This is a genomic window from Pseudomonas sp. OV226, assembly GCF_003148705.1.
In the GTDB taxonomy this organism is placed as follows: domain Bacteria; phylum Pseudomonadota; class Gammaproteobacteria; order Pseudomonadales; family Pseudomonadaceae; genus Aquipseudomonas.
In genome coordinates this window covers 1-115,343 of the sequence record NZ_QGGS01000004.1, presented here as the reverse complement: position 1 = coordinate 115,343, position 115,343 = coordinate 1, and the positions used below count along the sequence as shown (strand labels likewise).

General features: G+C 59.2%; 97 protein-coding genes and 1 tRNA gene (1 of these 98 running past the window's edge). 42 read left to right on the top strand and 56 right to left on the bottom strand.

Annotation, left to right across the window (positions count from 1 at the left end; all coding sequences use genetic code 11):
• A protein-coding gene (gene creC / locus C7534_RS09050; RefSeq protein ID WP_046029902.1) for a two-component system sensor histidine kinase CreC crosses the window boundary here: on the top strand, positions 1 to 621 show its final stretch. The gene continues 798 nt to the left of window position 1, outside the view; 621 of the gene's 1,419 nt are visible here — the last part of the coding sequence; its start codon lies off the left edge, out of view; its stop codon occupies positions 619 to 621.
• Positions 622 to 714: 93 nt separating this feature from the next.
• Positions 715 to 2,082, top strand: coding sequence for a cell envelope integrity protein CreD (creD, locus tag C7534_RS09045; RefSeq protein ID WP_109785578.1), 1,368 nt, complete (start codon positions 715 to 717; stop codon positions 2,080 to 2,082).
• A 222-nt stretch (positions 2,083 to 2,304) separates the two neighbouring features.
• On the opposite strand, the gene C7534_RS09040 is transcribed toward creD, so the two are convergent.
• The 8 genes from C7534_RS09040 to C7534_RS09005 form a co-directional block, all read right to left on the bottom strand.
• The gene (locus C7534_RS09040; RefSeq protein WP_109785577.1) at positions 2,305 to 2,934 is read right to left on the bottom strand and encodes a glutathione S-transferase family protein; all 630 of its coding nucleotides are present in this window, start codon (positions 2,932 to 2,934) and stop codon (positions 2,305 to 2,307) included.
• A gap of 88 nt (positions 2,935 to 3,022) precedes the next feature.
• Entirely contained in the window at positions 3,023 to 3,202 is a 180-nt protein-coding gene (locus tag C7534_RS09035; RefSeq protein WP_046029906.1) for a hypothetical protein, read from the bottom strand.
• Positions 3,199 to 4,329, bottom strand: coding sequence for a PepSY-associated TM helix domain-containing protein (locus C7534_RS09030; RefSeq protein WP_046029907.1), 1,131 nt, complete (start codon positions 4,327 to 4,329; stop codon positions 3,199 to 3,201). The genes C7534_RS09035 and C7534_RS09030 overlap by 4 nt, the downstream gene beginning before the upstream one ends.
• A 73-nt stretch (positions 4,330 to 4,402) precedes the next feature.
• Positions 4,403 to 6,829, bottom strand: a complete 2,427-nt coding sequence (locus tag C7534_RS09025) for a TonB-dependent siderophore receptor (protein ID WP_109785576.1) — start codon at positions 6,827 to 6,829, stop codon at positions 4,403 to 4,405.
• A gap of 218 nt (positions 6,830 to 7,047) precedes the next feature.
• Positions 7,048 to 8,019 (bottom strand): FecR domain-containing protein, encoded by a 972-nt coding sequence (locus tag C7534_RS09020; protein WP_109785575.1) that lies wholly within the window; start codon positions 8,017 to 8,019, stop codon positions 7,048 to 7,050.
• Positions 8,016 to 8,534 (bottom strand): RNA polymerase sigma factor, encoded by a 519-nt coding sequence (locus tag C7534_RS09015; protein WP_046029913.1) that lies wholly within the window; start codon positions 8,532 to 8,534, stop codon positions 8,016 to 8,018. Before C7534_RS09015 ends, C7534_RS09020 begins: the two co-directional genes overlap by 4 nt.
• A gap of 271 nt (positions 8,535 to 8,805) precedes the next feature.
• Entirely contained in the window at positions 8,806 to 9,513 is a 708-nt protein-coding gene (locus tag C7534_RS09010; RefSeq protein ID WP_046029915.1) for a 3'-5' exonuclease, read from the bottom strand.
• Positions 9,510 to 11,450, bottom strand: coding sequence for a putative nucleotidyltransferase substrate binding domain-containing protein (locus C7534_RS09005; protein ID WP_046029916.1), 1,941 nt, complete (start codon positions 11,448 to 11,450; stop codon positions 9,510 to 9,512). The genes C7534_RS09010 and C7534_RS09005 overlap by 4 nt, the downstream gene beginning before the upstream one ends.
• A 253-nt stretch (positions 11,451 to 11,703) precedes the next feature.
• On the opposite strand from C7534_RS09005, the gene C7534_RS09000 reads away from it, so the two are divergent.
• Positions 11,704 to 12,150 (top strand): response regulator, encoded by a 447-nt coding sequence (locus tag C7534_RS09000; protein WP_046029917.1) that lies wholly within the window; start codon positions 11,704 to 11,706, stop codon positions 12,148 to 12,150.
• Positions 12,151 to 12,217: 67 nt separating this feature from the next.
• Here C7534_RS09000 and C7534_RS08995 read toward each other — a convergent pair whose 3' ends face one another.
• Positions 12,218 to 14,395, bottom strand: coding sequence for a malate synthase G (locus C7534_RS08995; protein WP_109785574.1), 2,178 nt, complete (start codon positions 14,393 to 14,395; stop codon positions 12,218 to 12,220).
• Positions 14,396 to 14,953: 558 nt separating this feature from the next.
• Between C7534_RS08995 and C7534_RS08990 the strand changes: the two genes are divergently transcribed.
• Positions 14,954 to 15,472 carry a glycine cleavage system protein R gene (locus C7534_RS08990; protein WP_046029919.1) on the top strand — a complete coding sequence of 173 codons (519 nt, stop codon included), beginning with the start codon at positions 14,954 to 14,956 and terminating at the stop codon, positions 15,470 to 15,472.
• A gap of 228 nt (positions 15,473 to 15,700) precedes the next feature.
• On the opposite strand, the gene rarD is transcribed toward C7534_RS08990, so the two are convergent.
• The 5 genes from rarD to C7534_RS08965 all read right to left on the bottom strand — a co-directional run bounded on the left by rarD (position 15,701) and on the right by C7534_RS08965 (position 21,488).
• Complete coding sequence (gene rarD, locus C7534_RS08985) at positions 15,701 to 16,588, bottom strand: EamA family transporter RarD (protein ID WP_046029920.1); 888 nt, start codon at positions 16,586 to 16,588, stop codon at positions 15,701 to 15,703.
• Positions 16,589 to 16,788: 200 nt separating this feature from the next.
• Entirely contained in the window at positions 16,789 to 17,763 is a 975-nt protein-coding gene (locus C7534_RS08980; RefSeq protein ID WP_109785573.1) for a serine/threonine protein kinase, read from the bottom strand.
• Between the two features lie 196 nt (positions 17,764 to 17,959).
• Entirely contained in the window at positions 17,960 to 19,861 is a 1,902-nt protein-coding gene (locus tag C7534_RS08975; RefSeq protein WP_109785572.1) for a PhoX family protein, read from the bottom strand.
• Between the two features lie 58 nt (positions 19,862 to 19,919).
• Positions 19,920 to 20,684, bottom strand: a complete 765-nt coding sequence (locus C7534_RS08970) for a TOBE domain-containing protein (RefSeq protein WP_046029923.1) — start codon at positions 20,682 to 20,684, stop codon at positions 19,920 to 19,922.
• Positions 20,685 to 20,747: 63 nt separating this feature from the next.
• Positions 20,748 to 21,488, bottom strand: coding sequence for a ComF family protein (locus C7534_RS08965; RefSeq protein ID WP_109785571.1), 741 nt, complete (start codon positions 21,486 to 21,488; stop codon positions 20,748 to 20,750).
• 91 nt (positions 21,489 to 21,579) lie between these two features.
• On the opposite strand from C7534_RS08965, the gene bioB reads away from it, so the two are divergent.
• From bioB to C7534_RS08930, 7 genes are all read left to right on the top strand, one after another.
• On the top strand, positions 21,580 to 22,635 hold the full coding sequence (gene bioB / locus C7534_RS08960; RefSeq protein WP_109785570.1) for a biotin synthase BioB: 1,056 nt from the start codon (positions 21,580 to 21,582) through the stop codon (positions 22,633 to 22,635).
• 134 nt (positions 22,636 to 22,769) lie between these two features.
• Complete coding sequence (bioF, locus tag C7534_RS08955; RefSeq protein WP_077431158.1) at positions 22,770 to 23,948, top strand: 8-amino-7-oxononanoate synthase; 1,179 nt, start codon at positions 22,770 to 22,772, stop codon at positions 23,946 to 23,948.
• Positions 23,941 to 24,672 carry an alpha/beta fold hydrolase gene (locus C7534_RS08950; RefSeq protein ID WP_109785569.1) on the top strand — a complete coding sequence of 244 codons (732 nt, stop codon included), beginning with the start codon at positions 23,941 to 23,943 and terminating at the stop codon, positions 24,670 to 24,672. Before bioF ends, C7534_RS08950 begins: the two co-directional genes overlap by 8 nt.
• Positions 24,665 to 25,477 (top strand): malonyl-ACP O-methyltransferase BioC, encoded by an 813-nt coding sequence (bioC, locus tag C7534_RS08945; protein WP_077431159.1) that lies wholly within the window; start codon positions 24,665 to 24,667, stop codon positions 25,475 to 25,477. Before C7534_RS08950 ends, bioC begins: the two co-directional genes overlap by 8 nt.
• Positions 25,474 to 26,154 carry a dethiobiotin synthase gene (gene bioD / locus C7534_RS08940; RefSeq protein WP_046029933.1) on the top strand — a complete coding sequence of 227 codons (681 nt, stop codon included), beginning with the start codon at positions 25,474 to 25,476 and terminating at the stop codon, positions 26,152 to 26,154. The genes bioC and bioD overlap by 4 nt, the downstream gene beginning before the upstream one ends.
• Positions 26,155 to 26,260: 106 nt before the next feature.
• Complete coding sequence (locus C7534_RS08935; RefSeq protein ID WP_046029934.1) at positions 26,261 to 26,557, top strand: hypothetical protein; 297 nt, start codon at positions 26,261 to 26,263, stop codon at positions 26,555 to 26,557.
• Positions 26,558 to 26,834: 277 nt separating this feature from the next.
• Positions 26,835 to 28,640 (top strand): phenylacyl-CoA dehydrogenase, encoded by a 1,806-nt coding sequence (locus C7534_RS08930; protein WP_046029935.1) that lies wholly within the window; start codon positions 26,835 to 26,837, stop codon positions 28,638 to 28,640.
• A gap of 77 nt (positions 28,641 to 28,717) precedes the next feature.
• Here C7534_RS08930 and C7534_RS08925 read toward each other — a convergent pair whose 3' ends face one another.
• Positions 28,718 to 30,505, bottom strand: a complete 1,788-nt coding sequence (locus C7534_RS08925) for a hypothetical protein (protein WP_109785568.1) — start codon at positions 30,503 to 30,505, stop codon at positions 28,718 to 28,720.
• A gap of 1,191 nt (positions 30,506 to 31,696) precedes the next feature.
• Between C7534_RS08925 and C7534_RS08920 the strand changes: the two genes are divergently transcribed.
• From C7534_RS08920 to C7534_RS08905, 4 genes are all read left to right on the top strand, one after another.
• Positions 31,697 to 33,790, top strand: coding sequence for a cytochrome-c peroxidase (locus tag C7534_RS08920; RefSeq protein ID WP_046030063.1), 2,094 nt, complete (start codon positions 31,697 to 31,699; stop codon positions 33,788 to 33,790).
• A 152-nt stretch (positions 33,791 to 33,942) separates the two neighbouring features.
• Positions 33,943 to 35,232, top strand: a complete 1,290-nt coding sequence (locus tag C7534_RS08915) for a GGDEF domain-containing protein (protein WP_109785567.1) — start codon at positions 33,943 to 33,945, stop codon at positions 35,230 to 35,232.
• A gap of 90 nt (positions 35,233 to 35,322) precedes the next feature.
• Entirely contained in the window at positions 35,323 to 37,119 is a 1,797-nt protein-coding gene (locus C7534_RS08910; protein ID WP_109785566.1) for an acyl-CoA dehydrogenase C-terminal domain-containing protein, read from the top strand.
• 187 nt (positions 37,120 to 37,306) lie between these two features.
• On the top strand, positions 37,307 to 39,085 hold the full coding sequence (locus C7534_RS08905; protein ID WP_109785565.1) for an acyl-CoA dehydrogenase C-terminal domain-containing protein: 1,779 nt from the start codon (positions 37,307 to 37,309) through the stop codon (positions 39,083 to 39,085).
• A 227-nt stretch (positions 39,086 to 39,312) separates the two neighbouring features.
• Here C7534_RS08905 and C7534_RS08900 read toward each other — a convergent pair whose 3' ends face one another.
• Complete coding sequence (locus tag C7534_RS08900; RefSeq protein ID WP_109785564.1) at positions 39,313 to 40,242, bottom strand: LysR family transcriptional regulator; 930 nt, start codon at positions 40,240 to 40,242, stop codon at positions 39,313 to 39,315.
• A 169-nt stretch (positions 40,243 to 40,411) separates the two neighbouring features.
• Between C7534_RS08900 and C7534_RS08895 the strand changes: the two genes are divergently transcribed.
• Positions 40,412 to 41,653: an aspartate aminotransferase family protein gene (locus C7534_RS08895; protein WP_109785563.1), complete on the top strand. Its 1,242-nt coding sequence runs from the start codon at positions 40,412 to 40,414 to the stop codon at positions 41,651 to 41,653.
• A gap of 206 nt (positions 41,654 to 41,859) precedes the next feature.
• A complete protein-coding gene (locus C7534_RS08890; RefSeq protein ID WP_003228885.1) occupies positions 41,860 to 42,018 on the top strand; it encodes a YqaE/Pmp3 family membrane protein in 159 nt (52 codons plus the stop codon).
• A gap of 8 nt (positions 42,019 to 42,026) precedes the next feature.
• Here C7534_RS08890 and C7534_RS08885 read toward each other — a convergent pair whose 3' ends face one another.
• The 17 genes from C7534_RS08885 to rpsU form a co-directional block, all read right to left on the bottom strand.
• Positions 42,027 to 43,853, bottom strand: coding sequence for a S9 family peptidase (locus tag C7534_RS08885; protein ID WP_109785562.1), 1,827 nt, complete (start codon positions 43,851 to 43,853; stop codon positions 42,027 to 42,029).
• Positions 43,819 to 44,955 carry a pyrroloquinoline quinone biosynthesis protein PqqE gene (gene pqqE, locus C7534_RS08880; RefSeq protein ID WP_408981008.1) on the bottom strand — a complete coding sequence of 379 codons (1,137 nt, stop codon included), beginning with the start codon at positions 44,953 to 44,955 and terminating at the stop codon, positions 43,819 to 43,821. The genes C7534_RS08885 and pqqE overlap by 35 nt, the downstream gene beginning before the upstream one ends.
• Before the next feature lie 7 nt (positions 44,956 to 44,962).
• Entirely contained in the window at positions 44,963 to 45,238 is a 276-nt protein-coding gene (gene pqqD / locus C7534_RS08875; protein ID WP_077431161.1) for a pyrroloquinoline quinone biosynthesis peptide chaperone PqqD, read from the bottom strand.
• Positions 45,235 to 45,987 carry a pyrroloquinoline-quinone synthase PqqC gene (pqqC, locus tag C7534_RS08870; protein ID WP_109785560.1) on the bottom strand — a complete coding sequence of 251 codons (753 nt, stop codon included), beginning with the start codon at positions 45,985 to 45,987 and terminating at the stop codon, positions 45,235 to 45,237. Before pqqC ends, pqqD begins: the two co-directional genes overlap by 4 nt.
• Positions 45,988 to 46,123: 136 nt before the next feature.
• Positions 46,124 to 47,035: a pyrroloquinoline quinone biosynthesis protein PqqB gene (gene pqqB / locus C7534_RS08865; protein WP_046029950.1), complete on the bottom strand. Its 912-nt coding sequence runs from the start codon at positions 47,033 to 47,035 to the stop codon at positions 46,124 to 46,126.
• 75 nt (positions 47,036 to 47,110) lie between these two features.
• The gene (pqqA, locus tag C7534_RS08860; protein WP_009045898.1) at positions 47,111 to 47,185 is read right to left on the bottom strand and encodes a pyrroloquinoline quinone precursor peptide PqqA; all 75 of its coding nucleotides are present in this window, start codon (positions 47,183 to 47,185) and stop codon (positions 47,111 to 47,113) included.
• A gap of 155 nt (positions 47,186 to 47,340) precedes the next feature.
• Positions 47,341 to 49,767: a pyrroloquinoline quinone biosynthesis protein PqqF gene (gene pqqF / locus C7534_RS08855; RefSeq protein WP_109785559.1), complete on the bottom strand. Its 2,427-nt coding sequence runs from the start codon at positions 49,765 to 49,767 to the stop codon at positions 47,341 to 47,343.
• Between the two features lie 48 nt (positions 49,768 to 49,815).
• Positions 49,816 to 50,610 (bottom strand): carbon-nitrogen hydrolase family protein, encoded by a 795-nt coding sequence (locus C7534_RS08850; protein WP_046029952.1) that lies wholly within the window; start codon positions 50,608 to 50,610, stop codon positions 49,816 to 49,818.
• A gap of 12 nt (positions 50,611 to 50,622) precedes the next feature.
• Positions 50,623 to 52,305 carry a flavin monoamine oxidase family protein gene (locus C7534_RS08845; protein ID WP_046029954.1) on the bottom strand — a complete coding sequence of 561 codons (1,683 nt, stop codon included), beginning with the start codon at positions 52,303 to 52,305 and terminating at the stop codon, positions 50,623 to 50,625.
• A gap of 231 nt (positions 52,306 to 52,536) precedes the next feature.
• Entirely contained in the window at positions 52,537 to 52,998 is a 462-nt protein-coding gene (locus tag C7534_RS08840; protein WP_046029956.1) for an Lrp/AsnC family transcriptional regulator, read from the bottom strand.
• A gap of 174 nt (positions 52,999 to 53,172) precedes the next feature.
• Positions 53,173 to 53,841, bottom strand: coding sequence for a hypothetical protein (locus C7534_RS08835; RefSeq protein WP_046029957.1), 669 nt, complete (start codon positions 53,839 to 53,841; stop codon positions 53,173 to 53,175).
• A 185-nt stretch (positions 53,842 to 54,026) separates the two neighbouring features.
• A complete protein-coding gene (locus C7534_RS08830; RefSeq protein ID WP_109785558.1) occupies positions 54,027 to 54,317 on the bottom strand; it encodes a DUF3077 domain-containing protein in 291 nt (96 codons plus the stop codon).
• A gap of 403 nt (positions 54,318 to 54,720) precedes the next feature.
• Positions 54,721 to 54,797: transfer RNA gene (locus C7534_RS08820), tRNA-Ile, on the bottom strand.
• A gap of 15 nt (positions 54,798 to 54,812) precedes the next feature.
• The gene (locus C7534_RS08815; RefSeq protein WP_109785556.1) at positions 54,813 to 58,559 is read right to left on the bottom strand and encodes a bifunctional diguanylate cyclase/phosphodiesterase; all 3,747 of its coding nucleotides are present in this window, start codon (positions 58,557 to 58,559) and stop codon (positions 54,813 to 54,815) included.
• A 122-nt stretch (positions 58,560 to 58,681) separates the two neighbouring features.
• On the bottom strand, positions 58,682 to 60,529 hold the full coding sequence (gene rpoD, locus C7534_RS08810; RefSeq protein ID WP_046029963.1) for an RNA polymerase sigma factor RpoD: 1,848 nt from the start codon (positions 60,527 to 60,529) through the stop codon (positions 58,682 to 58,684).
• Between the two features lie 67 nt (positions 60,530 to 60,596).
• Positions 60,597 to 62,576: a DNA primase gene (gene dnaG / locus C7534_RS08805; protein WP_109785555.1), complete on the bottom strand. Its 1,980-nt coding sequence runs from the start codon at positions 62,574 to 62,576 to the stop codon at positions 60,597 to 60,599.
• Positions 62,577 to 63,058: 482 nt separating this feature from the next.
• Positions 63,059 to 63,274, bottom strand: coding sequence for a 30S ribosomal protein S21 (gene rpsU / locus C7534_RS08800; RefSeq protein WP_002551877.1), 216 nt, complete (start codon positions 63,272 to 63,274; stop codon positions 63,059 to 63,061).
• 199 nt (positions 63,275 to 63,473) lie between these two features.
• On the opposite strand from rpsU, the gene tsaD reads away from it, so the two are divergent.
• On the top strand, positions 63,474 to 64,499 hold the full coding sequence (gene tsaD, locus C7534_RS08795; protein WP_109785554.1) for a tRNA (adenosine(37)-N6)-threonylcarbamoyltransferase complex transferase subunit TsaD: 1,026 nt from the start codon (positions 63,474 to 63,476) through the stop codon (positions 64,497 to 64,499).
• A 23-nt stretch (positions 64,500 to 64,522) separates the two neighbouring features.
• On the opposite strand, the gene plsY is transcribed toward tsaD, so the two are convergent.
• Entirely contained in the window at positions 64,523 to 65,092 is a 570-nt protein-coding gene (gene plsY / locus C7534_RS08790) for a glycerol-3-phosphate 1-O-acyltransferase PlsY (RefSeq protein WP_046029970.1), read from the bottom strand.
• Positions 65,093 to 65,166: 74 nt separating this feature from the next.
• On the opposite strand from plsY, the gene folB reads away from it, so the two are divergent.
• Both folB and folK read left to right on the top strand, forming a co-directional pair.
• Positions 65,167 to 65,523: a dihydroneopterin aldolase gene (gene folB, locus C7534_RS08785; protein ID WP_077431164.1), complete on the top strand. Its 357-nt coding sequence runs from the start codon at positions 65,167 to 65,169 to the stop codon at positions 65,521 to 65,523.
• Positions 65,514 to 66,032 carry a 2-amino-4-hydroxy-6-hydroxymethyldihydropteridine diphosphokinase gene (folK, locus tag C7534_RS08780; protein WP_077431165.1) on the top strand — a complete coding sequence of 173 codons (519 nt, stop codon included), beginning with the start codon at positions 65,514 to 65,516 and terminating at the stop codon, positions 66,030 to 66,032. The genes folB and folK overlap by 10 nt, the downstream gene beginning before the upstream one ends.
• Before the next feature lie 82 nt (positions 66,033 to 66,114).
• Here folK and C7534_RS08775 read toward each other — a convergent pair whose 3' ends face one another.
• The 11 genes from C7534_RS08775 to C7534_RS08725 form a co-directional block, all read right to left on the bottom strand.
• Positions 66,115 to 67,344, bottom strand: a complete 1,230-nt coding sequence (locus C7534_RS08775; RefSeq protein ID WP_046029978.1) for a multifunctional CCA addition/repair protein — start codon at positions 67,342 to 67,344, stop codon at positions 66,115 to 66,117.
• A 63-nt stretch (positions 67,345 to 67,407) separates the two neighbouring features.
• Positions 67,408 to 68,970, bottom strand: coding sequence for a SpoVR family protein (locus C7534_RS08770; protein ID WP_046029980.1), 1,563 nt, complete (start codon positions 68,968 to 68,970; stop codon positions 67,408 to 67,410).
• Positions 68,967 to 70,238 carry a YeaH/YhbH family protein gene (locus C7534_RS08765; protein WP_109785553.1) on the bottom strand — a complete coding sequence of 424 codons (1,272 nt, stop codon included), beginning with the start codon at positions 70,236 to 70,238 and terminating at the stop codon, positions 68,967 to 68,969. Before C7534_RS08765 ends, C7534_RS08770 begins: the two co-directional genes overlap by 4 nt.
• 204 nt (positions 70,239 to 70,442) lie before the next feature.
• Positions 70,443 to 72,365 carry a PrkA family serine protein kinase gene (locus tag C7534_RS08760; protein ID WP_046029985.1) on the bottom strand — a complete coding sequence of 641 codons (1,923 nt, stop codon included), beginning with the start codon at positions 72,363 to 72,365 and terminating at the stop codon, positions 70,443 to 70,445.
• Between the two features lie 297 nt (positions 72,366 to 72,662).
• The gene (gene glpE, locus C7534_RS08755; protein ID WP_008061556.1) at positions 72,663 to 72,992 is read right to left on the bottom strand and encodes a thiosulfate sulfurtransferase GlpE; all 330 of its coding nucleotides are present in this window, start codon (positions 72,990 to 72,992) and stop codon (positions 72,663 to 72,665) included.
• Positions 72,989 to 73,906: a symmetrical bis(5'-nucleosyl)-tetraphosphatase gene (locus C7534_RS08750; RefSeq protein ID WP_109785552.1), complete on the bottom strand. Its 918-nt coding sequence runs from the start codon at positions 73,904 to 73,906 to the stop codon at positions 72,989 to 72,991. The genes glpE and C7534_RS08750 overlap by 4 nt, the downstream gene beginning before the upstream one ends.
• On the bottom strand, positions 73,906 to 74,286 hold the full coding sequence (gene apaG, locus C7534_RS08745; RefSeq protein WP_109785551.1) for a Co2+/Mg2+ efflux protein ApaG: 381 nt from the start codon (positions 74,284 to 74,286) through the stop codon (positions 73,906 to 73,908). The genes C7534_RS08750 and apaG overlap by 1 nt, the downstream gene beginning before the upstream one ends.
• A 123-nt stretch (positions 74,287 to 74,409) precedes the next feature.
• The gene (gene rsmA / locus C7534_RS08740) at positions 74,410 to 75,228 is read right to left on the bottom strand and encodes a 16S rRNA (adenine(1518)-N(6)/adenine(1519)-N(6))-dimethyltransferase RsmA (RefSeq protein ID WP_109785550.1); all 819 of its coding nucleotides are present in this window, start codon (positions 75,226 to 75,228) and stop codon (positions 74,410 to 74,412) included.
• Positions 75,225 to 76,214, bottom strand: coding sequence for a 4-hydroxythreonine-4-phosphate dehydrogenase PdxA (gene pdxA / locus C7534_RS08735; RefSeq protein WP_046029996.1), 990 nt, complete (start codon positions 76,212 to 76,214; stop codon positions 75,225 to 75,227). The genes rsmA and pdxA overlap by 4 nt, the downstream gene beginning before the upstream one ends.
• Complete coding sequence (gene surA / locus C7534_RS08730) at positions 76,211 to 77,527, bottom strand: peptidylprolyl isomerase SurA (protein WP_109785766.1); 1,317 nt, start codon at positions 77,525 to 77,527, stop codon at positions 76,211 to 76,213. Before surA ends, pdxA begins: the two co-directional genes overlap by 4 nt.
• The gene (locus C7534_RS08725; protein WP_109785549.1) at positions 77,508 to 80,306 is read right to left on the bottom strand and encodes an LPS-assembly protein LptD; all 2,799 of its coding nucleotides are present in this window, start codon (positions 80,304 to 80,306) and stop codon (positions 77,508 to 77,510) included. Before C7534_RS08725 ends, surA begins: the two co-directional genes overlap by 20 nt.
• A 130-nt stretch (positions 80,307 to 80,436) precedes the next feature.
• Between C7534_RS08725 and C7534_RS08720 the strand changes: the two genes are divergently transcribed.
• Genes C7534_RS08720 through C7534_RS08710 form a run of 3 tightly spaced genes read left to right on the top strand, consistent with a single transcriptional unit; the run spans position 80,437 to position 82,893 of the window.
• Positions 80,437 to 81,456, top strand: coding sequence for an aminoglycoside phosphotransferase family protein (locus tag C7534_RS08720; RefSeq protein WP_109785548.1), 1,020 nt, complete (start codon positions 80,437 to 80,439; stop codon positions 81,454 to 81,456).
• Positions 81,453 to 82,124 (top strand): N-acetylmuramate alpha-1-phosphate uridylyltransferase MurU, encoded by a 672-nt coding sequence (gene murU, locus C7534_RS08715; protein ID WP_109785547.1) that lies wholly within the window; start codon positions 81,453 to 81,455, stop codon positions 82,122 to 82,124. The genes C7534_RS08720 and murU overlap by 4 nt, the downstream gene beginning before the upstream one ends.
• 1 nt (position 82,125) lies before the next feature.
• Positions 82,126 to 82,893 (top strand): TerB family tellurite resistance protein, encoded by a 768-nt coding sequence (locus tag C7534_RS08710; protein ID WP_109785546.1) that lies wholly within the window; start codon positions 82,126 to 82,128, stop codon positions 82,891 to 82,893.
• Positions 82,894 to 83,016: 123 nt separating this feature from the next.
• Here C7534_RS08710 and C7534_RS08705 read toward each other — a convergent pair whose 3' ends face one another.
• Entirely contained in the window at positions 83,017 to 84,009 is a 993-nt protein-coding gene (locus C7534_RS08705) for an alpha/beta hydrolase family protein (protein ID WP_109785545.1), read from the bottom strand.
• A gap of 73 nt (positions 84,010 to 84,082) precedes the next feature.
• Here C7534_RS08705 and C7534_RS08700 point away from each other — a divergent pair, with 73 nt between their 5' ends.
• From C7534_RS08700 to trpE, 10 genes are all read left to right on the top strand, one after another.
• Complete coding sequence (locus tag C7534_RS08700) at positions 84,083 to 86,479, top strand: PAS domain-containing sensor histidine kinase (protein ID WP_109785544.1); 2,397 nt, start codon at positions 84,083 to 84,085, stop codon at positions 86,477 to 86,479.
• Between the two features lie 46 nt (positions 86,480 to 86,525).
• Positions 86,526 to 87,179, top strand: coding sequence for a response regulator (locus tag C7534_RS08695; RefSeq protein ID WP_175648964.1), 654 nt, complete (start codon positions 86,526 to 86,528; stop codon positions 87,177 to 87,179).
• Positions 87,180 to 87,502: 323 nt separating this feature from the next.
• Positions 87,503 to 88,627 carry an ABC transporter ATP-binding protein gene (locus C7534_RS08690; protein WP_046030013.1) on the top strand — a complete coding sequence of 375 codons (1,125 nt, stop codon included), beginning with the start codon at positions 87,503 to 87,505 and terminating at the stop codon, positions 88,625 to 88,627.
• Positions 88,628 to 88,675: 48 nt separating this feature from the next.
• Positions 88,676 to 89,719 carry an ABC transporter substrate-binding protein gene (locus C7534_RS08685; protein ID WP_046030014.1) on the top strand — a complete coding sequence of 348 codons (1,044 nt, stop codon included), beginning with the start codon at positions 88,676 to 88,678 and terminating at the stop codon, positions 89,717 to 89,719.
• A gap of 207 nt (positions 89,720 to 89,926) precedes the next feature.
• A complete protein-coding gene (locus tag C7534_RS08680; RefSeq protein ID WP_046030015.1) occupies positions 89,927 to 91,174 on the top strand; it encodes an ABC transporter permease in 1,248 nt (415 codons plus the stop codon).
• 12 nt (positions 91,175 to 91,186) lie between these two features.
• Entirely contained in the window at positions 91,187 to 92,011 is an 825-nt protein-coding gene (locus C7534_RS08675) for an ABC transporter permease (protein ID WP_027926741.1), read from the top strand.
• Between the two features lie 224 nt (positions 92,012 to 92,235).
• On the top strand, positions 92,236 to 93,384 hold the full coding sequence (locus tag C7534_RS08670) for an iron-containing alcohol dehydrogenase (protein WP_046030018.1): 1,149 nt from the start codon (positions 92,236 to 92,238) through the stop codon (positions 93,382 to 93,384).
• A 116-nt stretch (positions 93,385 to 93,500) separates the two neighbouring features.
• Positions 93,501 to 94,175, top strand: coding sequence for a ribulose-phosphate 3-epimerase (gene rpe / locus C7534_RS08665; protein ID WP_109785543.1), 675 nt, complete (start codon positions 93,501 to 93,503; stop codon positions 94,173 to 94,175).
• Positions 94,172 to 94,990 carry a phosphoglycolate phosphatase gene (locus C7534_RS08660; protein WP_046030020.1) on the top strand — a complete coding sequence of 273 codons (819 nt, stop codon included), beginning with the start codon at positions 94,172 to 94,174 and terminating at the stop codon, positions 94,988 to 94,990. The genes rpe and C7534_RS08660 overlap by 4 nt, the downstream gene beginning before the upstream one ends.
• A 71-nt stretch (positions 94,991 to 95,061) precedes the next feature.
• Positions 95,062 to 96,543: an anthranilate synthase component I gene (gene trpE, locus C7534_RS08655; RefSeq protein WP_109785542.1), complete on the top strand. Its 1,482-nt coding sequence runs from the start codon at positions 95,062 to 95,064 to the stop codon at positions 96,541 to 96,543.
• 172 nt (positions 96,544 to 96,715) lie between these two features.
• Here trpE and estP read toward each other — a convergent pair whose 3' ends face one another.
• On the bottom strand, positions 96,716 to 98,626 hold the full coding sequence (gene estP, locus C7534_RS08645; protein ID WP_109785541.1) for an esterase EstP: 1,911 nt from the start codon (positions 98,624 to 98,626) through the stop codon (positions 96,716 to 96,718).
• Positions 98,627 to 99,034: 408 nt separating this feature from the next.
• Between estP and C7534_RS08640 the strand changes: the two genes are divergently transcribed.
• The 4 genes from C7534_RS08640 to C7534_RS08625 all read left to right on the top strand — a co-directional run bounded on the left by C7534_RS08640 (position 99,035) and on the right by C7534_RS08625 (position 102,368).
• Complete coding sequence (locus C7534_RS08640; RefSeq protein WP_007980194.1) at positions 99,035 to 99,628, top strand: aminodeoxychorismate/anthranilate synthase component II; 594 nt, start codon at positions 99,035 to 99,037, stop codon at positions 99,626 to 99,628.
• Between the two features lie 9 nt (positions 99,629 to 99,637).
• Entirely contained in the window at positions 99,638 to 100,687 is a 1,050-nt protein-coding gene (trpD, locus tag C7534_RS08635; protein ID WP_046030023.1) for an anthranilate phosphoribosyltransferase, read from the top strand.
• On the top strand, positions 100,684 to 101,520 hold the full coding sequence (gene trpC / locus C7534_RS08630) for an indole-3-glycerol phosphate synthase TrpC (RefSeq protein ID WP_046030024.1): 837 nt from the start codon (positions 100,684 to 100,686) through the stop codon (positions 101,518 to 101,520). Before trpD ends, trpC begins: the two co-directional genes overlap by 4 nt.
• A gap of 146 nt (positions 101,521 to 101,666) precedes the next feature.
• Complete coding sequence (locus tag C7534_RS08625) at positions 101,667 to 102,368, top strand: lipoate--protein ligase family protein (protein WP_109785540.1); 702 nt, start codon at positions 101,667 to 101,669, stop codon at positions 102,366 to 102,368.
• Here the strand turns inward: C7534_RS08625 and crp are convergent.
• A complete protein-coding gene (gene crp, locus C7534_RS08620; protein ID WP_046030029.1) occupies positions 102,365 to 103,009 on the bottom strand; it encodes a cAMP-activated global transcriptional regulator CRP in 645 nt (214 codons plus the stop codon). The genes C7534_RS08625 and crp overlap by 4 nt on opposite strands.
• 237 nt (positions 103,010 to 103,246) lie before the next feature.
• Between crp and C7534_RS08615 the strand changes: the two genes are divergently transcribed.
• Both C7534_RS08615 and speD read left to right on the top strand, forming a co-directional pair.
• Positions 103,247 to 103,669, top strand: coding sequence for an OsmC family protein (locus C7534_RS08615; RefSeq protein WP_007941657.1), 423 nt, complete (start codon positions 103,247 to 103,249; stop codon positions 103,667 to 103,669).
• 238 nt (positions 103,670 to 103,907) lie between these two features.
• Complete coding sequence (gene speD, locus C7534_RS08610; protein ID WP_109785539.1) at positions 103,908 to 104,699, top strand: adenosylmethionine decarboxylase; 792 nt, start codon at positions 103,908 to 103,910, stop codon at positions 104,697 to 104,699.
• Positions 104,700 to 104,835: 136 nt separating this feature from the next.
• Here the strand turns inward: speD and coq7 are convergent, their stop codons facing one another.
• The 6 genes from coq7 to hemJ form a co-directional block, all read right to left on the bottom strand.
• Positions 104,836 to 105,483 (bottom strand): 2-polyprenyl-3-methyl-6-methoxy-1,4-benzoquinone monooxygenase, encoded by a 648-nt coding sequence (gene coq7 / locus C7534_RS08605; RefSeq protein ID WP_046030035.1) that lies wholly within the window; start codon positions 105,481 to 105,483, stop codon positions 104,836 to 104,838.
• Between the two features lie 148 nt (positions 105,484 to 105,631).
• Positions 105,632 to 105,970, bottom strand: coding sequence for a histidine triad nucleotide-binding protein (locus tag C7534_RS08600; RefSeq protein ID WP_090179179.1), 339 nt, complete (start codon positions 105,968 to 105,970; stop codon positions 105,632 to 105,634).
• Positions 105,971 to 106,050: 80 nt separating this feature from the next.
• On the bottom strand, positions 106,051 to 106,839 hold the full coding sequence (locus C7534_RS08595) for an SDR family NAD(P)-dependent oxidoreductase (protein WP_046030042.1): 789 nt from the start codon (positions 106,837 to 106,839) through the stop codon (positions 106,051 to 106,053).
• A gap of 61 nt (positions 106,840 to 106,900) precedes the next feature.
• Positions 106,901 to 107,878 carry a DUF805 domain-containing protein gene (locus tag C7534_RS08590; protein WP_109785538.1) on the bottom strand — a complete coding sequence of 326 codons (978 nt, stop codon included), beginning with the start codon at positions 107,876 to 107,878 and terminating at the stop codon, positions 106,901 to 106,903.
• Between the two features lie 80 nt (positions 107,879 to 107,958).
• Entirely contained in the window at positions 107,959 to 108,927 is a 969-nt protein-coding gene (locus tag C7534_RS08585) for an NAD(P)H-dependent flavin oxidoreductase (RefSeq protein WP_109785537.1), read from the bottom strand.
• A gap of 33 nt (positions 108,928 to 108,960) precedes the next feature.
• Positions 108,961 to 109,392 carry a protoporphyrinogen oxidase HemJ gene (hemJ, locus tag C7534_RS08580; protein ID WP_077431175.1) on the bottom strand — a complete coding sequence of 144 codons (432 nt, stop codon included), beginning with the start codon at positions 109,390 to 109,392 and terminating at the stop codon, positions 108,961 to 108,963.
• A 135-nt stretch (positions 109,393 to 109,527) separates the two neighbouring features.
• Between hemJ and argC the strand changes: the two genes are divergently transcribed.
• Both argC and erpA read left to right on the top strand, forming a co-directional pair.
• A complete protein-coding gene (gene argC / locus C7534_RS08575) occupies positions 109,528 to 110,562 on the top strand; it encodes an N-acetyl-gamma-glutamyl-phosphate reductase (protein ID WP_109785536.1) in 1,035 nt (344 codons plus the stop codon).
• 168 nt (positions 110,563 to 110,730) lie between these two features.
• Positions 110,731 to 111,081, top strand: a complete 351-nt coding sequence (erpA, locus tag C7534_RS08570; protein ID WP_007947969.1) for an iron-sulfur cluster insertion protein ErpA — start codon at positions 110,731 to 110,733, stop codon at positions 111,079 to 111,081.
• Positions 111,082 to 111,149: 68 nt separating this feature from the next.
• On the opposite strand, the gene C7534_RS08565 is transcribed toward erpA, so the two are convergent.
• Positions 111,150 to 112,241 (bottom strand): anhydro-N-acetylmuramic acid kinase, encoded by a 1,092-nt coding sequence (locus tag C7534_RS08565; RefSeq protein ID WP_109785535.1) that lies wholly within the window; start codon positions 112,239 to 112,241, stop codon positions 111,150 to 111,152.
• Between the two features lie 3 nt (positions 112,242 to 112,244).
• Positions 112,245 to 113,657 (bottom strand): peptidoglycan DD-metalloendopeptidase family protein, encoded by a 1,413-nt coding sequence (locus tag C7534_RS08560; protein WP_109785765.1) that lies wholly within the window; start codon positions 113,655 to 113,657, stop codon positions 112,245 to 112,247.
• A 211-nt stretch (positions 113,658 to 113,868) separates the two neighbouring features.
• On the opposite strand from C7534_RS08560, the gene tyrS reads away from it, so the two are divergent.
• Positions 113,869 to 115,068 carry a tyrosine--tRNA ligase gene (gene tyrS, locus C7534_RS08555; RefSeq protein ID WP_109785534.1) on the top strand — a complete coding sequence of 400 codons (1,200 nt, stop codon included), beginning with the start codon at positions 113,869 to 113,871 and terminating at the stop codon, positions 115,066 to 115,068.
• Positions 115,069 to 115,343 lie beyond the last annotated feature (275 nt).

Below are 115,343 nucleotides of genomic sequence, written 5' to 3'. Positions count from 1 at the left end.
TTGAAGAGCCCGTTGGCGGCGATTCGCGGTGCGGCGGAATTGCTGCAAGGTGAAATGCCATTGGCCCAGCAGCAGCGGTTCGTCAGCAATATCGACAGTGAAAGTGTGCGGATGCAGCAGTTGATTGAACGGCTGTTGAACCTGGCTCAGGTCGAGCAGCGTCAGGGGCTGGAAGAGCGTGTAGAGGTGTCGCTGGCCGGGTTGGTGGATGAATTGTTGAAGGCCCAGGCGGCGCGGATCGAAGGCAAGCAGTTGCGGGTGGAGCAACGGATTCCGGCTGGTCTTGCTTTGACAGGCGAGCCGTTTTTGTTGCGCCAGGCATTGGCCAATTTGCTGGAGAACGCACTGGATTTCACCCCGGCCAAGGGGCTGCTGCGATTCAGTGCCGAGCCGGTTGGAGAGCAGATCGAGTTCAAACTGTTCAACCAGGCCGAGGCGATTCCCGACTATGCGTTGCCGAGGTTGAGCGAGCGGTTCTACTCATTGCCGCGCCCGGACAGCGGGCGCAAGAGCACCGGGCTCGGTCTCAATTTTGTCGAAGAAGTGGTCAAGTTGCATGGCGGGACATTGAGCATCGGCAATGTCGACGGTGGGGTTGAAGTGACGTTGCGCATGGCTTAGGGCCGACCCAGTCTCCACATAATCTCCACATTCCCCTCATAAATCCCCCACACAGCCATCCCAGACTCTCCCCATCCAAACAGGGAGAGTCCCATGAACCGAAGCCTGACCCTAAAACTGGGGGCGATTGCCCTTCTGATTCTGTTGTTACTGATCCCGCTCTTGATGATCAACGGCGTGATCCAGGACCGCCAGCAACTGCGCGACGGTGTGCTCGAAGACATCGCCCGCAGTTCCACCAGCCAACAACTGAGCGGGCCGTTGATGGTGGTGCCCTATCGCAAAGTGGTGCGCACCTGGAAGCTCAACCAGAAAACCAACCAACGCTATCAGGAGGTCGGCCTGGAGCGCGGCCGCCTGTATTTCCTCCCGGAGCGTTTCGAGCTTGATGGCCAGATTCAGACTGAACTGCGCTTGCGGGGTATTTACGAGGCGCGCCTGTTCCATGCGGACAACCACATCAGCGGGCATTTTTCGATTCCGGCGCAATTGGGCATCAAGGAAGACTTTGCTGATTACCAGTTCGACCAGCCGTTTTTGGCGGTGGGCATCAGCGACATTCGCGGCATCGAAAACGCCTTGAAGCTGGACCTGAACGGCCAGCCTCTGGACTTCGTACCGGGCAGCCAGGTGGGCTGGCTGGGGGAAGGTGTGCACGTGACGCTGCCGGCGCTGGACGCAAAACAAGCCACTGAACTGGCCTTCGGATTCGACCTGCGTTTGCAGGGCACCGGCCAGTTACAGGTCCTTCCGGTCGGGAAAACCAGCCAGGTGTCTTTGACTGCCAACTGGCCCCATCCAAGTTTTATCGGCAATTTTCTGCCGGCCCAGCGTGAGGTGAACGATCAAGGTTTCACCGCCAACTGGCAGACCTCGTTCTTCTCCACCAACTTGCAGGAAGCGCTGAACAGTTGCGTGTCGGGCGGTGGTTGCGAGGCGTACAACGGGCGCAGCTTCGGCGTGAGTTTCATCGACCCGGTGGATCAGTACCTCAAGAGTGATCGTGCGATCAAATATGCCTTGCTGTTCATCGTGCTGACGTTCGCCGGTTTCTTCCTGTTCGAAGTGTTGAAAAGCCTGGCGGTGCACCCGGTGCAATATGCATTGGTCGGCGTGGCATTGGCCTTCTTCTACCTGTTGCTGCTGTCGCTGTCCGAGCACATCGGTTTTGCGCTGGCGTATCTGTTGTCGTCCGCCTGTTGTGTGTTGTTGATCGGGTTCTATGTTTGCCATGTGCTGCGCAGCGTGCGCCATGGCTTGAGTTTTTCGGCGGGGTTGGCGGCGTTGTACGGCGTGCTCTATGTATTGTTGAGTGCCGAGGACTATGCGCTGCTGATGGGCTCGTTGTTGCTGTTCGGGTTGCTGGGCGTGTTCATGGTGCTGACCCGCAAGCTGGACTGGTACGGGATCGGTCAGAAGACGGCCAAGCCACTGGAGTTTGACTTGGGGGCGGTGCAATGAGCCGGTCGATCGGGTTACGGGAGGATCAGCGGGAAGGGGCGGTGTTGGCGACGCTGATTTTTGAGCTGTTTCCATTAGATCAGGTGTGGTGCCATCGTCGGAACGCCGCCCGGAGCCGGCTCACTCCTACAGGGGATCTTCAGGGAGCAAAGATCAAACTGTAGGAGCGACGGTGCGACGATTCGACCTGCTCGCGATGAGGCCGGAACAGTCAGCGAAAAGCTAAACCTTGGGCATCGTCGCGATCATCGAAGGCCGCTGGCTCACTTCGAAATACCACGCCGCCAATTGCGGGTTCGTCTCGCGCCATTCCAGATCCGGATGGCGCAAGTCGATGTAGCCCAGCGCACAGGCAACGCTGATCGCCGCGACATCGAAATGGCAGGTCAGCTCGGCAATCGCGTCTTTTTCCAGCAGCGCCAATGCGCGACGAATCTTGTCGCGCTGGGCATCCAGCCACTCGTCCCAGTGTTTCTCCGGGGCGCGCAGGACCCGCTCATAACGCACCATCACCGAGGCGTCCATGATCCCGTCGGCCAGAGAGGCCAGGGTCAGGCGCCGCCAGCGAGCCGAACCTTCGCGCGGGATCAGCGGGTTGCCGACGTGTTGGTGATCGAGGTAATCGAGGATCACCCGGCTGTCATGGATGATGTTGCCGTCGGCCAGGCGCAGGGCCGGGATTTTGCCCAGTGGGTTGTCTTCGTTGAGCGTCAGGTCCGGGTTGACGGGCGTGAGCACGCAATCTTGCAGTGCCACGCGACCGGTCTGACCGGTTTCGTGCAGCAGCACCATGACTTTACGAACGAAGGGCGATAAAGCGTTGTGGTACAGGGTCATGCTGGGGGCGGACATGGCAACGTCTCGGTCTGGGTCAGTGCTGGGCAGCATAGCGCGTTGTTGCGCTAGCTCAAGATGGGAGTGGAATCGCTCCCATAAAAGCTCAGCGGCGTTGCAACAGGCCACGCAGCGCGAGAAAAGCGGGAACGCCCAGGCCGAGCCAGCTCAAGGCGTCCCACACGCCATCGCCCAGCAACGCGGCGAACAGCCCGGCCGCGCTGAGCAGGGCGATGACCGTCGGCGTGCCGAAGACTTTCCAGAAGTTTGATTGCCTGGGCTTCATGCGTTCACCTGCTCGCGTTCGAGAGCGGGTTTTACCGCTTTGCGCCGCACCACCCACAGGTAAACCCCGCTGCCGAGCACGATGATGGTCAGCACATCGAGGGTCGCCCAGAGGATCTTCATCGGCATGCCGCCGTAATCGCCGAAATGCAGGGGTTGTGACATGCCCATGGCGTCCATGTACCACGGCCGTTCCGCCACGGCGGTGACTTGCAGGGTGGTCGCGTCGATCAGCACCGGTGTCAGCAGGTGCGACGTCAGGTGCGTGCTGCCTTTCATGAACACCGCGTAATGGTGTTCGCTGGAAAACCGCGTGCCGGGGAAGGCGATGAAGTCTGGCGCCATGCCCGGTGCAACTTCCTCGGCAATGTCGAGCAGGCGAGTCGCCGGCGCGAGGTGCGTCAGCGGTGGAGCGTCGCGGTACGGGGCGACCATCGCGTTGAGGCTGTCGTTGCGCCAGGCGGCAATCAGCAGGTCGGCACAGGCGCTGATAACGCCCGTCACACCGACGACCAACGCCCAGGTCAGCGTGACCACACCGATCAAATTGTGCAGATCAAGCCAGCGCAGACGAGTGGATTTGTCCTGGCGCACGGTGGCGAACGTCAAGCGACGCATGAACGGCAAATAGAGCACCGTTCCGGAGATGATGGCGACCACAAACATCAGGCCCATGAACGCCAGCAGCAACTTGCCCGGCAGGCCGGCAAACATGTCCACGTGCAGGCGCAGCATCACCATCATGAAGCCGCCGTTGGCCGATGGCGTCTCCAGGGCTTCACCCGTGCGGGCGTCGAGCATGAAGGTGTGCGACGAGTTCGGCTCGGTGCCCGCGGTGGCTGCCATGATGGTCAGCACGGCGTTGGGTTCATCGTCCTCGAAACCGAAATACTGCAACACCTCGCCGGGGCGATGTTTTTCGGCGGCATGAACCAACTGCTGCAGATTCAGGTGCGGGGTGTCCGCCGGCATTTCTTTCAGCTCAGGGGCATCGCCCAGCAAGTGGTCGATCTCGTGGTGGAAGATCAACGGCAAGCCGGTCAGCGCGAGCATCAGCAGGAAGACCGTGCAGATCAGGCTGGTCCAGGTGTGGACAGCCGACCAGCGACGAATTGTTTTACTTTTCATTTCCAGACCTCCAGAAATACCAAAGCCGTCCTGAAGAGGACGGCCTGGCCGTGGGGCATGTCAGGTCAGACGATTACCACTTGTAAGTTGCACTGGCGACGACGCTGCGCTGGTCGCCGTAGTAGCAGTAGAAACTGTCGCACGTGGAGATGTAGTCCTTGTTGAACAGGTTGGTGGCGTTCAGTTGCAGGGACGCGCCTTTGAGGGTGTTGTCCAGGCGGCCGAGGTCGTAATGAACCGCGGCATCGAACACGGTGTAGGCGTCAGCCTTGCCCAGTTCGGTGTTGGCCTGGTCGCCGTAGGTGTTGCCGGTGTAGCGAACACCGCCACCCACGCCGAAACCGTCCAGCACGCCGTTGTGCCAGGTGTAATCAGTCCACAGCGACGCCTGTTGGTTAGGCATCAGTTGCAGGCGATTGCCCTTGAAGTCGCCATCTTGAACTTCAGATTTGGCCAGGGTGTACGCGGCAATCAACTTGAGGTTTTCGGTCACGTCGGAAACCGCTTCCAGCTCCAGGCCTTTGACTTTGACTTCACCGGTCTGGCTGGTGATCGGCGTACCGGCAACCGTGGTGGTGACCGAGACGTTTTTCTGGGTCAGGTCGTAGATCGCAGCGGTCAACAAGGTGTTGCTGCCCGGTGGTTGGTACTTGATGCCCAGTTCCCACTGTTTGCCTTCGGTGGGTTTGAACGATTCGGTGGACGAGGCCGCAGCACCAGTCGTTGGCTGGAAGGATTCGGCGTACGACAGGTAGGGCACGAAGCCCGAGTCGAACACATAGCTGATCGCCGCGTTGCCGCTGAAATTCTTGTCGCGCTCGGTGTTGGTGGCGTCGCCCTTGTTGAAGAACTTGGTGCCGGTGTGGACCCAGTCCTCACGTCCGCCGAGGGTCAGGCGCCATTGGTCGAGGGCCATTTGATCCTGCACGTACACGCCGGTCTGGTAGGTCTTCTGATCGTAATCGTAGAACGCGGTGGAGCGGTCCGGACGCTGGATCGGCAGGCCATGGATCGGGTTGTTGACGTTGATCGGCGGCGCGCTGCCGAAGATCGAGAGGTAGTTGGTGTTGCTGCGCTGGTGATCGAGGCCCAGCAGTACGGTGTGACGCACGTCGCCGGTGGCGAAGTCGGCCTGGAAGTTGTTATCCACGGCGAACTGGCTGATGTCTTCATCGACACTGGTGGTGGTGCGACCCACATTGCCAGCGTCATCAACCTGGGTGAACGGATACGAGCCAACGGTGACGGCCTGGAACGACAGATCCGTCTTGGTGTAACGCAGGTTCTGCCTGAATTGCCAGACGTCGTTCAGACGATGTTCGAACGCATAGCCCAGCGCGTAGTAGGTGCGGTCGTAATATTCCCAATCCGGATCGCCGAGGTTCTTGTGATGGGAAATGTCGCCGAACGGCATGTCGATTTTAGTGCCTTGCACCGGCAGGAACTGGCTGGTGATGCCGGTATCGTCGCGGGTGAACTGGGTCAGCAAGGTGAACCGGGTGTCGTCGTTGATGTTCCAGGTCAGGCTCGGCGCAATGTTGTAGCGCTTGTTCTCGACGTCGTCGATCTGCGTATCGCTGTCGCGCACCACACCACTGAGGCTGTAGAGAAACTCGCCTTCGTCATCGATCTTGCCGGTGCTGGCAAAGTTGATCTGGCGCTGGTTGTAGTTGCCGTACTGCAACTGGATTTCGTGGCTGTCTTCAGCGGTGGGGCGGCGGCTGACCATGTCCAGCAGGCCACCCGGTGGGGTCTGGCCATACACCGAGGAAGCCGGGCCGCGCAGCAAGGCCAGGCGATCGAGGTTCCAGGTTTCCTGTTTCGGGGTGGCGTACGTGCCTTTAGGCAGTGGCAGGCCATCGAGGAATTGGGTCGGTTCAAAACCACGAACGCGCAGCCAGTCGGCACGGGTGTCGCTGCCGTAGCTGCTGGCGGTGATGCCGGGCAGGTAGCGCACGGCGTCATCGAGATTCTGCACATTGCGATCGTCCATCTGCTCGCGGGTGACGACCGAAATCGAGCGCGGTGCTTCGAGCAGCGAGGTGTCGGTTTTGGTGCCGGCGGCGGTGCGAGTCGCCAGGTAGCCGTCTACCGGGCCCCAGGCGCTTTCGGTGTTTTGCGTGCCGATGACGGCAGTTTCCGGCAAAGCCAATGTGCCCTCGGGCGTGGCGACCAGGCTGTAGGTGCCGGCGCTGCTTTGTTCCAGTTGCAGGCCGGTGCCGCGCAAGGCTTCACGCAAGGCAGCGGGAGCGTCGAACTGGCCCTTCACCGGTGCCGAGGTCTTGCCTGCCGCCAGCGATGGGTTCAACGACAGCGCCAGACCGGCCTGACTGGCGATCTGATTCAGGGTGCTGGCCAATGGCGCGGCCGGCAGGTTGTAGGCGCGAACGCTGGAGGCCTGTTCAGCGGCGATCAGCTGGGAGCTGGCCAAAGGGCTGCAAAGGGCTATGGCGACGGCCAGCAAGCTGGGGCGCAACAGGGTGTCTAGCAAACGGGACATACAGCGGCTCCTGAATGGAAATATTTCTCAATTGCTTAGGTGCCGCACGAGAATCGAAAAGTGATAGGGCTGGATGAAAATAATTTCGATTCAGCAATTGATCGTTCCCATGCTCTGCTTGGGAATGCCTCAATGGACGCTCCGGATGTGACGCAGAGCATCACGGGCTGCGTTCCCACGCGGGAGCGTGGGAACGATCACGCAGGGTGACCTGGGCGTCAGGGTTTGGCGTCAACCTTCGCCACCGTCACCCACCAGGACGTGTGCTGTTCGATTTGCACCGGCAAGGTCGGGAGCAGGGCGCTCAGGGCTTTGTCGGTATCGTGCAGCGGGAAGCTGCCGGTGATCCGCAGGTCGGCAATTTCGGGTGCAACGCCTAAATGCCCGCGTCGATAACGACCGAGTTCGCGCACCAGATCTTCCAGGCGGGCGTTGTCGACCACCAGCATGCCGCGAGTCCAGGCATCGGCGCCGGGGTTGACGGCGACAATTGGCCCCAGGCCATCGCTGCGCATCAGCACTTGCTGACCTTCGCGCAGAATCTGTTCCTCGGGATTCGATTGCGGATGCGCCGCCACCGCGGACTTCAACACGCTCAGACGCGTGCCTTGTTCCTCGCGCTTGACCAGGAACAGCGTCCCGAGTGCCCGCATGCTGCCTTCGCGGGTTTCGACGATAAACGGCCGGGCATCGCTATGACCGGTCTCGACGAGGATTTCGCCTTCCTGAAGGATGATCCGCCGCTGCTTTTCATCGAAACGGATGTCCACGGCGCTGTGGGTGTTGAGGTTGATCAGTGTGCCGTCGGCCAGGCGCAGGGTGCGTTGCTCGCCGGTTGCGGTGCGCTGGTCGGCCAGCCAGTAGTCGAGGGACAGATAGCGATCACCGGCAAACAGCGCCAACCCGATCACTGCGACAACGCTGGCCAAGCCGCTACCCAGTTTTCGAACGCGACGACGAATGCTTTCACGCGATTGCAGCAGCGCCGTACGGGCCGGGCCGTTGGCGACGCTGAAGCGTTGGTCGAGCATGCCTAGCTGGCGCCAGGCCCGGGCATGTTCTTCGTGGGCGGCGTGCCACTGGCTGAACGCTTCGCGCTCCACCGGGTTACCGGAGTCCAGCGATAATTGCCAGGCAATCGCTGCATCCAGCACCTGGGCCGAAACGGGTTTGGAACTGACCAAGCTCATACTGGCTCACCGTACAACGCGATGTAGCACTGACGAATCCCCTGGGCCAGGTATTGCCGGACACGCGGCACCGAGACGCCCAATCGCTCGGCGATTTCGGCATGACCGAGGCCGTCGAGGCGGTTATAGAGAAACGCTGCCCGGGCCTTGCTCGACAGCTGACCCAACAGGCGGTCGATGGCTTTAAGGTCTTCTAGAATCATCTGCTGCTCTTCGACCGACGGTTGTTCGCCTTCGGGGATCAGCATCAGTTCGGCCAGGTAGGCCTGCTCCAGTGCAGCGCGGCGGAAATAGTCGAACAACAGGCCTTTGGCAATCGCCACCAGAAACGCTCGCGGCTCGCGGGGCTCTTTGAGCTCATCGCGGCCCAGCAACCGCACAAAGGTGTCCTGGCTCAGGTCTTCGGCACGTTGCGGGCACGCCACGTTGCGTCGCAGCCACGCCAATAGCCAACCGCGATGGTCGCGATACAACGCACCAACGAGCTCACTTTGGGGGCTTTGAATTGAAGACACGCAGCATCACCGATTGGGAAGTGTTAACTAACGAGAATGGTTCGCGATTGTGGCAGAGGCGGGGAAGGTAAGCAATTGGCGCTGGTCGGGTGGGTGATGACCATATCTATTCGGCACAGCCTTCTGTAGCAGCTGCCGAAGGCTGCGTCCGGTTGCGCAGCAGCCGCCATTCTGCCGGCAAGCTTGATCGGATGTACTGGGCATTGATGTGACGACCGCTGCGCAGTCGGACGCAGCCTTCGGCAGCTGCTACAGAGGAGTGTGATGGCCGTTAGAAGGAAGGCGCCTGCTGCCGCCGTTTCCACTGACTCAACCGCTGTTGCAGGTTCAACGGGCTATGGATTTGCTGCTGCCGTGCCCGACTGAACAGGATCAGCGCCAACTCAGCGGTAGCCAGCGCATCGGCACTGGCGTTATGCCGCTCGAAGACTTCCAGCTTGAACCAGTCGATCCACTCATCCAGCCCGGCGTCTCGAATGTGAGCCTGGGGGCAAAGCAGCGGGGCGATGTCGGCCACATCCAGAAACGGATGGGTCAGCTTGTAGCCCAAGTGGTCTTTGAGCGCGCGGCCTAGCATGTGCTGATCGAAGGGCGCATGAAACGCCAGCACCGGGCTGTCACCGACGAACTCCATGAATTCGAGCAAGGCCTGCGCCGGGTCACTGCCGGCCGCAATGGCGCTAGGCCCCAGCCCATGAATCAGCACGCTGGGCGCAAGCTTCAGGTTGGCGCATTGCAGCGTGCGTTCGAATTGCTGGCTGAAGTCGATGGCGCCGTCCTCGATCACCACGGCACCGATGGACAACACCCGGTCCTTGTTCAGGTTCAGCCCGGTGGTTTCCAGGTCGAGGACCACCCAGCGTTGCTCGCGCAAGCTGCATTCGCCCAACTCGGGCGCTGCCGGCAACTGTTTGAGACGTTGTTGCCATTCGCCCGTCAGGAGCGGAGTGGCCGGGCGCAACCATGAAAACAGGCTCATAGCTGATACCGCAGGATCAGGCTGCTTTGCAGGCGTTGCGCCTGGCGCAGGGACTCACGCAGGATTCGGCGGTCCAGATGATTGAGGCTGTCCGGGTCAACCCGGTTGGAGTAGGGCAAGTTCTCCCGCGTTTGCAGCTGATGTTGCTGCATGCGGGTTTGCTGAATGAAGTGATACGCCTCTTCATAGGCCGCACCGTCCAGTGGCTGGATGACTTCTTTGGCCACCAGCTGGCGAAAGCGCTCCAGGGTATTGTTGGTCTCGATCCCGTGAGCCAATGCCAACAACCGTGCGCCGTCGACGAAAGGCGTCAGGCCCTGCACCTTCAGGTCCAGCGTGGCTTTTTCACCGTTCTTGCGCGCCAGGACGAACTCACGGAAACGCCCCACCGGCGGACGATTGCGCAAGGCATTCTCGGCCATCATCCTCTGAAACAGTCGGTTATCGCCGACTTGATCGAGAATTGCGCGGCGTAATTGCTCGCACCCTTGCTCGTCGCCCCAGACCACGCGCAAGTCGAAATAGATGCTCGAACCCAGCAGGTTTTCCGGCGTCGCCTCGCGAATAAAAGCTGCAAAGCGCCGCGCCCATTCGGCTCGCGACAAACACAGCTCCGGGTTGCCCGCCATGATGTTGCCCTTGCACAGCGTGAAACCGCAGAGCGCCAGGCTCTGGTTGATCTGATGGGCAATGGGCAACAGCTTGCCGCGAATCTCTGCCGCGTGCGCAGCGTCCCGAGCCTCGAATAAAATGCCGTTGTCCTGATCGGTGTGCAGCGTCTGCTCGCGACGGCCTTCGCTGCCGAAGCACAACCAGCTGAACGGCACACCGGGGTCGCCTTTTTCGGCCAGGGTCAGTTCGATCACCCGGCACACGGTGTGATCGTTGAGCAACGTGATGATGTGGGTGATTTGCGTCGAAGAGGCGCCATGAGCCAGCATGCGTTCGACCAATTGACCGATCTCACCGCGCAGCAGCACCAGGTTTTCCACGCGCTGGGCACTGCGGATGGTCCGTGCCAGGTGCACCAGGTCCACCCGTTGCAGGGAAAACAGATCGCGTTCCGAAACCACGCCGCACAGGCGATGATCTTTCACCAGGCAGACGTGGGCAATGTGCCGCTCGGTCATGGCGATGGCCGCATCGAAAGCGCTGTGGTCCGGCGTCAGGAAAAACGGCGCCTGGGTCATATGCTGCTCGATGGCTTCATTGAAGTCGTTGGTGCCTTGGGCCACGACATGGCGCAGGTCGCGCAGGGTGAAAATCCCCAGGGGGGCTTTATGCTCGTCGACCACCACGATGCTGCCGACTTGTTGCTCGTGCATCAGCGTCACCGCTTCACGCAGCGGCGTCGCCGGGCCGCAGGTCACCGGGTGGCGCATGGCCAATTCGCCCAGGCGCGTATTCAGCGAGTACTGAGTGCCGAGCGTTTCCACGGCTTTTTGCTGGACCTGCTGGTTGACCTGATCCAGCAAACTGCTGACGCCACGCAGGGCGAAGTCGCGAAAAGTGCTGGAAAGCGCGAACAGTTTGATGAACGCCAGCTTGTTCAGCTGCAGGCAGAAGGTGTCTTCGGCGGCAAGGTGTTCGGTGCGGGTCGCACGCTCACCCAGCAGCGCGGCGAGGGGAAAGCACTCGCCGGTGGTGATTTCGAAGGTGGTTTCGGTGCCACCCTTGGCGGTATGCGGGCGCTCACCGACGACGCGGCCTTGTTTGACGATGTAGAAATGTTCAACCGGGCCATCGGCAGGCTTGATGATGCTGTCGCCGGGGGCATAAAAGCGCAGTTGGCATTGCTCAACCAGGTACGCCAGGTGAGCGTGTTCCATCTGATTGAAGGGCGGGAAACGCTGAAGGAATTGCAACGTGCCCTGGATGTTCTGCAACACCGCGGTTTTCCCTGCCTGTGTGAAGGCGTCCGCTTTACTCATAACCATTACCGCAGTCTTTTTTGAATTGTTGTTGTCGGATGACCCTGCCATGGTCGGCCCCTGCGCGCAGAGTGCCCATTGGACGTAAGTCTAGGTAAACCCTGCCGGCGAAGATTTTTCGGAAGTCCCCTACACAATTCGAGGAAGGACCTATCCTTTCCCCTATTGGAAAAATACCCGACGAAGTGCACATTGAAGGCCTGCTTAGCGATGTCTCACCACTGTGCTAGGGAATTGAAATGAACATCTAGAGAAAACCATGTCCGACCACGATATTTTGAGTGACGCTGAGCGCGAGGCGCTGAGTGCCGTCATGCTGGAACCTGATTTGCCGCCGCAGCGGGTGCTGATCGTCGATGACGACAAGGACGCGCGCGAGTTGCTCTCGGAAATTCTGGCGCTGGATGGCATTCGCTGCCTGACCGCGGCCAGTGGTGAAACGGCACTCAAGATGCTGGAGCAGAAACCATTGATCGGCCTGGTGATTACTGACCTGCGCATGGGCCAGGTTGATGGTTTGGAACTGATTCGCCAGGTGCGCGAGTCTGTACGGGCGGCGATGCCGTTCATCATTGTTTCTGGCGATGCCGATGTGAAGGATGCCATTGCGGCAATGCATTTGAGCGTGGTCGACTTCCTGCTCAAACCCATTGACTCCGCCAAGCTGCTGGAGTTGGTCAAGCATGAGTTGGGGATGGATGTGTAACCTTCGATCTCAAACAAAAAGGCCCTGATCTCTCGATCAGGGCCTTTTTTTGTCCGGTGCCGCTTACTTACAGGCCATTGGCTGACTTGAACTCGCGACGCCGACGGTGCAGAACCGGCTCGGTGTAGCCGTTCGGCTGCTGGGTGCCTTCGACCACGAGTTCGACCGCCGCCTGGAAGGCGATGTTGCTGTCGAAGTTCGGTGCCAGTGGACGGTACAGCGCGTCATTGGCGTTCTGACGGTCAACCACTGGCGCCATGCGCTTGAGGCTTTCCATCACTTGCTCTTGGGTCACGATACCGTGGCGCAGCCAGTTGGCGATGTGCTGGCTGGAAATACGCAGCGTCGCACGGTCTTCCATCAGGCCGACGTCGTTGATATCCGGCACTTTCGAGCAACCGACACCCTGGTCGATCCAGCGCACTACATAACCGAGAATACCCTGGGAATTGTTGTCCAGTTCGTTCTTGATCTGTTCTGCAGTCCACTGTGGATTGACGGCCAGCGGGATGGTCAGGATGTCGTCCACCGAAGCGCGCGCACGTTTGGCCAGTTCGGCCTGACGGGCGAACACGTCGACCTTGTGGTAGTGCAACGCGTGCAGTGCCGCAGCGGTCGGCGATGGAACCCAGGCGGTGTTGGCGCCGGCCAGCGGGTGAGCGATTTTCTGTTCGAGCATCGCCGCCATCAGGTCGGGCATCGCCCACATGCCTTTGCCGATTTGCGCGCGCCCTTGCAGGCCAGTACTCAAACCGATATCGACGTTCCAGTTTTCGTAGGCGCCGATCCACTTCTCGGCCTTCATGTCAGCCTTGCGAACCATCGGCCCGGCTTCCATGGAGGTGTGGATTTCATCGCCCGTGCGGTCGAGGAAACCGGTGTTGATGAACACTACACGCTCGCTCGCCGCCTTGATGCAGGCCTTGAGGTTGACCGTGGTACGGCGTTCCTCGTCCATGATCCCGACTTTCAACGTGTTGCGCGCCAGACCGAGGACTTCTTCGATACGACCGAACAGCTCGTTGGTGAACGCGGCTTCTTCCGGGCCGTGCATTTTTGGCTTCACGATATAGACCGAGCCAGTCCGGCTGTTCTTGCGCGAGCTGTTGCCGTTGAGGCTGTGAATCGCCGCGAGGCTGGTCACCAGACCGTCGAGAATGCCTTCCGGCACTTCGTTGCCGTCTTTATCGACGATGGCGTCGATGGTCATCAAGTGACCCACGTTACGCACGAACAACAGCGAACGACCGTGCAGGCTCAGTTCCTTGCCATCGACACCGGTGTAGGTGCGGTCGGCGTTCATGGTGCGGGTAAAAGTCTGACCGCCCTTGGCGACTTCTTCCGACAGGTCGCCCTTCATCAGGCCGAGCCAGTTGCGGTAGATCACCACTTTGTCATCGGCATCGACGGCGGCGACGGAGTCTTCGCAGTCCATGATCGTGGTCAGTGCGGCTTCCATCAGGATGTCTTTGACGCCGGCTGCGTCGGTCTGGCCGACCGGGGTGCTGGCATCGACCTGGATTTCGAAGTGCAGACCGTTGTTTTTCAGCAGAATCGCGGTCGGCGCGGCAGCATCGCCGTGGAAACCGATCAGTTGGGCATCATTACGCAGGCCGGTGTTGCTGCCACCTTTGAGGGCGACCAACAGTTTGCCGTCAACGATCTTGTAGCCGGTGGAATCGACATGGGAACCGGCAGCCAATGGCGCGGCGTCGTCGAGGAAGGCGCGGGCGAAGGCAATGACCTTGTCGCCACGAACCTTGTTGTAGCCTTTGCCTTTTTCCGCGCCGTCAGCTTCGCTGATGGCGTCGGTGCCGTAGAGCGCGTCGTACAGCGAACCCCAGCGGGCGTTCGAGGCGTTGAGCGCGAAACGGGCATTCATGACCGGGACCACGAGCTGCGGGCCGGCCATGCGGGCGATTTCGTCATCGACGTTTTGCGTCGTTGCCTGGAAATCGGCCGCTTCTGGCAGCAGATAACCGATGTCTTGCAGGAAGGCTTTATAAGCCACGGCATCGTGCGCCTGACCGGCACGGGATCGGTGCCAGCCATCGATACGAGCCTGGAAATCATCGCGTTTGGCGAGTAGGGCTTTGTTCTTCGGCGCCAGGTCATGAATGACCTTGTCGGCACCGGCCCAGAACTTATCGGCGGTGAGGCCGGTACCGGGAATGGCTTCGTTGTTCACGAAGTCGAACAGGACTTTGGCGACCTGCAGGCCACCGACTTGAACGTGTTCAGTCATTGCTTGCCTCACTCTGCTCAGCTATTTCGCTTTTCAGCTCTTCAATTTAACAATGAAGCCTCTGGCCATTTAAACCACAAACCCTTGCGCCAGTACATGCCCTTGCGGACGGCTGGGTTCGGTCCAATCAACGGCTTTGAGGCCTTGCTGACGGGGCTTTCAGGGTTGCGAGTGTGCCTGTGGCAGACATCGATCCAACGTTATGTAGTGCGCGCTGCGGCATACTACATGATGAATTGCGCTTGTGAAAATTAGACTAATTACGTCGTTCTGCGACCCCATGACGCATTGCAGTCACGGTGTGGTACTGGATGTTCTCAAAAAACCATAAGATTGTTCCAGTTAAATATAAAAAGTTGTACACGATTTGTGGTTTTCAGTTCATTCAGCGGTGCCTTCAATCGCGGGCAAGCCCGCTCCCACAGGGACTGCGCATGACGCTGTGGGAGCGGGCTTGCCCGCGATAAGGTCAGTCGATACACCATTGATTCTGGATCTGGCCAACCCTTGCCTATACTTGGTTTTCCATAACAAAAGTCATGACAAGAGGGCTGCGCCATGGACCACCTCGTACTCACAGTATTCGCTCCGGACAAGCCTGGGCAGGTCGAGCGCATCGCCCAGTGCATTGCCGAACACGGGGGCAATTGGCTGGAAAGCCGCATGTCGCGCATGGCAGGACAGTTCGCCGGAATTCTTCGGGTGGGCGTGCCGGCCGAGGCCTACGATGAACTGGTGGATGCCTTGCAAGCGTTGTCTGCCCAAGGCATTCGTGTACTGATTGCCGAAAGTGGCATCGAGCAGTCCTGCACCTGGAAACCCATTGCGATGGAATTGGTGGGCAATGATCGTCCGGGCATCGTTCGCGACATCACGCGTCTGTTGAGCGAGCAGGGGGTGAACCTGGAACGGCTAGTGACCGAAGTGAGGCCGGCACCGATGAGCAGCGAGCCGTTGTTTCACGCTGAAGCGATTCTCGCGGTGCCGCTGACATTGTCGCTGGACGTGTTGCAGTCGCGCCTGGAAACCCTGGCGGACGATTTGATGGTTGAACTGGTGCTGCGCAGTGAGCCCTGACCGGGTTATCCGGGAAGGTTATCCAAGTTAAACGTGCACCCACCTGTGGATAACCTGTAGAGACAGCCCGCTAGCCCACGCCGGCCGGGCTTCTTCAGTATCTGATCAAAAAACCATCAGTTTCAACGAGTTGCACACAAACGGCGGGGATCACGCTGTGGATAACCTTGGGAAGGATCGATGCAGGCCAATAGGGCCGTGGCCTGCAGAGGTTTGTGTGTTTTTTGATCAGCTGCGGCGGCGCAAACTTATCCACGCATCGACGCTATAAACCGCAAGACCTGCCCAGATAAAGATGAACGCGACCAGCGTGCTGGATGACAAGTGTTCGCCAAACAGCAGAACGGCTTGCAACAGCACCAGTGTCGGCGCCAGGTATTGGAGAAATCCTAACGTCGTGTAAGGCAAATGCCGTGCGGCGGCGTTGAAACACACCAGCGGCACCAGCGTGACCGGGCCGGCGGCGACCAGCCACCAGGCTTCAGAGGTGGTCCAGAACTCGGGTTGGGCGCTGGCCGCCGTCGGGTTGAACAGCAGCCACGCAACAGCAATCGGCACCAGCATCCAGGTTTCCACCACCAGACCGGGCAATGCCTTGACCGGCGCCTGCTTACGGATCAATCCGTAGAACCCGAACGTCAGCGCCAACACCAGCGACACCCAGGGCAGGCTGCCGACTTGCCACACCTGCTGCGCCACGCCAACCGCCGCCAAACCCACGGCCAGCCACTGCATGCGCCGTAGCCGTTCGCCGAGGATCAACATCCCCAGCAACACGTTCACCAGCGGGTTGATGTAGTAACCGAGGCTGGCCTCGAGCATCCGCCCGTTGTTCACCGACCACACGTAGGTCAGCCAGTTGGCCGCAATCAGCGTGCCACTGAGGGCGAGGATCGCCAGGCGTTTGGGGTTGTCTCGCAGTTCGCGCCACCAGCCGGGATGTTTCCAGACCATCAGCAACAAGGCACCGAACAGCGCGGACCACAGCACGCGATGGATGATGATTTCCACGGCGGGCACGTTGGCAATGGCTTTGAAGTAGAGCGGGAAAAGTCCCCAAATGATGTAGGCACTCAGGCCCAGAATGTACCCGCGACGCGGGTTGGCAGCTTGCATGCAGAATCCTTGCTTAGGCAGCTAACGAAGAGGGATTGTAAGGAGATTTGTCTACGAATGTCCTGCCTGAATAGGTTGGGCAATTGTGAACACTCAACCCTGTGGGAGCGAGCTTGCTCGCGATGGCGGCGATTCAATCAGCACATCAGTGACTGATGGATTGCTATCGCGAGCAAGCTCGCACAGGGTTTCTAGGTGGGTCAGAAAAGTTTAAGGGGTTCTTCGTTCAGGGCTGCGAGTTGCTCGCGCAATGCCAGCACCTGGTCGCCCCAATACCGCTCGCTGCCAAACCACGGAAAGCTGTGCGGGAACGCCGGGTCGTCCCAGCGACGGGCGAGCCAGGCGCTGTAGTGCATCAGGCGCAAGGCGCGCAGTGGCTCGATCAACGCCAGTTCCCGAGGATCAAAGTCGTGAAACTCGTTGTAGCCGTCCATCAGTTCCGACAGCTGCCCGAGGCATTCCTGGCGGTCACCGGCCAGCATCATCCAGATGTCTTGCACCGCCGGGCCCATGCGGCAGTCATCGAGGTCGACGATGTGGAACATTTCGTCGCGGCACATCATGTTGCCGGGGTGGCAATCACCGTGCATGCGAATGTTCTGGTGCGGCGTGTTGCTGTAGGCATCTTCCACACGCTTGAGCAGGTCGCGGGCCACCGATTCGTAGGCCGGCAGCAAACTCTTGGGGATGAAATTGCCTTCGAGCAAGGTGGTCAGCGAGTCGTGGCCGAAGTTCTTCACACCCAGCGCTTCACGGTGGTCGAACGGTTTGGTTTTGCCGACGGCGTGCAGGCGACCGAGCAATTGACCCAGGCGATAGAGTTGATCGAGATTTCCCGGCTCCGGCGCGCGGCCACCACGGCGGGGGAACAGGGTGAAACGAAAGCCGTTGTGCTCGTGCAGGCTGGCGCCGTTGTGAATCATCGGGGCGACTACCGGTACGTCGCATTCGGCGAGTTCGAAGGTGAACTGGTGCTCTTCGAGAATCGCTTCGTTGGTCCAGCGCTGCGGACGGTAGAACTTGGCGATCAGCGGCTCGCCATCTTCGATGCCGACCTGATAGACACGGTTCTCGTAACTGTTGAGCGCCAGAATGCGCGCGTCACTGAGAAAGCCAATACTTTCGACGGCATCGAGCACGAGGTCTGGGGTGAGGGTTGCAAACGGGTGGGCCATGCTGACTCCTGCGCGCAGCAGGCTGCCGCGTCCGGCCAAGCATGGTAGCGCAGACGGGGCTTCTTTAGGGGGATCGTTCCCACGCTCTGCGTGGGAATGCAGCCAGGGACGCTCCGCGTCCTCAGAAGCGGACGCGGAGCGTCCGGTGAGGCATTCCCACGCAGAGCGTGGGAACGATCATCTGCGTGATCGATAATCAGGCGCCGACGATCCCGCCATCTTCCCGGGAAATCGCCATCACCGAAGACCGCGGTTTGCCATTGGGCAAATGCTCCGGGAATGTCGAACCGCCATTTTCCCCCGGATGCTGAATGCCGACAAACAAGGTCTTTTGATCCGGTGAGAAGCTGATCCCGGTGACTTCGCAGCCAATCGGCCCGACCATGAAGCGGCGAATCTCCCCGGTCACCGGGTCGGCACACAGCATCTGGTTGTTGCCCATGCCCGCAAAATCACCGGCATTGCTCGAATCGCCGTCGGTGAGAATCCACAAGCGTCCAGCTTTGTCGAACCCCAGGCCATCCGGGCTATTGAACATGTTCTGCGGCGTGATGTTCGACGATCCGCCCTTCGGCGTGCCGGCATGAACACCCGGATTGCCGGCGACCACAAACAGGTCCCAGGCGAAGCTATTGGCGGCATGATCGTCGCGGTCGGTGCGCCAGCGCAGGATCTGCCCGTACACGTTCTTCTCACGCGGGTTCGGTCCACCCACTGGTTGGCCGTCCTCGCCGCGTTTGGCGTTGTTGGTCAGGGTGCAATAGACCTGGCCATCCTTGGGGCTGACGACGATCCATTCCGGGCGGTCCATGCGCGTGGCTTTCACCACGCTGGCGGCGAGGCGTGTGTGGATCAGCACCTCGGCCTGGTCGGCGAAGCCGCTGCTGGCGTCGATACCGTTTTTGCCGTGGGTCAGCTCGACCCATTCGCCCTGGCCCTTCGGGTGATCGGCATTGCCGTCGCCGGCGTCGAAGCGCGCGACGTACAGCGTGCCGTGATCCAGCAGGTCGCGGTTGGCCTTGGGGTTTTTGTGGTTGATCTTGTCGCGGCTGACGAACTTGTAGATGAACTCGCCGCGTTCGTCGTCGCCCATGTACACCACGGCGCGGCCGTCATGGGTTTCAGCCAGCGCGGCGTTCTCATGCTTGAAGCGGCCCAAGGCCGTGCGCTTGACCGGCGTCGATTGCGGATCGAACGGGTCAATCTCCACCACCCAGCCGTGACGATTGAGTTCGTTCGGGTTTTTCGCCAGGTCGAAACGCGCGTCGTGCGGGTGCCAGTTGATCTCTTTGCTGGTCGCCACCGCGCCGTAGCGTTTCTGCGCGGCGTCGAATTTTTGCTCGGCATTGCTGCTGCCGAAGCAGTCGGTGAAGTTCTCTTCACAGGTCAGGTACGTGCCCCACGGCGTCTTGCCGTTGGCGCAGTTCTGAAAGGTGCCGAGGACATTTTTGCCCTGTGGGTCGGCGCTGGTTTTCAGCAGTTCATGGCCGGCGGCCGGGCCACTCAGGGTGATCGGTGCGTTGCCGTGAATGCGTCGGTTGTAGCGCGAGCCCTGGACGAATTGCCATTGGCCGTTCTTGCGCTGCACTTCGATCACCGACACGCCTTCGCAGGCCAGCGCCTTGCGCACTTCTTCGGCCGATTGTGGCATGCCGCCGTGCGCGTAGAGGTAGCGATAGTTGGTGTATTCGTTGTTGATTGCCATCAGCGCCCGGTCTTTCTCACCGGGAAACTCGAACAGGCTCATGCCGTCATTGTTGTCGCCGAACTGGAGTTCCTGCTGTTCGGCCGTGCCATTGCCACTGGGGTCGAAGGCCGGGCCGTTTTTGTGCAGGGGCTGGCCCCAACTGATCAGCACCGAGGATTTGTAACCCGCGGGAAGGGTGATGGCGTCGCTGGTGGCGGCGGGGATGCTGTCAAAGCCCAACAGTTTGCTGGTGCCTGCGCTGACGCTCGTGGCCAGCACGCTACGGCTCAGCAGGTTTCCACCGAGGAACATCGCCGCACCGCAGAGGGCTCCGGCGCTGATGAAACCACGACGGCTGAGGCCGACCATTTTTTCGAGGTCGGTGGATTGGTTTTCTTCTAATAGGCTCACATCAGGCTCCCTGCGGGTTTTTGCAGTCACCTTAATGAGCCTCCGTGACGTTTTTGTTTCAGAGCGGAGTGCCCAACAGGATATTGGACGGCGAACATTGCACCCGTACCGGTTTGTCGATGGCAAGCCCCAGGGTTCTCAAGTGCAGCGGTTCGGCCAGCGCGCACAGCGTATGGCCATTAGGCAGGCCGATGCGCACTTCGCTGGGGCCGTCTTCGGCGTCGAGAATTTCTTCGATAATGCCGTTCAAGCAGTTGTTGCCGGGTGTTTCCTGCTGGTCGATGCCCAGCAGGTCCAGCCAACCGGCCTTGATCAATGCGACCACCTCGGTGCCGATTTCCAACTCCAGGCGCAGGGTGCTGTCGTGGGTAATCTGCGCATCAATGTTCAAGCCTTCGGCCAATTCAAGACGGATCAGGTCATTGCGCCCCTGAGCTTCGATCTCCACAACCTTGCCATGCAGTTGATTACGCGCGCTGGTCCTGAGCATCAGGCGGCCGAGCAAGTCCAGATCGCTGGCGTCTTCGGCCGCCTCCAGCACTTGGGCCTGCAGGGCTTGCAGCTTTTGGTAAAGGCGCAACACACGCAGGCCTTCGCTGGAGAGTTTGGCGCCCCCGCCGCCTTTGCCACCGACACTGCGCTCCACCAGCGGCTTCTGCGCCAGGTTGTTCAGTTCGTCGATCGCATCCCATGCGGCCTTATAGCTCAGGCCCGCACTTTTCGCGGCACGGGTGATCGAGCCTTGTTCGGCGATGTGTTGCAGCAACGCAATGCGCTGCGGACGACGGACAATGTGCTGGGACAACAAGGTTGGCAAGGACATGGCAAGGCGCTTTGGGCTGTGACGATTGGAAAGACGTTGGCCGCTTGGGGCGCGGGAGTCAAGTCAGGCCACGTCGCCAGGTTTGGGTGTTCGGGCCAGGCAGTAGACATCAACCCGTGCGGCGCCAGCCTCCATTAACAACCGGGCGAGGGCTTGCGCCGTCGCACCGGTGGTCAGCACGTCGTCCACCAAGGCCAGATGACGGCCCTTGATGTGCGCGCCGGGTGTCAGGGCGAAGGCATGGCGAAGGTTCTTTTTGCGGGCATCGGCATTCAAATCCTGCTGCGCGCTGGTGTCTTGAATCCGCAACAGCAGCGTTTCGTCGCAAGGGATGTCGAGGTTGGCGCCGAGCCAGCGGGCGAGCATCGCGGCTTGATTGAAGCCCCGTTGACGCAAGCGTTTAGCGGCCAGCGGTACGGGGACGAGCGCGTCAGGTCGATTCAGGTCTTCATCGAAGCGATGTTGCAGGAACTGCGCGAGAAGTTCGCCGAGCAGGCGGCCGAATGGCCACTTTGCCGAGTGCTTGAAGCGTGTGATCAACGTGTCCAGCGGAAAGCTGTAAGTCCAGGGTGTGGCCACTCGCTCGAAGGCGGGCGGGTGTTCCTGGCACTGGCCGCAGGTCAGCCCGGCGCCGGTCAAGGGCAGGGCACAGGTTTGGCAGTGATCGCCAAGCCAGGGCAGTTCCGTTTCGCAGGCCATGCAAATCGGGATGTGTTCATCGGCCGGTTCAGCGCAGAGCAAACAGTGCTGATTGTTTTTTAACCAGATGTAAACCGCCCCTTCGTAACGTGGTTGACAGCGCATGAGTCTTCCTTAAATATGCCGAACATCCGTGTCGCGTCTGTGGGTATTCCGTCCCCAGTCGCTTGCCAAGCATAAAACAAAGGAAACGCCCATGAGCGCCAGCACCACTGCAACCCTGCGTCATGACTGGTCTTTGGCCGAAGTCAAAGCACTCTTCGTTCAGCCATTCAATGACCTGTTGTTCCAGGCGCAGACGGTGCACCGTGCGCATTTCGACGCCAACCGCGTCCAGGTTTCCACGCTGCTGTCGATCAAGACCGGCGCCTGCCCTGAAGATTGCAAATATTGCCCGCAGTCCGGTCACTACAACACCGGCCTGGAAAAAGAAAAGTTGATGGAAGTACAGAAGGTCCTCGAAGAGGCCGCTCGCGCCAAGGCCATCGGGTCGACCCGTTTCTGCATGGGCGCCGCGTGGAAGCATCCGTCGGCCAAAGACATGCCTTACGTGCTGAAGATGGTCGAAGGTGTGAAAGCCCTGGGCCTGGAAACCTGCATGACCCTGGGTCGCCTGGATCAGGACCAGACCGAAGCGCTGGCCAAGGCCGGCCTCGACTACTACAACCACAACCTCGACACCTCGCCGGAGTTCTACGGCAGCATCATCACCACCCGCACCTACGGCGAGCGCCTGCAAACCCTGGCCTACGTGCGTGATTCGGGGATGAAGATCTGCTCGGGCGGCATCCTTGGCATGGGCGAGTCCCTTGATGACCGCGCCAATCTGCTGATCCAGTTGGCCAACCTGCCAGAGCATCCGGAATCGGTGCCGATCAACATGCTGGTGAAAGTCGCCGGGACGCCGCTGGAAAATGCGGAAGACGTCGACCCGTTCGATTTCATCCGCATGCTCGCCGTCGCCCGCATCCTGATGCCGCAATCCCACGTGCGTTTGTCCGCTGGCCGCGAAGCGATGAACGAGCAGATGCAGGCCCTGGCGTTCTTCGCTGGCGCCAACTCGATTTTCTATGGCGAAAAACTGCTGACCACTGCCAACCCGCAAGCCGACAAGGACATGCAACTGTTCTCGCGCCTGGGGATTCTGCCGGAAGCGCGCGAAGAACACGCCGACGAGGTGCATCAAGCCGCCATCGAGCAAGCGCTGGTTGAGCAGAAGAGCAGCGAGATGTTCTATAACGCAGCTGTTTAAGTCCTTTGCCTTGTAGGAGCAAGGCTTGCCCGCGATGAAAACGCCTCGGTCGGCCTGAATGACTGCGGCGCTCTTATCGCGAGCAAGCTTTGCTCCTACGGGGGCTGTACCCCATTCCTACTCGCGAGGCCTGCATGTCTTTCGATCTCGCCGCACGCCTTGCTGCCCGTCGTGCCGAAAACCTCTACCGCCAGCGCCCGCTACTCGAAAGCCCTCAAGGCCCGGAAGTGGTGGTCGATGGTCAACCGTTGCTCGCGTTCTGTAACAACGACTACTTGGGCTTGGCCAATCACCCGCAAGTGATCGAAGCCTGGCGCGCCGGTGCGGCTCGTTGGGGCGTCGGTGGCGGGGCGTCGCACTTGGTGATCGGCCACAGCACGCCGCATCACGCGCTGGAGGAGGCCTTGGCTGACCTGACCGGCCGTCCGCGTGCGTTGTTGTTCACCACCGGTTACATGGCCAATCTCGGTGCAGTCACGGCCTTGGTCGGGGCGGGTGATACGGTGCTGGAGGATCGACTCAATCACGCCTCGTTGCTGGATGCCGGTTTGCTGTCCGGCGCGCGCTTCAACCGCTATCTGCACAACGACGCGGTCAGTCTGGCCAAGCGGCTGGAGAAGGCCACCGGTAATACGCTGGTGGTCACCGACGGTGTATTCAGCATGGACGGCGACATCGCCAATCTGCCGGCGCTGGCGCTCGAAGCCAAGGCCAAAGGCGCCTGGCTGATGGTCGATGACGCGCACGGGTTCGGGCCGCTAGGCGCCAATGGCGGTGGGATCGTCGAGCATTTTGGCCTGAGTCAGGAAGAGGTACCGGTTCTGGTGGGCACACTGGGCAAGGCATTCGGCACGGCCGGGGCCTTTGTTGCTGGCAGTGACGAGTTGATCGAAAGCCTGATCCAGTTCGCCAGACCCTACATTTACACCACCAGCCAGCCACCGGCGCTGGCCTGCGCGACGCTGAAAAGCCTCGAACTGCTGCGCACCGAACACTGGCGGCGTGAGCATCTGAAGGTGCTGATTCGTCAGTTCCGCCAGGGTGCCGAGCAGATTGGCCTGGAACTGATGGACAGTTTCACGCCGATCCAGCCGATCATGATCGGCGATGCCGGGCGTGCGGTACGGCTGTCGCAGATGTTGCGCGAGCGCGGTCTGATGGTGACCGCGATCCGTCCGCCGACCGTGCCGGCTGGCAGCGCCCGCTTGCGGGTGACCCTGACCGCCGCTCATAGCGAGGCACAGGTGCAGCGCTTGTTGAATGGACTGGCCGATTGTTTTGCACTTTTGAAATCGGAGCCAAGCCATGCGTGACCGACTGATTCTGCTGCCCGGATGGGGCCTCGGGATTTCGCCGCTGGAACCCTTGGCGGCAGCCTTGCGTGGGCTGGATGAGCATCTGCGGGTCGAGATCGAGCCGTTGCCGGAACTGGAATCGAGTGATCTTGACGAGTGGCTCGATGAGCTGGATTCGACCGTGCCGCAAGACGCCTGGCTCGCAGGCTGGTCCTTGGGTGGCATGCTCGCGGCGGAGCTGGCGGCGCGTCGAGGCGATCGCTGCTGCGGTTTACTGACGCTGGCGAGCAATCCTTCGTTTGTTGCCCATGAGCAATGGCCGAGCGCGATGCCCGCCGAGACGTTCGAGGCGTTTCTGGCCGGCTGCCAGGCAGATCCACGCCTGACGTTGAAACGGTTTTCGTTGCTGTGTGCGCAAGGCGCGCAAGACCCTCGCGGTCTTTCCCGGTTACTGCTCGGTGGTGCGCCGCATTCCACTGCTTCGGTTTTGGCGGCCGGTCTGGAAGTCCTTGCACAACTGGATACTCGCCAGGCTTTGCAGGCATATCGCGGTCCACAATTTCATTTGTTCGCCGGCCTCGACGGCCTGGTTCCGGCCGAAGCCGCAGGGGATTTGCTGACGCTGCTGCCGGATGTCGAAATTGGTCTGATTGAACAGGCCAGTCATGCGTTTCTTCTGGAAGACCCCCACGGTGTGGCGGGGGCGATTCAGGCCTTTTTGCACGAGTCCGGTGATGACTGATTTATCCCTTCCCAATCTGCCCGGCGGTTTGCCTGACAAGCGCCAGGTGGCAGCGTCCTTTTCTCGCGCGGCAGCGAGCTATGACAGCGTGGCCGAATTGCAACGCGATGTTGGCAGCCAGTTGTTGAGTCGCTTGCCGGGTGATTTTGTCCCGGGTCGCTGGCTGGACCTGGGCTGCGGCACCGGTTATTTCAGTCGTGCGTTGAGCGAGCGTTTTCCGGCCGGTCAGGGTGTCGCCCTCGACATTGCCGAAGGCATGCTCAATCACGCGCGGCCATTGGGTGGGGCGACCCATTTCATCGCGGGCGATGCCGAGCGCTTGCCGCTCCAGGATTCGACCTGCGATTTGATCTTCTCCAGCCTTGCCGTGCAGTGGTGCGCTGATTTTGAGTCGGTGCTTCGCGAGGCGCACCGGGTGCTGAAACCAGGGGGTATTTTCGCGTTTGCTAGTCTTTGTGTAGGGACGTTGTTTGAACTGCGTGACAGCTGGCGTCAGGTCGATGGCATGGTCCACGTCAATCGCTTCCGCGAGTTGGGTGTTTATCAGCAGTTGTGTGCTGCCAGTGGCTTGAAGACTGTCAGCCTGCAAACGCGTCCTCATGTATTGCATTACCCGGATGTGCGCAGCCTGACCCATGAACTGAAGGCATTGGGTGCGCACAACTTGAACCCAGGGCGGCCGGGTGGTTTGACTGGCCGTGCGCGGATCCTCGGTTTGATCGAGGCGTATGAGCAATTTCGCCAGGCCGAAGGTTTGCCGGCGACTTACCAGGTGGTCTACGCCGTGTTGGAGAAACCTTTATGAGCGCAGCCTATTTCATCACCGGCACTGACACTGACGTTGGCAAGACCACCGTTGCTGCGGGTTTGTTGCATGCCGCGCGATCCGCGGGCCTGAGCACGGCAGCGGGCAAGCCGGTTGCCTCTGGCTGCGACGTGACGCCCAAGGGGTTGCGTAATGCCGATGCGTTGGCGTTGTTGGCCGAGTGTTCGTTGCCGTTGACGTATGCCCAGGTCAATCCACTCGCGTTCGAGCCGGCCATCGCTCCACACCTGGCCGCACGGGAGGCCGGCGTGGCATTGACCGTGCAGTCGCTGTTGACGCCCATGCGCGAGATTCTCGATATGCAGGCGGATTTCACCCTGATCGAAGGGGCGGGCGGCTGGCGCGTGCCGTTGGCGGATCAGGACAATCTGTCTGACCTGGCGATGGCGCTGGGTTTGCCGGTCATTCTGGTGGTCGGTGTGCGGCTGGGTTGCATCAACCATGCGCTGTTGACGGCCGAGGCGATTGCTCAGGATGGGTTGCAGCTGGCGGGTTGGGTGGCCAATATCATCGATCCGAAAACCTCACGGTTGGAGGAAAACCTCGCCACGCTCGCCGAGCGGATTCCCGCGCCCTGCCTGGGGCGAGTACCGAGGCTCAAGTCGATCACGGCTGAATCCGTGGCGGAACATTTGCAACTGGATCTGCTGGACTAGGTTTTACCTATGACAAGGCACTGTGCCATTAGTGTTTTTGTCGGGCCTTTTGCCATCAGGTCTGGTTCAATGGCCACCATTGATCCCTTGCAGGACGAGTTCTCCCATGGAAATCTCAGGTAACACCGCTTTTTATGCTGGTCTGAGCACTATTCAGACAGGGCAGAACCGCGTCGATCAAGCTTCCGGGCAGATCGCCAGCAACACCATTGAGCGTTCGGTTACCAGCCAGTCCTCCGAGGCTCAGGTTGATCGTCTGCGTTCGGTTGATCGCAGCCAGCAATCTGACCTGGCCAGCAACGTAATCGATCTGGCCCAAGGCAAATTTCAGGTTGAAGCGGGCGCCAAAGTCGCCAAGGCTTCGGACGAAATGCTCGGCACGTTGATCGATACATTCGCTTGATTCCCCGCTGAATCCGCTTCATCGACGCCGCGATTTTTCGCGGCGTTTTTCTGCGTAAGTCCTTCTCGCTCAACTAATCTTTTCTACACGCCGCGGTGTTTATTCAGCGCTCGTACGCTGCTGCGTGTCCGGCAGATCGGTGAGGTGATGACGAACGGCCAAAGATCGACGCTTGACAAGAATTAGGCGTAAACGTATGTTTCAAACAACTGTTTGACCGTCACAACAAATCAACACGGTCGTTCATTCCCGGTTACATCAGCAGAGGTTTATCGCTATGCCTGACTACAAGGCCCCCTTGCGTGATATTCGCTTCGTTCGTGACGAATTGCTCGGCTACGAAGCGCACTATCAGAGCCTTCCGGCTTGCGCAGACGCAACTCCGGACATGGTTGACGCCATTCTCGAAGAAGGCGCCAAGTTTTGTGAGCAGGTACTGGCGCCGCTGAACCGCGTGGGCGACACCGAAGGCTGCACCTGGAGCGAGTCCGGCGTTAAAACGCCGACTGGCTTCAAAGAAGCCTACAAACAATTCGTCGAAGGCGGCTGGCCTAGCCTGGCCCACGACGTAGAGCACGGTGGCCAAGGCCTGCCAGAGTCTCTGGGTCTGGCTGTGAGCGAAATGGTTGGCGAAGCCAACTGGTCGTGGGGCATGTACCCAGGCCTGTCGCACGGCGCGATGAACACCATTTCCGAACACGGCACGCCTGAGCAACAAGACGCGTACCTGACCAAACTGGTTTCCGGTGAGTGGACCGGCACTATGTGCCTGACCGAACCGCATTGCGGCACCGACCTGGGCATGTTGCGCACCAAGGCCGAACCTCAGGCCGACGGTTCCTACAAAGTCTCCGGCACCAAGATCTTCATCTCGGCCGGTGAACACGACATGGCCGACAACATCGTCCACATCGTACTGGCTCGCCTGCCGGATGCACCGGCTGGCACCAAAGGTATCTCGCTGTTCATCGTTCCAAAGTTCATGCCGAACGCAGACGGTTCGATCGGCGCACGCAACGCAGTAAGCTGTGGTTCCCTGGAACACAAGATGGGCATCCACGGTAACGCCACTTGCGTGATGAACTTCGACGCGGCCACCGGTTTCCTGATCGGCCCGGCGAACAAAGGCCTGAACTGCATGTTCACCTTCATGAACACCGCACGCCTGGGCACCGCGCTGCAAGGTCTGGCCCACGCCGAAATCGGCTTCCAGGGTGGCTTGAAATACGCTCGCGATCGTCTGCAAATGCGTTCGCTGACTGGCCCGAAAGCGCCGGACAAGGCTGCCGACCCGATCATCGTTCACCCAGATGTACGTCGCATGCTGTTGACCATGAAGGCATTCGCCGAAGGCAACCGCGCGATGGTTTACTTCACCGCCAAGCAAGTCGACATCGTCAAGTACGGCGTGGATGAAGAAGAGAAGAAGAAAGCCGACGCACTGCTGGCCTTCATGACCCCAATCGCCAAAGCGTTCATGACCGAAGTCGGTTTCGAATCCGCTAACCATGGCGTGCAAATCTACGGCGGCCACGGCTTCATCGCCGAGTGGGGCATGGAGCAGAACGTTCGCGACAGCCGCATTTCGATGCTGTACGAAGGCACCACCGGTATTCAGGCACTCGACCTGCTGGGCCGCAAAGTGTTGATGACGCAAGGCGAGGCCCTAAAAGGCTTCACCAAAATCGTCCACAAGTTCTGCCAGACCAACGAAGGCAACGAAGCGGTTCAAGAGTTCGTCGCACCACTGGCTGCATTGAACAAAGAATGGGGCGAGCTGACCATGAAGGTCGGTATGGCGGCCATGAAGGATCGCGAAGAAGTCGGCGCGGCCTCCGTGGACTACCTGATGTACTCCGGTTACGCCTGCCTGGCCTACTTCTGGGCTGACATGGCGCGTCTGGCTGCCGAGAAACTGGCTGCCGGTACTTCCGAAGAGGCTTTCTACACCGCCAAGCTGCAGACTGCGCGCTTCTACTTCCAGCGCATCCTGCCGCGTACCCGCACTCACGTTGTCACCATGCTGTCGGGCGCTAACAACCTGATGGACATGAAAGAAGAGAACTTCGATCTGGGCTACTAAGGCCTAAACGCAGTCCTTAAAAAACCGCCGCCCCGAAAGGGGCGGCGGTTTTTTTTTGCGCTGAGGTCAGGCCTTGATCACCATGGCGTCGGATCCAGGGGGCCGACGCCAGTCGGGGTGCTCACGCCTTCGCCGTTACGTATGAACGGCAGATGCCAGAAGTCGTTAGGCACCACAGGATCGCCAGGCTTGACGCCTTCCGGAAAGATGAACTCAAACACCGGCGCCACATACTGTCCGGCAATCAGTCCATTGGCGACGGTCAGCCTGCCCGCATTCTGGATGCAACTGTCCACGGCGGTCTGGGACAAGCTCTGCTGTGGAACGCAAAGTGACCGCGCAACGACGCGCAAGGTACGTGTCGGCTGGCTAAGTAGCCCTGCGGGCGATTTGGTCGCACGTAATCTGGCGCGTTGTGGCTGAGGACCCGTGTTCTGTGTGGTAATACCACCCGAGGCTCCCAGGCAACTGGCCGCAAGGCCCAGCGCAGGGTTGCATTCACCCGTCATCTCATAGGGTGTAACCCAGCGATTGGTTTGCACACCTGTCGATGGATTGACATCTATCAGATAGATGTCGACCGGGGTCTTGATGTCGGTGGTCGAGGCTTCAAGGAAAATCCGGTCCTGCGTCTCCTGGGCTACTCCGCTGATGGCTGTTGCAGCCGGGTCGGCCGTACCGATGCCAAACTCCCCGATAGCCATGTAGCTGGGCTGCGAACCAGGCTGAGTGTAGATCCCGACATTCGCCTCGATCGTGTGTGCAGAGACGAAGTCCGGGGCTCCCGTTGTGGCTGACTTGAACAAAGTACCGGACCAGCTGATGAAGTCGCCGACTTCGAAGGGGGCCTGTTGAGTCGGATCGGGGTCCGTCGCCGTGCGTGTAGCATCGCTGAATCTCTTCATGACGTACTGGCTGCAATAGACCTGCCCCACCGCTGGCCCTGAGAGTTCCCCACTGGCCGGAGGCGCAACACCGGCCTGGCTGAAATTGCGGCAGTTGTTGGTCGTGGTCGGGGTGACCACTTTTGGCCGGTTTTTCTGTGGGCAGAGCGCATCGTCCCCGGAAATCGTGCGCGGCACGCACATCGGGTAGCCGGTGGCGGCATGGATGGTCGGGTTGGCATCATCGACGGAGAAGCGTGGGTCGGGGCTTTGGGCACGGCCAAAACGTCCGTTCGGGTCGTTGATCTGAATAATCGTGGGTTGCGTCGGGTTCCCGCTGTCAACTTCGAGGTTGCCGTTGGTGTAGTCGATCCGGGTGATGAAACCGTTACCCGCGTTGACTGATTGCTGGGAGACAAAGATCAGCCCGGCAATCTGCTTGTTGGAGACGTTATTGCCTACCACATGGATCTCGAACGAGGGATAAGCCGCCGCTGATTTTCCGAGCGCCAGGGTTCCACCCCTGACGAAGTCGGCCCAGGTCAGGGTGTTGGCCGGCATCTGCATAACGGTGTTGCAAGGGACAACAATCGTGACGCCGTTCAACTGGACAGTCCCTCCGAAGCGGCCCGGGTCGCTGGTACTGGGGCAATTCGAATTGGTGGTGTCCAGGGTCATGTTTTGGATAAAACCGGTAACGTCAAACCCATTAATCGCAGTCGGGTTTGTAAAAATCGGATCGGGCAGTGTGGGTGTCGTGAACGGCGAGGGCAAACCCGGGGGCTTGGCAGTCCCGCCACCACCGCCGCCACCACCGCCACCGCCAGCTCCGTTTTTGGCAAATGCATCTCCGCCACCACTAATGGCCAGTGCGACAGCGACGGCACTGGCGAGCAGAACTTGGCGACTGAAGATGCCGTTGAATCGTTTGTGAGGCAGCGGCGGTATGGCGAGCGTTTTTTCGTACAAAGATAAGCTCATGGCTCACTCCAGTATCTTGCAAGACCAATTGCCGGCCAATCGAGATCGTAGATCTGCTGATGCGCTGAATCCTGCGCAAGAAAAACGCAAAGCCGTGAGTGTCGAATTTGGGCTCGATCCAGCGGAATAAGTGCCTGTGTACGGTCGACACTTGCCGTTCGGATGTTTTCACCTGCGTTGCGTCGGCCGGTTACGGACGCACGCGAGAGACATTTCCTTGAGCCTGAGGCGTACAAAGCAGTTGTCGTGCCTGTTTTGAAACAATTAGACACAAACAGTCGCCAGCGCACTCGGAATGCGGGCTGCGCGGCCAAGGATGGTATTGCGCACAACACTACCGAATTAATACCCACCAACATAGGGGGGGATATATACCCAAGTTCGGGAGTGTGTGAGGTGAAGTTTAAGTGTTCGCTGGGGGAGTTCGGTCCTAAGTACTGAATGAGAAATGTTGTCTATATCTACTCCGGGCGGAATGATATTGCAAGAAAAAAATATTTAAGTATTAGTCGTGAAGTTTTTGTTTTGATATTAAATAAAAGCCATAGCTCGCGCAGTGTAACTTGTACACGCGCGGAGTTTATATTTTATGAATGTTTATCCCCCCCCCTGATGACCTAGTTTGTAAGCGGGGCGTAAATGAATTTAGTTCCATGGAAGTGTGGTGAGCAATTGCTATGCCAGGCTGGTAAGTAATAATCATGGAAAATATTTTCCTTTATATTCATTGGCTTGTGATTGTTTGTGTAAGCCGGTGTTGGCATGTATTGGGGGATTGCACCCAGTAATGGGGGAAGTTCACCATGTTTGAGGTATGTCTGTAGTCGTTGTTGGTATGTGGTGTCGGGTGTGTTTGCAAGGCATTTCTATTTGTATTGATTTAAATAAAAATATTGATTTTTTTGTTACTGAAATTTTTTGTTACAGCTAGAGTTGGGTTAAGCGCACCCGTCGGTGCGACAGAGCAATGTCTTAATCAAACCTGAGCCAAGAGAGCACTTTGCCAGTTAAGCGTCGCCTTGCCCGAGCCATTTCGAGTGGTGTAACTAATCGTGCAAGCAGCAAGATTTATGGCGATGAGTTCATCTCGCAACAGGATAATCCCGGAGCTTGGCTACTCCGCACTGAATCGAGAATGTCATGATGTTTAAGTACTTGGACCTCTTTCGAATCACCCGTTTAGCCTGTGCGATGGCGGGGGCTCTTTTGACCATCGGTCTACCGGTCGCGAGTGCCTGGGCCGCTGACCCGGTAGCGGTCGATCCGCCCGTACTGGACGTGCCCACTCTGCAATCGCTGCGTGGACTGCTCCCGCCCGACCCGTCGGGAACCGAAGGCGGGCGCAAAGTCGACCTCATGACTGACTACGTGCTCAATCGCTCTGCGGCGGTTCTCTTGGGCAAAGCGCTGTTCTGGGACATGGAGATCGGCAGTGACGGTTCGACGGCTTGTGCCTCCTGCCACTTCCACGCGGGTGTTGATCACCGCACCACCAACCAGATCAACCCCGGTCAGGCGAATACTAACGCGAACGTTTCGTCGATCTTCAACAAGCCGTTCACCGCCTCGGACATTCCAGGCGACGTGCCGAGCTACACCACCAAATCAGGAGGCAAGGGCGGCCCGAATTACCTGCTGAAGAAAGACGACTTTCCGACCCATGTATTGGCTGATCCGATGGATCGCAATTCGGCGATTGTCTATTCGACTGACGATGTGATCGGGTCCCAGGGCGTATTCGACGCCAACTTCGTCAAACCCCATCAGGCACGTTTCGACAAGTGCATTCAGCAACCGGACGGCATCTTCCAGGTAGGTGGCATCAATGTTCGCCGCAGCACCGGGCGCAACGCACCCACGGTGATCAATGCCGCGTTCAACGTGCGTAACTTTTGGGATGGCCGCGCCAATAACGTCTTCAACGGCTTCTCTCCATTTGGCAATCGCGATCCTGACGCCGGGATTTTCGTGACCAGCGATCGCAGTGGCGTGGCGACCAAAGTCAGACTGGCGCTCAAGGATGCTTCCGCCGCTTCGCAAGCGGTAGGGCCTCCCGGCAGTCCGGTGGAAATGTCCTGCGGCGGTCGTACGTTCGCCGACATTGGCCGACGCATGCTCGACACCTTGATGCTCAAGCAACAGCGGATTTCCTCTACCGATTCGGTACTGGGGCCAGTGTCCAGCGCCCGCCGGCCGACCTACCGTGAGCTGATCAAGAACGCGTTCCAGCCGCGCCTGTGGAATGCCACGCAGCAGGTCTCGCTGGGTGGTGCGCCATACACCCAGATGGAGGCGAACTTCCCGCTGTTCTTCGGGCTGGCGATTCAGATGTATGAGTCCACGCTGATCTCGGACCAGGCGCCGTTGGATGCCTATTTGCAGGGCGATCATACGGCCATGAACGACCAGCAGGTCCAGGGCATGAATCTGTTCCTGGGCAAGGGCAAGTGCATCAGTTGCCATGGTGGTGCGGAGTTGACCAACGCCGGCAGCCGGTTGCTGTTCCATCCTCGGGAACGGATCGAGCGCATGGTGATGGCCGACAACCTGACCACGCTGTATGACAACGGCTTCTACAACACCGGGGTGCGTCCAACGTCGGAAGACCTGGCGCTCGGTGGCTCGGATGCCTGGGGCAATCCATTGTCCTTCACTCGCGAGTACAACACCGTACTCCAGGGCGGCCAGATCCCTGACCCGCTGGAGGTCGATGTGTGCACCTTCGAAGCGCTTTTGAGCCCGGCGATCCCTTGTGATGCGACGCTCAAGCCGAATGTCGGTTTTCGCGACGCGGTCGATGGCGCCTTCAAGACGCCGACTCTGCGTAACATCGCGTTGACCGGACCGTATTTCCACAACGGCAGTCGCGCGACGCTGCGTCAGGTCATGGAGTTCTACAACCGTGGCGGCGACCGGCGTGGTGAGGATGCCAGCAACACCAGTGGCTTCGACCACCCAGCGGTCAATCAGCACAACGGCTCAAACCTCGACCCGGACATGACTCGGCTGAACCTCACCCCGGATGAAGTGGATGCGCTGGTCAAATTCATGGAAGTCGGACTGACCGATCCTCGGGTCGCATGGGAACGGGCGCCGTTTGATCATCCGTCGCTGGTGCTGGCACAGGGCGAAAAGGGTGATGAAAACTCCGTCGGGCAAAAGCCGGCGAGTCCGAAGATCACTACCCGACAAGCGCAGGATGCCGAAATCCAGCTCAAACCGGTCGGTGCTGAAGGTCGCCCAAGTCTGGAGGGGCCGCTGCAACCGTTCAACAACGACCTGTAATCATATTTCCCTTTACGTCACTGGCGGCTGATGCTCGCCAGTGACGCTTTTTTGTAAATACCGCAGTATTTCACTCAGCAAATCGGGGTTTCTGCCGTTACAGTTGGTGGGCACAATGCCATCTATTTGTCGTGACGGTCGGAGCTTTACCCTTGCCGCGTTCTTCCGCTGTGCGTTTCAGCCATTTCCTACCGTCGATACTGCTCTTGCTTGCGGGACTTGCGGCTGCCTATATCAAGGAATTGAACGTTTTCTTCACCTCGCTGTTCAACGTGCTACCGACTCTGGTGCTGTTGCTCGGCGGTGCGTACTGCGCGGTTTATCGACGTCAGCGTGAGCTGTTTCTGATGGTCACGGTGTACATCGCCTACTTTCTGCTCGACACCCAAACCGACTACTACCGCGACAACGGCAAAGTCCGTGATGACGCAGCAGTGGTTTTCCACCTGTGTTGCCTGTTGCTGCCGCTGATGTTTGGCGTATTCGCCGCCTGGCAGGAACGCACACACTTGTTTCAGGACATGGTGGCGCGCTTTGCTGTGTTGCTGGCCGTCGGCAGTGTGGCGTTGGGGCTGGAGCAAAGTTACCCACAAGCCTTGCTGATATGGCTGTCCGAAATCCGCTGGCCGGCGCTGCATGGCGCCTGGATGAGCCTGATCCAGCTGTCCTATCCGGTGTTCATCGCCTCGTTCTTGCTGCTGAGCTGGCAATACTGGCGTAACCCAAGACCTTTGCATGCGGCTCAACTGGTCGGTTTGCTCGGTTTGTTCTGGGCACTGCCGAAAACCTTCATTCTGCCGTTTACCCTCAACATCATGTGCAGCCAGGTGATGTTGATGATTGCGGCGGCGGTCGCCCACGAAGCCTATCAAATGGCCTTCCGTGACGAACTCACCGGCCTGCCGGGTCGTCGTGCCTTGAACGAGCGGATGCAGCGGCTGGGGCGTAATTACGTGCTGGCGATGAGCGACGTCGATCACTTCAAGAAATTCAACGATACCCATGGTCATGATGTGGGTGACCAGGTGCTGCGCCTGGTGGCCAGCAAACTGTCGAAAATTGGCGGAGGCGGTAGGGCGTATCGCTACGGCGGTGAGGAATTTGCGCTGGTGTTTGCAGGCAAGACGCTCGAAGAGTGCATGCCGCACCTGGAAGTCATTCGTGAATCCATCGCCACCTACAGTATTCAGCTGCGCAATCAGGACAACCGCCCTCAGGACGATCAGCAGGGACGTCAGCGCCGCTCGGGCCCCGGCGCGTCCAGTGTGTCGGTCACCGTCAGCATCGGCGTCGCCGAACGCGTGGATCAGCGCACCCCCGAAAAGGTCCTCAAGTCCGCGGACGAAGCGCTCTACAGCGCCAAGGGCGCCGGGCGAAACTGTGTGGTGGCATTCGGTCAGACGCGTCGTGGCGCCGTGCGAATGGACGCCGCTGCGGGTTGAGTGATGATGGCGCATTCAGCGTCTGGACTGTGATTGTTCGGCGTGGTGGGCGGCAGTAGGTTTGAAGCATCTGCTGACGGAGAAACGACCATGCCTGAGTACAAAGCTCCCCTGCGCGACATGCGCTTTCTGATTGACCACGTCTTCGACTTTCACGCCAATTACGCCGCGCTGGGTGCCACTGAGGCCAGTCCGGACATGGTCAACGCGATCCTCGAAGAAGGTGCGAAATTCTGCGAGAACGTGCTTGCGCCATTGAATCGCAGCGGCGACGAAGAGGGCTGCCATTTCGACAATGGCGTGGTAACGACGCCTACAGGCTTCAAGCAAGCTTTCGCACAATACGTTGAAGGGGGCTGGCATGGTCTGGCGGCTGATCCGGCTTACGGCGGGCAAGGCTTGCCAAGTTCCCTGGGCCTGGTCATCAGCGAAATGGTCGGTTCCAGCAACACCTCGTGGGGCATGTACCCGGGATTGACCCATGGTGCGATGTCCGCGATCCACGCCCACGGCACCGAAGAACAGAAGCAGACCTACCTGAGCAAACTTACCGCTGGCCAGTGGACAGGCACCATGTGCCTGACCGAAGCCCATTGCGGCACCGACCTGGGCATCATCAAGACGCGGGCCGTGCCGTCAACCGATGGCAGCTATGCAATCTCCGGAAGCAAGATTTTCATCTCGGCCGGCGAGCACGACATGAGTGACAACATCATTCATCTGGTGCTGGCGAAACTGCCGGATGCGCCGACAGGCACCCGAGGCATTTCGCTGTTTATCGTGCCTAAATTCCTGCCCGGTGGCGACGGAGAGGCGGGCGAACGCAACGCTGTTTCCTGCGGCTCTATCGAACACAAAATGGGCATCAAGGCATCGGCCACTTGTGTGCTGAACTTCGATGGCGCCAAAGGCTTCTTGATCGGGGAGCCGAACAAGGGCCTGAACTGCATGTTCACCATGATGAACCACGCACGCCTCGGCACCGGGATGCAGGGGTTGTGTCTGGGGGAGGCGAGCTTTCAGGGCGCCATCAAGTACGCTAACGATCGCTTGCAAATGCGCTCGCTGACCGGCCCGAAAGCGCCAGAAAAAGCCGCCGATCCGATCATCGTGCATCCTGACGTGCGCCGGATGTTGCTGACCATGAAAGCCTTCAACGAAGGCAACCGCGCGTTGACTTACTTCACCGCGCAATTGCTGGACGTGGCGCACTTGAGCCCGGATGAAACCGCACGCCAGGACGCCGAAGACCTGTTGGCCTTTTTGACGCCAATCTGCAAAGCCTTCATGACTGATACCGGGCTGGAGGTGACCAACCACGGCATGCAAGTGTTTGGCGGGCACGGCTTCATTCGTGAATGGGGCATGGAGCAATTGGTTCGCGATTGCCGGATTGCGCCGATCTACGAGGGGACCAATGGCATTCAGGCGTTGGACTTGCTCGGGCGCAAAGTGCTCGGCAGTCAGGGCAAGCTGCTGCGTGGCTTCACCAAAATCGTGCACACATTCTGCGCGGCGAACGCTGGGCATCCGCAGCTCGCCAGCTATGTGGCGCAGCTCAACGAGCTGAATCAGCAGTGGGGCGAACTGACCACCAAGGTCGGCATGGCAGCGATGAAGAATGCGGACGAAGTGGGCGCGGCATCAGTGGATTATTTGATGTACAGCGGTTACATCATCCTTGGCTATCTCTGGCTGCGCATGGCACTGGTGGCTCAGGCGCAACTCGATGCGGGTAGCGGTGATGCCGATTATTGTCAGGGCAAGCTGGCGACCAGCGAGTTTTACTTCAAGCGCTTGTTGCCGCGTACGGCGGCTCATCGCGCGGCGATAGAGGCTGGGAGTGATTGCCTGATGAAGCTGCCGGCAGCGCTGTTCGCACTTTAGTCTTTTAAATCCGCCACATTGGAGCCCGCATCATTGCGGGCTTTTTAATGACCCGACAGTCAGTGACTAAACATTACAAAAGGGTCATGGGCTGACCCTATGTGTCGCAAAAGTTGTTGGGTTACACTCGGACCCAACGAAAGCACCACTCCTACGAATCACCTGTTTAGATCTTGCGAGGTTTGCCATGGCTGACTACAAAGCGCCCCTGCGCGATATGCGCTTCGTTCTCAATGAAGTTTTCGAGGTCGCCAAACTCTGGGCCGAGCTGCCTGCGCTGGCCGAGACCGTCGATGCGGAAACCGTCGAAGCCATTCTCGAAGAAGCCGGCAAGGTCACCAGCAAAAGCATCGCGCCGCTGAGCCGTGCGGCTGACGAAGAAGGTTGCCATTGGGCGGACGGTGCGGTCACCACGCCGGCAGGTTTCCCGCAGGCTTATCAGACTTATGCTGAAGGCGGCTGGGTCGGTGTCGGTGGCGATCCTGCCTACGGCGGCATGGGCATGCCCAAAGCCGTGTCGGCTCAGGTCGAAGAAATGGTCAACTCCGCCAGCCTGTCGTTCGGTCTGTACCCGATGCTGACGGCCGGTGCCTGCCTGTCGATCAACGCCCACGCCAGCGACGAGCTGAAAGCTGCGTACCTGCCAAACATGTACTCCGGTGTCTGGGCCGGTTCCATGTGCCTGACCGAGCCGCATGCCGGTACTGACCTGGGGATCATCCGCACCAAGGCCGAGCCTCAGGCCGACGGTTCCTACAAAGTCAGCGGCACCAAGATCTTCATCACCGGCGGTGAGCACGACCTGACCGAGAACATCATCCACCTGGTGCTGGCCAAGCTGCCGGACGCGCCGGCGGGGCCGAAAGGTATTTCGCTGTTCCTGGTGCCGAAGTTTATGGTCAATGCCGATGGCAGCCTGGGTGCGCGCAACCCGGCAAACTGCGGTTCGATCGAACACAAAATGGGCATCCAGGCGTCCGCGACCTGCGTGATGAACTTCGACGAAGCCGTGGGTTACCTGGTCGGCGAGCCGAACAAAGGCCTGGCGGCGATGTTCACCATGATGAACTACGAGCGTCTGGGCGTGGGCATTCAGGGCCTGGCCACCGGCGAGCGTTCTTATCAGAACGCCGTTGAATACGCTCGCGACCGCCTGCAAAGCCGTTCGCCGACCGGCGCGCAAAACAAAGACAAAGTGGCTGACCCGATCATCGTCCACCCGGACGTACGTCGCATGTTGCTGACCATGAAAGCCTCGAACGAAGGTGGCCGTGCGTTCTCGACTTACGTTGCCATGCAACTCGACACCGCCAAGTTCAGCGAAGACGCGACTACCCGCAAACGCGCTGAAGACTTGGTGGCGTTGCTGACGCCAGTGGCCAAGGCATTCCTGACCGACCTGGGTCTGGAAACCACCGTTCACGGCCAACAGGTTTTTGGCGGCCACGGTTACATCCGCGAGTGGGGCCAGGAGCAACTGGTGCGTGACGTTCGTATCACGCAGATCTACGAAGGCACCAACGGCATTCAGGCACTGGACCTGGTCGGACGCAAAATCGTCGGCACCGGCGGCGCGTTCTACAACCTGTTTGCTGACGAAATCCGTCATTTCACCGCGACCGCCAGTGCTGATCTGGCCGAGTTCACCAAGCCGCTGAATGATGCGGTAACGACCCTCGACGAGCTGACCGCGTGGTTGCTGGATCGCGCCAAAAACAACCCGAATGAAATCGGTGCGGCGTCGGTCGAGTACCTGCAAACCTTCGGTTATGTGGCATATGCCTACATGTGGGCACTGATGGCCAAGGCTGCGTTGGGCAAAGAAGCGCAGGACGACTTCTACGCGAGCAAGCTGGGTACGGCGCGGTTCTATTTCGCACGCCTGTTGCCACGTATTCACTCGTTGAGCGCGTCGGTGAAAGCCGGTAGCGAGTCCCTGTTCCTGCTGGATGCTGCGCAGTTCTGACAAGGTAACGTCATGTAAGCAATCTCTTACATGACGTGCTGCTGTTTTCCCATAGGCGTAGATTGGATCCACAGTTAATCTACTTCACATGGACGTCGCGCAGGAAGCGCAAAGCAACAACACGGACACGTAGGATTCTGCCAGGACGGCGGAGTGAAATGGATGTCAGGGAAACAGTCTGCAAAGCCCCGCTTCGGCGGGGTTTTCTTTTGCCTGCAGAAAAGTGCTCAGCTCAGTCCGTCCAAGGTCGTCGAGCTATTCAAGCGCTGATCCGGACCGTTCATCACTTCTTCCAGCAGCGTGCGTAACAAGGCCAGTGAGGTCTGTTGCCGCTGTACATCGCGACACACCAATCCGACTTTCAGCGGCACACGTGGCTCGGTCAGTGGTTTCCACAGCAGCTCGTTATTACCGAGTGCCTTTTGCGAACGCCCCGGCAGCACCGTCGCCAGTCGGGTGTGTGGCAGGCTGTCGAGAATCCCCGCCATGTTGTTCAGTTCGGCCTGCACTTGCGGGCGCCTGCCGAGGGCGGCCAGTTGCGTCTGCCAGATCTGTCGCACCTGAAACTCTTCTCCCAGTAGCAGCATCGGCAACTCGGCGGCCTGGCTCATGGAGACTTTCTTGAATTCGCGCAACGGGTGGTCAGCGGGAATGACAAGAGTCAGTTCATCTTCGTACAGCATCACCCCATGCAACCCTGGCTGCCTGGGTGGCAGGTAGCTGATGCCAATGTCCAGTGAACCATTAAGCAGGCGTCGCTCGATTTCCAGCCCGGTCAGTTCGTAGATCTGCACCACCAGATGCGGTTGGGCTTTGCGCACCCGTTCGAGCATTTGCGGCACCAGGCTGGTGTGGACCGTCTGCAACACGCCAATCGCCAGTGTGCGCAGCGCCTGTCCCTTGAAATTGCCCAACGCTTCACGCGCGCGTTGCATGCCGTCGAGCAAGGGCAATGCGTGGTTGTACAACGTGTGGGCGGCCAGGGTTGGCAGCAGGCGTTTGCTGCTGCGTTCAAACAGGCTCACATCGAGGTTCTGCTCGAGGTGGCGGATTTGCTGGGATAACGCCGGCTGGGAGATTGAAAGCCGCTCGGCGGCCCGGCCGACATGGCCTTCTTCGTAGACCGCGACGAAATAACGCAGTTGCTTGAAATCCATAAGTAACGCTTATTGAAAATGCTGGAAAATCGAAATGGCTCAAGGCCGTGCCTGCGCCTAGTCTAACCGCATTCACAAGGCTTACAGGGCCGCAAAGCACCATGAATTCTGTTTGCAGCGAGACTGTTTACATAGGTAAGGCAAAAAACCTCAAGCGAGGTTTTTTCGGATGAATTTGTTCAGTTTGCGGCGTTGTCCGCCCAGTCTTGATGATTTGGCGGTCGACACCTTCCAGCCCACCCACCACCACAACCCTTCCAGCGAGTACATGATGCCCAGCGTCGAGCGGCCGAAACAGATTTTCGTCCGTGGTCAGGGTTCCTGGTTATGGGACAGTGAGGATCGTGCTTACCTGGATTTCACTCAAGGTGGTGGGACCAATAGCCTGGGGCACAGTCCTTCGGTATTGGTTCAGGCGATTTCGCAACAGGCTCAATCACTGATCAACCCCGGTTTTGCGCTGCACAACCGCGGCCGGCTCAACCTTGCGGGGCGTTTGTGCACCGCGACTGGCAGCGATCAGGCGTACCTGCTCAACAGTGGCAGCGAAGCCTGTGACGCGGCAATCTCCTTGGCGTGTAAATGGGGCGAGCGTTATCGCGGTGGTGCCTCGCGCATTATCGTTGCCAGCAACAGTTGCCATGGCCGTCATCTGGCAACGATGTCGGCGTCGGACGTGCACCACGTTCCCTTCAATGATCTGGCGGCCATGCACGCGGCGGTCGACGCCCGGACCGTGGCAATCATGCTTGAACCGATCCAGAACGATGCGGGCGTGATCCCGGCCACTGAGCATTACCTCAAGAGTGTGGAACGGCTGTGTCGCGAACTGGGCATTCTGTTGATCCTCGATGAAGTACAAACGGGCATCGGGCGTTGCGGCACTCTGCTCGCCGAACAGTCCTACGGCGTTCGGGCCGATGTCATCGTTCTCGGCAAAGGACTCGGTGGTGGTGTGCCACTGGCGGCGCTGCTGGCACGGGGCAAGGCGTGCTGTGTTGACGTCGGCGACCTGAGCGGCAGCCATCATGGCAATGCCCTGATGACCGCTGCCGGCCTGGCGGTGCTCGACAGTGTGCAGGACAAAGGTTTTCTCGAGCATGTCGCGCAGACCGGCCAGCATCTGCGCGAAGGACTGCGGCTTTTGTCCCATCGCTATGGCCACGGCGAATTGCGCGGGCAAGGGCTGTTCTGGGGGCTGACGTTGTCCGACGATTCGGCTGACGCTGTCGTCAAAGCCGCGTTGTACGAAGGTTTGCTGCTTGACGCCCCACAACCCGATTGTTTGCGCTTCACCCCGGCCCTCACCGTCAGCAACGCCAACATCGACGAAATGCTCCTGCGCCTGACCCGCGCCTTCTCCCGGGTGCGCACTGCACAGTTGCAGTGCCGAAAAGGGATTGCGGTCTGATCAGACTCGTCCCACACAAACACCAGAACCGTCTCGCGGTAATAACGCATCGCCCCACGTTTGATCCTTTCGCGTGGGGCGTTTTTTTGTCTGCAAAACCTGGCGAAGTGTCGGCGCTCGGTAATCAGTGCACTGAACCCTGACGCACGACACAGGTCGATTAGGTGTATGGCTCGCGTGAGCCCATTCAAATCAGGAGCTACCCCATGGACTTTATTCGAATCATCATCGCCATTCTGTTGCCGCCATTGGGTGTGTTTCTGCAGGTCGGATTTGGCGGGGCGTTCTGGTTGAACATTCTGCTGACCTTGTGCGGTTATATTCCCGGGATTGTGCACGCGGTGTACATCATCGCCAAGCGCTGAGCCAGGCCTCAAACGCCCTGATCGATTACCCTGCGATAAAACAACCACTCCTGTTCCAGGGCATGGGCCTGATTGCCAGCCTTGCGGAAGCCGTGGCGCTCGTCGGCGTAGTAATGCGCTTCCACCAGGATGCCGTTGTCCTGTAGTGCCTCGACCATGTCCCGGGTCTGTTGCGGCACAACCACGGCGTCCAGTTCACCCTGAAAGAAAATCATCGGTACACGGATGTTGCTCGCATGCAGCAACGGCGTTCGTGCGGCGTAGCGTTTGGCATCCTGCACCGGATCACCGATCAGCCAGTCCAGATAATCACCTTCGAATTTATGAGTCGCCCGTCCCAATGCCACGGGATCGCTGACGCCGTACAGACTGGCGCCAGCGCGGAAAACGTTCTTGAACGCCAGGGCACACAGGGTGGTGTAACCGCCAGCGCTGCCACCGCGAATGAACGCGTTGTCGCCGTCGATCAACCCGCGTTCGGCGAGGTGGGCGACGACTGCGCAGGCGTCCTCGACGTCCACCTCGCCCCAACTCAAATGCAGCGCCTGGCGATATGCCCGGCCGTAACCGCTGCTGCCCCGATAGTTGAGGTCGGCCACGGCAAAGCCGCGTTGCGCCCAATACTGGATGCGCGGATCGAGCATCGGGTAGCACGCCGAGGTCGGGCCGCCGTGGATGAACACCACCAGCGGTGGTTTCGCCTCCCCGGTCGTGGCCGGGTAGAAGAACCCGTGCGCCTCGCCCGAACCGCTCGGGTAGCGCAGGGTTTGTGGCACGCTGATCTGCTCGACCGGCATGGGTGTGACACCACCGGCCAGTACCTTGACACGCCGGGTGCTGCGATCGATGGCGATCACCGCTGCCGAACTGATCGGTGAGGCGGCGATGCAGTAGATGAATTGCTCATCCAGTGCGAGATGGCGGAAGCGGCTGTAGTCACCGGTGAAATCTTCACGGGTGTCACCGCAAAGGCCCAGTCGGCCAAAACCGCCTTCGGTCCAGCTCGCCAAAAAAGTGTTGTCGCGCAGCGGGAGCCAAGTGCACCCCCCCAATTGCCACGGCGCTGGCCCATGATCGGCCGCGGCGCTCGGCAGCGGATTCAACCCGTCTGAAGACTCGACCCATGGCTGCCAATATCCGCCACGGTCGGTCAGACAAAACAGCCGGCCGCTGGTATCGAATCGCGGCTGTTGCAACGACTCCTGAGCGGCGTCGCCGGCCACGCAATGCGGCAGCGCAAAGCCACCATCGCTCTGACGTTCGGCCACCATCAGACGCGTTGCAGTCCAAGGCTGGTCCGGCCGACTCCACTCGATCCACGCCAACCGCTGAGCGTCGGGACTCAACGTCGGCGCAGCGTAGAAGTCCGCGCCTTCGGCCAGCAAGTGACGGGCGCCATCAGCCACATCGATCGCGACCAGACGATGTTGATCGTGGTGCTCTTCGACGGCCAGAACCTGTCCATTGGCGAATTGCAGGTCGCCATAGCGGCATTTACTCGCGGTCAACGCTTCGGGTGTTTCGCCCTGCAGCGATTGCCGATACAGCTGTTGGTCCGCCTCGTTGACGAAAACGATGCCGTCATCGGTCAGACAAAACCCGCCGCCGCCATATTCGTACACTCGACTGCGCACACTAAAACCCGACGGCGTCAGGCAATGCGCCTGGCCGTCACGCCAATGCCAGATCCGGCAAGCGGCTTCTTCGGGCCGGTATTCGTTCCAGAACAGACCGTGCTGGCCGACCTGCAGTTCGGCAAAGTCGATCGCGGCCGCGACGGCCCTGGAGGCGCTGAAAGGCTCAGCTTTTTGCGATAAGGCGGGAGTTTCGTTCATTGCGAAAGGCCAATTGTTCGATGGTCTGAGTCGCGTGCTCGGCTTCTTCGCGGGCCTTGAGAATCACGCCATGATGTTGAGACTTGCTGCACACTGGGTCGGCGTTGCTCGCGTCACCGGTGAGCATGAACGCCTGGCAACGGCAGCCGCCGAAGTCCTTTTCTTTTTCATCGCAGGAACGGCACGGCTCGGGCATCCAGTTGTAACCGCGAAAGCGGTTGAAGCCGAAGGAGTCGTACCAGATGTGTTGCATGCTGTGGTCGCGCACGTTTGGAAATTGCACCGGCAGCTGTCGGGCGCCGTGACAGGGCAGGGCGGTGCCGTCCGGGGTAACGGTCAGGAAGATGCTGCCCCAGCCATTCATGCAGGCTTTCGGGCGTTCTTCGTAATAGTCCGGCGTAACGAAAATCAGCTTGCACGGATGCCCTTCGGCTTCCAGCTTGGCGCGGTATTCGTTGGTGATGCGCTCGGCGCGGACCAGCTGTTCCCGGGTCGGCAACAACCCGACGCGATTGAGCTGCGCCCAGCCGTAAAACTGGCAGGTGGCGAGTTCGACGAAGTCCGCCTCCAGGGCGATGCACAGCTCGATGATCCGGTCGATCTTGTCGATGTTGTGCCGATGGGTCACGAAATTCAGCACCATCGGGTAGCCGTGGGCTTTCACCGCGCGGGCCATTTCCAGCTTCTGCGCAAAGGCTTTTTTCGAGCCGGCCAGCAAGTTGTTCACTTGCTCATCGCTGGCCTGGAAACTGATCTGGATATGGTCCAGGCCGGCCTTCTTGAAATCGCTGATTTTCTGCTCGGTCAGGCCGATGCCGGAGGTGATCAGGTTGGTGTAGAAGCCCAACTTGCGTGCCTCGGCGATCAGCTCGGCGAGGTCCTGGCGCACCAGCGGTTCGCCACCGGAAAAGCCCAACTGCGCCGCACCCATCTCCCGCGCTTCGCGAAAGACCTTGATCCACTGCTCGGTGCTCAGCTCCTTGCCTTGTTCGGCGAAGTCCAGCGGGTTGGAGCAGTAGGGGCATTGCAACGGGCAGCGGTAGGTCAGTTCGGCCAGCAGCCACAGCGGCAGGCCGATTTCGGGTGTGGGCGGTACTTGCACCGACGACTCAGGCAAGTTCGATCCAGTGCTGCGCACGGGCAACCTCCATGAATTGCTCGATGTCGTCACCGAGCTCCGGCACGCCGGGGAACTGCAGGTCGAGCTCGGCAATGATTGCCGCAACATCACGCTCGCCATCGATCAAACCGCCAATCAGCGCGGCGCTTTCATTGAGCTTGATCATGCCTTCCGGGTACAGCAGCACATGGCCTTTTTGCGCCGGTTCGTACTGGAAACGGTAGCCGGGACGCCAGGTCGGGGTCTTGCTGCGATCGAAACTCATAAGGTGATTCCTTTATGCCAGACCCGTTGTTCGGTCACGCTGTGATACGGCGGGCGGTTCAGTTCGTAGGCCATGCTCATGGCATCGAGCATGCTCCAAAGGATGTCCAGTTTGAACTGGAGAATTTCCAGCATGCGCTCCTGACCGGCCCGGGTGGTGTAGTGCTGCAAGGTGATCGCCAGACCGTGTTCCACATCGCGGCGGGCCTGGCCCAGGCGAGTGCGGAAATACTCGTACCCGGCCGGGTCGATCCATGGGTAATGCTGTGGCCAACTGTCCAGGCGCGATTGATGGATCTGCGGCGCGAACAGTTCAGTCAGCGAGCTGCTCGCGGCTTCCTGCCAACTGGCCCTGCGGGCAAAGTTGACGTAGGCGTCGACGGCAAAACGTACGCCGGGCAGCACCAGTTCATGAGAGCGCAGTTGATCCGGGTCGAGGCCCACAGCCTGGCCCAGACGCAGCCAGGCTTCGATGCCACCGTCTTCGCCGGGGGCGCCATCGTGGTCGAGCAGGCGCTGAATCCACTCGCGACGGATCTCGCGATCCGGGCAGTTGGCGAGGATCGCGGCGTCTTTCAGGGGAATGTTCACCTGATAGTAAAAGCGGTTGGCAACCCAGCCCTGGATCTGCTCGCGAGTCGCCCGGCCTTCATACATCGCCACGTGATAGGGGTGATGGATATGGTAATAGGCGCCTTTGGCGCGCAGGGCGGCCTCGAATTCGGCGGGGGTCATTGCGGTGTCAGTCATTGCGGTTCTCCGGGGAGCAGCCGTGAAATCTTTGGTGTCAGGTCGGACGTCTTCGCGGGCAAGCCCGCTCCCACAGGGGGTTTTGTACGCCACAGAACCCGTGTGGGAGCGGGCTTGCCCGCGATGGGGCCCTCCGCTACAACACAATACTCATGCCGTCATAAGCCACTTCAACATCCCGACGAACCAGCTCGGCACGCTCCGGCGAGTCTTCATCAAGAATCGGGTTGGTGTTGTTGATGTGAATAAGCACCTTGCGCTGCTTGGGCAGTTGCTTCAGCACCTCCAGCATGCCGCCGGGGCCGCTCTGCGCCAGGTGGCCCATTTCCCGTCCGGTGCGCGTGCCGACGCCGCGACGCTGCATTTCGTCGTCGTCCCACATCGTGCCGTCCACCAACAAGCAATCACTGCTGGCCATGATCTTCAGCAGCGGCGCGTCGACCTTGCCCAGCCCCGGCGCATAGAACAGCTTGCCGCCGGTGTTCAGGTCTTCGACGATCAGACCGATGTTGTCGCCGGGGTGCGGGTCGAAGCGGTGCGGCGAATACGGCGGCGCGGCGCTGCGTAGCGGCAACGGGGTGAATCGCAGGTTTGGGCAGGCCGCGATGGTGAAGCTGCGGTCCAGTTCGATCGGGTTCCAGTCCAGTCCGCCATTCCAGTGGGTCAGCATGGTAAACAGCGGGAATCCGCTGCTCAAATCTTCATGGACCATGTCAGTACACCAGACCTGATGCGGGCAACCTTCGCGCAGGCTGAGCAGGCCGGTGGTGTGGTCGATCTGGCTGTCCATCAGGATGATGGCGCTGATGCCGGTATCACGCAGGGCGCGGCCCGGTTGCAACGGGGCGAAGCTTTGAAGCTGAGCGCGGATGTCCGGTGACGCGTTGCACAACACCCAGTTCACGCCATCATCGGAAATTGCGATAGACGACTGGGTTCGCGCCTTGGCGTTCAGGCTGCCATTGCGAAAACCGGCGCAGTTCACGCAATTGCAATTCCACTGGGGAAAACCACCCCCCGCGGCGGAACCTAGAATCTGGACAAACATGGCCGCTCCATCATTCGAAAACTGAAAATAAAAACGCCTCGGCGAGCCGAGGCGTTGCACTGCGCTACAAAAAGATTAGCGGCTTGCGAAGTACATGGTGACTTCAAAGCCGATACGCAGGTCGGTGTAAGCAGGTTTGGACCAGGACATGGGAGCATTCCTTCAGGTGATGGGACAGTTCAGATCTATACATATAGTCCACCTCCAGTCGGAGATGTTCAGATAGTTAGGTAGCTATGTTACTTAAAATTTCAAAGTAATTGGCTGCCAATGTGTGAGAAAGCTAATTGCAGCCTTGGTAATGATCATTTTGTCGCTTGCCAAAGCGGGTTCGGGCAAGGCGCGCTGGCCAGGGCGCGCCAGCCACCCTGCGCCTGATTCAGCCGCTGTGCCGCAGCCAGCAATGAACGGTGGTCAATCGTCAAAATGGCCTGGGCCAGTTGCTTCAGATAATCCGACGAATGGCCGGCTAATTTGCTCTGCCAGAGTAGTTCCGTTGCCTGGACGGTGGGCAGTGCGGCGCTATCAAACTGTTCGGCCAAGGCCTGGCGCTGAGCGATGAAAGTGGCGTCGTCGAGGCTTTGAATCATCGAAGTGAAGCCGTTCAGAAACGCCTGGATATGATCCAGCAAGTCCACCGGCGCAACGCTGGGCGATTGCACGCCGAACAGGATCCCGGTTTGCCCATGAATCTGTCGCAGGGCGCTGAACACCGCATAGCCGAGTTGCAACTCCACCCGCAGGCGCTGGTAGAACGGTGTCTGAGCCAGATGCGCGAGCAAACGCCAGGCCGCTTCATCGGCGATGTCCTGAGTCGGCGTCGGACAGAAGAGCAGCAACGCGTGCTCGCTGGCGCCGGTATCGACGGTCGTCCACAGATGCCGGGCGCTGATCGAGGGCGGCAGTGTCAGTTGATTGTCCGCGGTGCCGGGAATACGGCTCAAGGCCAGGCCCATCGCGGCTTGTGTCTGGGTGGACAGGCCAACCGCCAGGCCGTCCCAGCGCGCGCTCGACCAGAGTTGCTGGAGGTCGTCTGAGTCGTCGGTGCGCTCAAGACACTCGTCGGGCAGCGCCTTCAGCAACTGCCGAATCGGTATCAGCGCAGCGCTTGCCGGTTGTTCTTGTGGGGCAACGACCTCAGGTTCGGTCAGCACTTTCAGCGCGTGTTCGAGGACAGTCGGCATCGGCTCCTGGAGTCCGGTCATTTTCAGCAGCCATTCATTGCCCGATGCAGTGAAGGAAAAGTCGACGCCGGCCTGGCGCGCATCCTCGCGTAATGGCTGCAGGCGATTTTCCAGGCTCGATTGAAGGCTGGGCAGCGGTTTGAAATCGAGGCGCCAGCGCAGAAATATCGCCCCTTCATCGCTGTTGTCCGCCAAGGCCTGACTGAATTGCATCGGCGAGTTTTCACGACGACTGCGCGAACGGTCCTGGGCAAACGTGCGCAGGCCTCGGTGTTTGCTGGTCTGACCGCGAATCAACCCGGCATTGGCGGTGGGTGCTTCGTCGCGCAAAAACGGATTTGGCGTCGGCAATTGCCAAGCGCCGCTGAAGTTATCCACAGCGCCGATTTTTTTCAGGAGGTCTTTAAGCGCTGCAACCCCCTGCTCGGACAGCCCGGTTTCGAGCTGCTCGCTGTCCCGTTGGGCCAATGGCAAGGCAGCGCCGACTTGCTGCTGGCGTTGCAGCAAGGCGGCGTATTCTTCGCGCAAGTCGGTCCAGTCTTGATGGGCGGCAAAAAAGCCCAGCCAGTCGAGAAGCTTCTGGCGAATCACACTCGCCGATTGCGCCGTAGCGAGTTCAATGTGCAGCAACGCTTGCCCCGCGAACTGATACAGCGGCGCGGCTTTCAGGCTGTCCGCCAGCCCCTGCTCTTGCAGCGTCGACATCAGACCGCCAGGTTTCGCGGCATTCAGCCAGTGACACAGAAAGGCCAGCGCTTCACGCGATGAGTCGGGCAATGCTTCGAACGCGAACAGAAGATCCAGGCGACGCTCGCCAGCCTGTTGATAAGTGTTCTGCGATGCGTTCATCAGCGCGCCGGGCGTTTGTTGTGCGACCTTGTCCCCGACGGGAATCTCGGCGCCAAAACGCTGAGCCATCTCGCGTAATTCATCGAGACTCTGCGGCCCGGCGAGGCTCAGTGTCAGTTGCCCGGTCTGATAAAACCGTTGATGAAAATCCTTCAAGGCCTGCTGAAACTCAGGGAGCTCCACCGGCAGGCTATCGCGATTTCCGGCATGGAAACCGCGCAAGGGATGGGTCGACGTCAACCCATCGAGCAGCGTCAATTGCCGTTGCGCCGCCGCGTCCTGTGACCAGGCGACAAACTCGGCTTGCAACACTTCGCGCTCGCGCAACTGATCCTCCGGATTCATACGTGGATGGGCGAGCATGTCTGACAGACGCTCCAGCCCGCCGAGAAATGCCTGAGGCGGCAGTTCGAAAAAGAAGTCGGTCGTGCGTTCGCTGGTTCGTGCGTTGACCTGCCCGCCGTGACGTTGCACATAGGCCATCAGCCCTTGGCCCGCAGGAAAGCGCTCAGTCCCCAGAAACAGCAAATGCTCCAGAAAATGCGCCAGGCCGGGCCAGGCCAGCGGCACATCGTGACTGCCCGCCGCAACCCGGAGTGCCGCCGCGCAGCGCTTCAAATTCGGGGCATGACGCAGCGTCACCCGCAAGCCGTTGGCCAGGGTTTCAGTGTGGGGGCGAGGGTGATTCAGCGCAGGCATGAGCACTTCCAGAACAGAGAAGCGCTAATGCTAGCGGATTACAGGGGCTCAGCGCTTGTTAAGGTCGCCGTAAAGCTCGGGACGGCGGTCCAGCAAGTAGCGATTGGCGGCGCGAGAGTCGGTCATCAACTGCCGATCCAGCTCGCCGACGATCAGCGCTTCATCGAGGCCAGCCTGGGCGATGCGGCTGCCATCCGGCGCGGCGATGCTGCTCTGGCCGCAGTAGTGGATGTCGCCTTCATGGCCGCAGTAATTGGCGTAGGCCACATAGCACTGGTTTTCGAAAGCACGGGCGCGGACGGTGACGTCGGCGACGAAGTCGAAGGGAATCATGTTTGCCGTCGGCACCAGGATCAGCTCGGCACCGGCCAGCGCCAGGCGTCGAGCGTTTTCCGGAAACTCCATGTCGTAGCAAATCAGGAAGCCCAGCTTCCAGCCATTGAGCTCAATCACTGGAAAGTCATCTTCGCCAGCACTGAACATCGAGTGATCGAGGTCGCCGAACAAGTGAGTCTTGCGGTAGTTGCACAACCGCTCGCCCTGGGCGTCGATCAACTGCACGGCGTTGTAGATCTGCCCGTCTTCGGTGCGCTCCGGGTAGCCATATAAAATGGCGATCCCGGCAGACTTGGCAATGCGCGCAATGTGTTGCGCCGATTCACCGTTGTGCACCTCCGCGAGGACGCTGACGGCGTCGACGCCGATGTTGTAGCCGGTCAGGAACATCTCCGGCACTACCAGCAAATCGGCGCCTTTCGCTTCCTGGGCCAATTGCTGCAGACGTTGCAGATTGCCGGCGACGTCCAGGGGCAGCGGTGGACATTGGTAAAGGGCTACGCGCATTTCGGACTCCTCTTACTCGGGCAGGGCGATCGGTCCGATCTCGTTGAACACATCACCTGGACCCGGGTTCTCGGCGTGAGTTTCACCGCCGAAATGTTTCATGATGCCCCACACCGCGTTGAGTGAGGTCTGCACCGCGCCTTCAACCCAGGCCGGCGTCCACGAAACGTCGTCGCCAGCGATGAAAATCCCGCGTTGCTCGGCTGGCATCTCGTCTTGCATGAAATGCGCGTACATGCGCTGGTTATAGCGATAGTGGCCGGGCAGGGCGCCTTTGAAGGCCCCGAGGAAATGCGGGTCGGCTTCCCAGGATACGGTGATCGGATCGCCGATGATGCGCGCTGCGATGTCGACTTTCGGGTAGATCTTTTTCAACGCGTCCAGCGCCAGCTTCACGCGTTTTTCCACCGGCTGCGGCAACATTTTCAGTGCGTCGCTCATCCACGAGTACGACAGGCAAATCACCCCCGGCTTATCGTCGCCGTTATCGAACAGGTAGGTGCCACGGGTCAGGCGATCGGTGAGCGTCATGCTCATCAAGTCGCGGCCGGTTTCCGGGTCCTTGTCCTTCCAGAACGGGCGGTCGACCATCACGAACGTCTTCGACGATTGCATGTAGCGCGTGCGATCCAGCGCCATCCACATTTTTTGCGAGAACAGGCTTTCGTCGCATTCGATCTGGGTGGTCAGCAGCCAGCTCTGGCAAGTGGTCAGCACCGCGGCGTATTCGCGGGTATCACCCCAGTTGTCGGTGACGGCGAAACGGCCACCCGGTGCATGGGCAATCTTCTTCACGCCGGTACGCGGTGCTCCGTTGTGCAGGGAGCTGAGGCTGGTGCCTTCAGGCCAGTGCACGCAACGTTCCGGCACATGGCGCCAGATACCCTGTGGCACCTGTTCCACCCCACCGACCACCAAGTGCTGATGATCGTCGCAGTTGGTCATCACCACGCGGAAGATTTCCAGCATCGAGTTGGGGAAATCCGAGTCCCAGCCGCCGGTGCCGAAACCGACCTGGCCGAACACTTCGCGGTGATGGAACGACAGCTTGGCGAACGCTTTGGAGGTGGCGACGAAGTCGTAGAAGGTGCGGTCGTCCCACAGCGGGACGAGGGTGTTCCACAGCTCCTTGAGGCGTGGCACGTCGCGGTCGCGGATCGCTTGCTGGATATCGGAGAACTGCGAGCCGGCTTCCAGGGCGTCGGCCCAGGCGTCAGCTACTTCCTGGAACAGTGCAGGAAGATCTGCCAGTTTTTGTGCGTAATGGGTTTTGCCTTCCAGATCGATCACGGTGCTGCCCGACGCGGGGGTCAGCGGGTTCGGGAAGGGTTTGGTCTCAAGACCGAGCTTGTCGACGTAGTGATAGAACGCGGTGGACGAGACCGGAAAACGCATGCCACCGAGCTCGGCGATGATGCCTTCAGCGCCATTGAACGCTTGGGAACGCAGGCGCCCGCCCATTTTCGAGGCTTCGTAGACGACGGGTTTGAGGCCCAGTTTCATCAATTCGTAAGCCGCCACCAAGCCGGCGATACCAGCACCGACAATCGCTACTTCGGCACCGTGGTTGTGCGCAGGAATGCTGCCCAGACCCGCCGGGTGTTCGATCCAGTCGTCGAAGGCGAAAGGAAAGTCCGGGCCGAAAATGGTGACTGGTTTTTTACCGTCTGCAGGATGGCGATTGTTCTTGTTCATGGCTGACCTTGCTGGCGACCCGACGCGGGATGCGCGTCTGAGTATAGGAAAAGATGGCAGCCATTCTAGTGAGCGTAGAACACGTTAATAAGACGCAATATGTCGTCGATTTGCCATTTTAATGGTCAATATGACGTGGCGTTGAATCAGAATGACAATTCGATCCCCTGTAGGCGCGAGCGTGCTCGCGATGGCGTCAGCTCAGGCGCCCATGAAACCTGAGTTGGAATGTCAAACCGGCTGCCCCCGATCAATCTTGCTGCTCAGAATGATCGAAGTCGTCGTCTTCTCCACCCCATCCACACTGCCGATCTGATCCAGCAACTGATCCAGCTGCTCTGGCGAGTCGGTACGCAACCACGCCACATAATCAAATTCGCCACTTACCGCACACAACTGCTGAACCTGAGCCATCGCACTGAGCCGGCGCAGCACTTCCTTGCCAGAGCGCGGTTGCACGGTAATCCCGACATACGCCTGCAATCCGCCATCGACCACGCGCTGACCGAGGCGCACGCCATAACCGGTGATGACTTTGGCCTTTTCCAGGCGCGCCAGTCGCGACGTGACGGTCGTGCGCGCGATGCCCAATTGCCGGGCCAGCATGGCCACGCTCTCGCGGGCGTTGATCTGCAAGGCTGCGATCAATTGGCGGTCGATTTCATCAAGCACGGGCGGGCGGATGTCAGGCAAGGGGTGGCTCCAGTGGCACGGTTCAATGGCTGAGCATGTTACAGACTCGTTCGGCGGGGCGCTTGTGGTCGATATTCGAACTGGGGCTATGTGATTGCTAGACATTGCCCAAGTGACGGCTGAATCACGGGCGTGAAAAAGCCGCGCATTAGCGCGGCTTTTCTGTTTGGCCGCTCAGCAGCCAGGAGTCGGCAGTTCGGAGCCGATGGTAATCGCGGTAACCTGCACAGCCTGGAAGCTTTGCTGCGCCTGCGCGTCGAAATCTCTCTCACAGTTAAAACGAGTATCGGTGACAAAATCTTCGCCCTTGACCTTGGTCATGCTGGCCTGCCACTGGTTAGAGGCTTTCAGCGCTTGATCGCTGACCAGCACAACTTCCAGCAACACCTGACGGAAGTCCACAGCTCGCGGGCCGTCCCATAGCGCAAAAACCGACGGATCGGCAGCGTTGCCGCACATGGTCAGGCAGTCCGCGTAGAAATTCAGGTCCCCAGCCGCTTGTTGAAAGTTTCCGAAGGTCAGGGGCTTGTTGGCGGCCGGTGCGAACGATTCACCGATGAAGGATTTCAAGTCGGCTTGGCAGGTCGGCGAAAGCTCCATGCGCAGTTCACTTATTGTGCCGCCACCGGCAGTCGCCGTAATTTGGCAACCTTGAACCTCATAAGAGTGATGATCGCCCGAACTCTCACGTGCGACGCCGGCAACCGATTCGAAGTGACGCAGATTAGTGCCCAACATTTTTCCATTAAAAACATCGGCAACGCTGGCTTTCGCTTGGGCAATCGCAGGGCTGCCTGCAACAATCAGTGCTGTGAACAGGCTGGTAAAAATGGCTTTCTTCATCCGCAAATTCCTTTTGTCTCGATTGAGTCGAACGTGCCCTTCGACGATGAGGCGCGAACATACACAACGTTGATAGTGATTGGCCAGTAGTGAGTGCCAGGTCGCGTATCGGCGAATGCGTCACGACACTCGTGACGATGAGCTGAAGGTCTCGAATACTCGGGGCATAATCCTGTTGAGTGCTGTTACTCGGATTCCGTCGCGGTCCGCGCAGGTCGCGGTGTCAGCACTTTCACCACATCATCAATTACCGCCTTGCTCATCGCCGTCAGATAATGCGCGGCCCAAGCGTGGTGGTCGGTGTCCTTTGTGTAGGCGGCATCCTCGGCAAATGCCTTGGCGAGGAATAGCAGATTGGAGGCCTGTGCCAATGCTTCGACGATGGGGACACCGGGCCTGACGTTGAATAACGCCTGATCCGAGCAGTATATGAACGGAGTGAAGCCAATGGTTTTTAGTTCTGATTGGTTGTTCATGGTCAACTTCCTTGATTTGAGGAGATGCCAATTTCGTTTCCAAGCGAATGGGTGGCAGCTGTGCGCAGGTTGGAAAACCGGGAATCAAGGAACCGGCACGCCCTAAGACGTCCCGCGCACAGCCGCCATAACTCAGGTTGCAGATAAGCTGCTGCAATCGTAATCAGGGGCGCTGTTACGTTTTGATTCGACGGGTTTCCAAGCCCGATCACTGCATTGGCAGTGACGTCCGGAGAGTATCCCGTCGAACAAAAGCGCAACAAGGCAGCAAAGTGCCCATCACAAGATAATCAGATGTTGCCTACAACCTTGGCGGGCGTCATCTGATAGCTGCGACATACAACTTAAAGAAAACCAGCTCGTCGCATACGAAAAAGCCGCGCATTAGCGCGGCTTTTTTGTTTGGTGGGCCCACACGGACTTGAACCGTGGACCAAAGGATTATGAGTCCTCTGCTCTAACCAACTGAGCTATAGGCCCTCAGTAGGTCGCGGATTATAGCGACGGTTTCTCGGCTGTGCTATCCGAAAAATCGGATACGGCTATACGAAGAAACGTCGCGGCAAATTCGTCGGGGGGCAGCGGCAGGCTGACGATGTAGCCCTGGATCTGTTCACAGCCTTCGGCAGTGAGGAATTCCTGTTGGGCCACGGTCTCGACGCCTTCGGCAATGACGGTAAATTGCATGCTGCGGCCCAGCGCGATGATCGCGCGAACGATCGCCGCATCGTGCGGATCGTCAGGCAGGCCGCGGACGAACGACTGATCGATCTTGAGAATATCCAGCGGCAAGCGCTTGAGGTAGCTCAGCGACGAATAGCCCGTACCGAAGTCATCGATGGCCAACTGAACACCCAGTTGTTTGAGTTGGTGCAGCACCGCCAGCGCTTCTTCGGCCTGGCTCATGATGAAGTTTTCGGTAATCTCCAGTTGCAGAAAACCCGGCGCGAGATGGCTGTCCTTGAGCAGTTGTTCGATCCGCCCCAACAGGTTCGGTTGGCGCAGTTGGGCGCCTGCGAGGTTGACCGAGAGCGGGCCGAGGCATTCATACACCTGATTCCACTCTTGCATCTGCCGGCAAGCCGTCTCGAGTACCCAGTCGCCAATTTGCAGAATCATGCCGTTTTCTTCGGCCAGGGGAATGAAGTGTTCCGGCGGCACGGTGCCGAAGGTCGGGTGATGCCAGCGAATCAGCGCTTCGGCGCCGACCAGTCGATGGTCGGCGAGGCTGATTTTCGGTTGGTAATGCAGGAATAGTTCGTTGCGCTCGATGGCGCGCCGCAGCTCATGTTCCAGCGCCACGCGTTCGCTGGCCTGTGCGGTGAGGTCGCGGGTGTAGCTTTCAACCCGGTTACGCCCCTTGGCCTTGGAGCGGTACATCGCCGCGTCGGCGTTTTTGACCAGCGTGGCGACGTCCCAGCCGTCGTTGGGGTACAGGCTGGTGCCGATACTGGCGCTGATGAAAAACTCATGCTCCCCGGCCTGGAAGGGCGCGGAGAAACAGTTGAGCAGCTTGGTCGCAATATTGTCGGCATCGCTGGATTGCTGAAGGCCCGGTAGCAGAATGATGAATTCGTCACCACCAAGGCGCGCAACGGTATCGATATCGCGCAACTGCTCTTTGAGGCGCACGGCGATGCCTTTGAGCAGCAGGTCACCGACCGGGTGGCCGAGGCTGTCGTTGATGTGCTTGAAGCGGTCCAGGTCGAGGAACAGCACTGCGCCCTGGCCGCCGTTTTCCTTCTGCGAGTTGAGTGCGGTTTGTAGTCGGCTTTCGAACAGCGTGCGGTTTGGCAGGCCGGTCAGTGGGTCGTGATGCGCCTGGTAGTCGAGTTTGGCCTGGGCGTGTTTGAGGCTGGAAATATCGGCAAATACCGCCACAAAGTGGGTGATGAATTTTTCCCGGTTGCGCACAGCGTTGATGGTCAGCCAGCTCGGATAGAGTTCGCCGTTCTTGCGGCGGTTGGAAATCTCGCCTTGCCAATGACCTTCGGCTGTCAACTGATGCCACATCGCGGCATAGAATGCGCTGTCGTGGAGGCCCGAAGCGAGCAGGCGAGGGGTGTGGCCCAGCGCTTCGCTCTCGCTGTAGCCGGTAATCTCGGTAAAGGCACGGTTGACCGCGCTGATGTGCTGTTGGGTGTCGGTGATCAACACACCTTCGGCTGTGCTTTCGAACACGGTGGCGGCCTGTTGCAGCTTTTCCTGCATGAGGTGCCGCTCGGTAATGTCCCGGGCAATGGTCAGCATGCAATCTTCATCGCCGATCGGCAGCGGACGGCTCGATACCTCGCAGAGGCGGATCTGCCCGTCGCTGCGGCGGATGTGGCAGCTGAAGTCGCGGACGAAGCCATCGCGGTGCAGCAGGTCGAGCATTTGCTTGCGTTCGTTGAGGTTGACCCATATCCCCAGGTCCAGGGCCGACCGGTCCACGGACATTGCGCTGTTGAAACCGGTAATGCGGCTGAATCCTTCATTGACCTCCAGCAGTAACCCGTCGCTCTGGCGCGACAGCAACAAACCGTCTGGGGAAGCATGAAAGGCCTTGGCGAATTTCTCTTCGGAGGTTTGCAGTTGTTGCTGGGTTTCTTTTAGCTGGCTGATGTCACGCACCACCACTACGAGGGCGGGAGTGGTATCGAGATCAAAGGGTTCGGCGGAAATCAGGCCGGTAAACACGTGGCCATTACTGCGACGAAAGGGCATTTCCAGGTTGCGGATACTGCCGGCCTGCAGACGTTGCAGCAGGCCGGGACCCACACCGGGTATGCCCCAGATGTTCAGGTCGGTGGCGGTCTGGCCTATGACCTCTTCGGCCTTGAGACCAATCTGTTCTTCGAACGCTTTGTTGACCTCCAGCAGACAACCGTCACTAAGCCGCGCGATCACCAGGATGTCCGGGCACTGCTGGAATACCGAGGCGAATTTTTGCTCGGAAAGGCTTAGCGCCTCTTCAGTGCGCTTGGCATCACTGATGTCGATCATCAACCCGCGCAACACCGGCTCATGGCCGTGCTCGATCAGGCTGACGATGTCGCGCACCCACAGGCAGCGGCCATCGGCGGTGATGACCCGGTAATCAACGCTGTGATCGCGCCCGGCCAGCACTTCGTGATCGCAGTAGGTTTGAGCCCGTGTCAGGTCCGCAGGGTGGATGATATTGCGCCAGAACCCCGGAATCAGCCAATGGGACAGGGGATATCCCAGCAGGTCTTCGGCGTGTGGCGACACGTAGCTGTAGGTGTAATCGCTGATCCGTGCTTCCCACGCGATGGCCGACAGACTCTCGACCAGCCCGCGATAGTGGTACTCGCTGCTGCGCAGCTCCTGTTCGAGGTCGACCCGACGAGCAATTTCAGAACTCAGTCGACGATTGATCCGAATCACCACGGCCAGCATGACCATCAGAAACAGCAGCCCCGGCAAGCCGTAAGCCAGCAGATCCGACCAGAAGCTACGGTGATCCAGGACATTTCCGACCCAGTGTTCCTGAATGGCGCTGATTTCACTCGGGCTCATGTCCGCCAGCACTTTATCCAGAATGCCGACCAGCACCTTGTTGTTGGGGGGCACGGCCATTGCCAGTTGATAGCGATACGGGGTTTCGCCGCTGACATACAACCCTTCGAGCTTGAGCTGACGAAGGCTCCAGACGCTGGAAGCGAGATCGCCCACCACGGCGTCTACTTCATCGGTGGCCAGCGCCTGCAAGGCTGAACTCACATTGGACATCGGCACCAGATTCAAGTCTGGGTGGTGGGTGCGCAGTAGCTCATGCGGCGCATAGTTTTCCACCACGGCAATCTTTAGCCCGTACAGGTCTTCGAGCTTGTGCGGTTGGGCGCCGCCGACATGGGCCAGGATGACAATCGGAAAGTCGAGGTAGGGGCGCGTAAACGACAGGTATGACTGGCGTTCCGGGGTCGACATGATGCCCGGTAACATGTCTAGCTTGCCTTGCTTGGCCTGTTCCAGTACGACCGTCCAACTGACCGGCTCGATGGGCGTGAGTTTGATCGCCAGCCTTTGGCGGATCACGTTGATGTAGTCCGCGGCCAGGCCTTGATAGCGGCCCTGTTCGTCGCGGAACTCAAATGGCGGCCATGACGCGTCCACACCCAAGCGTAAATCCGGGTGTGCGGTCAGCCAGCTACGTTCGTCGTCGGTCAGAGTCAGCGCGCCAGCCGTTGCGGTCCAGGTCATCAGCGACAGCAAAAAAAGCACGGTCGGCAGTCTGGGCATAACGGTCTCGTTATGGCTCGGGGGAATGTTTCGAGTGTAGACGGGCTAAGCGGTGGGGGGGATGTGCGGGGGATTTAATCTGCATAAAGCAAAACCCCCGGCCTGGGCCGGGGGTTCTGTTGTTACTCGTCGAGGAAGGAGCGCAAATGCTCGCTTCTCGTCGGGTGGCGCAGCTTGCGCAGTGCCTTGGCTTCGATCTGACGAATCCGTTCACGGGTCACGTCGAACTGCTTACCAACTTCCTCAAGGGTGTGGTCGGTATTCATGTCGATACCGAAGCGCATGCGCAGAACCTTGGCTTCACGTGCAGTGAGGCCGGACAGCACTTCGCGAGTCGCTTCTTTAAGGCTCTCAACAGTGGCGACATCGATTGGCGACTGCATGGTCGAGTCTTCGATGAAGTCACCCAGATGGGAGTCCTCGTCATCACCGATCGGGGTTTCCATGGAGATCGGCTCTTTAGCGATCTTCAATACCTTGCGGATCTTGTCCTCAGGCATTTCCATGCGTTCGCCCAGCTCTTCCGGAGTCGGTTCGCGACCCATTTCCTGCAACATCTGACGGGAAATACGGTTGAGCTTGTTGATCGTCTCGATCATGTGCACCGGAATACGGATGGTGCGGGCCTGGTCGGCGATCGAGCGAGTGATCGCCTGACGGATCCACCAGGTGGCATAAGTCGAGAATTTGTAGCCGCGGCGGTATTCGAACTTGTCTACCGCTTTCATCAAGCCGATGTTGCCTTCCTGGATCAGATCGAGGAATTGCAGGCCACGGTTGGTGTACTTCTTGGCGATGGAGATCACCAGACGCAAGTTCGCTTCGACCATCTCTTTCTTCGCGCGGCGGGCCTTGGCCTCACCGATCGACATGCGACGGTTGATGTCCTTGATCTCGGCGATCGTCAAACCGGTTTCGGTTTCCAGCGCGGTCAGCTTCTGCTGGCAACGAATGATGTCCGGTTGCAGGCGACCAATGGCTTCAGCGTATTTGCTCTTGCCTTTGGCCAGTGCATCGGTCCAGCTTTCGTCAACTTCATTGCCTGGGAACTGGCGCAGGAAGTCGGCACGCGGCATGCGGGCATCACGAACGCAAAGTTGCATGATCGCGCGCTCTTGCTGACGCAGACGATCCAGGGCACTGCGAACACGCTCGACCAGGCCTTCGAATTGCTTCGGAACCAGTTTGATCGGCATGAACAGCTCAGCCAGGGCCAACAGCTCGGCGATTGCCAGCTTATTGCCACGACCGTGCTTTTTCAGCGCCTTGCGGGTGATTTCCATCTGATCGGAGACAGCGCCAAAACGCTGTGCAGCGATGATCGGATCCGGGCCGCTTTCGGCTTCTTCTTCGTCATCCGTTGCTTCGGCGTCATCGTCGTCGGTGTCGTCGGCAGCGGGAGCGGCTTTCGGATCGATCGGCGGTGGCACTTCTGCAGCAGGCGGTGCAATGCCGTCGTCCGGGTCGATATAACCGCTCAGGACGTCGGACAGGCGGCCACCTTCGGTGGTGACGCGAGTGTATTCGGAGAGAATATGGTCAACCGTGCCAGGGAAGTGCGCAATTGCGCCCATCACTTCGCGGATGCCCTCTTCAATACGTTTGGCGATTTCGATTTCGCCTTCACGTGTGAGGAGCTCTACCGTACCCATTTCACGCATGTACATGCGCACTGGGTCGGTGGTGCGACCAATGTCGGTCTCGACCGCTGCCAACGCTGCTGCTGCCTCTTCGGCCGCGGCTTCGTCGGTATCGGCGTCGGCCAGCATAAGGGAATCCTTATCTGGCGCAACCTCGAATACGTTGATCCCCATGTCATTGATCATGCGGATGATGTCTTCCACCTGTTCCGGATCTGAAATATCCTCCGGCAGGTGGTCGTTGACCTCCGCGTAAGTCAGGTAACCCTGCTCACGACCAAGTGTGATCAACTCTTTGATACGAGACTGCTGTTGCGCTTTTCCGGACATAACACCCTATCCACTGAAGGTCTTGGCGGGCAAAAAACAAGCCGAGGATTATACCTGAGCTATGACCTCACGCGCCAGTTGAGGTCGGGTTTGATACAGCCATATTGCGTTTTAATAGGTCGCGCATCTGATTTGCTATCTGATTTGCTTCCTCCGCGGTCAATCCTGGCTGCCTTGCTTTCCTGATTAGTACTTCCAGGCTATCCGTGTGTTGAGCGGCTGATAGCCTAGTAATGGTGTCTAAAAACTGTTGTTCAAGGTTGTCACCTGCAATCAGCCATTCCTTTTCCGCCAATGCCTTGAGCAAACGCCCCTGCTCAGTCCCGTGCCAGCGGGCCATAAGCTGAATTGAGTTTAGCTTAGGATTTTTTTGCACCGCTTCGATCAGTGCGACCAGCAGCTGTGCGTAGGTATTGCTCTCATTGGCGAAATGGTCGGCGGTTTCTACCCGGCCGGCCAGGTCTGGATGATGAATGAGGGTTCGAAGTGCGATCAGCGTTGGGGCTTCCACGGCAATTGGAGTGCGCGGGGCGCTCGGTTGATCACGATCGCCACCGCGTTTGCCATTCTTGTCCCAGGGTTTCTTGTCCCACTTCTTGCCGCCAGCGCCGGGTTTTTTCGGCGTCCACTCCTGCTGCGGCGCGTACATCTCTTGTGACTGCGGCTGATGGTAGTCGCTGTAATCGGGCATGGCGTCGTAATCGATGCCTGGATCGTATGCCGGTGGCGCTTCCTGCGGGGCGCTTTGCGCCAGTTGGCTGACGGCTTCACCGCTAAGCCCGGTGATTTCGCTCAGACGCTGGCGCATCAGGATGCGCAGGTTGGCACCCGGTACCTTGTCGATCAGCGGCGCGGCGAGGGTGGCCATGTGGGCCTTTCCTTCCAGCGAGCGCGGGTCCGACTCCTCGGTCAACTGCTGGAAGAAATAATCCGCCAGTGGCTGGGCGTGCTGGTTGATTCGCGCACGGAAGGCATCCGTGCCTTCGGAGCGAACCAATGTATCCGGGTCTTCGCCTTCCGGCAGGAACAGAAAGCGTGCGCGCCGCCCGTCTTGTAGGCAGGGCAGTGTCGCTTCCAGTGCCCGCCAGGCGGCATTACGGCCAGCCTGGTCGCCGTCGAAACAGAACAGCACGTTGGGCACGACGCGAAACAGACGCTTCAAGTGCTCTTCGCTGGTGGCGGTGCCCAGGGTCGCGACGGCATTGCGCAGGCCTTGCTGGGCGAGGGCGATGACGTCCATATAGCCTTCGACGACGATGATTTCGTCGAGGTTGCGGTTGTTTTTGCGTGCTTCATAAAGACCGTAGAGTTCCTGGCCTTTATGGAAGACCGGTGTTTCCGGTGAGTTCAGGTATTTCGGTTTGTCGTCGCCCAGTACCCTGCCGCCGAAAGCGATGATGCGCCCACGGCTGTCGCGAATCGGGAACATCACGCGATCGCGGAAGCGGTCATAGCGTTTGCCTGTTTCGGCGTTCTCGATCAGCAGCCCGGCGTCGACCATGGCTTTTTGTTGCAGGGTATCGCTGCTCAAGTGCTTGAACAGGTTGTCCCAGCCCGGCGGGGCAAAGCCGAGGCCGAAGTCGCGGGCAATCTCGCCGGTCAGTCCGCGGCCCTTCAAGTAATCCACCGCGGCTTTGCGTGACGGATGGCTTTTCAGCGCCTGACGATAAAAGTCGGCGGCAGCGGTGAGCAGCGGATACAGCGGCGAATCGGTTGGTTGCCGCGTTTTGTGCGCCCGACCGCTTTCTTCACGGGGGATTTCCATACCGGCTGCTTTGGCCAGTTCTTCGACGGCCTGGACGAAATCCAGGTTGTCGTGGTCCATGATGAAGCCGAGGGCGTTACCGCCAGCACCGCAGCCGAAGCAGTAATAGAACTGTTTGTCGGGGCTGACGCTGAAAGACGGGGTTTTCTCTTTGTGGAACGGGCAGCAAGCGGTGTGGTTCTTGCCGGCCTTTTTCAATTGCAGGCGCGAGCTGACCACATCGACGATGTCGGTGCGGTTCAGAAGGTCGTCAATGAAGCTCTGGGGAATTAGCCCGGCCATGGCGTTCTCGTCATCTGCGCTGAAATGGACCTTTAACGAAGGGCGGCCGGACGCGGGTCGTTGTTTGAGGCGCGCAAAAAGTGCGGCTCGACCGGTGTCGTCTGCGTAATCGCTATCGGGGAGTGTATCTGCCGAAAATCCACTGACGTTAATACCAATCAGTAATCGACTGTTTGAAAGTGTTGCGCTGAATCCGCTGCGGCCTGTCGATGGCCTCGGATAGCTCAATAAGCGGGCACGCAAGCAGGTGCCTTGGGCTGATCGTCGTGAGAGGAATCAGTGGGTGTGCTCGTCAGTAGCCTTGGAAGGCTCGTCAGAAAAGACGTGCACCGCTGGCAAAAGAGCCAGGTCTGACGCTGTAAAGCAGGTTTGTCTTGGTCGCGTCTGCGGCTTCGACAGTGAAGCATCAAGCGTTTTACGCAAATGCCATTAGCCCGGCTGAGAGCCGGGCTTGGCAGAAGCTTGCTACGATCGTCTGTGTATTAGTACAGACGAACGGCGCGGCGCTGTTCGCGCTGAACTTTCTTCGCGTGACGCTTAACAGCGGCTGCTGCTTTGCGCTTACGCTCGGAAGTTGGCTTCTCGTAAAATTCGCGGCTACGAACTTCAGCCAGTACACCGGCTTTTTCGCAGGAGCGCTTGAAACGACGCAGAGCTACGTCGAAGGGTTCGTTCTCTTTTACTTTGACGGCTGGCATCCAGAGCTACCTTCATTCATTACCGGGGTCAACATCCTCGCGGCAAAAGAGCACTTGAAGACGTCGGTTTTTAAGGGTTGCGGATGTTAACTCCTCATCGCTCGGAATGCAAAGCCTCTGATCGAAAACCGCTGGTCGGGGCATCACGCGGCGACTATTATGCGCGCCTTCGAATTCAGCCTAAACAAGGCGCAAACCCATGCTAGTACTGGGATTAGAAACCTCCTGCGACGAAACCGGCGTCGCATTATATGACAGTGAACGCGGGCTGTTGGCCGACGCACTGTTCAGTCAGATCGACTTGCACCGCGCCTATGGTGGTGTGGTGCCGGAGCTGGCCTCGCGCGATCACGTGAAACGGATGCTGCCCTTGATTCGTCAGGTGTTGGCCGAAGCTGGCTGTGTGCCGACCGAGATCGACGCGATCGCTTATACCGCGGGTCCTGGCCTGGTTGGGGCGTTGCTGGTGGGGGCTTCCTGCGCCCAGGCGCTGGCCTTTGCCTGGGGTATTCCGGCCTTGGGTGTGCACCACATGGAAGGCCACTTGCTGGCGCCTATGCTGGAGACGCAACCGCCCGAATTCCCGTTCGTCGCTTTGTTGGTGTCCGGTGGTCATACGCAGTTGGTTCAGGTCGACGGGATCGGTCAGTACACGCTTTTGGGCGAGACGCTGGATGATGCCGCCGGTGAGGCCTTTGACAAGACCGCGAAGATGATGGGGCTCAATTATCCGGGCGGCCCGGAAATCGCGCGTCTGGCCGAGCAAGGTGTTGCGGGACGATTCACGTTTCCGCGTCCGATGTGCGACCGTCCAGGCCTGGCATTCAGTTTCAGTGGCTTGAAAACCTTCGCCCTGAACACCTGGCAGCAAAGCGTCAGCGCCGGGGACGACAGCGAGCAAGCCCGTTGCGACATCTCTCTGGCGTTCCAGCAGGCCGTGGTGGAGACTTTGACCATCAAGTGCAAGCGAGCCCTGAAGCAAGCGGGCATGAAGCGCCTGGTGATTGCCGGGGGCGTCAGCGCCAACAAGGCCCTGCGCACCTCGCTGGAGAAAATGCTCGGCGACATGAAGGGTGATGTGTTTTATGCCCGCCCGGAGTTCTGCACCGACAATGGCGCGATGATCGCGTTTGCCGGTTGCCAGCGCTTGCAGGCCGGCCAGCATGAATCTTTGGCGATCAGCGTGCAGGCGCGTTGGCCGATGGAGCAGTTGTCTGCGCTTTGATGAGCCGCGCTCACGTCCGGTATTTAAAAATGCCGTTCGCGCCCGGCAAACAGGTCGCGTAGATTGCCGCGATGACGCCAGACAATCAGCCCGGTGAGCACGCTCATGGGCAGCAACGCCGCCGGTTCTTGCCAGGCAAGCAGCGGCAGCGTCAGGGGTGTGGCGATCAGGGCGGCGAGTGAGCTGGTGCGGGTCAGGTAGAATGTCAGCAGCCAGGCGCAGACCGCCAGCAACGCGGCGGGCGGGTATAGCCCCAGCAACATGCCGGCCGCGGTGGCGACACCTTTGCCACCGCGAAAGCGAAAGTACACTGGAAACAGATGGCCGATGACGGCGCAGATGCCGATCCAGGCCTGTTCTTGCAGCGAAAGACCGGCAAGAGCGGCGATCAGCACGGGCAGCAAGCCTTTGCAGAGGTCGCCGAGAAGGGTCAGGACGGCGAGTTTCTTGCCGGCCAGGCGCAACATGTTGGTGGCACCGGCATTGCCTGAGCCACTCATTCGCGGATCGGGACTCCCGGTCAGGCGGCTGAGCAAAATGGCGAAGGACAGCGAGCCGAGCAGGTAGGCGAGGATCGCCAATAACCAAAACATGCTAACTATTCCGGGCGAGGACGCCCTGATTCTAACGGCGCATTGCGCCCTTGTCGTGCAGCGGAGAAAAGTGCTTGGACAGAGTGTTTATCGAGGGCCTGGAAGTCGACACCGTGATCGGTGCCTACGACTGGGAGCGAGGCATCCGACAGTGCCTGCGTCTTGATCTGAGCTTCGCCTGGGACAATCGCCCGGCCGCCGCCGGTGACGACCTGACCCTGGCGCTCGATTACGCCAGTGTGTCGTCGCGCATCCAGGCGTTTGCCGAGCAGGCGCAATACCAACTGGTCGAGACTTTTGCCGAGCGTCTGGTTGAAGTGCTGATGAATGAATTCAAGATCACCTGGATGCGCCTCAAGCTGACCAAGCCTGGCGCTGTCCCGGCGGCCACCGGTGGTGTGGGCGTGGAGATCGAGCGCGGATGTCGCTGACTCAGGTGTACCTCGGGCTCGGTAGCAATATCGAGCGTGAAACCCATTTGCAGGCAGGTCTGGATGCCCTTGCGGAGTTTCTGGTGGATATCCGCTGTTCGGCGGTGTTCGAAAGCCAGCCAGTGGGCATCAAGAGCGGGCCGTTCTTCAATTTCGTGGTGTCGGCTTACACCGATCTGCCGCTGATGGAGCTCGACCGTCGATTGAAATTCATCGAGGCGGACAACGGTCGCTACGCACCGGACCGCAAGGGATTGCCGCTGGATATCGACGTCCTGCTGTTTGGTGATCTGGTGGGTAATTTTGATGGTTTGATCCTGCCGCGAGCCGAAATTTTGAAGAACGCTTTCGTGCTGTGGCCGTTATCGCTGATTGCGCCTGATCGCGTGCATCCGGGTGTAGGAAAGAGCTTTGCGACCTTGTGGGGCGAAGCGCAGATTGATCAAGTATTGGCGCCGGTTGCGTTTGAGTGGCGTGGCGAGCAGCTAACACCTTCGAATTTGCTGTGATTTGACTGACATCATCGCGGGCAAGCCCGCTCCCACAAGGGTTGCATCGTACCTGTGGGAGCGGGCTTGCCCGCGATAGCTTTCAGACAGACGCCGCTTCTTTGTAGGCCTTCAGCGCCTTCAGTCGTTCACGCTTGATCGCTTCACCCAACTCCGGCCCTTTGAAGCCCTTCTCCAGCAGCGGCTGGACCGCCACGCTTCTGGCTGCCGTCGCCGCACCGCGCAAATAATCCGCCTGTGGATAAGTTCTCTGTTCCAGACCTTTGCGTCCGCGTGCATCCATCTCACACGCGTGGATAAATTCTTCGAACCGCTGAGGTCGTCGGTAGACGTCAAAACTCTGTAGCAAATCCAGCAGCGTCGAAGGCTTCAGCTCCAGGGCGCGATGACCATGGGTATGATATTCGCCCACCAGCAGTGCCAGTTCCTGGCAATCTCTCGGTGCCTTGAACCGTTCGTTGACCGCTTTGATCAGCTTCAAACCCCTGTGTTCATGGGCAATGTGCCGGGGCCAGTCTTCTTCGGGTGTCAGTCCTTTGCCCAGGTCATGCAGCAGGCAGGCCCAGCGCACGGTCAGCGGTTGTTTGTGATGCGCCGCTTGCTCGAGCACGCTCAGCGTATGCACCCCGGTGTCGATTTCCGGGTGATGAGCCTCGGGCTGGGGGACGCCAAACAACGCGTCAACTTCAGGCATCAGCACCTTGAGAGCGCCGCACCCGCGCAGCACTTCGATGAACACTTGCGGCTGATCTTCCATCAATGCTCGGGAAATTTCTTTCCAGCTGCGTTCGGCGGTCAGCGCTTCCAGTTCGCCCGATTCGCTGAGCTGGCGCATCAACTCCATGGTCTCGGGCGCGACGTTGAAACCTAGCGGCGCATAGCGTGCTGCAAAACGGGCGACGCGCAGGACACGGAGCGGATCTTCGGCGAACGCGGGGGAAACGTGACGAAGAAGGCGGGCTTCCAGATCGCGCTGGCCATGGTAGGGGTCGGTCAGGTTTTGCTGATCGTCCTCGGCCATGGCGTTAATCGTCAGGTCGCGACGGATCAGGTCTTCTTCGAGGGTGACTTCGGGACTGGCGTGAAAGGTGAAACCGCCATATCCGCGTCCACTCTTGCGTTCGGTACGGGCAAGGGCATATTCCTCACCGCTTTTAGGGTGAAGAAATACCGGGAAGTCCGCCCCGACCGGGCGAAATCCCTTGGCGAGCATCTCTTCAGTGGTGGCGCCCACCACGACCCAGTCGATATCGGTGACAGGTTTGCCGAGCAGGCGATCACGTACGGCACCGCCGACTTTATAAATCTGCATAAAAAACCTCCGTTAGCTCGACAGAATAACCGTTGCGTCGAACTTTCGGAGGCTCAAACCCGCTCAAAGATGAATGACGGCCAAGTCCAGCCGGCCGTAATCCCCTTCGCTATGCTCGTTTCTGGGTGGAACGTGATGGGTTTTCATCACCTGATCGCCTTGCAAGGTTTCCAGGTGGATATCAAAACCCCACAGGCGGTGCAGGTGCTTGAGCACTTCCTCGGTGGACTCGCCCAGCGGTTTGCGGTCGTGTTGCTGGTGGCGCAGGGTCAGGGAGCGGTCGCCGCGCCGGTCAATGCTGTAAATCTGCACGTTGGGTTCGCGATTGCCCAGGTTGTACTGCGCCGCCAGGGTTTCACGGATGATTCGGTAGCCTTCTTCATCGTGAATCGCTGGTACGAGCAGGTCGTCCTTTTGATCGTCATCGAGAATGCTGAACAGTTTCAGGTCGCGAATCACTTTCGGTGACAGGTACTGAAGGATAAAACTCTCATCCTTGAAGCTGCTCATGGCGAACTTGATGGTTGACAGCCAGTCGGTGCCGGCAATTTCCGGGAACCAGTGGCGATCTTCATCGGTGGGTTCTTCGCACATCCGCCGGATGTCCCGGTACATGGCAAACCCGAGGGTGTAAGGGTTGATTCCGCTGTAGTAAGGGCTGTCAAAGCCGGGTTGAAACACAACGCTGGTGTGGGATGTCAGGAACTCCATCATGAAGCCGTCGGTGACCAGGCCTTCGTCGTACAGGTCGTTCATCAACGTGTAGTGCCAGAACGTGGCCCAGCCTTCGTTCATCACCTGGGTCTGGCGCTGAGGGTAAAAATACTGAGCGATCTTGCGCACGATCCGCACGATTTCCCGCTGCCAAGGCTCCAGTAGCGGCGCGTGTTTTTCGATGAAGTACAGGATATTTTCCTGAGGTTCGGCGGGGAAGCGTGCATTGTCCTTGTCGCTGTACTTGTCTGCGCCTTTTGGAATCGTGCGCCACAAATCATTGATCTGTTTCTGCAAATGCTCTTCCCGATCCTTTTGCCGGCGCCGTTCTTCTTCAGCGGAAATCGGGTAGGGGCGTTTGTAGCGGTCGACACCGTAGTTCATCAGTGCGTGGCAGGAGTCCAGCAAGTCCTCCACCGCGTCGATGCCGTGGCGCTCCTCGCACTGCATGATGTACTGCTTGGCAAACACCAGGTAATCAATGATCGAGCTGGCGTCGGTCCAGGTGCGGAACAGGTAATTGCCTTTGAAAAAGCTGTTATGCCCGTAGCAGGCATGTGCCACGACGAGCGCCTGCATGCAGATGGTGTTTTCTTCCATCAGGTAAGCGATGCACGGGTCTGAGTTGATCACGATCTCGTAGGCCAGCCCCATCTGCCCGCGACTGTAGGACTTTTCCGTGCTGAGGAAGTGTTTGCCGTAGGACCAATGGTGGTACCCCAGTGGCATACCGACCGAGGCGTAGGCGTCCATCATCTGCTCGGCGGTGATGACTTCGATCTGGTTGGGGTACGTATCGAGTGCGTAACGAGCTGCCAGGCGGCTGATTTCGCGGTCATAGGCCTGGATCAGCTCGAACGTCCATTCGGAGCCGGTGGAAATGGGTTGGCGCTTCTGCTCTTTGGCGGTCATGTCACTAACCTGCGCTGGAAGAGTTCACGGAAGACCGGGTAGATATCCCCGGCCGAGACCAGTTGCTGCTGGGCGAAAGTGTCAGAAAAGGCTTCGGCTATGCGCTCGTACTCGAACCACAGGGCCTGATGTTCGCGCGGGGTGATCTCAACGTAAGTGTAGTACTGCACGAACGGCATTATCTGGTTGATCAGAATGTCACGGCAGATCGGCGAATCGTCATTCCAGTTGTCGCCGTCCGAAGCCTGGGCGGCATAAATGTTCCACTCGTTGCTCGGATAACGCTCGGCCATGATCTCCTGCATCAGTTTCAAGGCACTGGACACGATGGTGCCGCCGGTTTCGCGCGAGTAGAAGAACTCTTCTTCATCCACTTCGCGGGCACTGGTGTGGTGGCGGATGAACACGACGTCGATCTTGTCGTAGTTACGCTTGAGAAACAGGTACAGCAGGATAAAGAAGCGCTTGGCGATGTCCTTGGTCGCCTGCGTCATGGAGCCGGAGACGTCCATCAGGCAGAACATCACCGCTTTGGAACTGGGATTGGGCTGCTTGATGAGCAGGTTGTACTTGAGGTCGAACGTATCGAGGAACGGGATGCGATGAATGCGCGCACTGAGTTTTTCGATTTCTTCTTCGATTTTCTGGATATCGCCGAAGTTGTCCGGTTCCTCCAGCTTCAGGCGCAGAAGTTCTTCTTTGGCTTCACGCAGTTTCGCCCGGCTGCTGCCGGACAGGGCAATGCGCCGTGCGTGGGCCGAACGCAGGGTGCGGATGATGTTGATGCGCGACGGGTTGCCTTCGTTGCTGATGCCTGCACGCACCGTTTTGAACGTGTCGGTGCCGGTCAGGTTGCGTTTGACCAGATTCGGCAATTCGAGGTCTTCGAACATGAACTCGAGGAATTCTTCCTGGGTGATCTGGAAGACGAATTCGTCCATCCCTTCACCCGAGTTGCCAGCCTTGCCGGGGCCTCTACCGCCGCTACCTCCGGGTGGGCGGGCGATGTGCTCGCCGCTGGTGAACTCCTTGTTGCCTGGATGTACGACGGTTTGTTTGCCGCCGCGACCGTGATGAAGCACCGGTTCGTCGATGTCCCGACCGGGAATGCTGATCTGTTCGCCGTGTTCCATGTCGGTAATGGACCGCCGGCTGACCGCCTCTTCGACAGCCTTTTTGATGTGGTCACGGTAACGCCGCAGAAACCGCTGACGGTTCACCGTGCTCTTGTTCTTGCCATTGAGACGTCGGTCGATCACATAGCTCATGACTGCTCCTTAGAAGCTGTCCTGAAAGGGGCGAGCGGTGGTGCAGCATCGAACCGAGGGCCAAGGGATATGCGACGCTCCCCCAAGCGCTGTGGATGCTGCTTGAACTCGCTACCGACTTTCGAACACCTTCCAGAGGCTTGTGTAACAGAAAATGCATGCACAGGCCTCTGGCTGACGACAACCGGTCTGACCGGCAGCGGGTTATTGTGATTTTCTGACCCGCAGGTACCACTCGGACAGCAGTCGGACCTGTTTGTCGGTGTAACCGCGCTCGACCATCCGTGTGACGAAGTCGTTGTGCTTCTGCTGGTCCTCTTTGCTGGCCTTGGCGTTGAAGCTGATGACCGGCAGGAGGTCCTCGGTGTTGGAGAACATTTTCTTCTCGATGACCACCCGAAGTTTTTCGTAGCTGAGCCAGGTCGGGTTCTTGCCGTTGTTGTTGGCCCGGGCGCGCAGCACGAAGTTGACGATTTCGTTGCGGAAATCCTTCGGATTGCTGATGCCGGCCGGTTTCTCGATTTTCTCCAACTCTTCGTTCAGGGCGACACGATTGAGGATTTCGCCGGTTTCCGGGTCGCGGTATTCCTGGTCCTGGATCCAGAAGTCGGCGTACAGCACGTAGCGATCGAAGATGTTCTGGCCGTACTCGCTGTACGATTCGAGGTAAGCGGTCTGGATTTCCTTGCCGATGAACTCGATGTAACGCGGTGCCAGGTACTCCTTGAGGAAGCGCAGGTAGCGCTCGCGGGTTTCAGCCTGGAACTGTTCCTGTTCGATCTGTTGTTCCAGCACGTACAGCAAATGCACCGGGTTGGCGGCGATTTCGTGCGGATCGAAGTTGAAGACCTTCGACAGGATCTTGAACGCGAAGCGGGTCGAAAGACCGTTCATGCCTTCGTCGACACCAGCGTTGTCGCGGTATTCCTGGATCGACTTGGCCTTCGGATCGGTGTCCTTGAGGTTTTCACCGTCGTACACACGCATCTTGGAGTAGATGTTCGAGTTTTCCGGCTCCTTGAGGCGCGAGAGCACGGTGAACTGGGCAAGCATTTTCAGGGTGTCGGGCGCGCAATGGGCCTTGGCCAGCGAACTGTTGAACAGCAGCTTGTCGTAGATCTTCACTTCGTCGCTGACCCGCAGGCAGTACGGCACTTTGACGATGTAGATCCGGTCGATAAACGCTTCGTTGTTCTTGTTGTTGCGGAAGGTGTGCCATTCCGATTCGTTGGAGTGGGCCAGCAGGATCCCGGTAAACGGGATCGCCCCGAGGCCTTCGGTACTGTTGTAGTTACCTTCCTGGGTGGCGGTCAGCAATGGGTGCAGCACCTTGATCGGCGCCTTGAACATTTCGACGAATTCCATCAGCCCCTGGTTGGCGCGGCACAGGGCGCCCGAGTAGCTGTAAGCATCGGCGTCGTTCTGTGGGTATTCTTCCAGTTTGCGGATATCGACCTTGCCCACCAGGGCCGAGATGTCCTGGTTGTTCTCGTCACCCGGCTCGGTCTTGGCCACGGCGATCTGATTGAGGATCGACGGATAGAGTTTCACCACCCGGAACTGGCTGATGTCGCCGCCGAATTCGGCCAGGCGCTTGGTGGCCCATGGCGACATGATGGTGTTGAGGTAGCGCCGCGGGATGCCGAAGTCTTCTTCGAGGATCGCGCCATCTTCGGTGGCGTTGAACAGACCCAGTGGCGACTCGAATACCGGTGAGCCCTTGATTGCGTAGAAGGGCACTTTTTCGATCAGTTGTTTCAGCTTCTCGGCCAGGGATGACTTACCGCCACCGACGGGGCCAAGCAAGTAGAGGATCTGTTTCTTTTCTTCCAGGCCCTGAGCGGCATGACGGAAATACGACACGATCTGGTCGATGCATTCTTCCATCCCGTGGAAGTCTTCAAAGGCCGGATAGCGACGGATCACTTTGTTGGAAAAGATTCGCGACAGTCTCGAGTTGGTCGAGGTGTCGAGCAGCTCCGGTTCTCCGATGGCCAGCAGCAGACGCTCGGCGGCGGAAACGTAGGCGCTGCGGTCCTTTTTGCACAGCTCAAGATACTCTTGCAGTGAGAGTTCTTCCTGGCGTGTGGACTCGAAGCGTTGTTGGAAGTGGCTAAAGATACTCATGACGTCACCTCGCTCGATACGTGGAGCCGACGCCGGATCACTCAGTCGATGCTGGCAGCAACCGAACAGGCGGTTGCTGTTTACCCCCCAGAACTCTTTCGGTGCTGACTACGCCGAAAGCTACTCCCGATGACCCGCGCGCCGGTGTACCGGCTCTCCCCTGTTTTGGATGGCCTGCGCTTAAGGATAGTTGGGAATTCGGGAGGTAAAGGCGAGATACGTAATAAGTTATGCCAGACCGTTCGTCTGCCATCGCGCGAGCCCGCGGGGCACGGGGGCTCGCACGTTACAAAAAAATTATTCCGAGGTGCCTTGCGCTGTTTCCGCAGGATAGGTCGTGCGCCACAGCTCAAAACCGCCATCCATGCTGTAGACGTCCGAGAATCCCTGGCTAATCAGGTAGGCCGCGGCGCCCTGGCTGGAATTGCCGTGGTAGCAGACCACGACGGTGGGGGCGTCCAGGTCTGCGCCCTGGATAAAGGCATGCAGGGAATGGTTGTCCAGATGCTTCGAGCCGCTGATATGCAGCGCGGCGAAGGTAGCAGGGTCGCGAACATCGACCACCACGGCGCCTTGTTCACGCAGGGCCTGAGCCTGCTCTGGGGGGATACGTTTGAATTCGCTCATGGCGGGCTCCTGTGGCTCGTCGGTAACGCAGTCTGGCGCGGGGCGCTGGCTGGCGATTGTTCGGTAGTGATTGGGGCGATTGGTGGAGTGCTATGGCCCTGGTCGTCGCATTTGCATTGCAGGCGCTCGCCGGTGTCGACATTCATCAGCGTCATGGCGCCACCCCACACACAACCGGTATCGAGGGCAAAGATCCCCGGCTCGTCACACTGGCCTTCGAGTGCAGCCCAATGACCGAAGATGATCTTCAGGTCTTTGGTCTTGCGCTCTTTGTAAGTGAACCATGGCTTATAGCCCGGTAGTGCAGTGTCGGCGCCTTCCTTGCTCTTGAGGTCGAGTTTGCCCTCGCGAGTGCAGAAACGCATGCGGGTGAAATAGTTGGTGATGACACGCAGGCGGGCTACACCCTTGAGGTCGTTGTCCCATTTCACCGGTTCGTTGCCATACATACCGTCGAGGTACGGCGCGATACGGTTGTCGTCGTGCAGCGCCTCTTCAACTTCGGCGGCGTATTTCAGGGCTTTGCGCAACGACCACTGGGGCGGGATGCCGGCATGAACCAGTGCGATGTTGCGCAGTTCGTCGTAGTGCATGAGCTTTTGCTGGCGCAGCCATTCCAGCAGTTCCGCGCGATCAGGCGCTTCGAGTATCTCGCGCAGGGTGTCGGCTTTCTTCAGGCGTTCAATGTTATGCCCGGCGGCCAGCAAGTGCAGGTCGTGGTTGCCCAGGACACACACCAGCGATTCGCGAATGCCGTAGAGAAAGCGCAGTGTCGCCAGCGACTGCGGGCCGCGGTTGACCAGGTCGCCTACCAGCCAGAGGTGATCCTTTGCAGGGTCGAAGGCGACTTGTTCAAGCAAGCATTGCAGGGGCTCGAGGCAGCCTTGCAAGTCGCCGACCGCGTACGTTGCCATTAGTGCAAGGCTCCGGGCACCGCCAGACGGAATGGAGCGATGATGGCGTCGAAATGCTTACCGTCGTCGGCAATCATCTGATAAGTGCCTTGCATGGTGCCGACCTTGGTGGTCATGACCGTGCCGCTGCTGTACGTGTGGCTCTCGCCCACCTCGATCAACGGTTGCTGGCCAACCACGCCGGCACCGCGAACCTCTTCGACATGCCCGTCACCATCGGTGATCACCCAATGCCGCGACAGCAGTTTGGCCGGTAACTCGCCGTTGTTGTGCACGGTAATGGTGTACGCAAAGGCAAAGCGGCTTTGCTCGGGTTGCGATTGTTCTGCCAGATAGCGGGTGACGACGCTGACGTCGACCTGATAACGAGGATCGGACATGCAAGAGGCCTTAAAAACGAAGCGGGACGCGGGGCTTAGCTGATGGAGTTCAGTCTAGGCCAAGTATCGGGTAGTAAACCAGACATCGCGTCTGGCGTCCTACCCGATAACGCTCGTCACCTGTCAGTCGGCGGCGGGTTTGTTCAGGACTTGTTCGCTGAGCTTGTCGGCCAGGCGCACGAAAGCGGCCAGGTCGAGCTGCTCGGGACGCAGGCTGCCATCGACGCCAGCCGCTTCGATCTCGGCATTGCTCAGGAGCAACTTGAGGGTGTTGCGCAGGGTCTTGCGGCGCTGGTTGAACGCTTCGCGAACGACGCGTTCCAGCAGTTTGTGGTCTTTGGCCGGATGCGGCAATACCGCGTGTGGCACCAGGCGCACAATGGCCGAATCAACTTTTGGCGGCGGATTGAATGCGCCCGGTCCGACGTTGAACAGATGCTCAACCCGGCAGTGGTACTGAACCATGATCGACAGGCGGCCCCAGTCACCGCCACCAGGACCCGCCGCCATGCGCTCGACCACTTCTTTTTGCAGCATGAAGTGCATGTCGCGGATCAGGCTGGCGTTGTGCAACAGGTGAAAAATCAGCGGTGTAGAGATGTTGTACGGCAGGTTGCCGACCACGCGCAGACTGCCCGGCGCGGCATTCAGGCTGTTGAAGTCGAACTTCAGGGCGTCACCCTGATGCAGGCTGAAGTTGCTCCTGCCGGCGAACTGCTGATTGAGGATCGGGACCAGGTCCTTGTCCAGTTCCACTACGTCCAGCTGGGCGCCGCTGTTGAGCAGGCCCTGAGTCAGCGCACCCTGGCCCGGGCCGATTTCCAATACGCGGTCTTCGGCTTTGGCATGGATGGAGCGCAGGATGCGGTCGATAACACCGGCATCGTGCAGGAAGTTCTGGCCAAAGCGTTTGCGCGCCTTGTGTTGGTAATGCTCGGTCATAAACGGGTCTCGGCCATCTGGTAGGCGGTTTCCAGGGCGACTTGCAGGCTGCCGGTGTCGATTCTGCCACTGCCGGCCAGATCCAGGGCGGTGCCGTGGTCGACTGACGTGCGGATGATCGGCAAGCCGAGGGTCACGTTGACTGCCGCGCCGAAGCCTTTGTATTTCAGCACAGGCAGCCCCTGGTCGTGGTACATCGCCAGCACCGCGTCGCAGTGCTCCAGATATTTGGGGGTAAACAGAGTGTCGGCGGGCAGGGGGCCGCGAAGGTCCATGCCTTCACCGCGCAGGCGCTCTAATGTAGGTTCGATGATGTCGATTTCTTCATGGCCCAGGTGTCCGCCTTCGCCGGCATGCGGGTTAAGCCCGCAGACCAGGATGCGTGGCTGGGCGATGCCGAATTTGTCTTGCAGGTCGGCATGCAGGATTCGTGTGACCCGCTCCAGACGCTCCGGTGTGATTGCATCGGCAATCTCGCGAAGGGGCAGGTGAGTGGTGACCAGTGCCACGCGCAATCCGCGGGTGGCAAGCATCATCACCACTTGGGCGGTATGGGTCAGGTCAGCGAGAAACTCCGTGTGCCCGGAAAAGGCAATGCCGGATTCGTTGATCACGCCCTTGTGCACGGGGGCGGTGATCATGCCGGCGAAGTGCCCGTCCAGGCAGCCTTGGCCCGCGCGGGTCAGGGTTTCCAGGACGAAAGCGGCATTGGCCTTGTCCAGTTGGCCGGCGGTGACCGGTGCATTGAGCGGTGTATCCCAGACATACAGGCTGTTGGCGGGTGCGGGTACATCCGGCCAACTGTCCGGGGTGACCGGCAATACATCGACAACCACACCCAGCTGCGCGGCCCGCTCAAGGAGCAGGTCGCGGCTGGTAATGGCAATCAGGGGGTGTGGCTGGGCTTGCGAGGCGAGCAGCAGGCACAGGTCAGGGCCTATGCCGGCCGGTTCGCCGGGTGTCAGCGCGAAACGCTTGGGTTTCACTGCGCTGCCTGGTCTGCACCAGGAAGTTTGATCTCTACGTACGCTTCGTCACGGATCTGACGCAGCCAGGTTTGCAGCTCTTCGTCGTATTTGCGGTTACGCAGTACGGTCATCGCCTGTTGCTCACGAGCCTGGGCAGTGCTGTCAGTGGCGCGACGGCCAAGGACTTCCAGAACGTGCCAGCCGTATTGGGTCTGGAATGGCTTGGACAACTGACCTTGTGGGGTCTTGGCCATCACTTCGCGGAATTCCGGTACCAGTGCGTTCGGGTCGACCCAGTTCAGGTCACCGCCGTTGAGGGCGGAACCCGGGTCTTCCGAGTAGCTCTTCGCCAGTTCGCTGAAATCTTCCCCCGCCTCGATGCGCGAGTAGAGCGACTGAGCCAGAGCCTTGGTTTTGGCTTCATCGCGGATCGGACTTGGTTTGACCAGGATGTGGCGCACGTGCACTTCGTCGCGTACCTGGGTCTGGCCGCCACGCTTTTCGAGGATCTTCAGGATGATGAAGCCGCCCGGTGTGCGCATCGGTTGTGTGACTTCGCCAATGGACATCGAGCTCAGCATGCGATCGAACGGAGGGGGCAATTGAGCGGCTTTACGCCAGCCCATGTCGCCGCCTTCCAGTGCGGTTTCGCTGGCGGATTTGGCGATTGCCAACTGACTGAAGTCAGCGCCTTGCTTGAGCTGCTGGTAAATCGAATCGGCCTGCTTGGCGGCATTCTGAATCGCATCGGAGTTGGCGCTTTCCGGTGTCGGGATCAGGATGTTGGCCAGGCGGAACTCTTCGGACAGTTGCATCTTGCCGAGGTCGGACGCGAGGAAGTTCTTCACTTCCTGTTCCGACACCTGGATGCGCTCGGCCACACGACGCTGACGCACACGGCTGATGACCATTTCACGGCGAATCTGTTCACGGGCGTCGTCGTAAGACAGGCCGTCATGAGTCAGGGCCGCGCGGAATTGATCCACCGACATGTTATTGCGCTGGGCAATGGTGCCAACCGCCTGGTTCAGTTCTTCATCGGTAATGCGGATGCCCGAACGTTCGCCGATCTGCAGTTGCAGGTTTTCGACGATCAGACGCTCAAGCACCTGCTGCTCCAGCACGCTGGCTGGTGGCACGGCAGTGCCGCGCTTGGCAATGGTTTGCTGAACTTCACGGACGCGTTGGTCCAGTTGGCTCTGCATGACCACGTCGTTGTCGACGATGGCCACCACTTTATCGATGGACTGTACGGCGGCGTTGGCCGCAGTACCCAGGAACAGCGCGCCCAGCAAGAGCGGGCGCAGACAATCAGAAAGCTTGGTCTTCACGTTCACGATAACCTTGGATGCCTTTGTCGAGGAAACTCTCTACTTTGGCGCCGGTGAGGCCGCCGAGTCCCTTCAGAACAATTTGGAGGAAGACGCCGTGGTCGCCTTTTTCGTTTTGTGGAGCCTGCTGACTGAACTCGTCATAGGAAACCCAGTAACGGTTGATCAGGCGCAGTTTCCAGCAGCAGTTGTCGTACTCGAAACCACCGAAGGCTTCCAGGGTACGGTCACGGTTGTAGTCATACTGCCAGCGGCTGATGGCGTTCCATTGAGGCACGATCGGCCAGATAACCGAAAAGTCGTGCTGCTCGATCTTGTAGTAGTCCTTCACGTAGCCAGGCTGGCCAGGGGTGCCATAGTCACCGCCACCCACGGACCACTTACCGGTGTTCTGGTCATAACGGACCTGGTCATTGCGATAGCGATAGCCGGCGTTGATGACTTTGTTCGGGTTGTCCTCAGGCTGGTAGTGGAACATCGCGCTGCCCGAGCGAGGGCTGCGGCTGTCCGGGTCCCAGTTGTAGTCGGCCGTGGTGCGCCAATCGCGGTTCCAGCGGTATTCGTATTCCAGTGCGTAAGGCGAAACATTTGACTGCGCATCGGTGCGGGTTTTTGCGTCGATACCCGGCAACTGGACTTCGCGATCCTTGAAGTACAAGGCCTGGCCTACGCTGATGCGCTGACGTTCGAAACCATCGTCTTCGATCCAGCGGTTGGTGACGCCCAGCGACAGCTTGTTCTCGTCGCCGACACGGTCGGACCCGGAGAAGCGGTTGTCACGGAACAGCGACGCGTAGTTGAAGGTGTATTCACTGGTGTCGAAAACAGGAATGTCTTCCTGGTCCACTTCTGGCACATAGAGGTAGTACAGGCGCGGCTCAAGGGTCTGGCGATAGTTCTTGCCGAACCATTGGGTGTTGCGATCGAAGTACAAGCCACTGTCGATACTGGCAATCGGTACGCCACGGTTTTGACTGTTGTCGAAAGTACCGTTGAGCTTGTCCACCTCTGGGGTCTGTGCAGCAATCTGAGACTTGCCGATGCTGTCGAGGTCCAGTTGGTACTGCGTGTACTGGTACTTGAGCTTTGGCGTCAGGAAACCATACGTCGTGCTCATTGGCAGACTCATAGAGGGTGCCAGGTTAAGACGATCACCGGTGGCACGTGCCAGGCCTTGAACGTTGGTGTCCAGGCGCGGCGACACATTGCCGTCCTCGTCGGTGAACGTGCCGTTTTCCAGGTCACGGTCAAACCGCACGATTTCTGTGTCGTACGCGAAATTGAGCCCGCCGGGATGATTTGGCAAAGCACCATTGAAAGTGATCTGCGGCAAACGATCATACGGCGTGATGTTGGAAACGGTCGCCAGCTGATAGGCCTGAGCGTTGATACGGGCGACATAGTCGTCGCCACGGTAGGTGACCGAGCCTTGCTGATTCACGTAGTCGGCGCTTTTTACACCGATCTGGTCAGTCTGCAGATCCTGGAAGTAATACGGATCGCTGATCTTGGTGTAATCGACCTGCGTGAGCACTCGCGAGTCGAGACCGCCCTTGTGCTGCCAGTTATACATGTAGCGGTCTTTCTGGTAGTCGGTCTGCTTGCTGCGATCGGTATCTTCGTCGTTGAGGTACGCAGCACCGAACTGACCTTCGCTGGACTTGGTCAGGTAGCGGAATTCGCCTTCCATCAGCAAGCCATGCTTTTCCATGTAGCGCGGGTACAACGTGGCATCATAGTTCGGTGCCAGGTTGAAGTAATACGGTGTGACCAGCATGAAGCCGGTATCGCTGCCGGTGCCGATGGTCGGCGGCAGGAAGCCGGACTGGCGGCGGTCGTCGATCGGGAAGTAGATGTACGGCGTGTACAGGACAGGAATGTCCTTGACCCGCAATGTCACGTTGGTCGCGGTGCCGAAGCCGGTCGCCGGGTTCAGGGTGATGTTGTTACCCTTTAGCTGCCAGGCGTTGCTGTTCGGTTCGCAGGTGGTGTACGTACCATCCTTGAGGCGGATGATCGCGTTTTCCGCACGTTTGGCGTACAGCGCGTTACCGCGGATGCGGGATTTGTGCATCACGTATTCGGCGTTGTCGACCTTGGCTTCACCGGTGTCGAGCTGCACATCGGCGTGGTCGCCGACGATCAGCGCGCCGTTGTCGCGAATACGCACGTCGCCATTGAGTTCGGCGCGGCTCTCGGCCTGATACAGGCTGGCCTCGTCGGACTCGACCTGCATGCTGCCCTGACGCAACACGACGTCTCCGGCCAGCGTGCCGACTTGATCTTCGGTGTTGTAGCGTGAGGCCTTGGCACCGATAAAGGTGGGCGCGTCACTTTTATTCGTCTTGTCATTCATGCCAGGACGAATCGGTTCGATATAGGAACCAGAGCAGTAAGGACCGGTTTCAGCCAATTGCGCGGCAGTGAGATTTTCGCGTGGCACCCAGTCGAGGTGGCTGTAATCTTCACTGCGCGACTTCATGCCGCGGCCTTTGGCCTCGGTAACGAGTGCGGGCTTGGCGCCGGTGTCTTCGCTGGAGCCGTTCTCGGCTGCGGCTTCGCCAGTGGCGGAAACTGCGCTGCCCTCATGGATGGGACGCGGTGGCAATGCCGCCGCCGGCGATTTTGGCGCACAGTCCCAGGAGCCCGAAGCAGAGACTGAGCAGTCATACTGTTCCGCGGCGACCACGAATGAAGTGGCTAGGGGTTGCAGGGCCAGCAGACTGCCGGTAACCAACAACGGAAATTTTTTACGAAACGCGGGGGATTTCAATGCCATCTTATTAGTCCGGGCTTCCTGCGTGCCATCTGCCCGCGGTGTGGGCCGCACGCCTCTCGATGGTCTGAAAAAGATGCTGGATAATAAAGCATGACCCGCTTGACGGCTAGCGCCGTCGGAGACCCTTGCAATGCCTGACCAAGATGTACGTTTGCAACACCTGAAAGTTTGGCTCGATGAGCAGTTGGCGATTCTCTTTGCAGAAGAAGGTTGGGGCGTCGTACCCCCGGCCACACTGACTGCGGCCAGTAGTGACGCGAGTTTTCGGCGCTATTTTCGCTGGGAAGGCGAGGGCAAAAGCTTCATCGTGATGGACGCTCCGCCGCCCCAGGAAAACTGCAAACCCTTCGTGGATATCGCTTTTTTGCTGGCGAAATCCGGAATAAATGTGCCGAAAATTTATGCCGAAGACCTTGAGCGCGGTTTTCTTTTGCTCAATGACCTGGGCAACAAGACTTACCTGGACGTGATCGACAGCGAAAACGCCGACGATTTGTTCAACGACGCCCTGCAAGCGTTGTTGGCTTTTCAGCAGTTGCCGATGGTGGCGCCGTTGCCGAGTTACGACGTCGCGCTGCTGCGTCGCGAGCTGGAGTTGTTCCCTGACTGGTACGTCAAACACGAACTGGGCATCGAGTTCGATGCTGCGCAGAAAGTGCTGTGGCAGCAGGTCAGCGATCTGCTGATCGACAGCGCTCTGGCGCAGCCCAAAGTCCTGGTGCACCGCGACTACATGCCACGCAACCTGATGCTCAGCGAACCGAACCCGGGTGTGCTGGATTTCCAGGACGCGGTGTATGGTCCCGTGACCTACGACGTGACCTGCCTGTTCAAGGACGCCTTCCTCAGCTGGCCTGAAGAGCGTGTGCGCGGCTGGCTTGAAAATTACTGGCAGCAAGCTGCTGCGCTCGACATTCCGGTTCAACCGGACTTCGAGGATTTCCTGCGTGCCAGCGACCTGATGGGCGTGCAACGTCACTTGAAAGTCATCGGCATCTTCGCCCGCATTTGCCATCGTGACGGCAAGCCGCGCTACCTGGCCGACGTGCCGCGCTTCTTTGCTTATATAGAGGCGGTGATCGCCCGCCGTCCTGAACTGGCGGAACTGGATGTACTGCTCGCCAGTCTGCGCGCCGGAGTCCATGCATGAAGGCAATGATTCTGGCCGCAGGCAAAGGCGAGCGCATGCGCCCGCTGACCCTGACCACTCCCAAGCCGCTGGTTCGCGCTGGCGGCGTGCCGCTGATCGAGTATCACCTGCACGCCCTGGCGGCAGCCGGTTTTACCGAGATCGTAATCAACCATGCCTGGCTCGGTCAGCAGATCGAAGATTATCTGGGCGACGGTTCGCGCTACGGCGTCAGCATTGCGTACTCGCCCGAAGGTGAGCCGCTGGAAACCGGTGGCGGGATTTTCCGGGCACTGCCATTGCTGGGTGACGATGCGTTTGTCGTGGTCAACGGTGACATCTGGACCGACTACGACTTCAGCGTGCTGCACCAGCCCATTGCCGGGCTGGCTCACCTGGTATTGGCAAACAACCCGGCCCATCACCCGGTCGGCGATTTCACGTTGGCCGACGGGCACGTGAGCGATGGCCAACCGGGCGCAGCAACCCTGACTTACAGCGGCATCGCAGTGCTGCATCCGCAGTTGTTCGAGGGGTGTTCGGACGGGGCTTTCAAGCTCGCGCCGCTGTTGCGCAAAGCCATGGCAGAGGAGCAAGTCAGCGGTGAGCGGCTCAAAGGCCTGTGGGTGGATGTCGGCACGCACGAACGCCTGGCCGAAGTTGAAACACTGATAGAAGCGAGCCGCTGAGATGTTGTGGCCAGGGACTCTGATCGGAGCCGGAGCTGGTTTTGCCATAGCCAGCATTCCGGGGGCCATGCTCGGTGCCTTATTGGGGCAGGCGCTGGATCGGCGCTTGCACCTGCAAAGCGTTGGGCATTTGCTGGAAAAGCTCGGCGGTCGTCCGATGCTGCGCAACGATGAGCTGCTGTTCGTGTTGTTGGGGCGGTTGGCGAAGTGCGATGGTCGGGTGGTGGAGGGTCACATCCAGCAGGCTCGCCAAGAGATGCGCTCTTTGGACATGTCTGATTCGGCGCAGCGGCGTGCCATTGCCGCGTTCAATCGGGGCAAGTCGGGGAATGACCGGTTACGCGGCTATCTGCGGCGCCTGAGTGCTCAGCCTCATGCAGCAGAAGGTGTCTTGCGCGCCTGTTGGCGGATGGTCTGGGCCGATGGCCGGGCCGGTCACCGCGAGCGCGAGCTGATTGCCCAGTGGGGGAAGTGGCTGGGCTGGACGCCGCACCAGGTTCAGGCGCTGGCGACCGATTATGAGCAGCACAAACGGCCACAGGTCAGCAACGCCATTACCTATCAGGATGCGTTGCGGCTTTTGGGCGTGTCGACCACCAGTGAGCCAGCGCAGATCAAGCGCGCGTATCGGCGCCTGCTGAGTCGCCATCACCCGGACAAGATTGCCGGCAGCGGGGCGACGGCATTGCAGGTTCGCGAGGCAACGGACAAGACGCGTGATCTGCACACGGCTTACACGTTGATTCGTGAGCGGCGGGATTTTCGTTAGCAGGAAAGAGATCTGTCGCCGGTGATGCCGCGATCGCGGGCAAGCCACGCTCCCACAATGGACCTGTGTTCGCAGGTTGAAATGTGGGAGTGAGCCTGCCCGCGAATCGGGCGATGCGGTCTGTCAGTCCGCCGCGTTTTGCGGATTCAACCAGCCGCGCACCCGGCGCACCAGTTGCTCTTGCTCCGCCTTGGCATCGCCGGGCAATGCCTTGAGCGAAACCTGGCTGAACGCCGATGCCTTCAAACGCTTGCTGGCCTGCAAACGCTCCAGCGCTGCGTTGCGATCCGCTACTTTGTCCTTATAGAACAGATCAGCCGTCGGCAGCTTCAACGTCGGCGTCAATTCGGCCAGCTCAGGCTTCGCCGCAACCGGCGTCTGGGCGGCGACCATCACAAATTTTTCCACTTGCGAGGGCTGCTTCTCACTCAAGTAGCGCGCGGCCCAGTAAGCGCCCGTACCATGGCCCAGCACGACAATGCTGCGGGCGCTTTGTTGATCGGCATAGGCAATGGCGGCGTCGATACGCGCGAAGATTCGTTCGGCGTCGGCCTTGGCTTGCTCCTCGCTGGTTTCGGCGATGGCCTTGTCCGCCACGTCTGCTTCACCGCCAGCAGCCTGCTCGATCGGGGCTGCGGTGGTGGAGTCTTTGCTGACGGCTTCCGGCACTTTAGGTGCCGGCGCGACTTCGACGATGCGAGGTGCAATGGCGTCGCTTTGCAAGTCGGGCAAGGTGATACTCAGGCTGCTCCATTGGGCGTTGGGCAATTGACGGCGCAATGGGCCGATTGCTTGAGGCCAGTCAACTGTTTCGCCGGCGCCAGGGATGATAATCACTGCGCCCTTGGGCTCGGCGGTATTGGCCGGCTTCCACAAGGCGAGAAAATTGTCGGTGCCGGCTTGCATTTGTTGCTGTTCCTGAGCAGGGATTTTTCGCTCAAGTGCTGTCGCTTCTTCCTGACTACGCTCAAGCAATGGCTGGCGTTCGACCGGTTTTTCTTCTGCGGGTTTTTCTTCAACGACAGGCGCCGGGTCGGCGGCCTCGACAGAAAAGGCACAAGGCAGGATCAGCGACAGGCACAATGCTGGCAGTGCCAGGCGGTAGACAGGGGGCATCGGATATTCCAGGCCAGAAGTGATTCCGGCAGCCTAATGGGTTAGTCAGTGTTTGTCAGTGTGTGAGACTTCGATGATGCGTTTTCGCTGCCTGTGGGTTATCGGCTGTTTATGGTTTCCCTTGATGGGGTGGGCGGGGTCTGCACCACCGACCCATGTCGCACGGCTATCACCTGTGCAACAGCAATGGCTGGCCACCCATGATGAATTGCGGGTCGGCGTGGTGTTGCAGGCCCCGTATGCTCAATATGATCGGCGCTTGCAACGGCTGTCAGGGGTTAACATCGAGTTGATGAAGTGGCTGGCCCAGGCCCTCAATGTTGAGCTGCGCTGGCGCAATTTTCCTGATGTCGCACAACTGGAAGACGCCGCGCGCGAGGGGGAAGTCGACATCGCGGTAGGGTTGACTCAAACCCCGGCCGGTTTGCGGCTTTGGCAATTTACCGACCCGTACATGCGGGTGCCGCAACTGGTGGTCAGCGATCAGAAAGGCACCGGTGTCGTGGAGTTGGAGAAGCTCGACAGCCAGACCCGCGTAGCGGTGCGCATGCCCAGCGCGACCGCCGATTATCTGCGCAGCAATTACCCGCATCTGAATCTGCAAGGCGTACCGATCGAGCGCCAGGCGCTGCAATTGTTGCTGAGTCAGCAGGCCGGCTACGCGGTGGTCGATGAAGCACAGCTGGGGCGTTTGATTGCTGAACCCGAATTCGCCGGGCTGGTCGTGGTGGGCGATATCGGCTTGCCGCAATTGCTGCGAGTGGCCACTCGCCGGGATTGGCCTGAGCTGGCCGGCATCGTCGAAAGTGCGCTGCGGGCAATCCCGGCAAAAGACCTGGAGCAACTGCACAACCAATGGCTGCAGCCCAAGTATCCAAGGTTCTCCGAGTCCCCGGGTTTCTGGCAAAACCTCTGTCTGCTGCTCGCCGTGGTGATGCTGAGCAGCATGGCCGTGGTGATCTGGCAGCGGCGCCAACAACACAGTCTGGAGCAGCGCCTGTTGGCCGCGCGCGAAGACATTGCCCTGCGTGAGGCCAGCGAAGAAGCGCTGCGCCTGACGCAGTTTTCCATCGATCAGAGCACCGTCGGTATTCTCTGGGTCAACTGGGACAGCCATGTGCGTTACGCCAACCGCGCCGCAGAAACCATGCTCGGCTACCCACCGGGCGGGATCATTGATCGGCCGCTGATCGACTTCGAGCCTGGTTTGCACATGGATCGCTGGCTGAACTTATGGAAGCGCGCACGGGCCAGCGAGGACGGACCGCAAAGTTTCGAAACCCAGTGCGTGCGGGCCGATGGCAGCATTTTGCCGACGGATGTTTCGTTGAGCTTTATGCGCTTCCGTGATGGCGAATACCTGGTGGTCTACCTCAATGACGTCACCGAGCGTCGTCGGGCATTGGCCGCGTTGCAGGAAAGCGAGGCCCGGTTGCAGGGGATCGCTGCCAACGTTCCCGGGCTGGTCTTTCGCCTGGAGCGCGCGCTGGTGACAGGGCAAATCGACTTTGCCTACATCAGTGAAGGCAGTGAAAGCCTGGTAGGGTACTCGCCGGCTACCCTGGCCCATCGCGACAAAGGCTTGCGCAGCCTGGTACACCCGGACGACAAGGCGAGCTATCACCAGACTCAGGACCTTGCGCTCGATACTGACAGCGACTGGTCGTGGCAAGGACGGATCCTGACCCGTTCGGGTGAACAGCGTTGGGCCGAAATCAAAGCCATCACCCGTCGGCTCGAAGACGGCACCTATGTCTGGGACGGTATCGTCTGGGACATCAGCGAGAGCAAGCGTATTGAGCTGGAACTCGCCAGCTCCCGCGAGCAGTTGCGCGAGTTGTCTGCCCATCTGGAGAGCGTGCGCGAAGAGGAAAAGGCCCGTATCGCCAGGGAAGTCCACGACGAACTGGGTCAGATGCTGACCGTGCTCAAACTGGAAACGTCCATGTGCGAATTGGCCTACGCCCAACTCGACCCGGGTCTGAACGAACGCTTGAACAGCATGAAGCGCTTGATCGCCCAGCTGTTCCAATTGGTGCGCGACGTGGCCACGGCGCTGCGACCACCGATCCTGGATGCCGGGATCGCGTCTGCCATCGAATGGCAGGCCCGGCGTTTCGAGGCGCGCACACAGATCCCTTGTTTGGTGCAGGTGCCGGACAATCTGCCACTGCTCAGCGATGCGAGGGCAATTGGTTTGTTCCGGATCCTTCAGGAGGCCCTGACCAATGTCATGCGTCATGCCCAGGCGCATACTGTCGAACTGTCATTGTCGCTGGACGGCGACGAGTTGTGTCTGACGGTCAGCGATGATGGCGTAGGATTTGTCGCCGCGACCGGCAGGCCGACCTCCTTCGGGATTGTCGGCATGCGTGAGCGGGTGTTGATCATGGGCGGGCAGTTGTCGCTTGAAAGTGAACCGGGTGAAGGCACCACCCTGAGTGTGCGCGTGCGGGTGGATGAAGTTTGAAGAATAGGTGTTGGTTGTATTGACGCCTTCGCGAGCCTGCTCGCGAATGATCTTGAATCTGGAGAAGACTGTGATCCGTGTACTGGTAGCTGAAGACCACACCATCGTTCGCGAAGGCATCAAGCAATTGATTGGCCTGGCCAAGGACTTGCTGGTGGTGGGGGAGGCGAGCAATGGCGAACAGTTGCTCGAGACCTTGCGGCATGTGCCCTGCGAGGTGGTATTGCTGGATATCTCCATGCCGGGCGTCAATGGCCTGGAAGCGATTCCGCGCATTCGTGCACTAAACAATCCACCCGCCATCCTGGTGCTGTCGATGCACGACGAAGCACAAATGGCCGCCCGGGCGTTGAAGGTCGGCGCTGCGGGGTATGCGACCAAGGACAGCGATCCGGCCCTGCTGCTGACGGCGATCCGCAAAGTGGCGGCGGGCGGGCGCTATATCGATCCGGACCTCGCCGACCGCATGGTGTTCGAAGTCGGCCTGACCGATTCACGGCCATTGCATTCATTGCTTTCAGAGCGCGAGTTTTCGGTGTTCGAACGTCTTGCCCAAGGCGTTAACGTCAATGACATCGCCCAGCAATTGGCACTGAGCAACAAAACCATCAGCACCCACAAGGCGCGGCTGATGCAAAAGCTCAACATCACGTCCCTGGCGGAACTGGTGAAGTACGCGATGGAACACAAACTCCTCTAAACCCCGCCGCGAACCCTTTAGGAGCAAGGCTTGCCCGCGATGGCGTCCTTGAAATCGTCATCGCGAGCAAGCTTTGCTCCTGCAAGACAAACGCGGTGGCATATCCATTTACGACACCCCGCCAACCTGCTTTTGCCAGTCCTTGCGGCTTGTAGCCGACCGCTTGCCGCTGCGTTTGCCAAAACGCGCCATCCTTGTAGGGCAATCCCTACCCCCAAACTTCCATCCGGCTGAGGCGATTCTCTCCTGCACCCCGATTTGCGTGGTCGGCAGGGTCCACTAGGCTTAGTCCCACAGCAGTCATCAATAACAAAGGTGTGGGTATGAGCCAGGTCGATTCAAGCGCAGGGGCCAGCGATATTCTGGTCAGCTTTCGTGGAGTGCAAAAAAGCTACGACGGCGAGAACCTGATCGTCAAAGACCTCAACCTGGACATTCGCAAAGGCGAATTCCTCACCTTGCTCGGGCCGTCCGGCTCCGGCAAGACCACCAGCCTGATGATGCTCGCCGGTTTCGAAACCCCGACCGCGGGCGAAATCCTGTTGGCCGGGCGCGCCATCAATAACGTGCCGCCGCACAAGCGCGACATTGGCATGGTGTTCCAGAACTACGCATTGTTCCCGCACATGACGGTCGCCGAGAACCTCGCGTTCCCGTTGACCGTGCGCGGTCTGAACAAGAGCGATGTCAGCGACAAGGTCAAGCGCGTCCTGAGCATGGTGCAACTCGACGCCTTTGCTCAACGTTATCCGGCGCAACTGTCCGGCGGTCAGCAACAGCGTGTGGCGTTGGCCCGTGCGTTGGTGTTTGAGCCGCAACTGGTGCTGATGGACGAACCGCTCGGCGCACTCGACAAACAACTGCGCGAACACATGCAGATGGAGATCAAGCACCTGCATCAACGCCTCGGTGTGACCGTGGTCTACGTGACCCACGACCAGGGCGAAGCCCTGACGATGTCTGACCGGGTTGCGGTGTTCCATCAAGGTGAAATTCAACAGATCGCACCGCCGCGTACGCTTTACGAAGAACCGAAAAACACCTTCGTCGCCAACTTCATCGGCGAGAACAACCGCCTCAACGGCCGCTTGCATAGCCAGACCGGCGACCGCTGCATCGTTGAACTGGGTCGCGGCGAGAAGGTTGAAGCGCTGGCGGTCAACGTCGGCAAGACCGGCGAACCCGTCACCCTGTCGATTCGCCCCGAGCGTATCAGCCTCAATGGTTCCAGCGAGTCATGCGTCAATCGCTTCTCAGGGAGGGTGGCGGAATTCATCTATCTGGGCGACCACGTCCGGGTTCGCCTGGAAGTCTGCGGCAAGACTGACTTCTTCGTGAAACAACCGATTGCCGAGCTCGATCCCGCGCTGGCTGTCGGCGACGTGGTACCGCTTGGCTGGCAGGTCGAACACGTTCGCGCGCTCGACCCACTTTTAGAGGCGAACTGATCGCCCCGGCTTCAACAACACCAACCCTGCACGTGGAGAGAACAATAAATGTTGAGATCCCTGAAATTCACCGCTCTGGCACTGGGCATGATGGGGGCGGCAAGCGCAATGGCTGCCGGCCCGGACCTGACCGTGGTGTCCTTTGGCGGGGCGAACAAGGCTGCGCAGGTCAAAGCCTTCTACGCACCGTGGGAAGCGGCAGGCAACGGCAAGATCGTGGCGGGCGAGTACAACGGTGAGATGGCCAAGGTCAAAGCCATGGTCGACACCAAGAGCGTGTCCTGGGACCTGGTCGAAGTTGAATCGCCAGAACTGTCCCGTGGTTGTGACGAAGACATGTTCGAGCAGCTGGATCCGAAGTTGTTCGGCAAAACCGAAGACTACGTCAAAGGCGCCATCCAGCCATGCGGCGTAGGCTTCTTCGTGTGGTCGACCGTGCTGGCCTACAACGCCGATAAACTCGCTTCCGCGCCAACCAGCTGGGTGGATTTCTGGGACACCAAGAAATTCCCGGGCAAACGTGGCCTGCGTAAAGGCGCCAAGTACACCCTGGAATTCGCTCTGATGGCCGACGGCGTTGCGCCGAAAGACGTCTACAAAGTGCTGGCCGGCAAAGATGGTCAGGACCGCGCGTTCAAGAAGCTCGATGAACTCAAGCCAAGCATCCAGTGGTGGGAAGCTGGCGCACAACCGCCGCAGTACCTCGCCTCCGGTGACGTGGTCATGAGTTCGGCCTACAACGGCCGGATCGCTGCCGTGCAGAAAGAAAGCAACCTGAAAGTCGTGTGGAATGGCGGCATCTACGACTTCGACGCATGGGCGATTCCAAAAGGCCTGGACAAGGCACGCGCTGAAGCGGCGAAGAAGTTCATCGCTTTCTCGGTGATGCCACAGCAGCAGAAGACCTACTCGGAAAACATCGCTTACGGCCCGGCCAACACCCAAGCCGTTCCGTTGCTGTCCAAGGATGTCCTGAAAGACATGCCGACCACCCCGGAAAACATCGCCAACCAGGTGCAAATCGACGTCAGCTTCTGGGCTGACAACGGCGAGCAACTGGAGCAGCGTTTCAACTCCTGGGCTGCAAAATAAGACCACCCTGTGGGCTTATCCACTCCTGTAGGAGCAAGGCTTGCCCGCGATGAAGGTGTGTCATTCAACATTCATGTTGAATGTGCCGACGCTATCGCGGGCAAGCCATGCTCCTACAGGGGCGATGTGTAGCTAACAAGAACAGAGGTGGCCTCCCTTACAGGGAGCGCCTGCCTCTGTAACGATCAAAGATTTCCGGAGTACGCCATGGCCACCGCCATTCCCCTGAACGCGGGCACTGACCCCACCTTGAAGCAGCGACTCAAGCACGCCGAGCGGGTCAACCGCTGGAAAGCCCAGGCCTTGATCGCGCCCTTGGTGCTGTTTCTGTTGCTGGTGTTCCTGGTGCCCATCGTGGCGCTGCTCTACAAAAGCGTGGGCAACCCGGAAGTGGTCGGCGGCATGCCGCGCACCGTGTCGGCCATCGCCAGCTGGGACGGCCGAGGCTTGCCCGCTGAACCGGTATACAAAGCGGCCAGCGAAGACCTCGCCGAAGCCCGCAAGAATCAAACCCTGGGCGATTTGTCCAAGCGCCTGAACATGGAATTGGCCGGCTATCGCAGCCTGCTGACCAAAACGGCTCGCGCCTTGCCGTTCGCCACCGAACCGACCTCCTATAAAGAAGCGCTGGAAGGTCTCGACGAGCGTTGGGGTGATCCAGCCTACTGGCAGGCGGTACGCCGCAACGTCAGCAGCATTACGCCTTACTACTTGCTGGCGGCTGTCGATCATCGCATCGATGACCTCGGCGAAATTGCCCCGGCCACGCCCGACCAGGCGATCTACCTCGATATTTTCGCCCGGACTTTCTGGATGGGGCTGATCATCACGGCCATTTGCCTGGTGCTGGCGTATCCACTGGCCTACCTGCTGGCGAACCTGCCTTCGCGTCAAAGCAACCTGTTGATGATTCTGGTGCTGCTGCCGTTCTGGACCTCGATCCTGGTGCGTGTTGCGGCATGGATCGTGTTGTTGCAATCGGGCGGCCTGATTAACAGCGGCCTGATGGCCATGGGCATCATCGATAAACCGCTGGAGCTGGTGTTCAACCGTGTCGGCGTCTACATCTCGATGGTGCACATTCTGCTGCCGTTCATGATCCTGCCGATCTACAGCGTGATGAAAGGCATCTCGCCCACCTACATGCGTGCCGCGATTTCCCTCGGCTGCCATCCGTTTGCAAGCTTCTGGCGGGTGTACTTCCCGCAGACCTATGCCGGTGTCGGCGCCGGTTGCCTGTTGGTGTTCATCCTCGCCATCGGCTACTACATCACCCCGGCATTGCTGGGCAGCCCGAACGATCAGATGGTCAGCTACTTCGTCGCCTTCTACACCAACACCAGCATCAACTGGGGCATGGCGACCGCACTCGGCGGCCTGCTGCTCCTGGCGACGGTGGTGCTTTATCTGATTTACAGCTGGCTGGTGGGCGCCAGCCGCCTGCGCCTGAGCTAAGGGGAGAACGAAATGCTGAGTCCTTATATGTCGCCCGTCGAGCGGGTGTGGTTCTACAGTTTGCGGATTCTCTGCGGCTTGATTCTGTTGTTCCTGATTCTGCCGGTGCTGGTGATCATTCCGCTGTCGTTCAACTCAGGCAGTTTCCTGGTGTACCCGCTGCAAGGCTTTTCGCTGCACTGGTATCAGGACTTCTTCGCCTCGGCCGAATGGATGCGCGCACTGAAGAACAGCATCATTGTTGCCCCGGCGGCGACGGTGCTGGCGATGGTCTTCGGCACACTCGCGGCGATTGGCCTGACACGCGGCGATTTTCCTGGCAAGGCGCTGGTCATGGCACTGGTGATTTCGCCGATGGTGGTGCCGGTGGTGATCATTGGCGTGGCGAGTTACCTGTTCTTTGCCCCGCTCGGATTGGGCAACAGCTTCTTCTCGCTGATCGTGGTGCACGCGGTGTTGGGTGTGCCGTTTGTGATCATCACCGTGTCGGCGACGTTGCAGGGCTTCAACCATAACCTGGTGCGTGCCGCTGCAAGCCTCGGTGCATCGCCGCTGACCGCGTTTCGCCGGGTGACGTTGCCGCTGATTGCGCCGGGCGTGATTTCGGGGGCGCTGTTTGCCTTCGCAACCTCGTTCGATGAAGTGGTGGTGACGTTGTTCCTCGCCGGTCCCGAGCAAGCCACCCTGCCACGGCAGATGTTCAGCGGGATCCGCGAAAACCTCAGCCCGACCATCGCCGCCGCAGCGACGCTGTTGATCGCCTTCTCGGTGATCCTGCTGCTGACCCTGGAATGGCTGCGCGGTCGCAGCGAAAAACTGCGCACCGCCCAGGTCTAAGATTTCACACCGATGATCGTTCCCACGCTCCGCGTGGGAATGCAGCCCAAGACGCTCTGCGTCCCGTTTCGAGCCGAACGCAGAGTGTCCGTTGAAGCATTCCCACGCAGAGCGTGGGAACAATCGGAATGGCCACTCGGTTATTCACGACCTGAATAGCAGACAAACCCCAATCCCCAGCTACTATTGTGCCCAGCTCCCCTACCTATAAGAGGCTGCGCACGATGAGTCTTTCCTCTTTCAAAATCGCTCACAAACTGATCACCGGCGCAGGTGCCATCGAGCAGCTCGCCGCTGAACTGACGCGTCTGGATGTCGATAACCCGCTGATTGTCACTGACGCGGCGCTGGTCAAGTCCGGCACGGTCGAACTGGCGCTGGCACAGCTGGGGGACCGGACCTACGAGATATTTGATCGGGTGCTGCCAGACCCGGAAATCGCGATCGTCGAAGATTGCATGCGGGTGTATCGCGACGGCGGGCATGACGGCTTGATCGGTCTGGGCGGCGGCAGTGCCATCGACATTGCCAAGAGCGTGGCGGCGTATGCCGGTTACCACGGCGCGCTGGAAGATTTGTTCGGCATCGACCAGGTGCCGCGCAAAGGGCCGCCGCTGATCGCGATCCCGACCACCGCCGGCACCGGCTCTGAAGTCACCAACGTGGCGATCCTTTCCGACAAGGTCGCGCAGCTGAAAAAAGGCATCGTCAGCGACTATCTGTTGCCGGACGTGGCGCTGGTCAGCCCGCAAATGACCCTGACTTGCCCGCGCGGTGTCACCGCTGCCAGCGGCGTCGATGCGCTGGTGCATGCCATTGAATCCTACCTGTCCGTCAACGCTTCGCCGATCACCGACGCCCTCGCCATCGGCGCCATCAAACTGATCGCCAAGGCGCTGCCCAAGGCCTATGCCAATCCGTCCAACCTGCAAGCCCGCGAAGACATGGCCACCGCCAGCCTGATGGCCGGCATGGCATTCGGTAATGCCGGGGTCGGCGCGGTGCATGCGTTGGCGTATCCGCTGGGCGGACGTTTCAACATCGCCCACGGCGTCAGCAACGCCTTGCTGCTGCCCTATGTCATGACCTGGAACAAGATGGCCTGCGTCGAACGCATGCAGGATATTGCCGAGGCCATGGGGGTGAAGACCGCTCATCTGAGTGCCAACGAAGCAGCAGATAAAGCCGTGGAGGCGATGACCGGGTTGTGCGCTGCGGTGGAAATTCCGCAGGGGCTGCGCAGCTTCGGCGTTCCCGAAGACGCCATCCCGGCGATGGCCGCAGAAGCGGCGGGGATCGAGCGCCTGATGCGCAACAATCCGCGCAAATTGAGCGCCGTCGATATCGAGAAAATCTATCGGGCGGCGTACTAGAGCTCCTCGTGACTTATTGATCGAAGGCAGCCCCAATCATCGCGGTCACAGTGCGCGCGCCAAAGTATGAGGTATACAATGCGCGCCATCGTGATTCTGCTCAAAAAAGGTGCGTCATGCAGCCCTTCGTCATTGCTCCGTCGATTCTCTCCGCCGACTTCGCCCGCCTGGGTGAAGAAGTGGACAACGTCCTGGCCGCCGGCGCCGACTTCGTGCACTTCGATGTCATGGACAACCACTACGTACCGAACCTGACCATTGGCCCGATGGTGTGCGCTGCGTTGCGCAAATACGGCGTGACCGCGCCGATCGACGCGCACCTGATGGTCAGCCCGGTGGACCGTATCGTCGGTGACTTCATCGAAGCCGGCGCGACTTACATCACCTTCCACCCGGAAGCCTCGCAGCACGTCGACCGCTCGCTGCAATTGATCCGCGAGGGCGGCTGCAAGTCGGGCCTGGTGTTCAACCCGGCGACCCCGCTCGACGTGCTCAAGTACGTGATGGACAAGGTCGACATGATCTTGCTGATGAGCGTCAACCCGGGCTTCGGCGGGCAGAAGTTCATTCCCGCCACCCTCGACAAACTGCGTGAAGCACGGGCGTTGATCGATGCCTCCGGGCGTGACATTCGCCTGGAAATCGACGGCGGCGTGAACGTGAACAACATTCGTGAAATCGCGGCGGCGGGGGCTGACACCTTCGTCGCCGGTTCGGCAATTTTCAACGCGCCGAACTATCAGGAAGTGATCGAGAAGATGCGCGCCGAGCTGGCGTTGGCTCGCCCATGAGTGGTTTTGAGCAGCTGTTCCCGGGGCGTCTGCCGCGGCTGGTGATGTTCGATCTGGATGGCACGCTGATCGATTCGGTCCCGGACCTCGCAGCGGCTGTGGATCACATGCTGCTCAAGCTGGGCCGCAAGCCTGCCGGCATCGAGTCGGTCCGTGAATGGGTCGGTAACGGCGCGCCGGTATTGGTGCGTCGTGCATTGGCGGGTGGCATCGAGCATGCGGCCGTCGATGACGTCGAGGCCGAACACGCGCTGGAAATTTTCATGCAGGCCTATGGCGCTAGCCATGAGCTGACCGTGGTCTATCCCGGTGTGCGCGACACCTTGAAGTGGCTGCACAAGCAGGGTGTCGAGATGGCGCTGATCACCAACAAGCCGGAGCGTTTCGTCGCGCCGCTGCTGGATCAGATGAAAATCGGCCGCTACTTCAAATGGATCATCGGCGGCGATACCCTGCCGCAGAAGAAACCCGATCCGGCCGCGCTGTTTTTCGTAATGAAAATGGCCAACATTCCGGCTTCGCAATCCTTGTTCGTCGGCGATTCGCGCAGCGATGTGCAGGCGGCAAAAGCGGCGGGGGTCAAGTGTGTGGCGCTCAGTTATGGCTACAACCATGGCCGGCCGATTGCCGAGGAATCGCCAGCGCTGGTCATCGACGATTTGCGCAAGCTAATTCCCGGTTGCCTGGATCCGGCCGCTGAGATAACGTTGCTCGACGCTGTTCAACCCCCTGCTGGAAACGCCATCGTGGTGGTCACTCGCAAACTCTGGATGAAAGTCATCAAGGCCCTGGCCCGCTGGCGTTGGCGCGCCTGACTTGTTCCTGGCCGGCATACCGGCGCGTTTGCATACCTGACTGTTAGACCCTCAAGCCACGAGGCTACCCCATGATCCGCGAAGAATTCCTGCGTTTGGCCGCTGCCGGCTACAACCGCATCCCGCTTGCCTGCGAAACCCTGGCTGACTTCGACACGCCGCTGTCGATCTACCTGAAACTGGCCGACGAGCCGAACTCCTACCTGCTGGAATCGGTTCAGGGCGGGGAGAAGTGGGGCCGTTATTCGATTATCGGCCTGCCATGCCGCACCGTTCTTCGGGTGCATGACCATCATGTCAGTGTGACCGTCGACGGTGTCGAGACCGAAAGCCACGACGTTGAAGACCCGCTGGCGTTTGTCGAAACCTTCAAGGCCCGTTACAACGTGCCGACCATCGCTGGTCTGCCACGTTTCAACGGCGGTCTGGTGGGCTATTTCGGTTATGACTGCGTGCGGTATGTGGAGAAGCGTCTGGGCAAATGCCCGAACCCGGATCCACTGGGCGTGCCGGACATTCTGCTGATGGTCTCCGATGCGGTGGTGGTGTTCGACAACCTCGCCGGCAAGATGCACGCGATTGTGCTCGCCGATCCGTCGCAGGCCGGTGCGTTCGAGCAAGGCCAGGAGCGTCTGGAAGAGCTGCTGGAAAAACTCCGTCAGCCGATCACGCCGCGCCGTGGCCTGGATTTCAGCAAGCAACAGTCGGCTGATCCGGTGTTCCGTTCGAGCTTCACCCAGGACGATTACGAAAAAGCTGTCGACACCATCAAGGAATACATCCTGGCCGGTGACTGCATGCAGGTCGTACCGTCCCAGCGCATGTCGATCGACTTCAAGGCTGCGCCGATCGATCTGTACCGGGCGCTGCGCTGCTTCAACCCGACGCCTTATATGTACTTCTTCAACTTCGGCGACTTCCATGTGGTCGGCAGTTCCCCGGAAGTGCTGGTGCGGGTCGAAGACAACCTGATCACCGTGCGCCCGATTGCCGGTACCCGTCCACGCGGGGCCAACGAAGAAGCCGATCTGGCGCTGGAAAAAGACCTGCTGTCCGATGACAAGGAAATCGCCGAGCACTTGATGCTGATCGACCTGGGTCGTAACGACACCGGTAGGGTCTCGGAAATCGGATCGGTGAAACTCACCGAGAAGATGGTCATTGAGCGTTATTCCAACGTGATGCACATCGTGTCCAACGTTACCGGGCAGTTGAAGGCCGGGCTGACGGCGATGGACGCGCTGCGGGCGATTCTGCCGGCCGGTACGTTGTCGGGTGCACCGAAGATTCGCGCGATGGAGATCATCGATGAGCTGGAACCGGTGAAGCGCGGTGTCTACGGCGGCGCGGTCGGTTACTTTGCCTGGAACGGCAACATGGACACGGCGATTGCGATCCGTACCGCCGTGATCAAGAACGGCGAACTGCACGTGCAGGCCGGTGGCGGCATCGTCGCCGACTCGGTCCCGGCGCTGGAATGGGAAGAAACCCTGAACAAACGCCGCGCAATGTTCCGTGCCGTAGCTTTGGCAGAACAGACCCCGGACGCCTGAGTTCACGCAATACCCCCTGTAGGAGCGAGCCTGCTCGCGATGACGGACTGACATTCACTATTGATGTCGACTGACACTCCGCTATCGCGAGCCGGCTCGCTCCCACATTGGATTTGCGGGCATAAAAAAACGCGGCGCCTGTGAGGGCGCCGCGTTTTTTATGACCTGCGATTTAGAAGTCCAGCGCAACGCCCACGTTGATGCCTTGTTGAGTGAAGTCGTCATCCTTGCGAATGACGTAGCTGGCGCGCAGTGCCAGGTCCTTGGTGAGGTTGTGGCTCACACCCAGGTTCACACGGTTCAGGTTGGTTTGCGGGGTGTAGCCTTCCAGCGTGAACTGATTGTTCGGCAGGCTGTTGAGGTGAATGGACACGTCCTGGGCGTCGTCGTTGTACTCACGCTCGTGAGCCACTTCGCCAAACACCTGGGTTTGTGGCGTGATCTGGTATTTGCCCTGCAAACCGATACCCAGGCGCCGGGAGATGCTCTCTTGATCGGCAAAGGTCAGCGCTGTGGCATCAGCGCCGTCTTCCGAGTAACCGTCGACCTTCACCTTGGCGAAATCAGCGCTGACAAAGGGCGACAGGTGCCAAGGACTGCTGGCTTGCAGCGCAATGTCATAACCGATGCGAGCGCTGAAGGCTTCGACGTAGCCACTGGTATCGCCTTTTTCACCGCGTTTATTGGCACCCAACTGGAATTTACGCTTGAGGCTGTCGTAATCCAGATGCCCGGCGGTCAACGCTGCGTCAGCCCATACGCGGTTTTCCTGGTACTGGGCGAATGCCGTGCCCATATACGTGTTGAGCTTGTAGTCGGAGTCGCTCGCACCGGCTTCGAGTTTCTGGTCATAGAAACCGGCGGCCACGCCGACGCGCCAAGCATCGTTGAGGCGGTAGCTGCCACCGATGTTCAGGTTGTAACCGTTACCGTCGGCGCTGACGACACTGTCCTGCCCGTCAAAGTCCTGATGCTGGCCACCGCCGGCAACAATGGCGCGCCATTGGCCGATGCCTTGCCAGTTTTCCCAATCGGCCAGCCATTGGTTGCGCAGTTCATCCTGATGCGCACGCAAGGTGCCTTGGGCCATTTGCGGCAATAGCGTCAGTTCCCACGGCGCCGCCAACAGCGAGTACGCGTAATCGGCAATCAGGCGCTGCCCGGTTTCGGTGGGGTGCACCGCGTCGTTGTAGATCAGCTTGGTCGGATCGGGTGTGGCGCTGTTGATGCCGTAACGGGCGTTTTCAGTGCAGCTGTTGCCGCTGAAGCAGGTGGCACTCAGGTTCTGGTCGGTGGCCAGGCCAAATTGCGCCGGGTTGGCGAACGTCTCTTTGAGCAGTACCGGAATGTTGAGCGGGATGATTTCAGCATTGATGTTCTGCAGTCGGCTGACCAGTTCGGTGTTGAACTGGGCGCTGAGCTGAGACGTGAATGCTTGCAGCGGGGAACCGTTGAATGCAGGGGTGAAGCCGATGTCGGGCAGCAGCCAGACCATGACGTAGCGGGCGCCGGCGCCTTGCAGCGTCTGCACGCTGTCGGCCAGTCGGTCGGCGGCGGCACTGGCTTGGGGCAGGCTGGTAACGCGACCTTGCAGGAAGTCGTTACCGCCACCCGACAGGTAATACAGTGCGTTCGGGTCGGCACGGAAGTTGTTCGACGGCAAGTATCCGGCACGGACACGAGCCCCCGTGTCGGACGTGGTGGTGATCGAATCGAGAATCTGATCGGTGCGATAACCGCCGACGGCCCAGTTATTACCATCGGGCTGGCCGTTGCTGGCGCGGACCGCCGAATTCGATGAGGCGGTCTGGTCCGCCGTGAACCCGAGTTTTCCACCCAGTATCTGCGTGGAGTTGAGTGAGCGGACTTCGCCGCTGCCATCCAGATAAACCGGCCCCGTCCGGTTGGTAAAGCGTTGTGTCGCCCCGGCAGGTCCGCCGGTGTCGGCAAAGGTCCCGGCGTCGTTGAGGCTGTCGCCGAAGACGACGAAACTGGTGTATGGATTCGGCGCGGCGTACGCCTGGGCGCAGGCCATTGCGAGCAAGCATCCTGCGAGCGGTACAAACAACGTCTGTTTGATCATGAGCAAGTCCGTTTATTTATTGTTTTAGGTGAACGAAACGACAGTACCAAAAACTTCCGGCCTTTTGCCATCCGTCGCGAAGCCTTTGATAGTTTCGCAAGCAGCAGCCCCGGCCATATTGCACGCTCTGCCCAGCTAAGTTACTGTGCCGAGACGTATGAATGAGACCTTCCCCGTGTTGATCATCAGTAAACTCCTGGATCAAGTCATCAAGGCACACGCCCGCTGGCGTTGGCGCGCCTGAATTCTTTTGCCGGCCCCGCCGGACCTGTACCGCTTTGCCTTCTACCCGTTTGAAATGCCGCTTTGCTGGCGCTACTCCAGCACCTGATAAAGCGCAACGCCCTGCGGGTCGATCATTCGAAGGCCATCTTTAAAGTCAGTGAATTCAAGAGGTTCAAAAACGCCATGCTGCTGATGATCGATAACTACGACTCCTTTACTTACAACGTTGTGCAGTACCTCGGTGAGCTTGGCTCCCAGGTCAAGGTTGTGCGCAACGATGAGCTGACCATCGCTGAAATCGAAGCCCTCAACCCCGAGCGCATCGTGGTGTCCCCCGGTCCTTGCACCCCGACCGAAGCCGGTATCTCGATTGAAGCGATCAAGCATTTCGCCGGCAAACTGCCTATTCTGGGCGTCTGCCTCGGCCACCAGTCCATCGGCCAGGCCTTTGGTGGTGATGTGGTCCGCGCCCGTCAAGTCATGCACGGTAAGACTAGCCCGGTATTCCACGAGGACAAGGGCGTATTCGCAGGGCTGAATCGCCCATTGACCGTGACCCGTTATCACTCGCTGATCGTCAAGCGCGAAACCCTGCCCGATTGCCTGGAGTTGACGGCATGGACGCAGCTTGAAGACGGTTCGGTCGACGAGATCATGGGGTTGCGCCACAAGACACTGAACATCGAAGGCGTGCAGTTCCACCCTGAGTCGATCCTCACCGAACAGGGCCACGAATTGTTCGCTAACTTCCTCAAACAAACCGGCGGCACGCGCTAAGGACTTTTCATGAATATCAAGACAGCCCTGGGCCGTATCGTCGATCACCTCGACCTCAGCACCGATGAGATGCGCGATGTGATGCGCGAAATCATGACCGGCCAATGCACCGACGCACAGATTGGCGCGTTCATGATGGCCATGCGCATGAAGAGCGAAAGCATCGACGAAATCGTCGGCGCCGTGTCGGTCATGCGCGAGCTGGCGGACAAGGTCGAACTCAAGACACTCGACGGCGTGGTCGATGTGGTCGGTACCGGCGGTGACGGTGCGAATATCTTCAACGTGTCGACTGCCTCCTCGTTTGTCGTGGCAGCGGCCGGTTGCACCGTGGCCAAGCACGGTAACCGTGCGGTGTCGGGCAAAAGCGGCAGCGCCGATCTGCTGGAAGCGGCGGGCATCTACCTGAACCTGACCCCGGTTCAAGTCGCACGCTGTATCGACAACGTCGGCATCGGTTTCATGTTCGCCCAGACTCACCACCGTGCCATGAAGTACGCCGCCGGTCCGCGCAAGGATCTTGGCCTGCGTACCTTGTTCAACATGCTCGGCCCGCTTACGAATCCGGCCGGTGTGAAGCATCAGGTGGTGGGCGTGTTCAACCAGGCGTTGTGCCGGCCATTGGCTGAAGTCCTGCAGCGACTGGGCAGCAAGCATGTGCTGGTGGTGCACTCGAAGGATGGCCTGGACGAATTCAGTCTGGCAGCGCCGACCTTTGTGGCCGAATTGAAGAATGACCAGATCACCGAGTATTGGGTCGAGCCGGAAGACCTCGGCATGAAGAGCCAGAGCCTGCATGGGCTGGCCGTCGATAGCCCGGATGCTTCGCTGGAGCTGATTCGCGATGCCTTGGGCAAACGCAAAACCGAAAGCGGTCAGAAAGCTGCCGAAATGATCATGCTCAATGCCGGTGCCGCGTTGTATGCCGCTGACCATGCAACCAGTTTGAAAGAAGGCGTTGCCCTGGCGCACGATGCGCTGCACACAGGCCTCGCTCGCGAGAAGCTGGAGGAGTTGGGTGCATTTACCGCGGTATTCAAAGTGGAGAATGAAGGATGAGTGTACCGACGGTTCTGGAAAACATTCTGGCGCGCAAGGTCCAGGAAGTCGCCGAGCGTAGCGCTCGTGTGAGCCTGGCCGAGCTGGAAAGTCTGGCCAAGGCGGCCGATGCACCCCGTGGTTTTGCCAAGGCGATGTTGGCGCAAGCCAAGCTCAAGCAGCCAGCGGTGATTGCCGAAATCAAGAAAGCCTCGCCGAGCAAGGGCGTGATCCGCGAGAACTTCGTTCCTGCCGACATCGCCAAAAGCTACGAGAAGGGCGGCGCGACGTGTTTGTCGGTGCTGACCGATATCGATTTTTTCCAAGGCGCCGATGCCTACCTGCAACAGGCCCGGGCCGCGTGCAAACTGCCGGTGATCCGCAAGGACTTCATGATCGATCCTTACCAGATCGTCGAAGCCCGGGCGCTGGGTGCCGACTGCGTGCTGTTGATCGTCTCCGCGCTGGATGACGTGAAGATGGCCGAGTTGGCGGCCGTGGCCAAAAGCGTCAATCTCGATGTGCTGGTGGAAGTTCACGATGGTGACGAGTTGGAGCGGGCCTTGAAAACCCTCGACACCCCACTGGTTGGCATCAACAACCGCAACCTGCACACCTTCGATGTCAGCCTGGAAACCACCCTCGACTTGTTGCCGCGTATCCCTCGTGATCGCTTGGTGATCACCGAGAGCGGCATTCTCAACCGTGCCGATGTCGAACTGATGGAAATCAGCGACGTCTACGCCTTCCTGGTCGGCGAAGCGTTCATGCGCGCCGAAAGCCCGGGGACCGAGCTGCAACGTCTGTTCTTCCCGGAGCGTGGTATCGCGGTGAGTGGTTCTACACTCGACTGATTACACGCAGACCGAGTCGACCCCATCGCCGAGCAGGCTCGGCTCCTACAGGAGAACCCATGTAGGAGCCGAGCTTGTCTCCGGACGGCGTTCCGACGATGGCGGCATAAGTACCACCACAGACTTCATGTCCAACGGAATACCTTATGACCTCAATCCTCTCTCTGACCGTCGAAACCGGCCTGCAAGCCGAACAGGATCTGTTGGCCTCGGTCTGCGCCGGCGACGCCGAGTTCGGCCTGCTGTTCTGGCAGCCGAGTGATCGGGCGCTGGTCATGCCGCGCCGTTTGAATCGCTTGCCCGGTTTCGAGACTGCGTGTGAAGTGTCCGCAGCAGCCGGTTGGCCGGTTCTTCTGCGTGAAACCGGCGGTGAGCCGGTGCCGCAATCGGCGTCCACTATCAACATTGCCCTGGTCTACGCGCCACCCCGCAGTGAAGGTGACCAGAACCGGATTGAAACCGCTTATCGCCGACTCTGCGATCCGATCTGTCAGTTACTGGAAGAGTTGGGCGGCAAGTCGTCCCTTGGCGAAATCGATGGCGCGTTCTGCGATGGCCGTTTCAACGTCAACCTCGACGGTCGCAAAATGGTCGGCACCGCTCAACGCTGGCGCCAGAGCAAGGGCGGTACGCGTCCGGTCGGGTTGGTTCACGGTGCTTTGTTGCTGGATAACGAGCGTGAGTCGATGGTTGCGGCGGTCAACCGCTTCAATGAAGCCTGCGGTCTGGAGCAGCGGGTTCGCGCCGAAAGCCATATCGCCTTGCATGAGAAGTTCGCCGCGCCCGATGCACTCGGGCGGCTCGACACGCTGTATCGCCAGTTGCTGGCAGGGATGTTTGAAGGTTAACGCGTGCCGAAGACCACCATGGTCTTGCCTTTGACGTCCACCAGGTTGCGCTCTTCCAGATCCTTGAGCACGCGGCCGACCATTTCTCGCGAACAGCCGACAATCCGCCCGATTTCCTGGCGGGTCACTTTGATCTGCATGCCGTCCGGGTGAGTCATCGCGTCGGGCTGTTTGCACAGTTCCAGCAGGCAGCGGGCGACGCGCCCAGTGACGTCGAAGAACGCCAGGTCTCCGACCTTTTTCGTGGTGTTGCGCAGACGCTGTGCGATTTGTCCGCTAAGCACGTAAAGAATGTCGGGGTCTTGCTGGGACAGCTCGCGGAATTTCGCGTAGCTGATTTCCGCGACTTCGCATTCAATCTTGGCGCGTACCCAGGCGCTGCGCTGCTGTTCCAGGCCAGCCTGTTCAAACAGGCCCAACTCACCAAAAAAGTCCCCGGCGTTCAGGTAGGCGATGATCATTTCACGACCATCGTCATCCTCAATCAGGATCGTGACAGAGCCTTTGATGATGAAGAACAACGTTTCCGAGCGATCACCCGCACAAATGATGTTGCTCTTGGCCGCATAGCGCCGACGCTGACAATGCATCAACAGCTTGTCGAGGTTCTTGATTTTGGGTGTTGGGGCAATAGCAACCATGGTTGTATCCCGAAAAGACTTCACGGTGTGTTTTGGTTTTTTTATGAGTCGCTGACAATGGTCAATGCAAAGCTGGCCATGCGCCAGTGAATTGGCGTCAGCTTAACAGACACTTCCTGCAACATTCGAACATTTACCTACGGCGTCGACACTTGCGTCCCAGGAAGGCGAAACGCTGTCAAACCAGGGCCCTGTGCTAAGCTGGCGACCCTTTTTTTAGACAGTGGAGTCTTGGCGATGAAGGCACGCATCCAATGGGCTGGCGAAGCCATGTTCCTCGGTGAATCCGGCAGCGGTCATGTCGTGGTCATGGACGGTCCGCCCGATGCCGGCGGTCGTAACCTGGGTGTCCGGCCGATGGAAATGCTCCTGCTGGGTGTCGGCGGTTGCAGTAACTTCGACGTGGTGAGCATCCTCAAGAAGTCCCGCCAGGCCGTCGAAAGCTGTGAAGCCTTCCTCGAAGCCGAGCGTGCCACCGAAGACCCGAAGGTCTTCACCAAGATTCACATGCACTTCGTGGTCAAGGGCCGTGGGCTGAAAGAAGCCCAGGTCAAACGCGCTATTGAGCTGTCGGCTGAGAAGTATTGCTCGGCTTCGATCATGCTCGGCGCGGCAGGCGTGGCGATTACCCACGACTACGAGATCATCGAACTCGGTTGAGTCGACATTCAACTATCATAAAAGCGGTGCAGACTCTGGCGAACCCAAGCTGACGTCTGCATAATGCGCCACTTTTTTCAGGGTCGTGGCCTGTCAACCGACAGGCCGCAGTCCCGAACAGACAACCAAAATCGCCATCGCGAAGAGGTGTTAACCGTCCTACGCAGGTGCGTCGTTCGCATCTGACGGGCATGCTTGATCACGCGGCCGGGCCGCAATACATAGAGAGTTTTTAACGGTGAAAAGCAAACTCAAGCTCCACGGGTTCAATAACCTGACAAAGACCTTGAGCTTCAACATCTATGACATCTGCTACGCGGAAACCCCGCAAGACCAACAGGCCTACGTTGAGTACATCAATAAAGAGTACAACGCGAAACGCCTGACGCAGATCCTCACGGAAGTTGTCGATATCATTGGTGCCAACATCCTGAACATCGCCAGTCAGGACTACGAACCACAGGGTGCCAGCGTCACAATTCTGATCTCTGAAGAGCCGGTGACCCCGACCGACAGCCAGATCGAAGAGTCCCCGGGCCCACTGCCTGAAATTATCCTGGCCCACCTCGACAAGAGCCACATCACGGTGCACACCTACCCGGAAATCCATCCGGTCAGCGGTATTGCAACGTTCCGTGTGGACATCGACGTGTCGACTTGCGGGGTCATTTCACCGCTTAAAGCGCTCAACTTCCTGATTCACCAGTTCGATTCGGACATCGTGACCGTGGACTATCGTGTGCGCGGCTTTACCCGCGATGTTGAAGGCAAGAAGCACTTCATCGATCACGAGATCAACTCGATCCAGAACTACCTGTCCGACGACACTTACGACGCGTACCAGATGACCGACGTAAACGTGTACCAGGAAAACCTGTTCCACACCAAAATGCTGCTGAAGAATTTCGAACTGGATAACTACCTGTTCGGTGACGCCACCAGCAACCTGTCTTCCGAGCAACGTGCTCAGGTGACTGACCGTGTGAAACACGAAATGCTAGAGATCTTCTACGCACGCAACATGGCGTAAGATTTACGGGCAAAAAAAGGCGACTCCCTCACGGCAGTCGCCTTTTTTATGTCTGTCGCAAAACCTTCGTAGGAGCATGGCTTGCCCGCGATAGCGTCCTCGAGATCGCCATCGCGGGCAAGCCATGCTCCTACGGTCAGATCCGATAAGTACTCTTGGTCATCACTTTGGCCAACAGGCTCATCCCGAACTTCACCGGTGCCGGGAAGCGGAAGCCGCCAGCATCCAGTGCGCTTTCCGCATGATGTTCTTCATCAATGCGCATCTGCTCGAGAATCGCCCGGGATTTTTCATCTCCCGCCGGCAATTGCTCAAGGTGTTCGTTCAAGTGTTTGCACACTTGATGTTCGGTGGCGGCAACGAACCCGAGGCTGACTTTGTCGCTGATCAACCCGGCAACTGCGCCAATCCCGAACGACATGCCGTAAAACAGCGGATTAAGAATGCTGGTATGGCTGCCCAATTGATGGATGCGTTGCTCGCACCAGACCAGATGGTCGATTTCTTCTTCTGCTGCATGTTCCATTGCCTCGCGCACATGGGGCAGCTTGGCGGTCAGGGCTTGCCCTTGGTACAACGCCTGGGCGCAGACTTCGCCGGTGTGGTTGATGCGCATCAGACCGGCCACGTGGCGGGTGTCTTCATCGCTCATTTGCGCATCGGGCTGGACGATGGCTGGCGACGGACGGTACGGCTGGCCACTGAAGGGCAGCAGGGTGCGCATGGCGGCATCGGCTTGCAGCAGAAGACGATCAATCGGCGAATAGTGACGTTGGGTAGTCATGCTGACCTCCGGGAAAATCTCGGCGGCCAGTTTAACCCAATCGGCCGGGGGAAGGTTTGCGCTGGGTCATTGTGCTGCAGTTGTTGTGACAGTGCTGTGATGCCGTTGTGGGAGCGGCGGTGCACCACGCCCACAGGATCAATTGCAATCAGCCCGGCGGCCAATGCATCTGGCGCTGACCCAGCACGTGCATATGAATGTGATAGACCGTCTGTCCACCCAGTTCATTGCAGTTCATGACGACGCGGAAGCCGTCGTCGCAACCCAGTTCCTTTGCCAGGCGCTGGGCGGTGAACAGAATATGCCCGGCCAGTGCCTTGTCGTCCTCGGTGAGGTCGTTCAGGGTGCGCACGGGCTTTTTCGGGATCACCAGAAAATGCACCGGTGCCTGTGGGGCGATGTCGTGGAAGGCCAGTACCTGGTCGTCCTCGTAGATGATCTTGGCCGGGATTTCCCGGTTGATGATCTTGGTGAACAGAGTATCCACAGCTGTTTTCTCCGTTGTTTTGGCTGGCCTGAGTGTACTCATGGGAAGTGCACCCGCCCAGTGTTTTACCGTAGGCCCCTTCAGCGAGGGCAGTAAGCCTTGTTGATCATGCCGACGATTGTCCTGTTCAACCAGCGAGAACCGAGCCGTGGCAGAAAGGCGCGCCAACGGTTCCCTCGGCCCGGGATAATGATCGCGCGATCTTTTTCCAGGGCCCGCACGGTGTACAGCGCCACTTCTTCAGGGCTCATCAGCATTTTGTTATCGATCAGTTTGCCGGTGTCCAGTTGCGCGGTACGGAAAAAACCGGTGCGTGTCGGGCCGGGGCAGAGCACCGAGACCTTGACCGCGCATTTTTTCAGCTCGACGCGCAGACCTTCGGAAAAATGCAGCACATACGCCTTGCTGGCGTAGTAAGTGCTCATCCAGGGGCCGGGGATAAATGCGGCGACCGAGGCCACATTGAGGATCTGCCCTCCACCCTGCAAGGCCATGCTGTTTCCGATGGCATGGCACAGGCGGGTGAGCGCCAGGATGTTCACTTCGATCAGGTCCTGCTCGGTCATCCAGTCTTGAGCCAGAAAGGGACCGCAGGTACCCATGCCGGCACAATTGACCAGCAAATCGATTTGTCGGTCACCTTCCTCCAGTTCCAGCAGAAACCCTGACAGCCGGAGCGGCTCGCCGAGGTCGCAGGCACGGAAAAGTACTTCCACGCCAAAACGTTGAGTCAGTTCAATCGCAATACTTTCCAGCTGATCACGCTGTCGGGCCACCAGAATCAGGCTGCGGCCACGTCGGGCCAGCGCTTCGGCCATCGCCAGGCCGATGCCGCTGGAAGCGCCGGTGATCAGAGCGTAACGGGTCATGCAGTTCTCCATCGCAACAGCTCCGCGCCGCGACGCAGGTGTCACGGGCGGGGAGCGCTGTTTATTCTTTCGCAGAGTCTACAGGGGCCGGGGCTTCTTCGGCTTCATCGTCTGCAGAATCTGGTGCAGGTTCAGCAGCTTCGGCTGGCTCGACGTCGATTTCTTCGGTGGTCACCGAGCCGCTGTCGTAGCTGCTTTGGGTCGTGCTTTCATACTCTTCCTGAATCGCACTGAAACCGCCGGCCAGTGCAGCAACGAAGACGATGGCGATAAACACGATCCACAACGAAGCCAGTGCTTTGACCGCTGTGCTGTTGGGCGGCGGCGGTGGGCCATAGCGATTGGCGATGTTGGTGCCGGGGGCGACCATGATCACGATCGGGAAGAAGCTACCCACGAACGGGACGAGGTTGAGTAACCAGAGCCAGCCCGACCAGCCAATGTCGTGCAGGCGCTGCACGCTGATCTGAATGCTGACCACGGCCACTGCGATAAACAGGATCAGCGCCACCAGGCCACCGACAATCAGGCCCGCCGTCGAGTCTGCGCTAATAAGGGCGATGGCGAAAACGGCCAGCACCGAGCCTACCGCAAGCATGACCAGGGTCAGGACCATCGTCCACGCAAGATAACGCAAGCGGCCGATGCGGCCTTCGACGCTGAATGGCTTGAGCGTGGCGAACACGGGTTCGGTTTCGCCGACAGTCGCGCGGGGCGGCGCGTACGGGGATTCCGGGTCCGTCGGGGCAGGTTGAATGCTGGCTGGAGCGTGATGCTGGACGTCGGCCAGGTTCAACTCGACCGCGGGCTCTGCTTCGACCCGGGCGTCGATACCGGTTTTCGTCAGCGCTTGAAGGTAGGTTTTTGCGTCGGCTTGCGACAAGCCTTGTTTAAGCGTCACCGTCTGGCCACTGAACAATCTTTCGACGGCAGCGACCTCGCTTTTGTACAGCGCGGCGAGGTTGAGTTTTGCGGTGGTGAGGTCAACACCTGGCAGCAGAGCGCCGTTGAATGTGATCTTGAAACGGTTTTCGCTTATTGCGAGGCATCCTTGTCGCGAGTGTTTGAATTAGGAATCGAGTGTAAGGCCAGCCGGTAGGGGCTGGCCAAACTTTCATTTTAGCGTGGCCAGCGCTTGGGCAACGACGCGGCCAGTGCCAATGCCTTGCGGTATTCGTCGTCCAGCCGTGCGACCAGTTGGTCGACGCTCGGCAGGTCATCGATTTCCCCGACCCCCTGACCTGCAGACCACACGGTTTTCCAGGCCTTGGCTTCATCGCTGATGGGTTTCAGTTTGGAACCGAAGTTCACCTCCCCCTTGTTTTGCAGGGCGGCCATGTCGAAGCCCGCCGCTTCAAGACTTTGACGCATGAAGCTCGCCGGTACACCCGAGACGGCTGGAGTATGGACGATGTCCGCCGCCCGGGACGTCAGTAGCATCTCTTTGTAGGCGTCAGGTGCATGACTTTCAGTGGTACCGATAAATCGCGTACCGAAGTAGGCCAAATCCGCCCCCAGCAATTGCGCGGCGAGAATCTCGTGGCCATGGTTCAGGCAGCCGGCCAGCAGCAGGGTCTTGTCGAAGAACTGGCGGATCTCGGCGATCAGCGAAAACGGGCTCCAGGTCCCGGCGTGTCCACCGGCACCCGCGGCCACGGCAATCAAGCCGTCCACGCCGGCTTCGGCTGCTTTTTCCGCATGACGGCGAGTCGTCACGTCGTGAAACACCAGGCCGCCGTAGCTGTGTACAACGTCGACCACTTCTTTCACGGCGCCCAGGCTTGTGATCACGATCGGCACTTTGTGCTCGATGCAGATCTGCAGATCCGCTTGCAGGCGCGGGTTGCTATTGTGGACGATCAGGTTGACCGCGTAGGGTGCCGGGTTTTCCATTGCTGCCAACCCGGCTTCGATCTCTTCCAGCCAGGCCTTGAAGCCGCTGCTTTCGCGCTGGTTCAACGCGGGGAAGCTCCCCACCACGCCATTTCGGCAACAAGCGAGCACCAGTTGCGGGTTGGAAATCAGGAACATCGGCGCAGCCACCACAGGCAGACGCAGACGTTGATCGAGCAGAGCGGGCAGCGACATTGGAAGTACCCCGGTGAATGATGTTTGTTGAGATTAGAACGGCCGAACCACGACCAGAATTACGATTGCCAGCAATATCAGAACCGGGACTTCATTGAACCAGCGATAAAAGACATGGCTGCGGGTGTTTTCGCCACGGGCAAAACGTTTCACCTGCGCGCCGCACATGTGGTGGTAACCGATCAGAAAAACCACCAACGCCAACTTGGCGTGCATCCAGCCACCCTGGCTGAAATAGGCGCTGGGGTTGAGGCTGATCAACCAGCCGCCGAAAATCAGCGTAGCGATCATCGACGGGCCCATGATGCCCCGGTACAGCTTGCGCTCCATGACGCTGAAGCGTTCCTTGCTGACGGTGTCTTCGCTCTGCGCGTGATAGACGAACAGGCGTGGCAGGTAAAACAGCCCTGCAAACCAGCAAACGATGCTGACGATGTGAAGCGCTTTGAGCCACAGATAAAGCATTTTTAGTTATTCCAGGATTCACGGTAGCCGGAATAGTAGAGGCTTGAGCGTCCGCACGTCACCTTGACGGTTGTCGCAGACGCGCGCGGCCCCTATTATCGACGGCTTTCCAGTGGGTTCGTTGAGGGCAGGTTTATGGTCAAGGTCGGTATCGTCGGCGGCACGGGTTACACCGGTGTCGAACTGCTGCGTCTGTTGGCACAGCATCCGCAAGCTGAAGTGGTTGTCATCACTTCCCGATCCGAGGCTGGCCTGGCCGTCGCCGACATGTACCCGAACCTGCGAGGTCACTACGACGGCCTGGCGTTCAGTGTTCCGGACATCAAGACCCTGGGTGCCTGTGATGTGGTGTTCTTTGCAACGCCTCACGGTGTAGCCCATGCCCTGGCGGGTGAGTTGCTGGCGGCCGGGACCAAGGTCATCGACCTGTCGGCGGATTTCCGCCTGCAAGATGCCGCAGAATGGGCCAAGTGGTACGGCCAGCCGCACGGTGCGCCAGAGTTGCTGGACGAAGCGGTCTACGGCCTGCCGGAAGTCAATCGCGAACAAATCAAGAAGGCTCGCCTGATTGCAGTGCCGGGTTGCTACCCGACCGCTACGCAATTGGGTTTCCTGCCGTTGCTCGAAGCCGGTCTGGCGGATACCGCTCACCTGATTGCCGACTGCAAATCCGGCGTCAGCGGTGCCGGGCGTGGCGCCTCTGTAGGATCGCTGTACTCCGAGACGTCGGAAAGCATGAAAGCCTACTCAGTCAAAGGTCACCGTCACTTGCCGGAAATCCGCCAAGGGCTGCGTCGCGCGGCGGGCAAGGACGTCGGTCTGACGTTCGTTCCGCACCTGACGCCAATGATTCGCGGCATTCACTCGACGCTTTACGCGACCGTCGTGGATCGCTCGGTGGATCTGCAAGCGTTGTTTGAAAAGCGCTATGCCAACGAACCGTTCGTCGACGTAATGCCGGCCGGCAGCCATCCGGAAACCCGCAGCGTGCGCGGCGCCAACGTGTGCCGGATTGCGGTGCATCGTCCACAGGATGGTGATCTGGTGGTGGTATTGTCGGTGATCGACAACCTGGTCAAAGGTGCGTCGGGTCAGGCGGTGCAGAACATGAACATCCTGTTCGGTCTGGATGAGCGTCTGGGCCTGTCCCACGCCGGCATGTTGCCGTAACGCTTTATCCTGCAAAGCAAAAAGGCCCGTCTGACGGGCCTTTTTGCATTCCGGGCGAGCAATGGGTTCGATTGATATACCGTAACAATAGTTGACCGCTTTTCTAGGAGAAGCGGATAATGCGCGTCATCACGCAATATGACGGCGTAACGCCGGGAGATAGTCAGCATGAGCGTCGAATCCTTCACCCCCACGGCTTTGCAATTCACCCACGGTGCCGCGCACAAAGTGAAGAGCCTGGTCGATGAAGAGGGGAATGATCGCTTGAAACTGCGCGTATTCGTTACGGGCGGCGGTTGTTCAGGTTTTCAGTACGGCTTTACCTTCGATGAAGAAGTGGCCGATGACGACACCATCGTCGAGCGCGAAGGCGTGAGTCTGGTCGTAGACCCGATGAGCTTCCAGTACCTGGCCGGTGCCGAGGTGGATTATCAGGAAGGTCTGGAAGGCTCGCGCTTCGTGATCAAGAACCCGAACGCCAGCACGACTTGTGGCTGTGGGTCTTCGTTCTCGATCTGATTGCACCTGCACACAATGCAAAACGCCGCAGAACCTTATGGGTTGTGCGGCGTTTTGCTTTCTGGCGTTTACGCCGGGTAAATGGCGCCCAGAACGCGCAGGCCTCGAGCGCCAGTGACGCTAGGGCGATTGGCGGCGATGCCTTCGAGGCAGCAATGGGCCAGCCAGGCGAAGGCCATGGCTTCGACCCAGTCCGGGTCCACGCCGTAAGCGGCGGTGCTGCTGACTTTGGCGTTGGGCAACAGGTTGGCCAAGCGCTTCATCAGCGTGGTGTTGTGCGCGCCGCCGCCGCAGACCAGCAGTTCTTGAGTGTCCGCCTGGGCGTGTTGCAGTGACTCGATGATCGTCAGCGCGGTCAGTTCGAGCAGGGTTGCTTGCACGTCTTCGGCGGCAAAAGTCGGTAGCTTCGAGAGGTGTTGTGTCAGCCATGGCAGGTTGAACACTTCGCGGCCGGTGCTTTTCGGGCCTTTGGTCACGAAGAAGGGATCACTGAGCAGCTCATTCAGCAGTGACGGTTCGACTTTGCCGTTGGCGGCCCATTGGCCATCCCTATCAAAGTTGTCGCCGCGCTGCTGGTGAATCCATGCATCCAGCAATACGTTACCCGGACCGCAGTCGAAACCCGCAACGGGTTTGCCGGGTTCGATCAGGCTGAGGTTGCTGAATCCACCAATATTCAATACGGCGCGATTGCCGGCGCGTTCTTCAAACAAGGCTTCGTGGAATGCCGGGACTAGCGGCGCGCCTTGTCCACCGGCGGCCACATCGCGACTGCGGAAGTCGCTGACTACGGCAATGCCTGTCAACTCGGTCAGCAGGGCAGGGTTGCCGATTTGCACGGTGAAGCCGCGTGCCGGTTCGTGGCGAATGGTCTGGCCATGGCTGCCAATCGCACGAATGTCTTCGGGCTTAAGGTGTTGTTGATCAAGGAGGGTTTGTACACCCTGGGCAGCCAGTTTTACCCAGTTTTGTTGGGTGATGGCTGAACGGGCTATCTCGTCCGGGCCGCTGGCGCACAAGCCAAGCAGCTCGGTGCGCAGGGTTTCGGGCATCGGAATGTAGTGCGTGGCGATCAATCTGATCGCCGGGGCTTGCTCGATCAGCGCGATGTCCAGGCCATCAAGGCTGGTCCCGGACATCACACCTATATAGAGAGCCATGGCTTAACGCTTGCTCGAAGCCAGCAGAGTGGCTTTTTCCTGTTCCATGCGCGCCATTAGTGGCTGGCTTTGGGCGAGGAAGCGTGCGCGTTCCGCCTTGGCAATCGGATCGGCCATTGGCAGTTTCTGGCCCAGTGGATCGACGTGCACGCCATTGACCTGGAATTCGTAGTGCAAATGCGGGCCAGTGGAGAGGCCGGTGGTGCCGATATAGCCAATCACCTGGCCCTGTTTCACCGTGCCGCCAGTTTTCACGCCTTTGGCGAAGCCTTGCATGTGGCCGTAGAGCGTGGTGTAGGTATTGCCATGTTGGAGGACCACGGTATTGCCGTAGCCGCCGCGGCGACCCGCCAGCAATACTTTGCCGTCGCCAGCCGCCTTGATTGGCGTGCCGCGTGGTGCTGCGTAATCGACGCCTTTGTGGGCGCGAATCTTGTTCAGGATCGGGTGCTTTCGCCCCATGGAGAATTTCGAGCTGATGCGGGCAAAGTCCACCGGGGTGCGGATGAACGCTTTGCGCATGCTGTTGCCGTCAGCGGTGTAGTAGCTGCTGTTGCCTTGTTTGTTGATGTAACGCACGGCGGTGTAAGTCTTGCCGCGGTTGGTGAAACGTGCGGAAAGGATCGGGCCGTTGCCGACAGCCTTGCCGTTGACGACTTTCTGTTCGTAGATCACATCGAACTCGTCACCCTGGCGAATATCCTGGGCGAAGTCGACGTCGTATCCAAATACACTGGCCATATCCATCGTCAGGCTGTGGGACAAACCAGCGCGAGCGGCGGATTGCGACAGCGAACTGTTGATCACGCCATGAACATAGGCGGAACGCGTGGTGGGTTTGGCAGTGATGCGGTTGAACGCATAACCCTTGTCATGCCTGGTCAGGGTGATGCTTTCGAGGTCGCTGAGTTTGCTGTGCAGGCTGGTCAGTTGGCCTTCGGGGGTCAGTTCGAACTCGAGCTTCTGGCCGTGTTTGAGTTGGCTGAATTGCTTGGCTTGTTTGTCGCTGGCCAGGACATCGTGCACCGAGGTGGCTGGGAGGCCGACTTTCTCAAACAGGGTGGAGAGCGTATCGCCTTTGGAGACAATCACTTCCCTGTGGTTCGCAGACTTCTTTTCTTCGACCGCAGGCACCGCCTGCGCGGTTTCCTGTGGTTCTTCGGCGCTGTTATCGATCTGCGCAAAAGGGGAGGTTACTGGCTCATTTGTGGCTTGAGCGGCGTCAGCAGCGTCTTGATCTTGTGACAGTTGTTCAGCAGGGCTTTCCAGTTCGAGACTCAGAGTGGTCTTTTTTGCTTCAACATCACTGGAAGGAAATACCAGAAGCGCCAGGCTCAGGAGAGCGGCGATGCCGCTTGCTGCGAGCAGGTGGGTCTTCGGGTAAAGCGGCGGCGCTTTAGACGATTCTTGGGTCATAAGTAATTTTGACTTTGAAAAAGATGAATTGGAAAAGATGAATGACATGATGAAGATGAAATAACTGTATAAAATATAACCAAATCATCTCTGAAGCAAGTCCGCGGACACTCTGCCAGCGGATTGGCGTCATTGCGCCGGCCAAACTTTGTATTTGACGCGTGATCTTGTATGGTTGGTCCCCTTTGAATTCGAGCCTTGCGGGTCTGTTATGAAGTCGGTTGAAGAGCAGCTAGCGCTGATTAAACGTGGTGCAGAAGAACTGTTGGTCGAGTCCGAGCTGATCGAAAAGCTCAAGCGTGGCCAGCCGCTACGTATTAAGGCAGGCTTCGATCCGACTGCACCGGATTTGCACCTGGGTCATACCGTGCTTATTAATAAGCTGCGCCAGTTCCAGGAACTGGGGCATCAGGTGATCTTCCTTATAGGTGATTTCACCGGGATGATCGGTGATCCGAGCGGCAAGAGCGCGACGCGTCCACCGCTCACCCGTGAGCAGGTTCTCGAGAATGCCGAGACCTACAAGACTCAGGTCTTCAAGATTCTTGATCCGGCGAAGACCGAAGTTGCGTTCAACTCCACCTGGATGGACCAGATGGGGCCGGCGGACTTCATTCGCCTGACGTCGCAGTACACCGTTGCCCGCATGCTCGAGCGCGACGATTTCGATAAGCGCTACACAACTAATCAGCCAATCGCCATTCACGAGTTCCTTTATCCGCTGGTTCAGGGTTATGACTCGGTCGCTTTGCGCGCGGATATTGAGCTGGGCGGCACTGATCAGAAGTTCAACCTGTTGATGGGGCGTGAGCTGCAGCGTGGTTATGGTCAAGATCCTCAGTGCATTCTGACGATGCCGTTGCTCGAGGGGTTGGATGGCGTGAAGAAGATGTCCAAGTCCTTGGGCAACTACGTCGGTATTCAGGAAGCGCCGGGTGTCATGTACAGCAAGCTGGTTTCCATACCGGATGTGTTGATGTGGCGCTATTTCGAATTGCTCAGCTTCCGCTCCATGGATGAGATCAATGCATTCCGTGCTGATGTCGAGGCTGGCGCTAACCCGCGCGACATCAAGATCAAGCTGGCCGAAGAAATCGTTGCGCGGTTCCATGGTGAAGAGGCTGCGGCCAATGCTCATCGTGCGGCAGGCAATCGTATGAAAGAGGGCGAGCTCCCGGACGATCTGCCAGAGATCGAGCTGACTGCTGCCGAAGATATGCCGATTGCGGCTGTCCTTAATAAGGCCGGGCTGGTGAAGAACTCGGCAGTGGCGCGTGACCTGCTGGGTTCCGGCGGTGTGCGTATTGATGGTGAGGTGGTCGATCGCACCTTTATATACGTACTGGGCGCGACGCACGTTTGTCAGGCCGGCAAGAAGGCATTTGCGCGTATTACGCTCAAATCCGAATAAAGCCGAAATCAGTGCTTGACGGCAGATTCAGGATGTCTATAATTCGCCCCACTTCCGGCGCAGTCGAAACGGAAAACTCCTTGGTAAACAAAGAGTTACGCAGTTTTCGGCAGTGAGTGGCTTCAGTTCATCGAAGTCCGAAAGGAGTTGAAAAAGAGGTGTTGACAGCAGCGTGTAACGCTGTAGAATTCGCCTCCCGCTACCGAGTGATCGGAAGCGCAAGTGGTTGAAGTTGTTAAAGATTTCCAAGCGAAACTTTGAAAACTTCTGAAAAT

Bases quoted from the DNA above. Each gene is read 5' to 3' on its own strand.
- creD (WP_109785578.1), top strand. From the start codon at position 715: ATGAACCGAAGCCTGACCCTAAAACTGGGGGCGATTGCCCTTCTGATT.
- C7534_RS09040 (WP_109785577.1), bottom strand. From the start codon at position 2,934: ATGTCCGCCCCCAGCATGACCCTGTACCACAACGCTTTATCGCCCTTC.
- C7534_RS09035 (WP_046029906.1), bottom strand. From the start codon at position 3,202: ATGAAGCCCAGGCAATCAAACTTCTGGAAAGTCTTCGGCACGCCGACG.
- C7534_RS09030 (WP_046029907.1), bottom strand. From the start codon at position 4,329: ATGAAAAGTAAAACAATTCGTCGCTGGTCGGCTGTCCACACCTGGACC.
- C7534_RS09025 (WP_109785576.1), bottom strand. From the start codon at position 6,829: ATGTCCCGTTTGCTAGACACCCTGTTGCGCCCCAGCTTGCTGGCCGTC.
- C7534_RS09020 (WP_109785575.1), bottom strand. From the start codon at position 8,019: ATGAGCTTGGTCAGTTCCAAACCCGTTTCGGCCCAGGTGCTGGATGCA.
- C7534_RS09010 (WP_046029915.1), bottom strand. From the start codon at position 9,513: ATGAGCCTGTTTTCATGGTTGCGCCCGGCCACTCCGCTCCTGACGGGC.
- C7534_RS09005 (WP_046029916.1), bottom strand. From the start codon at position 11,450: ATGGTTATGAGTAAAGCGGACGCCTTCACACAGGCAGGGAAAACCGCG.
- C7534_RS09000 (WP_046029917.1), top strand. From the start codon at position 11,704: ATGTCCGACCACGATATTTTGAGTGACGCTGAGCGCGAGGCGCTGAGT.
- C7534_RS08995 (WP_109785574.1), bottom strand. From the start codon at position 14,395: ATGACTGAACACGTTCAAGTCGGTGGCCTGCAGGTCGCCAAAGTCCTG.
- C7534_RS08990 (WP_046029919.1), top strand. From the start codon at position 14,954: ATGGACCACCTCGTACTCACAGTATTCGCTCCGGACAAGCCTGGGCAG.
- rarD (WP_046029920.1), bottom strand. From the start codon at position 16,588: ATGCAAGCTGCCAACCCGCGTCGCGGGTACATTCTGGGCCTGAGTGCC.
- C7534_RS08980 (WP_109785573.1), bottom strand. From the start codon at position 17,763: ATGGCCCACCCGTTTGCAACCCTCACCCCAGACCTCGTGCTCGATGCC.
- C7534_RS08970 (WP_046029923.1), bottom strand. From the start codon at position 20,684: ATGTCCTTGCCAACCTTGTTGTCCCAGCACATTGTCCGTCGTCCGCAG.
- C7534_RS08965 (WP_109785571.1), bottom strand. From the start codon at position 21,488: ATGCGCTGTCAACCACGTTACGAAGGGGCGGTTTACATCTGGTTAAAA.
- bioB (WP_109785570.1), top strand. From the start codon at position 21,580: ATGAGCGCCAGCACCACTGCAACCCTGCGTCATGACTGGTCTTTGGCC.
- bioF (WP_077431158.1), top strand. From the start codon at position 22,770: ATGTCTTTCGATCTCGCCGCACGCCTTGCTGCCCGTCGTGCCGAAAAC.
- C7534_RS08950 (WP_109785569.1), top strand. From the start codon at position 23,941: ATGCGTGACCGACTGATTCTGCTGCCCGGATGGGGCCTCGGGATTTCG.
- bioC (WP_077431159.1), top strand. From the start codon at position 24,665: ATGACTGATTTATCCCTTCCCAATCTGCCCGGCGGTTTGCCTGACAAG.
- bioD (WP_046029933.1), top strand. From the start codon at position 25,474: ATGAGCGCAGCCTATTTCATCACCGGCACTGACACTGACGTTGGCAAG.
- C7534_RS08935 (WP_046029934.1), top strand. From the start codon at position 26,261: ATGGAAATCTCAGGTAACACCGCTTTTTATGCTGGTCTGAGCACTATT.
- C7534_RS08930 (WP_046029935.1), top strand. From the start codon at position 26,835: ATGCCTGACTACAAGGCCCCCTTGCGTGATATTCGCTTCGTTCGTGAC.
- C7534_RS08925 (WP_109785568.1), bottom strand. From the start codon at position 30,505: ATGAGCTTATCTTTGTACGAAAAAACGCTCGCCATACCGCCGCTGCCT.
- C7534_RS08920 (WP_046030063.1), top strand. From the start codon at position 31,697: ATGGCGGGGGCTCTTTTGACCATCGGTCTACCGGTCGCGAGTGCCTGG.
- C7534_RS08910 (WP_109785566.1), top strand. From the start codon at position 35,323: ATGCCTGAGTACAAAGCTCCCCTGCGCGACATGCGCTTTCTGATTGAC.
- C7534_RS08905 (WP_109785565.1), top strand. From the start codon at position 37,307: ATGGCTGACTACAAAGCGCCCCTGCGCGATATGCGCTTCGTTCTCAAT.
- C7534_RS08900 (WP_109785564.1), bottom strand. From the start codon at position 40,242: ATGGATTTCAAGCAACTGCGTTATTTCGTCGCGGTCTACGAAGAAGGC.
- C7534_RS08895 (WP_109785563.1), top strand. From the start codon at position 40,412: ATGAATTTGTTCAGTTTGCGGCGTTGTCCGCCCAGTCTTGATGATTTG.
- C7534_RS08890 (WP_003228885.1), top strand. From the start codon at position 41,860: ATGGACTTTATTCGAATCATCATCGCCATTCTGTTGCCGCCATTGGGT.
- C7534_RS08885 (WP_109785562.1), bottom strand. From the start codon at position 43,853: ATGAACGAAACTCCCGCCTTATCGCAAAAAGCTGAGCCTTTCAGCGCC.
- pqqD (WP_077431161.1), bottom strand. From the start codon at position 45,238: ATGAGTTTCGATCGCAGCAAGACCCCGACCTGGCGTCCCGGCTACCGT.
- pqqC (WP_109785560.1), bottom strand. From the start codon at position 45,987: ATGACTGACACCGCAATGACCCCCGCCGAATTCGAGGCCGCCCTGCGC.
- pqqB (WP_046029950.1), bottom strand. From the start codon at position 47,035: ATGTTTGTCCAGATTCTAGGTTCCGCCGCGGGGGGTGGTTTTCCCCAG.
- pqqF (WP_109785559.1), bottom strand. From the start codon at position 49,767: ATGCCTGCGCTGAATCACCCTCGCCCCCACACTGAAACCCTGGCCAAC.
- C7534_RS08850 (WP_046029952.1), bottom strand. From the start codon at position 50,610: ATGCGCGTAGCCCTTTACCAATGTCCACCGCTGCCCCTGGACGTCGCC.
- C7534_RS08845 (WP_046029954.1), bottom strand. From the start codon at position 52,305: ATGAACAAGAACAATCGCCATCCTGCAGACGGTAAAAAACCAGTCACC.
- C7534_RS08835 (WP_046029957.1), bottom strand. From the start codon at position 53,841: ATGAAGAAAGCCATTTTTACCAGCCTGTTCACAGCACTGATTGTTGCA.
- C7534_RS08830 (WP_109785558.1), bottom strand. From the start codon at position 54,317: ATGAACAACCAATCAGAACTAAAAACCATTGGCTTCACTCCGTTCATA.
- C7534_RS08815 (WP_109785556.1), bottom strand. From the start codon at position 58,559: ATGCCCAGACTGCCGACCGTGCTTTTTTTGCTGTCGCTGATGACCTGG.
- rpoD (WP_046029963.1), bottom strand. From the start codon at position 60,529: ATGTCCGGAAAAGCGCAACAGCAGTCTCGTATCAAAGAGTTGATCACA.
- dnaG (WP_109785555.1), bottom strand. From the start codon at position 62,576: ATGGCCGGGCTAATTCCCCAGAGCTTCATTGACGACCTTCTGAACCGC.
- rpsU (WP_002551877.1), bottom strand. From the start codon at position 63,274: ATGCCAGCCGTCAAAGTAAAAGAGAACGAACCCTTCGACGTAGCTCTG.
- tsaD (WP_109785554.1), top strand. From the start codon at position 63,474: ATGCTAGTACTGGGATTAGAAACCTCCTGCGACGAAACCGGCGTCGCA.
- plsY (WP_046029970.1), bottom strand. From the start codon at position 65,092: ATGTTTTGGTTATTGGCGATCCTCGCCTACCTGCTCGGCTCGCTGTCC.
- folK (WP_077431165.1), top strand. From the start codon at position 65,514: ATGTCGCTGACTCAGGTGTACCTCGGGCTCGGTAGCAATATCGAGCGT.
- C7534_RS08775 (WP_046029978.1), bottom strand. From the start codon at position 67,344: ATGCAGATTTATAAAGTCGGCGGTGCCGTACGTGATCGCCTGCTCGGC.
- C7534_RS08770 (WP_046029980.1), bottom strand. From the start codon at position 68,970: ATGACCGCCAAAGAGCAGAAGCGCCAACCCATTTCCACCGGCTCCGAA.
- C7534_RS08765 (WP_109785553.1), bottom strand. From the start codon at position 70,238: ATGAGCTATGTGATCGACCGACGTCTCAATGGCAAGAACAAGAGCACG.
- C7534_RS08760 (WP_046029985.1), bottom strand. From the start codon at position 72,365: ATGAGTATCTTTAGCCACTTCCAACAACGCTTCGAGTCCACACGCCAG.
- glpE (WP_008061556.1), bottom strand. From the start codon at position 72,992: ATGAGCGAATTCAAACGTATCCCCCCAGAGCAGGCTCAGGCCCTGCGT.
- C7534_RS08750 (WP_109785552.1), bottom strand. From the start codon at position 73,906: ATGGCAACGTACGCGGTCGGCGACTTGCAAGGCTGCCTCGAGCCCCTG.
- apaG (WP_109785551.1), bottom strand. From the start codon at position 74,286: ATGTCCGATCCTCGTTATCAGGTCGACGTCAGCGTCGTCACCCGCTAT.
- rsmA (WP_109785550.1), bottom strand. From the start codon at position 75,228: ATGACCGAGCATTACCAACACAAGGCGCGCAAACGCTTTGGCCAGAAC.
- C7534_RS08725 (WP_109785549.1), bottom strand. From the start codon at position 80,306: ATGGCATTGAAATCCCCCGCGTTTCGTAAAAAATTTCCGTTGTTGGTT.
- C7534_RS08720 (WP_109785548.1), top strand. From the start codon at position 80,437: ATGCCTGACCAAGATGTACGTTTGCAACACCTGAAAGTTTGGCTCGAT.
- murU (WP_109785547.1), top strand. From the start codon at position 81,453: ATGAAGGCAATGATTCTGGCCGCAGGCAAAGGCGAGCGCATGCGCCCG.
- C7534_RS08710 (WP_109785546.1), top strand. From the start codon at position 82,126: ATGTTGTGGCCAGGGACTCTGATCGGAGCCGGAGCTGGTTTTGCCATA.
- C7534_RS08705 (WP_109785545.1), bottom strand. From the start codon at position 84,009: ATGCCCCCTGTCTACCGCCTGGCACTGCCAGCATTGTGCCTGTCGCTG.
- C7534_RS08700 (WP_109785544.1), top strand. From the start codon at position 84,083: ATGATGCGTTTTCGCTGCCTGTGGGTTATCGGCTGTTTATGGTTTCCC.
- C7534_RS08695 (WP_175648964.1), top strand. From the start codon at position 86,526: ATGATCTTGAATCTGGAGAAGACTGTGATCCGTGTACTGGTAGCTGAA.
- C7534_RS08690 (WP_046030013.1), top strand. From the start codon at position 87,503: ATGAGCCAGGTCGATTCAAGCGCAGGGGCCAGCGATATTCTGGTCAGC.
- C7534_RS08685 (WP_046030014.1), top strand. From the start codon at position 88,676: ATGTTGAGATCCCTGAAATTCACCGCTCTGGCACTGGGCATGATGGGG.
- C7534_RS08680 (WP_046030015.1), top strand. From the start codon at position 89,927: ATGGCCACCGCCATTCCCCTGAACGCGGGCACTGACCCCACCTTGAAG.
- C7534_RS08675 (WP_027926741.1), top strand. From the start codon at position 91,187: ATGCTGAGTCCTTATATGTCGCCCGTCGAGCGGGTGTGGTTCTACAGT.
- C7534_RS08670 (WP_046030018.1), top strand. From the start codon at position 92,236: ATGAGTCTTTCCTCTTTCAAAATCGCTCACAAACTGATCACCGGCGCA.
- rpe (WP_109785543.1), top strand. From the start codon at position 93,501: ATGCAGCCCTTCGTCATTGCTCCGTCGATTCTCTCCGCCGACTTCGCC.
- C7534_RS08660 (WP_046030020.1), top strand. From the start codon at position 94,172: ATGAGTGGTTTTGAGCAGCTGTTCCCGGGGCGTCTGCCGCGGCTGGTG.
- trpE (WP_109785542.1), top strand. From the start codon at position 95,062: ATGATCCGCGAAGAATTCCTGCGTTTGGCCGCTGCCGGCTACAACCGC.
- estP (WP_109785541.1), bottom strand. From the start codon at position 98,626: ATGATCAAACAGACGTTGTTTGTACCGCTCGCAGGATGCTTGCTCGCA.
- C7534_RS08640 (WP_007980194.1), top strand. From the start codon at position 99,035: ATGCTGCTGATGATCGATAACTACGACTCCTTTACTTACAACGTTGTG.
- trpD (WP_046030023.1), top strand. From the start codon at position 99,638: ATGAATATCAAGACAGCCCTGGGCCGTATCGTCGATCACCTCGACCTC.
- trpC (WP_046030024.1), top strand. From the start codon at position 100,684: ATGAGTGTACCGACGGTTCTGGAAAACATTCTGGCGCGCAAGGTCCAG.
- C7534_RS08625 (WP_109785540.1), top strand. From the start codon at position 101,667: ATGACCTCAATCCTCTCTCTGACCGTCGAAACCGGCCTGCAAGCCGAA.
- crp (WP_046030029.1), bottom strand. From the start codon at position 103,009: ATGGTTGCTATTGCCCCAACACCCAAAATCAAGAACCTCGACAAGCTG.
- C7534_RS08615 (WP_007941657.1), top strand. From the start codon at position 103,247: ATGAAGGCACGCATCCAATGGGCTGGCGAAGCCATGTTCCTCGGTGAA.
- coq7 (WP_046030035.1), bottom strand. From the start codon at position 105,483: ATGACTACCCAACGTCACTATTCGCCGATTGATCGTCTTCTGCTGCAA.
- C7534_RS08595 (WP_046030042.1), bottom strand. From the start codon at position 106,839: ATGACCCGTTACGCTCTGATCACCGGCGCTTCCAGCGGCATCGGCCTG.
- C7534_RS08585 (WP_109785537.1), bottom strand. From the start codon at position 108,927: ATGTCGCTGCCCGCTCTGCTCGATCAACGTCTGCGTCTGCCTGTGGTG.
- hemJ (WP_077431175.1), bottom strand. From the start codon at position 109,392: ATGCTTTATCTGTGGCTCAAAGCGCTTCACATCGTCAGCATCGTTTGC.
- argC (WP_109785536.1), top strand. From the start codon at position 109,528: ATGGTCAAGGTCGGTATCGTCGGCGGCACGGGTTACACCGGTGTCGAA.
- erpA (WP_007947969.1), top strand. From the start codon at position 110,731: ATGAGCGTCGAATCCTTCACCCCCACGGCTTTGCAATTCACCCACGGT.
- C7534_RS08565 (WP_109785535.1), bottom strand. From the start codon at position 112,241: ATGGCTCTCTATATAGGTGTGATGTCCGGGACCAGCCTTGATGGCCTG.
- C7534_RS08560 (WP_109785765.1), bottom strand. From the start codon at position 113,657: ATGACCCAAGAATCGTCTAAAGCGCCGCCGCTTTACCCGAAGACCCAC.
- tyrS (WP_109785534.1), top strand. From the start codon at position 113,869: ATGAAGTCGGTTGAAGAGCAGCTAGCGCTGATTAAACGTGGTGCAGAA.